Source organism: Microbacterium yannicii PS01, assembly GCF_000304335.1.
Taxonomy (GTDB): Bacteria; Actinomycetota; Actinomycetes; order Actinomycetales; family Microbacteriaceae; genus Microbacterium; species Microbacterium yannicii_A.
Genome location: NZ_CAJF01000002.1, coordinates 113240 through 197897, shown reverse-complemented (window position 1 = coordinate 197897; position 84658 = coordinate 113240). Strand labels below are relative to the sequence as shown.

Here is an 84658-nt window from a genome sequence, read left to right as displayed (position 1 = left end):
CTCGGTCACGAGCGGGCGCTTTCGCGTTCGTTATACCAGCGGTAATGAGAAACGCTCGCGCGGGGGGTCCCGCTCGGCCAGAGGCTCCGCGCGACGCGCCAGCGGCGTGTGGAGGGGCGGAGTGGCCGAATCCCGCTGGGGTCACGAACGTTTCGTCTTTGTCACGACGCGTGCGGCAGAAGCACGACGACGGCGGAGAGGATGCCGCAGCCGAACACGAAGGCGGCGAGCAGCAGCATCAGCCCGGCGCCCGGCATCCGATCAGGGCGCTCCGCAAGCAGCGCCCTCGTGACGCGCGTCTGGCGGACCCGCGACCTGACCCACAGCAGCACGGCGAAGCCGGCGCCGACGAGGCCGGGGGCGAGCCACAGCTCGGCAAGGGCCGGGTCGGGGGCGACGGCGGGCAGCACCCGCAAGGCGAGGAGCGATCCCACGCCGATCGCGAGGGCGGTGCGACGCCACGCGAGCTCGGTGCGCTCCGGCTGCAGCCCGGGGTCGAAGACGCGCGGCTTGCTCACCGCAGCACGATGCCCAGAAGCACGAGCACGGCCACCAGCACGATCGTGATCGCCAGGGCGATGCTCGTCGCCGAGCCGGGAAGCGGCGACGACGATCGCAGCGCGCGCTCGGTGCGTGCCCACTCCCGCCACGCGAGCACCGGGACCACCAGACCGGCGGCGATCAGAATGAGCGATGCCGCAAGCCGGAGCCCCGGGTGAAGATCAAGGCCCAGGGCCTCGAGCGCGACGCCTCCGGCGATCAGCGCGAGGGCGGTGCGATTCCACGCGAGGAACGTGCGCTCGTTCGCGAGGCTGAACCGTGCGTCGGGTTCGTCGCCCGTCCGGTAGACCGACGACGGGAATCTGCTGCGGCTCACGCGCCCACACTACCGACGGGGCCGCGCACCCTCAGTCGCGAACCTCGCTGCCGGTTCCGGCGGGCCGGTCCGCGGGATCTGCTCCCGCCCCGCGACGCCGCCGGACGAGGCGGACGACGGCCCACACGATGAGTGCTGCGACGCCGGCGACGACCAGCCACGGAAGCAGGAAGCCGAGCGCGACGACGATGCCGTTCAGCGTGGCCACCAGCCCGTTCCAGCCCGCGGCCAGACCGTCGCCGAAGCCGGCGGGGTCGGCGGTCACCGGCTCGACGTCGGAAGCGAGCGTCACGGTCAGCGTCGACATCGCGACCTGCGTCTCGAGCATCTCGAGCTGCTGCTGGTACGACTCCAGCAGCGCCTGCCGCTCCGACAGCGCCGACTCGGCGGCGATGAGATCGGCCACGCTCTCGGCCTGTGCCATGAGGGCGGTCAGCCGGTCCACCGACGCCTGTGCGGCTTCGATGCGAGCCGCGAGATCGACCGTCTGCTCGGTGACGTCCTGTCGGTTGACGGACGAGGCGGTGACCTCGCCCACGTCGGAGAGCTCTTCGACGAGACCGCTCAGCTGGTCGGCGGGCACCCGCACCGTCACCCAGGTGTCGCCCGGGGGGTACGGATACGGGTACGGCATGATGTCGTACGCCGCGCCCGTGCCCGGATCGCCCTGGGGTGCGGCGTCACCGCGCAGGTTCATCGACTCCACATAGCCGCCGCGCGCGACGGCGGCGTTGCCGATCACCCGGGCGGCCGTCTCGAGGTCTTCCACCGTGACGGTTGCGGTCGCCGTCGTGATGATCTCGCGGTCGGCCGCGCCATCGGTCACGAGGGCATCGCGCTCGCCCGACTCGAGGGCGGGGGCATCCGGTGACGCCTGACCGGTGTCGAGCTCGGTGGGCGAGTCGAGAGCCACGCCCGAGTCGCCGACGAACCCGTCGGCGGGCGCGAACGCCGAACTGTCGCCGGCGGTGCCCGTTCCCGACACGAGAGGGCCGATGCTGGGGGCGATGATCGCGGCGACGGCGATGACGGCCGCGGCTGCTCCGCCGGCGATCCACAGCCGGCCGCGGCGCGTGCGACGGGCGGTCGTGGCGGCCCGCTCGCCGGATATGTCGGCGAAGAGCGCGTTCTCGATCTCATCGATGCGCTGGGAGCTGATCTCGGGAAGGGATGCCGAGGCTCCCGGCTGCTGGCTGTTCATGTGCTCTCCTTCACGACGGTCCGCAGGCGCGTGCGGATGCGGGAGAGACGGTTGCGGACGACGCCGTGCGCGACGCCGAGCTCGTCGGCGGCCGCCTGGTAGGCGTAGCCCTCGGCGGCGCAGAGCCGGAAGATGTCGCGGTCGAGCGGCGTGAGCCCGGCGACCTCCCGGAGGATCGCCTCGGCGAGCTCGCCGTCCACGACCTGCTGCTCGACGTCGACGGTGGCCGGAATGCTCTCGTCGACGGTCCCTGCGCTGTGCTGACGATCCCGCCGCTGGCGACGCACCCGGTTCGCGGCCTGGAACCGGCACACCGTCGCGAGCCAGGGGAGCAGCGAGTCTCCCGCGAGCTCGAGCCCGGGAAGCTTGCGCCACGCCACGAGGAAGGTCTCCTGCGTGACCTCCTCGGCGTCTGCCGGGTTGCCCACCAATCCATGTGCCAGCCAGTACACCGGGCGGACATACGCCCGGTACAGCGTGCGGAAGGCGTGCTCGCTCCCGCCCGCGGCCTGCGCCACGAGAGCCGCGTCATCGTTCGCCGCACGCTCCACCATGTTCCGTCCGTTCCGAGAACGCTCCACCGCGCGGCGGAACTCCATCGTCTCTCAACTGTTCAGTGTCGACTCATCGCCGATCGTCTCACCTCGCGCCGCGAATTCTGCCGAAGCTCTGCAATCCGATTCCCGACGCACTCCGAAGACCATTCATGACCCCCAAGCCATCGAAGTCCGAGGGGCGGGCGGCCCCGGCGAAAGCACCGGGTTCGGCGAAGAATCCGGGTGTCGGGGACGACGCGGCGACCCCGAGCGAGTCGACCTCCGGCCCTGCCTCCGTTTCGACTACCTCGAGCGGGGCGAAGAAGCGGCCGAATCGGCCTCCGGCCACAACGAAGCACGAATCCGCGAAGCAGTGGGGCATCGGAGATGACCCGGCTGACCTCGACGTGGTCTCTTCGGTCGAGCGGCCCCAGCCGCCCGCAGCGGCGCCGAGCGTTCCGGACCAGGAAGTCGCTGCCGACACCTCCCCGGATGCGACGAAAGACCCGATCCTCGTATCCGACGAAGACATCGAGCGGCTGATCGCGGTTTCCAAAGGCCCGCAAACCCAGAACCCGCGCGGGCCGGAGGTCGCTTCGGCGCCTTCGCCGCTGGCGCACACGCCGCCGACTCCCACCAGCCACTCGACGACACCGAACACCGAGGTGAGGCAGCGCCCGTCCGCAACGGCGTCCGAGCCGTCGCCCGCATTCAAGACCTGGCCGGCACCGCGGACGTCGCCCGCACCGCAGAGCGCGCCCATTATTGACACCTCTCCCGCTCCGACTGCGGAGGCCCGTCCCGCGAAACGGTCGATGCTCGCCCGACTCGGCGCGCTCGTGACCGGTGCGGCTGACGACCGCAAGCCGCCGGCGGCGCCGCAATCCCCGGAACCCGTCGCCGCAGTCGAGCAGAATCCGCTCAGCGCGCCGGAGTCGGATGGCGTCGTCGAGGGGCGATCCGACCTGGCGATCGAGCAGGAGGCTCTCGTCGAGCTGAAGTCGGACGGCGACGTCGAGGCGCGCCCCGCACCGGCCGTGATGTCGGAGCAGGAGCCGGGGACCGTCGTCGGGACCGAATCCGACCCCGGACTCGTCGCGGAGCAGGACGCCGTCGTAGAGGGTAAGACCGAGCCCGAGACCGCGCTCGAGGCTTCTGCGCAGGCGCCCGCCGTGGATGTTGACGAGGCCGACCCGCAGCACGAACTCCCCGCTGAGGCCTCGCCCATACACGCTCTCGCGGACGAACCGCGCTCAGGCTCCGCCGTCGAGCTGCAGTCCCAGCACACGGGGGAATTTGCTCCGGAACTCACGGAGGAATCCGTGCCGGAGCCGGCTGTGACTCCGGCGCCCGTCACCAAGGCGAAGCATGGCGGTCCGCCGAAGGCGAGGGCGGCGTCCGTCGCGAAGACGAAGCACGTTCGTCCTGAGAAGGCGAAGCCGGTGTCCGTCGCGAAGACGAAGCCGGTTCGCCCATCGGCTGCGAGATCCGCAGTGAACTCGCGGCAGGCGTCGAACGCGAAGCCCGCTCCGACGCTGGAGGTCATCCCCACGCCGGAGCCCGTCGGTCCGTCGGGCGAGGGAGTGAAGCTCCCGCCCACGGCGTCCCCCGCAGACCGCCGACGCTGGATCCCCGCGCTGGTCATCGTCCCCGTGGTGGGCGCGACGGCGGCGCTGCTCTCCATCAACAACGCCAGCATTCCGCCCGCCGCGACCACTGTCTTCGCATCTCCCACGACCAGTGACGCGTCGGCGTGGATAAGCGGAAACGCCGCTCGCGACGAGCGGCTCGCGGTCGACGGCACGATGGAGGACGCCCTCGTCGGCGCCGGCTGGGACCCCAGCGACGTGCTCGCGTACGGCGAGTTGAGCAATTGGCGAGATGTCGAGTACGTTGTCACATCGCCGGCGGCGCGAGCGCCGTCGTCCGATGACGGTCAGCTGGCGATCGCGATCGCGAATTCCGTCGTCGTGGCCTCTTTCGGGGACGGCGACGACCTCGTCGAGGTGCGGATGGTCACACCAGGCGGATCGGTCATTGCGTCGGCCGCTCAATCGCGGGCGGCGGCAGCGCGAGCCGAGTTCGGCGGCGAGCTGGCCGCGAACCCGTCGATCGTGCTGTCGGACGCGGACCGCGAAATCCTGAAGGCAGGTCGTGTGGATGCCCGGATCGTCTTCGTGCTCGCCACTCTGGCGGCCGACGGCGAGGTCACGGTGGCCGGCTTCCCCGTCGTCGACGGCGAGCAGAGCGGACCGATCCGACAGGTCGCCATGACTGACATCGGCGGAACCCCGCTGACGAGCGGCGGCGCGCTGACGCCCGACGCGCAGGAGAAGGTCGGCAGGCTAGCCGGACTCTATGCGCCTCGTGACGCATCCGTCGATGGAACGAGCCTGATCCTGCGCTATGACCCTGCGATCGACCCGTTCGCAGAGTGATCGCACCACATCGGAAGGAACCACGAAGATGAAGAACCTTCGACAGCGAGTCCCCGTTCTGATCGTCGCCGTCGCGGCGTCCGTCGTCATCGCGACGCCGTCGGCGGCCGTGGGCGCGAGCGCGGAGGCGTCGAGTCGCAGCGCCCCGACCGAGGTCGACGGGTCCGGCTGGCTGCGTATCGGGCATCTCTCACCCGACACCAAGGCGGTGGACGTCCGGCTCACCGCGCTGAGCGGCGGTTCGGTCGTGCTCGAGCTGAGCGATGTCAGCTACGGGAACGTGTCGCCTTATCAGACCCTGCCGCAGGGCACCTACACGGTCAGCATGATCCCGGCCGGCTCCGGCGACTGGGACCAGGTCGCGATCTCCGACACCGTGGAGGTGAGCGCGTCGACCGCGAGCACCGTCGCCGCGTACGGGCCCACCGCGTCGCTGCAGCTCCGGGCGTTCGACGACGATCTCACCGGCCCGAGCGCCGGCAATGGCCGCATCCGTCTCATCCAGGCGTCCACCGTCAGCGCGGCTGTCGATGTGCAGACCTCCACCGGGCTGACGATCGCCGAGAAGGCGCGTCCCGGAACGGCGACCGCGTACACCGATGTGCCGGCAGGGGCGTGGGATCTGTCGCTGAGCGGCCCCGGGGGCACCGGCACGGCGACCGTGGACGTGCCCGTGGGCAGCGTGAGCACTCTCTTCATCCTCGACACCGCGGACGGGGGCCTGACGATCCTGCCGGTTCTCGACAGCGCGGGTGCCGGCGTCGTCCCGATCGGCGGGGTGGACACCGGAGGGGGATGGCTCGCCGGCTCCACCGTCGGCGAGTCACCGCGTCCCGGCCCCATCCGCGTCGGGTCGGTAGCAGTGTGACGCGGGCTCTCGGACGCAGGCACTCAGGCGTGGGGACGGTCGCTCTTGTCTGCGTCTTGCTGCTGGTCGGGTGCGCGAGCCCGGCAGGCGGTGGTGATACCGGATCGACACCGAACACCAGCCCGAGTGCCGGTCCTCTCGCTGCGAGCGGACTGCAGGACCCTCGTCCTCGGGGCTCCAGCGGTGCTGTCGCCTCAGCGGGAGTCCCCGTGAGGATCAGCATCCCGTCAATCGGGGTCGACTCGACGCTGGAGAGCCTGGGTGTCGACCGCTCCGGGCGCCTCGTCCCGCCACACGATTGGGACGCGGCGGGGTGGTATGCGGGCGGAGTCGTTCCCGGAGCGGTGGGCGGGGCCATCATCGCCGGACACGTCGACTCGCCCACTGCACCCGCCGTCTTCGCGAGGCTCGGTGAGCTACCGCCCGGCGCAGCAGTCACCGTCACGATGGAGGACGGCACGGCCGTGAGCTTCTCGATCACCGGGTCGACCCAGTCATCCAAGTCGGAGTTCCCCACGGCGGATGTCTACCGGAACGTCCCGGTACCGGCGCTCCGCCTGATCACCTGCACGGGCACCTTCGACGCGACGATCGGCCATTACACCGACAACCTCATCGTGTACGCCGAGCTGGACAGTGGTGCGGGGGAGTCCCGCTAGACTGGCCCGAGCGAGAGGGAGTATCCCGACAGCGCGCATCCGTCATCACGGGTCCCGAGAGTGCGACCCCGGGTGCGCGACGCGGACCGGACGACCGGCTGCGGGGAGAGACTTTCGGCAACGACCGACCCCTCGTACATCTCCGCGAAAGGCCCTCAATGGACCTCGAACTCCCGCTGTGGTTCGAAATCGGATCCCTCGTGATCCTCACGCTCATCCTGGTGGCGGACCTGCTGCTGATCCTCAAGCGCCCGCACATCCCCTCCACCAGGGAGTCGACGCTGTGGGTGGTGTTCTACGTCACGCTCGCGCTGATCTTCGCCGGCCTGATGTGGATCTTCGCCGGCGGCGAGTATGCCGGCCAGTTCGTCGCCGGCTGGCTCACCGAGTACAGCCTGTCGATCGACAACCTCTTCGTCTTCGTGCTGATCATGACGCAGTTCGCGGTGCCGCGCCGCTATCAGCAGGAGGTGCTGATGGTGGGCATCATCATCGCCCTGGTGCTCCGCGGCCTGTTCATCCTCGCCGGCGCGGCGATCATCGAGCAGTTCAGCTGGGTCTTCTACCTGTTCGGCGCCTTCCTGGTGTGGACGGCGATCCGTCAGGCGTTCCCGGGCGGCGATCACGACGACGACGTCAAGCAGGAGAACTTCGTCGTCCGGCTGCTGCGTCGCACCATCGACATCAGCGACACCTACGACGGTGCCAAGATCCGCACCGTCGTGGACGGCAAGAAGATGTGGACGCCGATGATCATCGTCTTCGCCGCCATCGGCGTGACGGATCTGCTGTTCGCGATCGACTCGATCCCCGCCATCTTCGGCATCACCACGAGCCCGTTCATCGTCTTCACGGCGAACCTGTTCGCGCTGATGGGTCTGCGTCAGCTCTACTTCCTGCTCGGCGACCTGCTGGACCGCCTGCGCTACCTGCACTACGGCATCGCGTTCATCCTCGCCTTCATCGGCGTGAAGCTCGTCTTCCACGCCATGCACGTCAACGAGCTCCCCTTCATCAACGGCGGTGAGCACATCGAGTGGGCGCCCGAGATCTCGACGTGGATGTCGCTCGGCGTGATCATCGTGTCGATGGCCGTCGCGACGATCGCGAGCCTCATCGCCTCGTCGCGCGACAAGCGGCTGGGACGGACGGACGCCGCGGCGGAGGCTGCCGCGACGGAGGCGCCCGCCGGCACGGCCGCCGCCGCCGAGGCCGCGACCATCGTCGCGGAGGAGAAGGGCACGCCGCCGACCGTCGAGGCGCCGCACGCCGACGAGCACCGCTGACGCCGGCCGGCACGGGTGCAGCTCGCGCTGCCGCACAGGACATCGTGCGGCAGCGCGATCGACGCCGCGGTTCGGTCGGGTGGTAGCCTGGGCACGTGCGCATCGCTCGCCTTCTCCTTAGCGGCCGCGACGAGTCCTAGTTCCCAGGCCTCTCTCGTCGCGGAGTTTCGTCGCGGGCCCCATCCCTTCTGCGGGCACAGCCCCATTCGAGGAGAACGACAGAGCAATGAGCAATCCCGGCATCCCCGATCACCCTCGCACCCTCGCCGAGAAGGTGTGGGACGACCACGTCGTGGTCAAGGGCGAGGACGGCCAGCCCGACCTCATCTACATCGACCTGCACCTCGTGCACGAGGTCACCAGCCCCCAGGCGTTCGACGGCCTCCGCGCCGAGGACCGGCCCGTGCGTCGCCTGGATCTGACGATCGCGACCGAGGACCACAACACCCCGACGCTCGAGATCGACAAGCCGATCGCCGACCTCACGAGTCGCACGCAGATCGAGACGCTCCGGCGCAACGCCGCCGAGTTCGGTGTGCGACTGCACTCGCTCGGCGACAAGGAGCAGGGCATCGTCCACGTCGTCGGCCCCCAGCTCGGGCTGACGATGCCGGGCATCACGGTGGTCTGCGGCGACTCGCACACCTCGACCCACGGCGCGTTCGGCGCCATGGCGTTCGGCATCGGCACGAGCGAGGTGGAGCACGTCCTCGCGACGCAGACGCTGCCGCTGAAGCCGTTCAAGACGATGGCCATCACCGTGGAGGGCGAGCTCAAGCCCGGTGTGACCGCGAAGGACGTCGTCCTCGCCGTCATCGCCAAGATCGGCACGAACGGCGGTCAGGGGTACGTCCTGGAGTTCCGCGGCAGCGCGATCCGATCCCTCTCGATGGAGGGGCGCATGACGATCTGCAACATGTCGATCGAGGCCGGCGCTCGCGCCGGCATGGTCGCGCCGGACGACATCACGTTCGAGTACGTCAAGGGCCGTGATCACGCCCCGAAGGGGCAGGACTGGGAGGATGCCGTTGCCTACTGGCGCACGCTTCCCAGCGACGAGGGCGCGGTGTACGACGCCGAGGTGTTCCTCGACGCGAACGAGCTGGAGCCGTTCGTCACGTGGGGCACCAACCCGGGTCAGGGCGTGTCGCTGAACGCCGTCGTGCCCTCACCCGACGATTTCGCCGACGCGAACGACCGTGCCGCGGCCGAGCGCGCGCTCGAGTACATGGCCCTCGAGCCCGGCACGCCCCTGAAGCAGGTGCCCGTCGACGCGGTGTTCATGGGCTCGTGCACCAACAGCCGGATCGAAGACCTCCGCGCGTTCGCGTCCATCGTGAAGGGCCGCACGAAGGCCGACGGTGTTCGGGTGATGGTCGTGCCCGGATCGGCGCGCGTGCGTCTGGAGGCCGAGGCCGAGGGCCTCGACAAGGTGTTCACCGAGTTCGGCGCCGAATGGCGCTTCGCCGGCTGCTCGATGTGCCTGGGCATGAATCCCGACCAGCTGGCCCCGGGTGAGCGGTGCGCGTCGACGAGCAACCGCAACTTCGAGGGCAGGCAGGGCAAGGGCGGCCGCACGCATCTCGTCTCGCCGCTCGTGGCGGCCGCGACCGCCGTCCGTGGCACCCTCTCGAGCCCGAGCGACCTGGAGCCGATCGCCACTGCAGTGGGCGCCACGACCGGAGCGGAGGCCTGACATGGACAAGTTCGTCACGCACACCGGGATCGCTGCGCCCCTGAAGCGCTCGGCCGTCGACACCGACCAGATCATCCCGGCGGTGTACCTCAAGCGGGTCACCAAGACCGGCTTCGAGGACGCGCTGTTCGCCAACTGGCGCCAGGACCCCGACTTCGTGCTCAACCGCCCGGACTACGCGGGCGCGAGCATCCTCGTGGCCGGCCCCGACTTCGGGACCGGCTCGAGCCGCGAGCACGCGGTATGGGCTCTGCGCGACTTCGGTTTCAAGGTCGTCCTGAGCACCAAGTTCGCCGACATCTTCCGTGGCAACGCGGGCAAGCAGGGCCTGGTCACGGGCGTGATCTCAGAAGCCGACCTCGAGGCTGTCTGGGCCGCCATCGAGGCCCGGCCCGGTGCCACGATGACGGTCGACCTCGACGCGCGGCGCGCCTCGCTGGGCGACCTCGACGTCGCTTTCGAGATCGACGATTACACTAGGTGGCGGCTTCTCGAAGGGCTCGACGACATCGGGCTCACACTGCGCGAGGCTGACAGGATCGCGCAGTTCGAGGCTCGCCGCGAGGCGTGGCGGCCGCGGACGCTGCCCGTTCCGTAAGCCAGATCACGTGCCCCACCCGGGCGCGCCGATCGCCGCAAGCCACCCTCGAACACACCAAGTGAGGTCCACCGGATGAAGTCGCTTCTCGGCGTTGACGCCGACACCACGTCGGGAGACAAGGAAGTGACCGGGGAGGTCCTCGCCATCCGCGGCGGACGTCCGCTGACCGGCCGCGTCGAGGTCAAGGGCGCGAAGAACCTCGTCACCAAGGCGATGGTCGCGGCGCTGCTCGGCGAGACCGCGAGCACTCTGCGCGACGTTCCCGACATCAGCGATGTGCAGGTCGTCCGATCCCTCCTGGAAGTCCACGGCGTCAGTGTCCTGGACGGCGAAGAGGCGGGCACCCTCCATCTCGACCCGAGCGGTGCGGTCGCGGCGCACTTCGAAGAGATCGACGCCCATGCCGGGGCATCCCGCATCCCGATCCTCTTCTGCGGGCCGCTGCTGCACCTGCTCGGCGAGGCGCTCATCCCCGACCTCGGTGGATGCCGCATCGGCGACCGGCCCATCAACTTCCACATGGACGCGCTCCGCGCCTTCGGCGCCGTCGTCGACAAGAGCTACGAGGGCATCCGGATCACGGCCCCGAACGGGCTGCACGGCGCGAACATCGACCTGCCCTACCCCAGCGTGGGGGCGACGGAGCAGGTGCTGCTGACGGCGGTGCGGGCCAAGGGCACGACCGAGCTGCGCAACGCGGCGATCGAGCCCGAGATCATGGATCTGATCGCGGTTCTGCAGAAGATGGGCGCGATCATCTCCTACGAGCCGAACCGCGTCATCCTCATCGAGGGCGTGGACGCGCTGCGCGGCTACGACCACCGGGCGATCTTCGATCGCAACGAGGCCGCCTCCTGGGCATGCGCCGCGCTGGCGACCGACGGCGACATCTTCGTCGGGGGCGCCAAGCAGCAGGAGATGCTCACCTTCCTCAACGTCTTCCGCAAGGCCGGCGGCTGGTTCGACGTCCGAGAGGACGGCATCCAGTTCCGCCGCGAGGGCGCGCTCAAGCCCGTCACGGTCGAGACCGACGTGCACCCCGGCTTCATGACCGACTGGCAGCAGCCGCTGATCGTCGCGCTCACGCAGGCGGAGGGGCGTTCGGTCGTGCACGAGACGGTGTACGAGAACCGCCTCGGGTTCACGCAGGCGCTGAACCAGATGGGCGCCGACATCGTGGTCCACCCGCACGGCATCGACGCGGCCGACCGCCGCGTGCCCCGTCGTGCGCTCGAGCAGGCCGCCGTCATCAACGGCCCCACGCCGCTGCACGGTGCCGACGTCGTCGTGCCCGACCTGCGCGGCGGGTACAGCTACGTCATCGCGGCCCTCGCCGCGGAGGGCGAGTCGGTGGTCCGCAACGTCGGGATCATCCGACGCGGGTACGAGAAGTTCCTGACGAAGCTCGAGACCCTCGGCGCCGACTTCGACGTCGTCGGCTAGGCCGTGGTCGCACCCTCGCCCTCCCGCGCCTCGCAGGAGAAGACCCGCCCCAGCATCTTCTGGCCCCTGGCCGCCATCGTGGTGCCGCTCTTCGGCCTCCTGGCCAGGGTCGAGATCGTCGGCGGCGACAAGCTCCCGCGCGAAGGCGCCTACGTCCTCGCCCCGAATCACATGAGCGAGATCGACCCGCTCGTCGTCGCGGTGGCCGTCTGGCGTCTGGGCCGAGCGCCTCGATTCATGGCGAAGGAGAGCCTGTTCCGGGTGCCGGTCCTCGGCTGGGTGCTGCGCAGGACCGGCATGGTCCCCGTCGCTCGCGCGTCGTCGGGGTCGGGTGCGAAGCAGACGCTGGAGAGCGCACAGGAGCTGGTCCGGCTCGGGCGAGGCGTGATCGTGTACCCCGAGGGCTCGCTCACCCGGGATCCCGACCTGTGGCCGATGCGCGGCAAGACGGGTGCGGTGCGCCTGGCCACCGCGGGCGCCCTCCCGGTGATCCCGGTCGCGCACTGGGGCTCGCAGCAGATCCTGCCCCGGTACGGCAAGCTCCGGCTGTGGCCGCTTCGCCGCCGCGTGCGCGTCATCTTCGGCGACGCGATCGACGTGAACGCGCTCGAGGGAGCCGCGGCCGGCCAGCCCGCCGGTCTGGTCGCCGCCACCGACCAGGTCATGGCGGCGATCGCCGGGCTGCTGGCCGAGCTGCGCGGCGCGACGGCGCCGCCCCAGCGGTGGAACCCGGCCGCTCATGGCCAGGAGGAGACGGGTCGCCTTGAGTCGTAGAGATGCCGCGCTGCCTCGCGTGGCCGTCGTCGGCGCGGGAAGCTGGGGGACCACATTCGGCAAGATCCTCGCCGACGGCGGCGCCCACGTGACCATGTGGGCGCGGCGCCCGGAGCTCGCCAGCGAGATCCAAGAGGCCAAGCGCAACAGCGAGTACCTGCCGGGCATCAACCTTCCGCGGGGGATGGACGCGACCCACCACCTCTCCGACGCTCTCGAGGGCGCCGAGCAGATCTACCTGTCGATCCCCAGCCAGGCCGTGCGGCAGAACCTCAAAGCGGTGCGGCCCTTGATCGATTCCACCGACGTGCCCATCGTGTCGCTCATGAAGGGCGTCGAGCGTCGCACCGGGCTGCGCATGAGCCAGGTCATCGAGCAGGAGCTGCACTGCGATCCGGCCCGCATCGCCGTCGCGTCGGGTCCGAACCTCGCGCTGGAGATCGCGCGCGAACAGCCCACCGCCGCGGTCATCTCGTCGACGAGCCAGGAGACCGCCGAGGCGGTCGCGCGACGGGCGCGCAACCGCTACTTCCGCACCTTCGTGAACACGGACGTGATCGGCACCGAGTTCGGCGGGGTGCTGAAGAACCTCATCGCCGTGGCGATCGGCATTGTCGACGGCGTCGGGTACGGCGAGAACACGAAGGCCTCCATCATCACGCGGGGCCTCGTCGAGATGACCGACTTCGCCGTCGCGTTCGGCGCACACCCTGAGACCCTCCAGGGCCTCGCAGGCCTCGGCGACCTCATCGCGACGTGCCAGTCGCCGCTCAGCCGCAACAACACCGCCGGCCGCCTGCTCGGCCAGGGGTATCGCTTCGACGACGTCGTCAAGCAGATGAATCAGACCGCGGAGGGGCTCGCATCGGTCGCGCCCATCCTGCAGCTGGCACGCGAGGTGGGCGTCGAGATGCCGATCGTCGAGCAGGTCAAGATGGTTCTTGACGGCACGATGAATCCGCGCGACATCGCCCCCCACCTGACGACAGACGACGACACCCCCCAGGGCGAGAGGACGCAGAATGGACAAGCCGGCGGTGGCGGTGCTCTTTGGAGGTCGCTCCAGCGAGCACTCGATCAGTTCCGCAACGGCGGGCGGGGTGCTGCGGGCGATCGACCGTGATCGCTACCGGGTGATCCCCGTCGGGATCACCCGTGACGGCGTGTTCGTCCTCGAAGACGACGAGCCCGCGAAGTTCGCCCTCGACGCCGAGCGTCTGCCCGAGGTCGTCGACAACGGCACACGCGTGCTGTGGCCCGAGGGCGGGGCGGACCGCACGCTGCGCGTGCGTCGCGCCGACGGACGGATCGACGAGCTCGGCCGGGTCGACGTCGTGCTGCCGATCCTCCACGGCCTCCACGGCGAGGACGGCACGGTGCAGGGCTTCTTCGACACGCTGGGGATCCCGTACGCCGGGGGCGGAGTGCTGGACTCGGCCCTGTGCATGGACAAGCACTTCATGAAGATCGTCCTCGCCGAGGCCGGCGTGCCGGTCTCGCCGTCGGTGACGATCACCCGCGCGCGCTGGGAAGGCGAGCCCGAGAGCGTGCGAGCGGATGCCGCGGCCCTGGGCGTGCCGTCGTTCGTGAAGCCCTCTCGCGCCGGGTCGAGCGTGGGAGTCTCGAAGGTGCACGATGCCTCCGAGCTCGACGCGGCGCTCGAGATCGCGTTCGCGGAGGACGACAAGGTGCTCATCGAGACGGCGATCGTCGGCCGCGAGGTCGAGGTCGCCATCCTCGAGGGCCGGAGGGGAGCCGCGCCCCGCGCCTCACTTCCGGGTGAGATCGTCCTCACGACCCGCGAGTTCTACGACTTCGAGGGCAAGTACCTGGGCGGGGACGGTGCCGAGGTCGTGTGCCCGGCCGAGCTCGACGACGCGCAGATCGCGGCGATCCAGGAACTCGGCATCCGCGCTTTCCAGGCCGTAGACGGACGCGGCCTCGCGCGTGTCGACTTCTTCCTCACCGACGACGGCCTCTACGTGAACGAGCTGAACACGATGCCGGGCTTCACGCCCATCTCGATGTTCCCCAAGTGCTGGATCGCGTCGGGCATGACATATCCCGAGCTGATCAGCGAGCTCGTCGACACCGCGCTCGAGCGCGCCGCCTGACAGTCCGGCGCGAGCACGCCGCCGGGCGCTCAGTCCTCGGGGACGAGGGTCTCGGTGAGCGTGCAGGCGCGTTCCGAGGTCGTACCGGCCGACACCGCCACGCCGAGCGCGCTGAGGACGTCGTTCGGCGAGACCGTCTCGTTGTCGATGAACACCTCGACCGCGGGCACCCGTCCGTAGGTGGTGACGAGGTATCTCGGCGCCTGGCTCTCGTCCACCACCCAGTCCACCCCGCCGAGGGTGATGCACTTCGCCTCGGTCGGTCCCGGCGGCGTGACGCCGCAGCGCAGGAGCACCGACGAGGTCTGCGCGCCCCACGCGCCGGTGGCCTGCGCGTCCGTCCACAGACGCGGCTGATCCGCGACCGACCCGGGCAGCCGCACCGTCACCTCGGCGCACGCCGGATCCTCGGCGCCCTCTGCCGGCTCCAGGTTCACCGTCGTCGAGCATCCGGTGAGCGCGGCGCCGACGAGGATCGCGAGAGCCGCCGTGGCGGCGAGAGATGGCAGACGCACCGTTCCAGGCTACCTGCGGTCGGGGAGCGACCCGCGCCCGCCGGCTCCCCGTCGGCGACGCCGGACCCGGCGGTAGCGTGGAGGCGTGAACGACGAGCACGCGGATCCAGCAGTCGGCGACCTCAGCGAGGGGCGCGTGCTGCAGAGCATCCTGGAGCGGCTCGGGCCCTCCAGTGCCCTCATCGGGCCCGGGGACGACGCCGCGGTGCTCTCGGCCGCAGACGGCAGGGTGGTCGCGACCGTCGACACGCTGGTGCACGGCCCCGACTTCCGCCTCGCGTGGTCGAGCGCCTACGACCTCGGGTACAAGGCGGCCGCGGTCAATCTCGCAGACATCGCGGCTATGGGCGCCACGCCCACCGCTCTGCTGGTCGCGCTGGCGATGCCCGATTCCACGCGGCTGTCATTCGTGACCGGCCTGGCCGACGGGCTGCGCGCGGCGTGCCACGAGCTGGCACCGGGCTGCACCATCGAGGGCGGTGATCTCACCGTCTCGGACACGCTCACCATCGCGGTCACGGCGCTCGGGGCGCTGTCGGGACGTGCGCCGGTGCTGCGCTCGGGAGCTCGGCGGGGCGATGTCGTCGCGATCGCGGGCGAGCTCGGGCGGGCCGGGCGAGGACTCCGCGTGCTCTTCGGGCGATTCACGGATGCCGCGGGTGCGCCGCTTCCCCTGGATGAGCGCCTCCTCGACCCGGCCGAGAGGGCGGACCTCGCCGCGCAACTGCGGCCGGCCCCGCCGGTGTCGCTGGGGCCGGTCGCGGCGGAAGCGGGCGCGACGGCGATGATGGACGTCTCGGACGGACTCGTGCTCGACGCGACACGGCTGGCTGCGGCATCCGGGGTCACCATCGCCCTGGACTCGTCCGCACTGGGACCGGACGTGCAGTCGGCCCTCACCGGCGGTGAGGACCACGCTCTGCTGGCGACCTTCGCCGCGGGGCACGCCCTGCCGCACGGGTTCCGCCGGGTGGGCGAGGTTCTCGACCGGGGCGATGCGCCGGTGCTCGTCGACGGGACGGCCCATCGGGGGCGCGGCGGCTGGGACCCGTACCGCGACTGGGATGCCCGAACCGGCTGAACACTGCGCCCGGATCGTCAGTCCGACGTGGTCGACCACCACAGCGCGGTATCGCCGTACCGCTTGCCGCGCGTGGCCGTGAGCGCGGCGGGAAGCGAAGGCTGCGGGGAGCGGGACGACCGCTCGACGATCACATCCGCGCCCGGCGCGAGAAGCGGCGCCAACAGCGACAGCGTCGACGCCAGCTCGGTCTCGCCCACGTCGTAGGGCGGATCCAGGAACACGACGTCGAATGGCCCGCGAGCGGTGCGGAGGAACGCGTCGACCGAGCTGCGGTGCACGCGGATCGAGGCATCCGGACCCACCGCCTTTTCCACGCGGGCGGCGTTCCGCTGGGCGATCGTCGCCGCGCGCGCCGACTTCTCGACGAGGTCGGCTGATGTCGCGCCACGGCTGACCGCCTCGAGCGCGAGGGCACCCGAACCGGCGTAGAGGTCGAGCACCGCCGCCCCGTGCAGAGCGTCCGAGGATTCCAGAGCCCCGAACAGCGATTCGCGCACGCGATCGCTCGTCGGGCGGGTGCCGGCGTCGGGGACGTCCAGGACGATCGAACCGGCGCGGCCGGCGATGATTCGCGTCACCCCGCCACGATAGCCGTGCCGAGTGCGACCACCGCGATCGACCTCTAGGATCAGCCCGGGGGAGCACTTCGACCGGGGGTTCGGCATGGCTCGCAGCGGTACCAGGTTCTCGTCCATCGTCGTCGGCGCGGTCCTCGCCGCCATCGCGCTGTCCGGCTGCGCCGCCGACGCCCCCTCGCCGACGGCGTCGCCCAGCGGCGGGCCGACGGCGAGCACCGCGTCCCCGAGCGCATCGCCGACTCCCACGGAGGCGCCGGCGCAGGCGAACATCCCGACCGACTGCGCCGAGCTCGGCAGCGCCGACACGCGTCAGCAGACGGTCGGCGACATGACACTCCAGAGCAACGGCGAGGGCTTCGTCCGTCCTGCGCCCGAGGGCGCGACCCTCGCCCTCGGGTGCGACTGGATCGTCGGCGATGCGACCGGCCTGCTGCTCCTGATCAGCACGGCCCAGCCGGACGCCGTCACGGCGGCCGTGGGCGAGCTGCCGGCCGAGGGATACTCCTGCCAGGTGTCGGACGACTTCGGAGCCGACTTCTGCACGCTGCCCGGAGCAGGTGCCGACACCGAGGAGATGATCGTCGCCCGCGAGGGGGTCTGGATCTACATGTCGACGGTGAACCGCAACGGGCGGGCGTTCCTCTCCGAGATCGTGCAGGGCGTCTTGGGGTGAGGCATCGGCGCGTCGGCGGCGGAATCTAGACTCGTGACATGACGTCCTTCACCCTCGACTCGCGGCTGGACGGCGCGATCGGGGGGAAGACGGCGTCGGCTCTCGAGCGCGCGTTCGGAATGAAGACGGTGGGCGATCTGCTGCTGCACTACCCGCGCCGCTATGCGCGCCGGGGCGAGCTGACGCCGATCTCGTCGCTTCCCGTCGGCGAGGCGGTCACGATCGTCGCCGAGGTCCGCCGCGCCGGCGAGCGGCGGATGAAGAACCGCAACGGCTCGCTGCTCGAGGTGGTCATCAGCGACGGCCACGGTGATCTCTCGCTGACGTTCTTCAACCAGTCGTGGCGGCTGAAGGACCTGCAGCCCGGCCGGCGGGGGATCTTCGCCGGGAAGGTGGGGGAGTACCGGGGTGCGAAGCAGCTGGCGCATCCCGACTACGAGCTCTTCGACGACGTGGAGATCGCCCGCCAGACCGCGGAGGCGAACGTCAACCTGCCGATCCCCATCTATCCGGCTACCAGCACCGTGGCGAGCTGGCAGCTGCAGAAGATCATGTCGCTCGTCCTGGACGGACTGGGAGACGTGCCCGACCCGCTTCCCGGCGAGCTGCGCGCCCGTCACGGTCTGCTCGACGCCCGCACGGCGATCGAGCACATCCATCGGCCGGGCTTCTTCGACGAGATCGAGCCGGCACACGCCACCTTGCGCATGCAGGAGGCCTTCGTGCTGCAGGTCGCCCTTCTGCAGCAGCGCGCGTTCGTCCGCGCGCTGTCGGCGACCAAGCGGGCGCCGGGTGCGCTTCTGGAGCGTTTCGACGCGGCGCTGCCCTTCCCTCGCACGCCCGATCAGCTGGCCGTCGGCGAGCAGGTGGAGCGTGATCTGCAGGGGAACTGGCCGATGAACCGCCTGGTGCAGGGCGAGGTCGGCTCCGGCAAGACCCTGGTGGCGCTGCGCGCGATGCTGCAGGTCGCCCAGGACGGCGGGCAGTCGGCGCTGATCGCCCCGACAGAGGTGCTCGCCGCTCAGCACGTGCGCTCGATCGCCCGGATGCTCGGACCGCAGCTCGCGCCCGAGCTCATGCCGACGCTGCTGACGGGACAGCTTCCGGCCGCAGACCGGCGGAAGGCCGCGCTGCGGGCGGCATCGGGCCAGGCGCGCATCGTGGTCGGAACGCATGCCCTCCTCAGCGAGAGCACCAGCTTCGCCGATCTCGGGCTGGTGGTCGTCGATGAGCAGCACCGTTTCGGAGTCGAGCAGCGCGAGTCGCTGCGGGCGAAGGGCTCGTCGCCGCACGTGCTCGTCCTCACCGCCACGCCGATTCCGCGGACGGTGGCGATGACGGTGTTCGGCGACCTCGACGTCTCGACGATCCGCACGATGCCGGCCGGACGCGCCGGGATCGAGACGTTCGTCGCTCCTCTGGCCGAGCGTCCGGCGTGGTTCGGTCGCGTGTGGGACCGCATCGCCGAGGAAGTGGCGCAGGGGCGGCAGGCGTTCGTCGTGTGCGCGGCGATCGACGCCGAGGCCCTCACGAAGGACGAGACCGCCGACGAGCCGGTGGGCGAGCCGGCCGAGAGCCGGACGCGCTGGGGCGTCGTGCAGGTCGCGGACCTGCTGTCACGACTCGAGGCGTTCGCGTCGCTGCGCGTCGAGATCCTCCACGGCAAGATGCCCTCCGACGAGAAGGATGCCGTGATGCAGGCCTTCGCTCGGGGCGACATCGACGTCCTCGTCGCCACGACCGTCGTCGAGGTGGGCGTCGACGTGCCGAACGCGTCGACGATGGCGATCCTCGAGGCCGATCGCTTCGGGGTCTCGCAGCTGCACCAGCTGCGCGGGCGTGTCGGTCGCGGAGGCGTGCCCGGTCTGTGCCTGCTGGTGACCGAGGCCACGGCGGGCAGTCCCGCGCGTCAGCGTGTCGAGGCGGTGGCATCGACGCTCGACGGGTTCGCCCTCGCCGAGGTCGACCTCGAACTGCGTGGGGAGGGCGACGTGCTCGGCGGCGCACAGTCGGGAGCCCGCTCGTCGCTTCGGCTGCTGCGCGTCGTCAAGGACGCCGACATCATCGCCGAGGCGAGGATCGCCGCCGAGAACGTGCTCGCCGAGGATCCCGCGCTGCTGCGCCACTCGGGGCTCGCCGCCGCGCTCGAGCGCAATGTGGGGATGGCCGAGCGTGCGGCGCTCGCGAAGAACTGAGCCGACAGAGGGTGGCTCCGCCGCCCGTTAGGCTGGGCGCATGAGCAGCCGGATCGCCGTCGTCCCGGGGTCGTTCGACCCGCCGACCCTCGGTCATCTCGACGTCATCCGCCGGGCGGCGTCGCTGTACGACCAACTTCACGTGCTGGTGGTGCACAACCCCGGTAAGGAGGCGATGCTGCCGATCGCCCAGCGGCAGGCGCTGCTGGAGCAGTCGATCGCCGAGAGCGACATCGACGGCGAGGTCATCGTCGCGTCGTGGAGCATGGGCCTGCTGGTCGATTACGCGACCGACGTCGGGGCGAGCGTTCTCGTGAAGGGCATCCGGTCGCAGGTGGACGTCGCCTATGAGACGCCGATGGCCATCGTGAACCGCCACCTCGCCCACGTCGAGACGGTCTTCCTGCTGCCCGACCCCGCCCACGCCCTCGTGTCGAGCTCGCTGGTGCGGCAGGTCGCAGGCCTCGGCGGCGACGTGACGCCCTACGTGCCGCCGGCCGTCGCCCGCTTCCTCGATACCGGCGCCCGCGGCATCTGACGACGCTCGCCGCCGCGTGACGGAGCCGGCTGCACGGGGCGCCGGTACGATGGTTGATCGTGGTCAGAAAGCATATGACAGGCCCCTTTGTCATCCCGGTCCGAGACCTCGCTCACCGCCCCGGCGAGATGCGCGAGCTCTCCATCGACGTCCCTGCACCAGAGAAGTGGGGCGAGGGCCTCGTGTCGGTCCCGCAGGGGGAGCAGGTGTCGGTCGATGTCCGCCTCGAGTCCGTCCACGAGGGGATTCTCGCCACCGGAGACATCGATTCGGAGTACTCGGGCGTCTGCGGGCGGTGCCTGACCGACATCGCCGAGCCCCTCCAAGTCGAGTTTCAGGAGCTTTTCGCGTATCCTGGGGACGAGGAAACTGACTTCGAGGTTCAAGACGACCACGTGGATCTTGAAACTCTGGTCAGGGAGGCGGTCGTCCTGTCGCTTCCATTCCAGCCGGTGTGTCAGCCGGACTGCCCCGGCCTCGATCCGGCCACGGGCAAGCGGATGACCGAAAGCGACTCAGAGCAGCGCGAGCCCCTCGATCCTCGTTGGGCCGCGCTCCAGGACTTCACCACAGACCACGACGACGATTCACCGCGCTCCCGCGGCTGACGCGGCGCCGAGAACACAGAAGAGAGCAAGCTCATGGCAGGCAACCCCCCGAAGCGGAAGGTCTCCCGTTCCAACACGCGCTCACGTCGCGCGCAGTGGAAGGCCGAGGCCCCCACGCTGGTCAAGACCATCGAGAACGGCAAGGTCGTCTACAGCCGTCCCCACCAGGCGAAGGTCGTCACCGACTCGCAGGGCACGGAGCTGTTCCTCGAGTACAAGGGCCGCAAGGTCGCCGACGTCTGATCGTCGTGCACGGTCTGACGTGACCGACGTCGCCGCCGAGCGCACCGCGCTCGCAGAACTCACGCAGAAGCTCGGAGTCGATATCGACCCCGAGCTTCTGTCGCTGGCGCTCACTCATCGCTCCTGGGCGTACGAGAACGGCCAGGCACCGCACAACGAGCGTCTGGAGTTCCTCGGCGACTCGGTGCTCGGGCTCGCGGTGACCGTCCGGCTGTTCACAGCGCACCCCGACATCGACGAGGGAGCCCTGGCAAAACGCCGGGCGGCCGTCGTGTCGACGATCGCGCTCGCGCAGATCGCGCGGGGGATCGGTCTCGGCCAGCACGTGCTGCTCGGGCGGGGTGAGGACCTCACCGGCGGGCGCGACAAGGATTCGATCCTCGCCGACACCATGGAGGCGGTCTTCGGTGCGACCTACCTCTCGGCGGGTCCGGATGCCGCGACGGCCCTGGTGCTGCGGCTCGTCGAGCCGCTCCTCGAGGATCCCGAGCGCTACGGCGCTGCTATGGACCCCAAGACGAGTCTTCAGGAGCTCGCCGCCCGCGACGGGCTGCAGCCCCCCGTGTACGCGGTCACGTCGACCGGTCCCGACCACGATCGCATCTTCACCGCGACGGTCGAGGTCGGCGAGCTCATGACCGAGGGCACCGGGACCAGCAAGAAGCACGCCGAGATGGCTGCTGCTCTGCGCGCGTGGCGCGAGCTCAGCGGGCGTGCCTGAGCTTCCCGAAGTCGAGGTCGTCCGCGCCGGCCTCGCGCCTGCAGTGACGGGAGCGACGGTCCTCGGCGTCACCGTTCTCGACGAGCGCGCTCTCACCCGGCACTCGGGCGACGGTGCGCATTTCGAGGCGGCGCTCACCGGCAGACGGATCCTGGGGGCCGCGAGACGAGGCAAGTTCCTGTGGCTGCCGCTCGACGACGCCGTCCCGGGCGAGACTCGCGCCGACGCGGTGGTGGGCCACCTCGGCATGAGCGGGCAGCTGCTGCTGCGCGCGCCCGGTGCGGCTGTGGAGCGACACGAACGAGTACGACTCGACGTTTCACATCCGGTCCATGGAGAGGTCGCCGTGGTGTTCGCCGACCAGCGCACCTTCGGCTCGCTTGCGCTCGATCGGCTCGTCCCCACATCGGACGACGCCGCCGGCGGTCTCGGCTGGGCCGAGGCATCCGTCCCCTCCCAGGTCTCGCACATCGCACGCGATCCCCTGGACCCGGCGTTCTCAGAGGCTGCGTTCCGCAGCGCGCTCGCGCGCAAGGACTCGGCGATCAAGCGGGTGCTGCTGGACCAGACGGTGCTGAGCGGCGTCGGCAACATCTACGCCGACGAGGCGCTGTGGGCAGCGCGGGTGCACCCCGAGACGCCGGCTCGCGCGCTGTCGACGCGAGCGGCCAACCGCCTGCTCGCCGAGGTGCGCCACGTCCTCGAGAAGGCGCTGGCCGAAGGCGGCACCAGCTTCGACGCGCAGTATGTGAATGTGAACGGGCAGGCGGGCTACTTCGCGCACTCCCTCACCGCGTACGGCCGCACCGGCGAGCCCTGCCCGCGGTGCGGCCGTCCGATCGTGCGCGTGTCGTTCACCAACCGATCGAGCCATTTCTGCCCGACCTGCCAGCGGCGGCGCTGACTCAGAGTTCGATGACCTTCTTCCACGCGCCGGCGTAGGACGCCGGCACGAAGCCGATCGCCTCGTTGATGTCGAGCATGTGCCGGTTCTCCTCCGCGTTGAACGTCGACACCCGCGGCGATTCGGGCACGATGTCGCGCCACCGCAGCAGGTTCGCGCACTTCACGACGGTGCCGAGGCGCCGGCCGCGATGCTCCTTCAGGACGAGCGTGCCGAACTGCTGCGTCGCGCCGCGGGGATCGTCCGCGATGACCAGCTCGTTGTAGGCCGCGATGGCCCCCGTCGGCTCGTGGAAGACGGCGGCGACGGACACCGTCAGACCCTGGGCCTGCTGGCGCGCATCCCGGCGCTGCACCCGCGCCGCATCCCAGTGCTGCTCGTCGATCACCATGCCGGCGGACGGCGCATCGGTCGACATGCGGGCCATGGCGTTCGCGAACCCGTCGGCGTACTCGGGAGGTGTCGGCGCGGTCCATGAGATCACCCGATACTCCTGTCCCGCGGTGCGGACGGCGTCCTCGAGCATGGCCCGAAGCGGCGCGACGTCCTTCGTCAGGTCGAACACGCTGTTGCGCTCGACCTGCTCCAGCGAGAAGCCGTTGCGCAACTGGAAGACCGTCTGGCGGTCGTCGGCCGGGATCGAGCCCCATCCGGTCGGCGGTTCGAGGCGCTCCCGGCCGGCGTCGGGCCGATGGAGCGTCCAGGTCTGGATCACGCCGATCCGGCGCTCTCGTGCCTCGCGCTCGACTTCCGCGAGCAGGAGCTCCTCGGCGCCGATGCCCCAGTGCGGTGGATCGACCATCAGGTCGAACTCGATCGCGCTCGTCCCCGGCTCGTTGGAGATCATGAGCTTGACGGCGCCCACCATCACGTCATCGCGGAGCACCGCGTACCCCACCTGCGTCCAGTCCGACTGGTCCTGCCAGAAGCCCAGCATCTCTTCCGGCTCTTCGCGGAGGTAGTCGTGGCCGGCGTCGTGCCGGCACACCTCGTTGGCGATCCTCACCATGTCCAGGAAGCGACGGGCCTCGGGCTGCTCGAGCGTCTCCGGAACGACGACGGGCTCGATCGTGAGCACCGGGCTCTCCGAGATGTCGGTCATGACAGCACCTTCTTCCACGCTCCGGTGTACGCGATGGGCGCGAAGCCGATCGCCTCGTTGATGTCGAGCATCGGACGGTTCTCCTCCGCGTTGTAAGTGAGGACACGGTGCGACTGCGGTGCGACCTCGCGCCACGACAGCAGCCCCGCGCACTTGACGAGCGTTCCGAGCTTGTGCCCGCGGTGCTCCTTCAGCACGAGGGTGTCCTCCTGGTGGCTCGCCTCGGTGCGATCCTTGGCGATGACCAGCTCGTTGAAGGCGCACAGGGCGCCGGATTCGATGTGCTGGGCGGCCGTCACCTGCAGAGTCCGCCCGCTCTCGGTGTACTTGGCATCGTGCTCGGCGATCCGTGCCGCATCCCACGTCTCCTCGTCGAACACCATGGCCGCCGCCGGGGCATCGGTCGACATGCGCGACTTCATCCATGCGTATCCGTCGGTGTACTCCGGCGGTGTGGGCGCGAACCATCGGACCACGCGGTAGTCGGCCGACGCGGCACGAGCCTCGGCGAGGAGACGCTCCACGCCGTCGAACGATCCGGTGAGGTCGAAGGCGCTCGCGCGTTCTACCTGCTCGAGCGTGTATCCGTGGCGCAGGAAGAACCGTGCGATGTGGTCCTCGGGGATGTCGCCGAAGCCGGTGGGCGGCGACAGCCTCGGCCCGTCGGCCGCCGGGTGCTCCGCCCAGGACTGCAGCACGGTGCGGCCGTGCTCGCGGGCGACGCGCTCGACGAGTTCGTGCGCCGCGGAGCCGATGCCGCGACCCCACGTCTCACGGAGCAGCTCGATGAGCCAGAACACCACCTTCGAGCCCTTCTCGTGCGGGATGTCGACGCCGATGCGACCGATGACCGCATCGCCGTCGACGACGATCCAGGCGAGGCGCTTCTCATAGTCGCTGGGCTGGTAGTGGGGGAGCAGTTCGTCCGGCGCCATGCTCTCGTCGCCGTGGCCGGAGATCTCGCGATAGATGACGTTGCGTACGCGCACCATCTCGACGAAGTCGGCGGCGTCCGGTGCGTCGATGGAGGCGGGGACGACGAGCGGTCGGAACTCGATGTCGGTGAGGGTGGTCATTTCGATGCGTCCTTGCAGTTCTGTGGAAGGGGAGAGGATCGGGGGGTCCGTCGTCCGGAGGACCGGACGACGGACCCGAGGGCCGTCATGCGCGCGGCGCGAGCGTCAGAGCCTCGCGCTCGTGACTGCGCCGGCGCAGAGCGGTGGCCTCCTGGTGCCGGAAGGCATGGGAATGCCGGCGGCGATCGTCGGCCAGGCGCGCGCTGCGGGTGCTCCACAGGAGGAGGCGCAGGGCGACGCGCAGGGCGAGGCGATCCAGAAGCGTGACGCGGGTGTCGCGGCTCGGAAGCCGCAGCGTATCGGGGACGCCCGAGAGGCGCTGCGGCGCAAGGAGTGTATTCATGGTGATGTTCTCGTTTCTGAGGGTGAAGAATGCACGGGGCGATCGCCCGATGCGGGATGTCGTGCCGCAGCACGACGGGAAGAAGCAGGGGGTGCGCGCTCAGCAGCCCGAGAGGCGGCCGACGCAGAGAGGCGCTGCCCGGAAACGGGCAGACTTCTCCCCTGCGGGGGTCAGATGGCGGCGGGGAACCGGCCGCTGAGTGTCGCTCCGAAGGAGAGGGTCCCCGGCGCGAACGCGGTGACGGATCGGCCTGCGGGGCAGGCGATGCCGGTCTTGTTCATGTGCATCATCGGGGACCTCCTTTCTCGACTTCAGACGCGAAGAGTGACAGTAGCGCGGTTACCGAGTCCACGTCAAGCGTTTTCGCAGATTCGGTGAACAACGGGCGTGTCGCGCTGCTGTCGGCGCCCGGCTCGCCTACCGTGCGAACGGCCTCTCCTCGGGTAGCGTATGCGGGTAGTCGACCGGGGTGGAGGGCGCTTCCATGCACCTGAAGAGCGTGACGCTCAAAGGGTTCAAGTCGTTCGCCCAGCCGACGACTTTCGCCCTCGAACCCGGCGTGACCTGCATCGTCGGCCCGAACGGATCCGGTAAGTCCAACGTCGTCGACGCGCTCGCCTGGGTCATGGGGGAGCAGGGCGCGAAGACGCTGCGTGGCGGCAAGATGGAGGACGTCATCTTCGCCGGGACCGCCACACGGGGCCCGCTCGGCCGAGCGGAGGTGCAGCTGACCATCGACAACACCGACGGCGCGCTGCCCATCGAGTACACCGAGGTGACGATCAGCCGCACGCTGTTCCGCAACGGCGCGAGCGAATACGCGATCAACGGCGAGACGTGCCGGCTCCTGGACGTGCAAGAGCTGCTCAGCGATTCCGGACTCGGCCGCGAGATGCACGTCATCGTCGGACAGGGCCGCCTCGACACCGTGCTGCAGGCCAGTCCGGAGGACCGGCGCGGATTCATCGAAGAGGCGGCGGGGATCCTCAAGCACCGTCGCCGCAAAGAGAAGACCCTGCGCAAGCTCGACGCGATGGAAGCCAACCTCACGCGGCTGAGCGACCTCGCCGGCGAGCTGCGCCGACAGCTGAAGCCCCTCGGGCGTCAGGCCGAGATCGCCCGCGAGGCCGCCACGATCGCGGCGGTCGTCCGAGATGCCAAGGCACGCCTGTTCGCCGACGAGCTCGTGGCGCTGCGCGACGAACTCGCCTCGCACGCCCGCAGCGAGCAGGAGCGGCATGCCGAGCGCCTGGTGCTGCAGGAGCGACTCGACAACGCGCGGGTGCGCATCGAGCAGCTCGAGTCCGATCAGCGTTCCGAGGCCGTGGACCAGGCCCGTCGGGTGGCACACGGACTCGAGCGCGTTCAGGAGCGCCTGCGCAGCCTCTACGCCCTCGCCGGGCAGCGGCTCGCCCTCCTCGGGGACGCCGAGGACGGCGAGCGCATCGAGCTGACGACGGTCTCGCAGGCGATGATCGACGAGGCTCGCGCCGAGATCCAATCCGTCGGGGACGGTCTGGGCGAGGCGCAGGATGCCGCCGCCGAGGCCAGCCGAGCGGTGATGCGCGCGCGCGCCGAGCTGGACGCACTCGATGTCGACATCGCCGCCCAGAGCGCGCTCGTCTCCGAGCACGACATGCGGATCACCGCGCTGCGCGGGACGGCGGAGGCCGCGGCATCCGCTCTCGCCGCCGTCCGCAGCGCTGTCGAGCGGCAGCAGAAAGCGCTGGATGCCGCCCTCACCCGTCGAAGGGAAGCCGAAGAGCTGCTCGCGGGCGTGGATCCCGAACTCGCGCCGCTGGGCACGTCGGCCGAGCACGCGGCCGCCTACGAACGTGCGCAGCGCGACGCGACGCAGGCCGAGGCCACGGTGGCGTCTCTTCGTGAGCGCCTCCACGCCGCCGAGCGGGAGCGAGAGGCCCTGACCGCGCAGACCGCGGCGCTGGGACGCGCGCTCGACATCGAGAACGGCGCATCCTCGCTCATCGCGCAGGGCGTCCCGGGAGTGCGGGGACTGGTGAGCGACGCCGTCCAGGTCGAGCCCGGCTATGAGGCGGCGATCGCCGCCGTGCTCGGACCGGTCGCGGAGGGCGTGCTCGTCGATCAGGCCTCAGACGCCTTCGCTGTGGCCGGCCTCGCGCAGCGCGCGAACGCAGGAATCGTCGACATCGTCATCGCCGAGGGCACGCCGCCGATGGGAGGCATCGTTGCATCCGCCGCCGGTCTGCGGGCCGCACGCGAGGTCGTCCGCGCACCCGACGGCGTGCTGGGTCTGCTCTCGCACGTCCTCATCGCCGACGACCTGGAGGCCGCCCGCGCCGCCGCCGCGACCCTGGCAGCCCCCGACGGCGGTCTCGCCACGATCGTCACACGCGCCGGGGAGGTGCGCACGGCGTACTCCCTGCGCGCCGGCGCCGGAGCGTCGAGGTCCCGGCTCGAGCTGGCGGCGGAGCGGGATGCCGCAGCCGAACGCCGCGATGAGATCACCGTGGTGGCGGACTCGCTGCGCGAGGCTCTCGCAGATGCGTCGCGCGACCTCGACGTGGCACGGCAGCACACCAAGGCGGCGTTGACCACCCTGCGAGAACATGACGCTGCGCTGGCCGCCCATGCGGAGCAGGTCAACCGCGCGACGGTGCGCCACGAGGCTGCGGTCGCCGAGTGCGAACGCCTCGAGACCGGGCTGGCCCAGGCGGCCGCAGCCGTCGAAGAGGCACAGGACGCGGCGCGGATCGCCGAGGACCAGCTCACCTCGGCACTCGAGGCGCCGCGGCCGATGCTCGACGCCTCGGCCCGCGACGGCATGCTCGAGGCGCTCGAGGAGGCGCGCGACAGCGAGATGCGCGCCCGCCTGGACGTCGAGACCTTGCGCGAGCGGATCCGCGCGGGAGAGGCCCGGATCGTCTCGCTCGAGCGCCAGCGCGAGCGAGAGCGCGAAGCGGCGGCCGAGGCCGCGCGACGGGCCGTCGTGCGCCGTGCGCAGCGCGAGGTCGCGGCGGGCGTCTCGGGTCAGCTTCCCGCGGTGATCGACTCGGTCGACCGCTCCCTCGCTCAGGCCCGCGCGGAACTCGCCGCGGCCGAGTCCGAGCGGACCGCGCTCACTGCCGAGCTCGCCGAGCTCCGCGCACAGGAGGCGAGTCTGCGTGAGCGACTGGGCGGACTCACCGAGAGCGTGCACAGCCTCGAACTGCAGATCCACGAGAAGCGCCTGCACGTCACCGGCCTGCTCGAACGGGTACAGTCCGAACTCGGCCTCGACGAGAATATTCTCGTTTCGGAATACGGTCCCGATCAGCCCGTTTCCGACGCCTCCGCAGCGGTGTCCGACGCCGTCGACGGCGACGTGGCCGAAGCCGCTGCCGCGGGATCGGTCGCCTTCGATCGCGCGCGCCAGCGACGGCGGCTGCAGGAGGCGGAGCGGAAGCTCGGTCAGCTGGGCCGGGTGAACCCGCTCGCCCTGGAGGAGTTCGCCGCCCTCGAGCAGCGTCACAAGTTCATGACCGAGCAGCTGGCCGACCTGACGCAGACGCGCAAGGATCTGCTCACGATCATCGAAGAACTCGACGAGCGCATGCAGACGATCTTCCTCGCGGCGTTCGAAGACACCAAGGTGGCGTTCGGCGAAGTCTTCCCCATCCTGTTCCCCGGCGGAACCGGGAGCATCTCGCTCACCGATCCCGAATCTCCGCTGACCACCGGCATCGAGGTCGCCGTGCGCCCCGTGGGCAAGAAGATCGAGCGGCTGTCGCTGCTGTCCGGTGGTGAGCGCTCGCTCGCTGCCGTGGCTCTCCTGACCGCCATCTTCAAGGCGCGGCCGAGCCCCTTCTACATCCTCGACGAAGTCGAGGCGGCGCTGGACGATGCGAATCTCGGCCGGCTCCTCGGCGTGTTCGAGCAGCTGCGCGCCTCCAGCCAGCTCATCGTCATCACCCACCAGAAGCGCACGATGGAGATCGCGGACGCGCTGTACGGCGTCTCGATGCGCCAGGACGGCGTCTCCGCGGTCGTCGGCCAGCGCATCGGCGACCGCGTCGCGAGCTGACCGACTCTAGGCTGGGTGCATGGCTGAGAGTTCCTGGTCGCTCGGGCGCGCGCTGCGCGGCATGTTCGTCAAGCCCACGATCGATGAGAACACGTGGGAGGACCTCGAGACGGCGCTGCTCACAGCCGACTTCGGCCCCGATATCACCGAGCGGATCGTCGATGAGCTGCGCGAGAAGGTCGAGAAGTACCGCACGACGGATCCTCGTGACCTGCAGCGCATGCTGAAGGAGACTCTGGAAGAGCACTTCGCGAAGTTCGACACGACCCTCCGCCTCACGGAGCGGCCGGCGGTCGTGCTGGTCGTCGGGGTCAACGGCGTGGGCAAGACCACGACGATCGGCAAGTTCGCGAAGTTCCTGCAGCGCTACGGCCGCTCCGTGGTCGTCGGGGCGGCCGACACGTTCCGCGCCGCGGCCGTCGACCAGCTGGCCACCTGGGCCGAGCGAGGCGGAGCTGCGATCGTTCGGCCTCAGCAGGAGGGCCAGGATCCGGCATCCGTCGCCTTCCAGACCATCGAGTACGCCCAGCGCACCGGCACCGAGATCGTGCTCGTCGACACGGCGGGGCGGCTGCACACCAAGGGCGGCCTCATGGACGAGCTCGGCAAGATCCGCCGCGTCATCGAGAAGCAGGCGCCGATCAGCGAGGTGCTGCTCGTGCTGGACGCCACGACCGGCCAGAACGGCGTCATGCAGGCGCAGGCCTTCCTCGAGCACGCCGGCGTCACCGGGCTCGTGCTCACGAAGCTCGACGGCTCGGCCAAAGGCGGATTCGTGCTCGCCGTGCAGGAGCGAACCGGCATTCCCGTCAAGCTTCTCGGGCAGGGCGAGGGCATCGGCGACCTCACCGGATTCACGCCGCACGTGTTCGCCGCGGCGCTCGTCGACTGATTCGGGATCCGTCCGACGCTCGGATGCGCGCCACACCTGTCTCCGGGTATCGCGTCCGGGCCCGCGGTGCGGTTTCATAGGGATATGGCGATCGAGCACGACTACTTCGGACTCCTCGAGTCAGGGCCCGACGGATCGATCTTCTGGTCCGAGAACGTGGAGCTGGGTGACCAGTCCGTGACGGTCGATCTCACCGCGCCCGACCAGGACGATGTCTCGGAGGCAGCGCTCGACGTGGCTGCCGGCCTCATCTCGTCCCTCGAGGACATCGACCGCAGCGCCCGCAACGCGATGGTGAACGAGCTCAACGACCGCACCAGCGAGGTGACCGAGTACATCCTCCAGCAGCAGGAAGGACTCGGCGAAGCGCTCGAAGACGCGCTCGTCGACATCTCGGGCGACGTGCAGATCGACGTCATCCGCTCGCTGCAGCTGATGAGCATGACGATCCTCGCCGACGAGCACGGCGGATCCGACCCGTTCGCCGTCCTCGAGTACGCCCTCGACCCCGACGCGACCGACGACGTGCTGCTGGTGAATCTCGGCTCGGACGGCGACGTGCTCTCGGTCACCAGCGCCGACTGAGCGCCCGGTCGTCACACCGCCTGCGCGAACCCCTGCTCCGCCCCTTCGGCGATGTGGGCGAGATGCGGCGGGATCGCGCGGCCCTTCGACACCATCGACTGCGCCCACAGACGCCCCGCGCGGTAGGACGAGCGCACCAGCGGTCCGGCGAGCACTCCGAGGAAGCCGATGCGCTCGGCCTCCTCCTTGAACTCGACGAACTCCTGCGGCTTCACCCAGCGAGCGACCGGAAGGTGGCGAGGGGTGGGGCGAAGGTACTGCGTGATGGTGATGATGTCGGTGCCGGCGTCGTGCAGGTCGCGCAGAGCCTGTACGACCTCTTCCGGCTCCTCGCCCATCCCCAGGATCAGATTGGACTTGGTGATCAGTCCGGCGTTGCGGGCCTGCGTCAGGACGTCGAGGGAGCGCTCATAGCGGAACCCCGGCCGGATGCGCTTGAAGATGCGCGGCACCGTCTCGACATTGTGGGCGAACACCTCGGGCCGCGCGTCGAACACCTCGGCCAGCAGCGCCGGCTCCCCGTTGAAATCCGTCGCGAGCAGCTCGACGCCGGTGTTCGGGTTCTGCGCGTGGATCTGGCGGATCGTCTCGGCATTGAGCCACGCGCCGCCGTCGGGCAGGTCATCGCGTGCGACGCAGGTGACGGTCGCGTAGCGCAGCTGCATGCGGCTCACGCTCTCGGCGACGCGGCGCGGCTCGTCCGTGTCGTAGTCGGCAGGCTTGCCGGTGTCGATCTGGCAGAAGTCGCACCGCCGGGTGCACTGGGATCCGCCGATGAGGAAGGTCGCCTCGCGGTCCTCCCAGCACTCGTAGATGTTGGGACAGCCGGCCTCCTGGCAGACCGTGTGCAGCTCCTCGGTCTTCACGAGCGAATGCAGCGCCTGGTACTCAGGGCCCATCTTCGCCTTGGTCTTGATCCACTCCGGCTTGCGCTCGATCGGCGTCTGCGCGTTGCGCACCTCCAGGCGCAGGAGCTTGCGTCCTTCCGGCCCGCCCGCCGGTGCCGCCGCCGCACCCGTTCCGCACGCGCTCACGCCGGCACCGCCGCGTACTCCGCGGAGAACACGCGGCCGACGGTGTCGACGATGTCGCGCGGAGCGACGTCCGCTCCGACGACCTCGCTCACCGTGGTGACCCCGGCATCCGTGATCCCGCACGGGATGATGCCGCGGAACCCGGCGAGCGTGTTGTCGCAGTTGATCGCGAATCCGTGCATCGTCACACCGCGCTCGACACGCACCCCGATCGCGGCGACTTTGTCTTCGGAGAGCGGCCGGCGCACCCATACCCCGCTGCGACCGTCGACCTGGTAGCCGTCGACGCCGTGCTCAGCCAGCGCCGTGATGAGCAGTCGCTCCAGCCGGCGCACGTGTGCGACGACGTCGACGGGCGCGGGCAGCCGCACGATCGGGTAGCCCACCAGCTGCCCGGGACCGTGCCACGTGATCTTGCCCCCGCGGTCGACGTCGACGACGGGCGTTCCGTCGGTCGGCCGCTCGTGGGCCTCTGTGCGCTTTCCCGCCGTGTACACCGCCTCGTGCTCGAGAAGCAGGAGGGTGTCGGGGCGTTCGTCGCGAACGACGTCCGCATGGACCCTGCGTTGCAGGTCCCACCCCTGGAGGTAGGGGACGAGGTCGGGCGAGAGGCCGACCGTCTGGATCTCGAGCATCATGCTCCTTCGCTCGTGGCGATAAGTGAACCGCGTCCAACAATACGCCCACAGCGAGACGGATGCCGCGAACCGCCGCGGCCGGTAGCGTGGCCGCGTGAGCAGCAGCGGACGCGTGGGACGCCCCAAGGCATCGTCGAGGGAGACACTGGCCGAGGCCGCATGCGAGCTCTTCCTCGAGAAGGGGTTCGAGGCGACGTCGATCGCCGACATCACCACGCGTGCCGGCGTCAGCCGCTCGAGCTTCTTCAACTACTTCTCGTCGAAGTCCGACATCCTCTGGGCCGGCCTCGACGACCGCATCGCCACCTTCGAGCGGCGGCTCGCCGATCAGGACTCCGGATCCTCCGTGCGGGAGGAGGTGCTGGCGATCGCCGACGGGTTCGCTCCCGACAGCCTTGCGCTGGGCATCGTCAACGCGGCGGCGATGGGCCTCGAGGACGAGCTGGGGCGCGAAGCGTCCGTGCGTCGCTCCCGGATACTCCGCGCCGTTGCCGAGCATCTCGTCCGCGGCGGTGCCGACCGTCTCCACGCGGAGGTCGCCGGTGCCGCGTGGGGAGGAGCCGTTCTCGCCGCGGTGGAGGCCTGGGCGCATGACGGCGCCGGGGTGACCTTGCTCGAGCGGTTCCTGAAGCGCGCCGCCGAGGCGGCGTCCGGAGTGCCGGTGGGCACCGCAGACGGCGCCGTGCGGCAGCTGCGCGTCGTCGTGCGCGCGCCCGACTTCGACGAGGCGGTCGCGTTCTACCGGGATGCAGTCGGGATGCCGCAGAGCGAGGCGTATGAGGCCGAAGGCGGCGCGCGCGTGATGATCCTCGATGCCGGACGCGCCACGCTCGAGCTCTCCAATCCTGCGCAGGTCGCGTTCATCGACCATGTCGAGACCGACGGGGACGCGCCCAGCGAGCGCATCCGCATCGGCCTGGAGGTCGACGACACGGCAGCGGCTCAGAGGCGCCTCGGCAGCGCGGGCGCCGTGGTCGAGGCATCCGCACGCGAGACGCCGTGGCGATCGATCAACGCCCGCCTGCGCGGCCCTGCCGACCTGCAGCTGACCCTCTTCCAGGAGCTTGGGCCGGCGTAGCCGTCCGCAGTATCGGCCGCCGGTAGAATCGGGGGATCATGGCGACTTTCGGCACTCTTTCCGACCGGCTCACCGAGACCTTCCGCAACCTCCGCACCAAGGGCAAGCTCACGCCCGCGGACGTCGACGGGACGGTCCGCGAGATCCGGCGCGCTCTGCTCGATGCCGACGTGGCGCTTCCCGTCGTCAAGGAGTTCACCGCGAAGGTGCGCGAGCGCGCGCTGGGCGACGAGGTCAATCGCGCACTCAACCCGGCGCAGCAGGTCGTGCAGATCGTCAACGAGGAGCTCGTGGCGATCCTCGGCGGCGAGCAGCGGCGACTGCAGTTCGCGAAGAACCCGCCCACCGTGATCATGCTCGCCGGCCTCCAGGGCTCGGGCAAGACGACCTTCGCGGGCAAGCTCGCCAGGCAGCTCGAGAAGGACGGCCACACCCCGCTCCTCATCGCGGCCGACCTGCAGCGTCCGAACGCGGTCAACCAGCTTCAGGTGGTGGCCGAGCGCGCGGGCGCGGCGATCTACGCCCCGGAGCCGGGCAACGGTGTCGGCGACCCGGTGCGAGTTGCGCGCGACGGTGTCGAGGTCGCGCGCCGACAGCAGCACGACGTGGTCATCATCGACACGGCCGGACGACTCGGCGTCGACGCCGAGCTCATGAAGCAGGCCGCGAACATCCGCAAGGCGACCGACCCCGACGAGGTCCTCTTCGTCATCGACGCGATGATCGGTCAGGACGCCGTCAACACGGCGAAGGCCTTCCAGGAAGGCGTGGACTTCACCGGCGTCGTGCTGTCCAAGCTGGACGGCGACGCGCGCGGCGGCGCGGCGCTCTCCGTCGCGTCGGTCACCGGACGCCCCATCATCTTCGCGTCCACGGGCGAGGGCCTCGACGACCTCGAGGCGTTCCACCCCGACCGCATGGCGTCGCGCATTCTCGACCTCGGCGACATCCTGACCCTCATCGAGCAGGCTCAGCAGGCGTTCGACGAGGAAGAGGCGATGAAGGTCGCCGAGAAGCTGGCGAGCGAGACCTTCACGCTCGAGGACTTCCTCGAGCAGATGCAGCAGATGAAGAAGATGGGCTCCATGAAGAAGATGCTCGGGATGCTCCCGGGCATGGGGTCCATGAAGGAGCAGCTCGAGAACTTCGACGAGCGGGAGATCGACCGCACCGAGGCCATCATCCGCTCGATGACGCCCGGTGAGCGCCGCAATCCGAAGGTGCTCAACGGCTCGCGCCGTCTGCGCATCGCGCGGGGCTCGGGCATGACGGTGACCGACGTGAACCAGCTCGTCCAGCGGTTCGACCAGGCGGCGAAGATGATGAAGACCGTCGCTCGCGGCGGGGTGCCGAACATCCCCGGCATGGGTCCGATCCCCGGCGGCGGGCGGCCCGGCGCGTCGTCGAAGCGTGGCAAGCAGCAGAAGGCGAAGGGCTCACGGTCGGGCAACCCCGCCAAGCGCGCCGCCGAGAACGCCGGCATCGCGGCGGAGGCTCCGGCGCCCACCGGTTCGGGCTTCGGCCTGGGTGGGGGCGGCGCGAAGGGCGCCCCGACCGAGGCCGACCTGGCAGAGCTGCAGAAGCTCCTCGGCCGCGGCTGACTCGACTCCCCGCGTGCGGCTACGGCCTCACGCGCTGGCGGCCAGGTGCTCGCGCAGGGTGGGTCCGGAGCGGAATTCGCCGACGAGGTGCCGCACGACCGCGCGCAGGTCGCCGCCCGAGGCCTCGGCCACCGCGAGCTGGCGCGAGTAGCTCGCACCCTGGGTGAGCGTGGTCTCGATCGCCTCCAGCTCGCGGGCGCACTTGAGCTCGACCGCGATGTCTGCCACCTCGGCGAGGGTCTCACGCAGGTGATCGACGACCGGCACTTGGGTACCGAGATGATCGACGACGACGCGGGCGTCGAGTCCGTACCGCGCGGCGCGCCACTTGTTCTCGCGAATGAACCAGGGCTGGATCGTCTCGAGCGGCAGCCCTTCGTCGAGGCGGCGCGAGAAGTGCTCGACCAGCACCTGGATCAGGGCGGACACTGCCGCGAGCTCGGGCAGCGTCGACATCCCGTCGCAGGCCCGCACCTCGATGGTGCCCCAGCGCGGAGCCGGACGGATGTCCCACCGCACCTCGGTCGCATCCTCCATGACGCCGGTGCGCACCATGTCGTCCATGTACGACTCGAACTGCGCCCAGTTCTCGAGCGGCCACGGAAGCCCGGCGGTCGGAAGCTGCTGGAAGACCAGCGCCCGGTTCGAGGCGTAGCCCGTCCGTTCACCCGCCCAGAACGGACTGGACGCCGACAGCGCCTGGAGGTGCGGCAGGTAGACCGACAGGGCGTTGATGATGGGGAAGACCTTGTTGACGTCCTCCACACCGACGTGAACGTGGATGCCCCAGATCATCATGTTGCGTCCCCACCACTGGGTGCGCTCGATGAGCTTGTGGTAGCGCGTCTTGTCGGTGACGCTCTGCTGGAACCACTGGGCGAACGGGTGGCTGCCGGCGCAGAGAAGCTCTATGCCGTGCGGGTCGGTGTAGGAGCGCACGGCGATGATCGCATCGGCGATGTCGTCGACTGCCGCGGCGACGGTGTCGCCGACGCCGCTGGTGACCTCCACCGTGTTGGTCAGCAGCTCGCCCGTGACCGTGAACCGCTCGAGGGCGGTGGACTCCTCCACGGCGTCGAGGACCTCGGGAGCGCGGGGGAGCAGGTCGCCGGTCTCAGCGTCGGCGAGCATGATCTCCCACTCGAGCCCGACCGAGGAACGGGATGATGTCGCGAAGGGCACCGTCATTCGCACAGTCTGGCATGCGACGGTGTCAGCCCCGGTCGGTTCGCAGCACGGTTCGTCATCTGGCAGAATAGAGGGTCGGACCGACCGCTCGACCCTCTATCCAGCGCGTCGTTCCTCCTCAGAGCTTCCGCCGGGTGTGCACCCCACGCTCCAGGCGACAAGGTTCGTTCCTTCCACACATTCAGGAGAATCGTGGCTGTCAAGATCCGTCTCAAGCGCCTCGGCAAGATCCGTGCGCCCTACTACCGCATCGTCGTGGCCGACTCGCGCACCAAGCGCGATGGTCGTGTCATCGAGGAGATCGGCAAGTACCACCCCACCGAGGAGCCCTCGTTCATCGAGGTCGACTCCGAGCGTGCGCAGTACTGGCTCGGCGTCGGCGCCCAGCCGACCGAGCAGGTGCGTGCCATCCTCAAGCTGACCGGCGACTGGGGAACCTTCAAGGGCGACAAGAACGCCGTCTCGACGGTGAAGACCGCCGAGGCCAAGCCGGCGTTCGAGATCGACGGTGCCAAGAAGTCGGTCGTCAAGCCCAAGGCCGAGAAGAAGGCGGAGCCCGTCGAGGCTCCCGCCGACGAGGCGACCGACGCGGCCGCCGAGTCCACCGAGGCGTAGTCCGTTGCTCGCCGCCGCGCTCGAGCACGTCATCAAGGGGATCGTCGATCACCCGGATGACGTCCGCATCGACTCCTCGACATCCCCTCGCGGCGATGTCCTCGAGGTTCACGTCCACCCCGATGACCGGGGTCGCGTGATCGGGCGCGGCGGCCGTACGGCCAGGGCCCTGCGCACCCTGATCAGCGCCCTCGGGGACGGGCGCCGCGTCCGCGTCGACGTCGCGGACGACTGAGGTGTCGCAAGAAGACCGCGAGGCGCAGCAGGACGCTGCATCGAAGCCCGCGAAAGTTCCCGCACCCGTCGGCAAGACGCAGCTCCGCGTCGGCCGACTGGTCAAGGCGCACGGACTCAAGGGCGCCTTGAAGCTCGAGCTCTACACCGACGACCCCGAGGGGCGCTTCGTCCCGGGCGCCACGTTCACCCTGCAGGTGCCCGAGTCGTCTCCATGGCACGGCAAGCCGCTGACCGTTCGCGAGTTCCGGTGGATGAACACCCATCCCGTCGCCTTCTTCGAAGGCGTGGACGATCGCGCCGGTGCCGAAGAGCTCGTCCGCGCCATCCTGTGGGTCGACCAGGATCCCGAGGCGGCCCCCACCGAAGACGACGCCTGGTTCGACCACCAGCTCGTCGGCCTCGACGTCGTGCGCGACGGTGCTGTCGTGGGCCGCGTCGTCCGCGTCGATCACCTCCCCGCGCAGGACCTGCTCATCGTGCGGCCGGCCGCCGGCTCGAGCGACGATGAGATCCTGGTGCCGTTCGTCAAGGCGATTGTCCCCGAGGTGGATGTCCCCGGTGGCCGTGTCGTCGTGACGCCGCCGGCCGGTCTGTTCGAGGATCTTCCCGCCGAGGCGGGCGACGAGCCCGCACCGCGCGCGGAATCCGACACAGAGGGCGCCGGCGCGCCGGACGAGGACTGACCGCCGCTCACTTCGCGCGGTCGCCCCGCGTGCAGCAGATGTGACCTGCGGGAAACACGGCGGGAAAGGTCCCGGAACCTCCGTGCCGGATCATCGGGGGCATGGGTGCAGCAGGTCGTTCCGGGCAGCCGGTCACCCGGCCGTCCGACGAGGCGCACTCCGGTGCGCCTCTGCCGCTCAGCACCGTCAAGACCGTGTGCTCCTACTGCGGCGTCGGCTGCGGCGTCACCGTCACCGCCACACCCGCGGGGCCGGGGCATCCGCTCACGATCTCGAAGGTGGCGGGCGACGCGACGCACCCGACCAACCATGGACGTCTCTGCACCAAGGGCGCCACGCACGCCGAGCTCATGGCGGCGCCGGGCCGGATGACGTCGGCGCACGTGCGGCGCGCCCGCGGCGAGGACGCCGTGCCGGTGCCTCTCGACGCGGCGGTGACGGACGCCGGACGGCGGCTGCGTGCGATCCTCGACGAGCACGGGCCCGATGCCATCGCGCTCTACGTCTCGGGGCAGATGAGCGTGGAGGCGCAGTACCTCGCGAACAAGCTCGTCAAGGGATACGTCCGCGGCATCCACCTCGAGTCGAACTCGCGGCTGTGCATGGCCTCGGCCGGAACCGGCTACAAGCAGTCGCTCGGCGCCGACGGGCCGCCCGGCTCGTATGAGGACTTCGACCGTGCCGACCTCTTCTTCGTCATCGGGTCGAACGCGGCGGACTGCCATCCCATCCTCTTCCTGCGCATGGCCGATCGGCTGAAGCAGGGGGCGCGCCTCATCGTCGTGGATCCTCGCCGGACCGCGACGGCGGAGCGAGCCGACCTCTACCTGCAGATCGCCCCCGGCACCGATCTCGCGCTGCTGAACGGCCTGCTCCACCTGCTCGTGGAGGCGGGCGACATCGACGAGTCGTTCATCGCCGCGCACACCGAGGGGTGGGAGCAGATGCCCGCGTTCCTCGCGGACTACCCGCCGGCGCGGGTCGCCGAGATCACCGGACTGGCTGAGGACGACATCCGCACCGCGGCGAGATGGATCGGTGAGGCCGGCGAGTGGATGACGTTGTGGACGATGGGTCTGAACCAGTCCACGCACGGCACGTGGAGCACCAACGCCATCTGCAATCTGCATCTGGCCACCGGCGCCATCTGCCGCCCGGGGAGCGGACCGTTCTCACTGACGGGACAGCCCAACGCGATGGGCGGCCGCGAGATGGGCTACATGGGTCCGGGTCTGCCCGGGCAGCGGGCGGTTTTCAGCCCGGCGGATCGCGCATTCGTCGAACAGGTGTGGGAGCTGGAACCGGGCGCGATCCGCGCCGAGGCCGGCAGCGGCACGATCGACATGTACCGGCGCATGGCCGACGGCGAGATCAAGGCCGCGTGGATCATCTGCACCAACCCCGTCGCCTCCGTGGCGAACCGGCGCACGGTCATCGAAGCGCTCGAGCGGGCGGAGCTGGTGATCGCGCAGGATGTCTACACCGAGACCGCGACCAACGCCTATGCCGACATCCTTCTGCCCGCCACGCTCTGGGTCGAATCCGACGGCGTCACCGTCAGCAGCGATCGCACGCTGACGCTCGTGCAGGAAGTCCTTACCGCGCCGGGCGACGCACTGCCCGACTGGCTGATGATCTGCCGTGTCGCGCGGGCCATGGGCTTCGAGGACGGCTTCGCCTACGGCTCCGCCGAAGAGGTCTTCGACGAGATCCGCCGCTTCTGGAACCCGCAGACCGGATGGGACCTGCGCGGGGTGACGTACGAGCGCCTGCGCGAGACCCCGGTGCAGTGGCCGGCGCCGCCCGGCGACACGGAGACCCGGCATCCGATCCGGTACGTCAACGACGGTGTGAGCCAGACGCTGCACGTCGGCGATGATGGCGATGCACCCGACCTCGCGTTCGCCACGCCGTCCCGGCGCGCACAGTTCCTGCCTCGACCGCACCTGGCGCCTGCCGAGCTGCCGGATGACGACTACCCCTGGGTTCTCAACACCGGGCGCCTGCAGCATCAGTGGCACACCATGACGAAGACCGGCAAGGTGGCCAAGCTGACCAGGCTCAATCCGGGGCCGTTCCTCGAGGTGCACCCCGACGACGCCGCCCGCCACGGCATCGTCGGCGGGGATGAGATCGAGGTCTCGTCCAGACGCGGTCGGTTCGTGGCACCGGCGGTGGTGAGCGACCGCGTGCGGCCCGGCAACCTGTTCGCACCGTTCCACTGGAACGACGAGCATGGCGAATACGTGACGGTCAACGCCGTCACCAGCGACGCGGTGGACGAGTTCTCGGCGCAGCCCGAGCTGAAGTACGCCGCGGTGACGTTGCGGCGAGTGGGACCCGCATCGGCGGTCGAGGCCGACGGCGGCGCGGCGACAGCACCGCCGGCCGCCGGCGATCCCGCTTCCGCCGAGCGCGCGCTCGCGCGTGCCGGCGTCGACATCGGCGCGGTGCCGACGCTCTCCGACACAGAGGGTGCGTACCTCGCCGGGTTCCTCTCGAGCGTGCGCTCCGGCCCGCCGGCCGCCGGCACCGTGCCGGTCCTTCCCGCCGAGGCGCCCCTCGCGGCCCTCACCCGGGCGTGGTTCGACGGCGTGCTCGCCGGCGCGTACTCGCGCACGTCGGTCGCGGGATCGGCGGATGCCTCGGAGTCCGCCGCGGATGAGGTGGTCGTGCTGTGGGCGTCACAGACCGGCAACGCCGAGGAGTTCGCCGCCACGGTGGGGGCTGCGCTGAAAGCTCGCGGTCTCGCGGCGCGCGCGGTGAGCATGGCAGACCTCCGGCCGCCGGAGCTGGCCGCGGTACGGCGGCTCCTCGTCATCACTTCGACCTTCGGCGACGGCGACCCGCCCGACAACGGCGCCGGCTTCTGGAACGAGCTGTCTGCCGAGGGAGCGCCCTCGCTGTCGGAGCTGCGCTACGCCGTCCTGGCGATGGGCGACTCGAACTACGACGACTTCTGCGGGCACGGGCGCAAGATCGACGATCGACTGAGAGAGCTCGGCGCGACGCCCCTCATGGCGCGCGTGGATCTGGAACCCGACTTCGAAGAGCACGCGGCCGCCTGGCTCGCGCAGGCCCTCGACGTTCTCCTCGAGGGAGCGGATGCCGCGTCCCCGGCCACCGCCGTGGACGCCGCTCCGGCGACCCGGCGACTGTTCACCCGCGCGAACCCCGTGCGTGCCGCCCTCGTGCGGAACGAGCTCCTCAGCGGGCACGGGTCGCAGAAGGAGGTGCGTCGGCTGGGGTTCGACATCGCCGACTCCGGCGCCGTGTACGAGGCGGGCGACGCCCTCGGCGTGGTCTGCGCGAACAGCCCGGGCGTCGTGGCCGAGTGGCTGGACGCGACCGGCATCGCGCCGGGAACGGTCGTCGAGATCGACGGGGAGGAGCGCACGTTCATCGACGCGCTGCGCCACCGTCTGGACCTCACGAAGCCCCATGCGGACTTCCTCCGGTTCGTCGCCGATCGCAGCGGCGACAGCACGCTCGCGGGACTCCTGCGCCGGGAGAACAAGGGCAGGCTCGAACAGTTCCTCTGGAGCCTGCAGTCCGTCGACATCGTGCGCGACTTCCCGGTGCGCGCATCCGCCGGCGAGTGGGTGGCGGCTCTCAAGCGTCTCCAGCCGCGGCAGTACTCGATCTCTTCGAGTCCCAAGGCCGACCGCGACACGGTCGAGCTCACCGTCTCGGTGGTGCGTTTCCGCACGGAGGCGGGACGGGCGAGGGGCGGCGTGTGCTCGTCCTTCCTGGCCGACGGCGACGGCAGTGCGGCACCGGTCTTCCTGCAGCGGTCGCCGGGCTTCCGCCCGCCCCGCGCCTCGGACGTGCCGATGATCATGGTCGGACCAGGCACCGGCGTCGCCCCGTTCCGAGGATTCCTGCACGACCGGCGCGCCGACGGCCACACCGGCCGCAACTGGCTGTTCTTCGGCGAGCAGCACGAGGCGAGCGACTTCTACTATCGCGACGAGTTCGAGGCGATGCGGGAGGACGGCCTGCTCACGCGGCTCGATCTCGCGTTCTCGCGGGATCAGCGCCAGAAGATCTACGTGCAGGACCGCATGCGCGAGCACGGAGCGCACGTGTGGCGCTGGCTCGAGGACGGCGCCCACCTCTACGTGTGCGGCGACGCGATCCGGATGGCGAAGGACGTCGATCAGGCGCTCCTGGCGATCATCCAGCAGCACGGCGGCATGTCGGAGGAGGCGGCGATGGAGTACAAGCAGCGTCTCGTGACCGACAAGCGGTACGCCCGCGACGTCTACTGACAGCGCCTCCCGCCGCAGCCGAAGAAGGAGCGGATGCCTCGGGGTGAGGCATCCGCTCCTTCTGGCGTCGCGGGATCTAGATGCGCTGATGGGCGAGCGAGGCCCGCGGGATGACGTACACCAGCAGTGTGACCAGCAGCAGGGCGACGTAGGCGGCGACGAAGCCGTAGAACGCGGCCGTGTAGCCGCCGGTCGACAGCTGCGAGGCGTTCAGCACCTGCGGGACGAGGAAGCCGCCGTAGGCGCCGATCGCCGAGATGAGCCCGAGCGCGGCCGCCGACTTGCGTTGCACCTTGATCGCATCGGGGGTGCCCGGTGCGATGCCCCGGGCCAGGCCCCGCGCCGCGAAGATGCTCGGGATCATGCGGTACGTCGACCCGTTGCCCATGCCGGTGGCTGCGAAGAGCACCAGGAAGCAGCCCAGGAACACCCAGAAGCTCTGGAGCGGGAGCGTCCAGATCAGGCCGAGCGCGCCCAGGGCCATCACCGCGAACGCGCACACCGTCACCCGCGCCCCGCCGAAGCGATCGGCGAGCTTCCCGCCGTACGGGCGGGCGAGCGACCCGACGAGGGCCCCCAGGAACGCCAGCGAGACGGCGGCTTGACCGACCTGAAGCGTCGAGAACTCCGGGAACTGATCCGCGATGAGCTTGGGGAAGACACTGGCGAACCCGATGAACGAGCCGAACGTCCCGATGTACAGCACGGCCATGAGCCACAGGTGCGGTTCACGCAGGGCCGCCGCGGAGCCGGCGAAGTCCGCCGTGGCCGACGACAGATTGTCCATGTAGCGCCACGCACCCCACATCGCCAGCAGGATCAGCGGTATCCACATCCAGCCGGCCAGTGAGATGTTGAGGGTCGCGCCGGCTCCGATGGTCACGGCGATCGGCACGGCGAACTGGGCGACCGACGTGCCGAGGTTCCCGCCGGCCGCGTTCAGGCCCAGCGCCCAGCCCTTCTCCTGCTGAGGGAAGAAGTAGGTGATGTTCGCCATCGAGCTGGCGAAGTTGCCGCCGCCGACGCCGCCGAGAGCGGCCACCAGCAGCAGAATTCCGAACGGGGTCTCGGGATTCGACACGACGATTCCGAGGAGCACGGCCGGGATGAGCAGCAGACCTGCCGAGACGATCGTCCAGTTGCGGCCTCCGAAGATGGCGACCATGAACGTGTACGGGAAGCGGAGCGTCGCGCCGACGAGGCTGGGAAGCGAGATGAGCCAGAACGACTCAGAGCTGGTGAGCTGGAAGCCCGCAGCGGGCAGCATCACGACGACGATGCTCCACAGCTGCCAGATGATGAATCCGAGGAACTCGGCGAAGATCGACCAGCCCAGATTGCGGCGGGCGATCGCGCGGCCCCGCGACTTCCAGAAGTCGCCGTCCTCGGGATTCCAGCCATCGATCCAGCGACCGGGGCGGTGGGTGAGAGTGACGGAGCCGGAGGTGCCGGCCGGCGCGGTGGTGGGGGGTGGAGCTGCGGCATCCGTCGTGGACGGAGTGACGGTCGTGGTCATGACGCCTCCCTGAGGGTGAGTATGACTTCACGTTATGTACGGGGTGTTTCCGGCCCGAGACCCCCGTGGTTACCTCTCGGTCACTTCCCTCTCACGGGCCGTCGGCCGGCGTGGTTAGCCTCCCGTCATGCGTTCGAAACACGCCGTCCGGCGCCGGCGGCCGGGCGGGTGCGCCCGCGGCCCGGTTGTAGTCTCGAGACCATGCGCGTCGACATCGTCACGATCTTTCCGACGTTCTTCGATGTGCTCGGCGTCTCGCTCATCGGCAAGGCCCGGGACCGCGGCATCCTCGACATGCACGTCCACGATCTGCGGACCTGGACGCACGATCGCCACCGCACCGTGGACGACACGCCTTACGGAGGCGGCGCCGGGATGGTCATGAAGCCGGAGCCGTGGGGCGAGGCGCTGGACGCACTCCTCGATGACGACGCCGTGCTCATCGTGCCGTCGCCGGCCGGCGAGCTGTTCTCGCAGCCCCTGGCACGGCAGTTGGCGCAGGAGAGCCACCTCGTCTTCGCGTGCGGACGGTACGAGGGAATCGATCAGCGCGTCGTTGACCACTACGCAGAGCGCGGCCGGGTACGCCTGGTGAGCCTGGGGGACTACGTCCTCAACGGCGGCGAGGTCGCGGCGATGGCGGTCATCGAGGCGGTCTCGCGGCTGATCCCGGGCGTGGTCGGCAACCCCGAGAGCCTGGTCGAGGAGTCGCACGAACTCGGGATGCTGGAATACCCGAGCTACACGAAGCCCGCGGTCTGGCGCGACCTCGAGGTACCTCCGGTGCTTCTCAGCGGCAATCACGGCGCGATCGCGGCGTGGCGCCGGGATCAGAGCCTGCAGCGCACGCGCGCGCACCGTCCGGATCTGCTCGGGATCGAGGAGCACGCCGGCGGTGCCACCGACTGAGCGCCGGACGATCTCCGTCAGGCCGGGGCTTCGGACGGATCGAGCACGTTGAGCCGATAGCCGCGCTTGACCACGGTCTTGATGAGCTCGGGCGCCCCGATCGCCTCACGCAGACGCGCGACCGCCATCTCGACGGCGTGCGTGTTCTCTCCCGACCGGGGGAGTGCGTTCTGCAGCCGGGGCCGCGAGACGACGCCGCCGCCCGCGTCGAAGAGCGCGGCGAGGATGTCGATCCCCGTGCGTGACAGTGGCACGTGGCGACCGTCGATCACGACGCCGCTGCTGCGAAGCTCCAGTCGCCCCGCCACCGTCGGCAGCGAAGCGGCGTGCCCGCCGCCGAAGTGGGTGACCACCGCACGGACGAGCGAGCCGAGGCGGCCCCGCTCCGCCACGAGCGGCTCGATGCCGGCGCTGCGCAGCGGAGCGGCGGTGATGGGGCCTACCGAGGCCATCAGCAGCCGACCGTGGGTCGTGAGCTCCACGATGTCGGAGAGCACGCCCTCGCGACGGGCAGCGGCGATCCATTCCGCGGCACCCGGTGCGGACGTGAACAGCACGGCGTCGACCTCGCCCTGAGCGGTCGTCGTCACCGAGCGCGAGACGACGGCCGGATCGGGCGGCGGGCCCCAGCGATAGACGGTCAGACTGACCACGTCGGCGTCGGCGCCCTCGAAGAGCTCGTCGAGTCCGTCGGCGCCCGAGCCGTGATGCTGAACCGCGATCCTGCGGCCGCCGACGCCTTCGGCGAGGAGGTACTCGCCGAGCTCGGTCGACGTCTCGGACTCGGCGACCCAGTCGGCAGTGAGCCCGGCCTGCTGGATGGCGCCTCGCGCCTTGGGCCCGCGAGCCACGATCTGGGCACCGGCGAGCGCTTCCTGCAGCTCGTCGAGGAGCCCCGCCTCGTCGGCGGCCTCCATCCATCCGCGGAATCCGACACCCGTGGTGACCACGACGATGTCGGGAGCGCGGGAGATGAGCTCGCGCGTCGCCGCGATCAGCGCATCGTCGTCGATATGGGGCACGATCGTGAGCGCGGGGGCGTGGCGCACCTGCGCTCCGTGCCGCTCGAGGGCGGCCGCGAGCTCGGACGAGCGCCGATCGACCGCGATCACGATGGTGCAGCCGTCCAGTGCCGCCGAGAGGACGGGCCGTTCGTGGGTGGAGCTCACAGGGAGGTGTCACCCGCCAGCGCATGCTCGGGGAGGAGGTCGGGGATCAGCAGACCGGCGCGGGCGACGTCGCCGACGACGACGACGGCCGGGTTGCGCACGCCGATGCGTCCCGCCTCGAGGACCACCGCACCCAGCGTGGTGCGCGTCGTGCGCTGGTCGGCGTGGTGCCCGCGCTCGACGATCGCCACCGGGCGGGATCCCGGCACGCCGGCGCGCAGCGCGTCGGCCACCAGACGCGGGAGGGCGCCGACCCCCATCAGGATGACCGTGGTCACGGCGGCATCGCCGAGCGCCGCGAGTGTGGCGGGGGTCACCTCGGACTGGCCGTTGACGATGTGGACCGCGGAGGCGATCCCGCGGTGGGTCACGGGGATGCCCGCGGCTTCGGGGACGGCGACGGCACTGGTGACGCCGGGAACGACATCGACGGGAACACCCGCCGCGACGCACGCGGCCACTTCCTCCCCGCCTCGGCCGAAGACGAACGGATCTCCGCCCTTCAGGCGGACGACGCGCTTGCCGCTGCGGGCCCGGTCGACCAGGATCGCGTTGATCTCGTGCTGCGGGACGGGGTGATGCCCCGGGAGCTTGCCGACGTCGATGATCTCGACATCCGGTGCGAGGTGGGAGCGGATGTCGGTGGGACCCAGGCGGTCCATCACCACGACGTCCGCCTCGGCGAGCAGCCGCCAGGCACGGACCGTCATGAGATCGACGGGTCCGGGGCCGCCGCCGACGAGATCCACGCGTCCCATCCTGCCCTGCCGCGTCATCGCTCACCGTCCCAGCTCACGAGCACGTGCCCCTGGTCGAGGGCGACCGGCCACACTTGCAGCGACCGCGGCTCCTTGCCCTGCGTGTCCAGGCAGGCGCCCGTCCTCAGGTCGAAGACCTGCTTGAACATGGGCGAGGCCACGGTCGGGGCGTCCTGTCGCGTACCGACGATGCCGCGGGAGATGACGTTCGCGCGGCTGTACGGGTCGAAGTTCGACACGGCGTGAACGCGTCCGCTTGTCCCTTCCCGACCGTGAAGCAGGAAGAGGGCGATCTGGGTGCCGCCCAGCAGCGCCGCGCGGCCGCGCTCGATCTCGAGGTCGTCGAGTGCGCACACGCGCACCCAGCCGGCCGGGGCGATGTACTCCGTGGTGTCTGGATCGACGAGGGTCATCGGCGCACCTCCAGGGTCGTGCCCGCGACGAGGACGCGCGAGTCGGTGCGCTCGCCTTCGGTCGCAGGACGGGGCTGACCCCGCTCTGCGGTGTAGGCGAGCGAGGGGTCGGGGGTGGTGGGCGCGTTCACGAACGATGCGAAGCGCCGCAGCTTGTCGGGGTCTTCGAGCGTCGCCTTCCACTCGTCCTCGTAGGCGCCGATGTGGGCCGCCATGGCGGCGTCGAGGTCGCCGCAGATGCCGAGGCTGTCGTCGAAGATGACCGCGCGGAGCCCCTCCACCCCGCCGTCGAGGTCCTCGAACCACGGGGCCGTGCGCTGCAGGCGGTCGGCCGTGAAGATGTAGTACATCAGGAACCGGTCGATGGCCGTGAGCAGCTCGTCGTCGCTGAGGCCTTCGGCCAGGAGCACCGCATGGCGGGGGGTGAATCCGCCGTTGCCGCCGACGTACATGTTCCAGCCGGCCTCGGTGGCGATCACGCCGACGTCCTTGCCCCGTGCCTCGGCGCACTCGCGCGCGCATCCCGAGACGCCGAGCTTGATCTTGTGCGGGGACCGCAGGCCGCGGTAGCGGAGCTCGAGCTGGACGGCCATCCCGACCGAGTCCTGCACGCCGTACCGGCACCATGTCGACCCGACGCAGGACTTCACGGTGCGCAGCGACTTGCCGTAGGCGTGACCGGACTCGAAGCCGGCTTCGACGAGGCGCTTCCAGATGTCGGGAAGCTGCTCCAGCCGCGCCCCGAACATGTCGATGCGCTGGCCGCCGGTGATCTTCGTGTAGAGCCCGAAGTCCTTCGCCACCTGCCCGATGACCAGGAGCCCTTCCGGGGTGATCTCACCTCCGGGGATGCGCGGCACGACCGAGTAGCTGCCGTCCTTCTGCAGGTTGGCCATGACGTGGTCGTTGGTGTCCTGAAGAGTGGCGTTCTCGCCGTCGAGCACGTGTCCGCGCACCAGCGTCGACAGGATGCTGGCGAGTGCGGGCTTGCAGATATCGCACCCGCGCCCGGTTCCGAAGCGCTCGATGACGGCGCTGAAGGTGGCGAGGCCAGATACGCGGACGGCGTCGAACAGCTGCCGCCGCGACATGTCGAAGTGCTCGCAGATGGCGTTGCTGAGGGCGGCGCCGGATTTCGCCAGTTCGCTGCCGACGATCTTCTTCACCATCATCACGCACGATCCGCATGCCGCACCGGCCTTCGTGCAGGCCTTCACGTCCGCGACATCCGTGCACCCCTCATCGTGCACGGCACTTCGGATGGTGCCTGCCGTGACGCTGTTGCACGAGCACACCAGCGCCTCGTCGGGGAGGTCGCCGGTGGGAGCGGCGACGCCGCCCTCCGGCATCAGGTAGGCGGCGGGGTCGCCGCCGAGCGCGCCGCCGACGAGGGGGCGCAGGGCGCCGTAAGCCGATGCGTCGCCGACGAGGATCCCGCCCAGGAGCGTCTTGGCGTCGTCCGAGAGCACCAGCTTCTTGTACACACCCGCTACGGGATCGGCGTAGACGACGTCCAGGGCGCCGGGCGTCTCGGCGAAGGCGTCGCCGAAGCTGGCCACATCGACACCCGAGAGCTTGAGCTTCGTCGACAGGTCGTAGCCGGGGAAGCTCGCCTCTCCGCCGAGCAGGCGGGTGGCGGCGACCTCGGCCATGGCGTAGCCGGGGGCCACCAGGCCGACGCATGCGCCGTCGTAGTTCGCGACCTCGCCGATGGCGAGGATGCGCGGGTCGGATGTCTGGCAGCCGGCGTCGATCAGCACGCCCCCGCGCGGGTCGACTTCGAGATCGGCCGCGCGGGCGAGCTCGTCGCGTGGCCGCACGCCGACCGTGAACACCACGACATCGGTGCGCGCGTACTCGCCGTCGCGGAACTCCAGACCCGTCACCTGGCCCGTGCGGTCCGGGTCGAGCCGGGTCGTGACCGCGCCGGTCTTCACCGTGATCCCGCGCGACTCGATGAGCCGGCGCAGGGCGTCGCCCGCGGGAAGATCGAGCTGGGCCGACATGAGCCGGTCGGACGACTGCACGACCGTGCAGTCGACGTCCAGTCCCTGCAGAGCACCCGCGGCTTCCAGCCCGAGCAGTCCGCCGCCGATGACGGTTCCCACGAGGGGGCGTCCGAGCTCGGCGCTCCGACGCTGGACGAACGACCGGAGCCGTTCCACGTCATCGAGAGTGCGGTAGACGAAGCACCCCTCCAGGCCGAAGCCGTCGACGGCGAGCTTGGCGGCGTACGATCCGGTGGCCAGCACGAGGCGGTCGTAGGCGAGGCTCGTGCCGTGCCTGGTCGTGACGCGTCGAGCTGAGCGGTCGATGCGCGAGACGGCATCGCCGCGCAGGAACCGGATCCGCTCGTCTTCGAAGACGCTGCGGTCGAGAGTCAGGTCGTCGGTGGTGGCCCCGCCGAAGAACCCCGTGAGCCCCACCCGGTCGTACGGGTGCCGATCCTCTTCGCCGATGAGCGTGATGCGCCACTGCTCGCCCGCCCGGCTGAGGAGGCTCTCGACGAACCGGTGCGCGACCATGCCCGCGCCTACGACGACGACATGCGTCCCGAGGGCAGGGGCGGTCTCCATGTCGCCACGGTACGCGGGCGATGTTGCGGCGGCGTCAGCGCCATGTTTCCGGCTCTTGACGGTGTCAGGGTTGGTCATGGCTGCTCCTGATCGACGGTGGTCTCTCGGTGCCTGCGACGTTACGAGCGCGGTGTTTCACCTCCGGGTCGCGCCCGGTTTCCCCGAGCGAACGTTTCTCTCACACCCCCGGATCCCGCGATGTGAGGTCCGCGAGCACGCTCTCATAGACCACGGGACGCCGATTCCGCCACCCCCGGCTTCCGTTTCGTGGGGGCCGCTAGTGTGAAGGCCCCCCTGATATGGAGGTCGTATGCAGATCTGGCCCGGTTCCCCCTACCCGCTCGGGGCGACATTCGACGGCAACGGAACCAACTTCGCGATTTTCAGCGAGTGCGCCGAGCGGGTCGAGCTCTGCCTCTTCGACGACCGCGGCAAGGAGACCCGGATCGAGCTCCTCGACGTCGATGCGTTCGTCCACCACGGCTACCTGCCCACCGTGCAGCCCGGGCAGCGATACGGCTACCGCGTCTACGGGCCGAACGACCCGGGCGAGGGCAAGCGATTCAATCCGAACAAGCTGCTCCTGGACCCGTACGCCAAGGCGGTCGAAGGGCAGGTGAAGTGGGGCCAGTCGGTGTTCGGCTACGACTTCGGAGACCCGGATTCCCGCAACGACGAGGACTCGGCGCATCAGCAGATGATGGGCGTCGTCGTCAACCCGTTCTTCGACTGGAGCGGCGATCGCCTGCCGAAGACCCCGTACTCCGAGACGCTCATCTACGAGGCCCACGTCCGCGGCTTGACCAAGCTCCATCCCGCTGTGCCCGAGGAGATCCGCGGGACGTACAGCGCGATCGGGCACCCTGCGATCATCGAGCATCTGCAGAAGCTCGGGGTCACCGCGATCGAGCTGATGCCGGTCCACCAGTTCATCAACGACTCCATCCTTCAGGAGAAGGGCCTGTCGAACTACTGGGGCTACAACACCATCGCCTTCTTCGCACCGCAGAACACGTACTCCTCGAGCGGGGAGCGCGGACAGCAGGTGCAGGAGTTCAAGGGGATGGTGAAGGCGCTGCACGCCGCGGGCATCGAGGTGATCCTCGACGTCGTGTACAACCACACCGCCGAGGGGAACCACCTCGGGCCGACCCTGTCGATGCGCGGCATCGACAACGAGGCCTACTACCGGCTGGAGGAGGACAAGCGGTACTACACCGACTACACCGGCACCGGCAACAGCCTCAACGTCGGCAATCCGCACACGCTGCAGCTGATCATGGACTCGCTGCGGTACTGGGTGCTCGAGATGCACGTCGACGGCTTCCGCTTCGACCTCGCCTCGACCCTCGCGCGCGAGTTCTACGAGGTCGACCGGCTGGCGACGTTCTTCGAGCTCGTGCAGCAGGACCCGGTGGTCTCGCAGGTCAAGCTCATCGCGGAGCCGTGGGACGTCGGTCCCGGCGGCTACCAGGTCGGCAACTTCCCTCCCCAGTGGACGGAGTGGAATGGGCAGTACCGCGATACCGTCCGTGACTTCTGGCGTGGCGAGCCGGCCACGCTCGGCGAGTTCGCCTCGCGCCTCACCGGCTCCGCCGACCTCTACGAGCATTCCGGGCGCCGGCCCGTGGCATCCATCAACTTCGTCACCGCCCATGACGGGTTCACACTGCGCGATCTCGTGTCGTACAACGAGAAGCACAACGAGGCCAACGGCGAGGACGGCAACGACGGAGCGGACGACAATCGCTCCTGGAACAGCGGTGTCGAGGGGCCCACCGATGACCCCGACGTGCTCACGCTCCGCGCGCGCCAGCAGCGCAACTTCATCGCAACCCTCATGCTCTCGCAGGGGGTGCCCATGCTGCTCCATGGCGATGAGCTGGGGCGCACGCAGCAGGGCAACAACAACGGCTACGCGCAGGACAACGAGATCACCTGGGTGGATTGGTCGGCGCCCGATCAGCCGCTCGTCGAATTCACCGCGGCGCTGGCCCGGCTGCGCCGCGAGCACCCGACGTTCCGTCGGCGCCGGTTCTTCGACGGTCGTCCGGTGCGACGCGAGGAGGGGGCGCCGATCCCCGACATCGTCTGGATGCGCCCGGACGGCACGCAGATGCAGCCGGAGGACTGGGACTCCGGTTTCGGTCGCGCCGTCGGCGTCTTCCTCAACGGCGACGGGATCCGCGAGCGCGACCGGCGCGGCGAGCAGATCTCGGACAAGCACTTCATGGTGCTCCTCAACGCCGGGGACGACGTGGTGGATTTCCTGATCCCCGCCGTCGAGTTCAGCCCGGAGTGGGATGTCATCGTCGACACGGCGGGCGAGTTCGCCGACACCGAGCCGGTGGCTCCGGGGGCGACGCTGTCGCTCCCTGCGAGGTCGCTCATGGTGCTGCGCGAGCACGAGCTTCCGGACCGCGAGGTCGATCACTCCGTCGCGGCCTCCCTCTCGGTCAACACCGTGGCGGGTGCGGACGAGGTGCGCGGCGCGGCGCCGCGGGCCGAGGCGAGCAGCTGAAGAGCGCAAGCAGGTGAGGGCGGAAACGATCATGAGTCACCCCACGTCCACGTACCGGCTGCAGGTGCGCCCGGGCTTCACACTGCATGATGCCGCCGCTCTGAGCGACTATCTGCGTGATCTCGGGGTCGACTGGGTCTACCTCTCCCCCCTTCTGGCGGCGTCAGAGGGGTCGGACCACGGCTACGACGTCGTCGACCCGACCCGGGTGGACTCGTCGCGCGGCGGTCCGGAAGGGCTCGAGCGCGCAGCCCGCGCGTTCCGCGCGGCGGGCCTCGGCATCCTGATCGACATCGTTCCCAACCACGTCGGTGTCGCCCGGGCCGACGAGAACCCGTGGTGGTGGGATGTGCTCACACACGGGCGCGCCTCGCGCCACGCTTCGAAGTTCGACATCGACTGGGCGTTCGGCGGCGACAAGGTGCGGCTGCCGGTGCTGGGAGAAGACATCGCGGATGCCGCGGCTTCGGGTGCACTCCGCGTCGAGGACGGCGAGCTGCGCTACTACGACCACCGGTTCCCCCTCGCCCCGGGATCCGGCGCAGGCCATGGGGCCGGCGAAGACGACGTGCTGGCCGTGCACGGCCGGCAGCACTACGAGCTGATGAACTGGCGCCGGGAGGCGTCCGACCTCAACTACCGGCGCTTCTTCGGCGTCTCGTCCCTCGCCGCCGTGCGCGTGGAGGACCCCGCGGTGTTCGACGAGGCGCACGCCGAGGTGCGGCGGTGGTTCGAGAACGAGCTGGCCGACGGACTGCGCGTGGACCACCCCGACGGGCTCCGTGCGCCAGGAGAGTACCTGGAGCGGCTGAAAGAGCTGACCGGCGGTCGTTACGTGCTCGTGGAGAAGATCCTCGAGCGCGGCGAGGCCCTGCCGGCGTTCTTCGCCGCCGAGGGGACGACCGGCTACGACGCGCTGGCCGAGATCGATCGCGTCCTCATCGATCCCGACGGCGAGACAGTTCTGGATGCACTGGATGCGCGGCTGCGGGCGAAGACCGGAGTGTCCGCGGCCCAGCCCTGGGAGGAGCTGATCGCGGGGACCAAGCGCGCGATCTCGGAGGGCATCCTGCACTCCGAGGTGCGGCGGCTCGCGCGCGACGCCGGCGTCGAGGGCGACAGCATCGTGGAGGACGTCCTCACCGAACTGCTGGCGCGCTTTCCGGTGTATCGGTCGTATCTTCCCGCCGGCGCCGAGCACCTGGAGGCAGCCGCCACAGCGGCGCGCCGGCACCGCCCGGATCTCGCCGAGGCGATCGACGCCGTCATGCCGATGCTCGCCGACCCCCGGCATCCTGCTGCCCTCCGGTTCCAGCAGACGAGCGGCATGGTCATGGCCAAGGGCGTGGAAGACACCGCCTTCTACCGGGCGACGCGTCTGGGCACGCTGACCGAGGTCGGGGCCGACCCTTCGCAGTTCGCGCTGTCGGTGAGCGAGTTCCATACGGCGCAGGCGTCGCGCCAGGCGGCCTGGCCGGCGTCCATGACGACGCTGTCGACCCACGACACCAAGAGGGGCGAGGACGTGCGCGCGCGGCTGGCCGTTCTCGCCGAGATCCCCGATCGCTGGGCCGAGGTGCTCGACGAGCTGACGGATGCCGCGACCACCGGGCACGGTCCGTTCGATGCCCTGCTGTGGCAGGCGATCATCGGCGCGTGGCCGGCATCGCGGGAGCGGCTTCACGCCTACGCCGAGAAGGCGGCCCGGGAGGCGGGCGACGCGACGTCGTGGCTCGCCCCGGACGAGGCGTTCGAGGCGCGCATGCACGCGCTGGTCGATGCCGCGTTCGACCTTCCCGAGACGGCGGCCCGCGTGGAGTCGTTCGTCGCCGAGATCGAGGCGGCCGGATGGTCCAACTCCCTCTCGGCGAAGCTTCTGCAGCTGACGGGACCGGGCGTGCCGGACGTCTACCAGGGGAGCGAACTGTGGGAGCAGAGCCTTGTCGATCCCGACAACCGGCGGCCGGTCGACTTCGACCTTCGTCGCCGGCTCCTCGCGGGGATCGACGCGGGGGAGCGACCCGTCGTCGACCGCACCGGCGCCGCGAAGCTGCTGGTCACCGCGCGGGCGCTGCGAGCGCGACGAGACCGCCCGGAGCTCTTCACCCGGTACGCGCCGGCAACCGTCGTGGGCGACGCCGCCGAGCACGCGATCGCGGTGGACCGCGGCGGAGCGATCGCGGTCGCCACGCGACTGCCGGTGCGGCTCGCGCGCCGCGGATCCACCAGCGGATCCAGCTGGGGTGACACCGTGCTCATCAGCAGCGGCGCCGGCGCCACCGACGTCCTGACCGGTCGAACGTTCACAGGTCCGATCCGTCTGGCGGAGCTGCTCGATCTCTACCCCGTCGCTCTTCTTGTCAAGGGAAAGGAACGCACGTGATCCCCGAAGTCTGGGCGCCTCGCGCGCAGAGCGTCTCGCTGCATGCACCGGCCCGTGGTGCGGACGTCGCGATGACCCCCGGAGAGGGGGGCTGGTGGCGAGCCCCGATAACGCTCCGGCAGGGCGAGGCCTACGGGTTCATTCTCGACGAGTCGGGCACGGCTCGTCCGGACCCCCGGTCGCGTCGGCAGCCGGACGGCGTGCACTCCTTGAGCGCGGTCTACGATCCCACCTCTTTCGTGTGGAGCGACGGCTCGTGGACCGGGCGTCAGCTCGCGGGCGGGGTGATCTACGAACTCCACATCGGCACGTTCACGCCGGAGGGGACGCTGGATGCCGCCGCCGAGCGACTCGAGCACCTCGTCGACCTCGGCATCGACTTCGTGGAGCTGCTGCCGGTGAACGCCTTCAACGGCGTGCACAATTGGGGCTATGACGGCGTGCTCTGGTACGCGGTGCACGAAGCGTACGGCGGCCCGGAGGCTTATCAGCGCTTCGTCGACGCGTGCCACGCGGCCGGACTCGGTGTGATCCAGGACGTCGTCTACAACCATCTCGGCCCGAGCGGGAATTATCTGCCCGAGTTCGGTCCGTACCTGCGCGACGCGGAGGCGAACACGTGGGGGTCGTCGATCGACCTCGACGAAGACGAGGTGCGACGCTACATCATCGACAACGCGCTGATGTGGCTGAGGGACCATCACGTGGACGGGCTCCGGCTCGATGCCGTCCACGCGCTTCGAGACAGCCGCGAACCGCATTTGCTGCAGGAGCTCGCGGAGGCGGTCGATGCCCTCAGCTCCCACCTCGGACGCCCGCTCACCCTCATCGCCGAATCCGACATGAACGACGCTCGCCTGATCACTCCGCGCGAGGCGGACGGATACGGGCTCACGGCGCAATGGAGTGACGACTACCATCACGCCCTGCACGTCGCCCTCACCGGCGAGGTCTCGGGCTACTACGCCGACTTCGCCTCGCTCTCGGCACTGGTCAAGACCTCCACCAAGGGCTTCTTCCACGACGGCACCTGGTCGTCATTCCGCGGACGCGAGCATGGCCATCCGATCGACCCGCGACTCGCAGCCTGGCGACTCGTGACATTCAGCCAGGACCACGATCAGATCGGCAACCGTGCCGAAGGCGATCGGCTGTCGCAGACACTCGACGAGGGCGGCCTCGCGATCGCCGCCGTGCTGACGGTGCTGTCGCCGTTCACGCCGATGCTCTTCATGGGCGAGGAATGGGCGGCTTCGACGCCCTGGCAGTTCTTCACCTCGCACCCCGAGCCCGAACTCGGCGAGGCGACGGCGAAGGGCCGGAAGGCGGAGTTCGAGAAGATGGGATGGGACGAATCCGTCGTCCCCGATCCCCAGGACCCGGAGACCTTCTCGCGGTCGAAGCTGAACTGGGACGAGAGCGGCAGCGGAGTGCACGCCCGGATCCACGCGATGTACCGGGACCTCATCGCGCTGCGCCGTTCGGTGCCCGAGCTGAACGATCCCGACTTCCGCCATCTCGCGGCGGAGGCCGACGAGGAGCGTCGGTGGTTCCGGCTGCGGCGCGGTGCGATCGAAGTGCTGGTCAACTTCGCCGCGGAGGAGGTCGCGCTGCCTGCGGACGGCGAGGTGCTGTTCCGCACGGACGAGCGCGCGCAGGGCGCCGGCGGTTCGCTGTCGCTGCCGCCGCGCTCGGCGGTGGTCACTCGCGCGCGCTCGACCTGATCAGTCGACGCCGAGCCAGGACCGGTCGGTCAGGATGACAGGGCCGGCCTCGGTGATGGCGACCGTGTGCTCCGAGTGGGCGCCCCGCGAGCCGTCGGCGGCGCGCAGCGTCCAGCCATCCGGGTCGGTGATGAGCTGATCCGTCGTCTGCAGGAACCAGGGCTCGAGCGCCACGACGAGTCCGGCTCGGAGCGGGTAGCCCCGGCCCGGCTTGCCGTCGTTGGGCACGTGGGGGTCCCCGTGCATGACGCGTCCGACGCCGTGCCCGCCGAAGTCCGTGTTGATGGAGTAGCCGTCGGCGTGGGCGATCGACGCGATCGCCGCGGAGATGTCGCCGATGCGGTTCGCCGTCGTCGCTGCCGAGATCGCGGCATCCAGCGCCCGCTGCGTGGTGTCGATGAGCCGGAGATCCTCGTCGCGCGGGGTTCCGACGACGAAGGACACCGCCGAGTCGGCCACCCAGCCGTCGATCGACACGGCGAAGTCGAGCGACACCAGGTCACCGTCGCGCAGCGTGTAGTCGAAGGGCAGACCGTGCAGCACCGCGTCATTCACAGAGGTGCAGATGACCTTGCCGAACGGACTCGCGCCGAACGACGGGTGGTAGTCGATGTAGCAGGACTCGGCACCCGCTCTGCGAATCAGATCGTGCGCCCGTCGGTCGATCGCGAGGAGATTGGTGCCGACTTTCGTCTCGTCGCGCAGGGTCGCCAGCGCCTCGGCGACGAAGCGCCCGGCGGGCTTCATCGCCTCGATCTCGGCAGGTGTGCGCAACTCGATCATCGGGGAGTCCTCTCGGTTCCCCTCCATTCTGTCGGACCTCCGGGCACCCGGCTGTGAGGATGCTCCGCGCCGCGCTGATCCGTCCCGCGGCGGCGCCGACGGGCGTACCATCAGAGGCATGTGGCTGCGTCGTGGATTCTTCGGCTGGCTCATCCCGGCCGCCTTCCTCCTGCCGCTGTGGCTCCTCGTCGGCTGGGCGGTGTTCAACGCCGGCGGCTGGGCGTTCCTCTGGGTGCTTTTCCTCGCGATTCCCGGAGTGTTCCTGTGGCAGCTGCTGCTCACCCTGCTCGTCCGCGCGCGGGGGACCGTGCGCGCTCACCGGGCGGTGTCGTGGTGGGACGTCATCGGATTCGCGGTGTGGCATGCCCTGGTGATCTCTCTCGGGTTCTTCGACGAGACCTGGTGGGCGCCGGTCATGGTGCTCGCCATCCTGGTGGGCGTCGCGCTCTTCTGGCTCGAGCTGTGGCAGCTGTGGAGCGAGGCGAAGCCGTCGCGCCTGCTGATGCACTCCGCGGACGGCATGGCGTACATCCCGCCCCGCGCCGCGCAGGCCGAGCCTGCCGAGGCGGACGTGATCATCGTCACCGAACGGCAGACGCCCGCCTCCTCCTGACGGCGTTTTGGCGGGGTGGGCCATCCATGGCAGAATGGTTGTTTGTGCCCTGACAGGTTCTGCCTCAGGGGAACCGGCTCACCCGGCGACGCGCCGATGACATCGGGCACACGACATCCTTTCCATACCTTCCCGCGGTCGACCTGTGGCGGCCGCAGAGAGAGACGATCATGCAGATCCTCGACGCCGTCGATGCGGCCTCGCTCCGCTCCGACATCCCGGTCTTCGGTCCCGGCGACACCGTGAAGGTGCACGTCAACATCACCGAGGGCAACCGCTCCCGTATCCAGGTCTTCCAGGGCGTCGTCCTCGGCCGCTCGGGCGACGGTGTGCGCGAGACCTTCACGGTTCGCAAGATCAGCTTCCAGGTCGGCGTCGAGCGCACCTTCCCGGTGCACTCCCCGGTCATCGACCACATCGAGGTCGTGACCCGCGGTGACGTGCGTCGCGCCAAGCTCTACTACCTCCGCAACCTGCGCGGCAAGAAGGCGAAGATCAAGGAGAAGCGCGACAACTGACGCTTCCCTCACGAAGCCCCGGACCGAGCGGTCCGGGGCTTCGTGCTTTCTGCCCCACGGCTCGCCCGACTCACGCCGACGGGCGTCGATCGGGTGCGGAATGTGCGACCCTTGAAGGCAGGCTCGCCGATCGGCGGCGCGCCGGTGAAGGATCCCGCATGACGACCGAGAAGCCGGCACCCGCCGAGGCGGCGCCCGCGCCCGGAACCGGGGGAGAGGCGACGATCCAGCCCCGCCGCCGCGGCTGGATGGTGTTCCTGCGCGACGTGCTCGTGATCGTGCTGATCGCGGTCCTGGTCTCGTTCCTGGTCAAGACGTTCCTTGTCCGTTCCTTCTACATCCCGTCGGGGTCGATGGAGGACACGCTCCACGTCAACGACCGCATCCTCGTCGACGAGATCACCCCCCGCTTCGGCGCGTACGAGCGCGGCGACGTCGTCGTCTTCCAGGACCCGGGCGGATGGCTGCCGCCCAGCACGGACACCGAACGCCCTGTGGTCGTCGAGGCCGTCGAATGGGTGCTGTCCCTGGTCGGCCTCGCCGCCCCCGACAGCGACGACCACCTCGTCAAGCGCATCATCGGACTGCCGGGCGACCACGTGGTGTGCTGCAATGCCCTCGGTCAGATCACGATCAACGGCGTGCCGATCGACGAGGTGGGCTACATCAAGCTCTCCGCGGGTGAGACCGCTGCCTCGGGAGATCCTTTCGACGTGGTCGTGCCGGAAGAGAGTCTCTGGGTGCTGGGCGACAACCGCTACCGCTCGAAGGACTCCCGGTACAACACCGATCAGCCGGGCAAGGGCTTCGTCCCCGTCGAGAACGTCGTCGGCCGAGCCTTCCTCGTGACCTGGCCGTTCGATCGATTCGGCGTGGTCGACTTCCACCACGAGGTGTTCGCAGGCGTTCCCGAGACCGAGGCCGCGGTGCCCGAGCCGGAGGACGGCGCGCCGTGACCGTCGCGGAGCCGCGGCTCACGCTCGAGCGTCGACTCCTGCGTGAGCACGCACTCGTCATCGCCTGCGATGAAGTGGGACGCGGAGCCCTGGCGGGGCCCGTCGCGGTCGGCGCTGCGGTGATCGATGCTCCGCGATCGCGCAAGCGGATCCCGCAGGGACTGCGCGACTCAAAGCTCGTCCCCGAGCTGCGCCGCGCCGACGTCGCGTCGCGCGCGTCCTCGTGGGTGGCAGCCAGCGCCGTGGGCTGGGCAAGCTCCGCCGAGATCGACGAGATCGGCATCATCCGCGCGCTGGGGCTCGCCTCGATCCGCGCCCTGGCGGACCTGCGCGCCCACGGCGTCGTTGCCGAAGAGGCGATCGTCATCCTCGACGGCAACTACGACTACATCACCCCCGCAGGCGGGTGGGGCCTCACCGTGCGGCCGGTCATCAAAGCGGACCGGGACTGCGCCTCAGCGGCCGCGGCATCCGTCATCGCGAAGGTGGCGCGCGACAGCCTGATGACCGATCTGCACGACGAGCTTCCCGCCTACAACTGGGCGCGGAACAAGGGATACGCGAGCCCCGATCACCGTGAGGCCATCCGCACGCACGGGATCAGCGCGCATCATCGCGCCTCGTGGTCGATCGCCGACGCGCCCACACTGTTCTGATCATCGCCGCCTGCGAAGACCGCCGACCGACGCACCGCGCCCCCATAGGATGGGAGCACCATGGATGACGACGTCTTCGAAGACTACGACCGTGAGCTCGAGCTCGCCCTGTACCGGGAGTACCGCGACGTCGTCTCGCAGTTCCAGTACGTGATCGAGACCGAGCGGCGCTTCTATCTCGCCAACGAGGTGAACGTGGTGCGCCGCGACACCGAGCATGACTTCTACTTCGAGATCTCGATGTCCGATGTCTGGGTGTGGGACATCTACCGCGCGGACCGCTTCGTCAAGTCGGTGCGGGTCCTCACCTTCAAGGACGTGAACGTCGAAGAGCTCTCGCGCCGCGACTTCCACCTTCCCGAGGAGCTCTCGCTCGACAGCTGACGCCCCGGCACCGCCTCCTCCCCAGAGGCGCCGTTTCGGGCATTCCGTCGACGAGTGAACGGATGCCGCCTCCCGGCGTCCGCGGAGGTGCCCCGGCGCGCCACGATGCCTGAATGGCAGACAAAGACGCGTTCGGACGCGCCGGTGAGGATCGCGCGGCGCGGTACCTGGAGCAGCAGGGATTCACGGTCCTCGCGCGCAACTGGCGGTGCCGGACGGGCGAGCTCGATCTCGTCGTCGACGACGGCGCGACGGTGGTGGTCGTCGAGGTCAAGACGCGGCGCGGTGAGGCGTTCGGCCACCCCTTCGAGGCGATCGACGCCCGCAAGCGCGCCCGGCTCTGGCGGCTGGCGGTCGAGTGGGCGAGCAGGCACCGCGACGCCATGCAGGGGCGCCGGCTCCGGATCGACGCGATCGGCCTGATCGGCTCCGAGCCCGGGATCGCACGCCTCGAGCACCTCGTCGACTTGGAGGTGCCATGAGCGTCGCGCGGACGTGGTCAGTCGCGCTCGTCGGCGCCGAGGGCGAATGCGTCGAGGTCGAGGCGGATCTGTCGAATCAGACGCCGGAGTTCCGCATCATCGGGCTGCCGGACAAAGCCCTCAACGAGGCCGTCCGGCGCGTGCACAACGCCTGCGCGAACAGCGGCGTCCCCCTGCCTCGCCGCCGGCTGACGGTAAACCTCTCGCCCGCGAGCCTGCCCAAGCAGGGATCGGGCTTCGATGTCGCGATCGCCATGGCGTCGCTGGCGACAGAGACCGCGATGGATGTCGCTTCCATCTCGACGGCGGTGCATCTGGGCGAACTGGGGCTCGACGGACGGTTGCGCCCGATCCCCGGCATCCTTCCCGCCGTCGTCGCGGCGCGTCGTGCCGGGCATCGCCGCGTGGTGGTGCCTCACGCCAACGGACCAGAGGCGCGCCTGGTCGACGACGTCGAGGTGCTCGCGGCGACCAATCTCGCCGAAGTGGTCGCCTGGCACGGCGGCGACGTCGACGTGCCCGACGACGAGCCGGTGACGCTCCCCGACGATGGGAACCCCATCGAGGAGCCGCTGGACCTGGCCGAGGTCATCGGACAGCGGGACGCCGTCGAGGCGCTCGTCGTCGCAGCCGCCGGGGGTCACCACCTCGTCATGTGCGGGCCACCCGGTGCAGGCAAGACGATGCTCGCACGCCGCCTTCCGGGCATCCTCCCGCCGCTGGATGATCGCGCAGCGCTGACCAGCGCGTCGATCCGCAGCCTCAGCGGCGCGCGGGTCATGGAGCTCACGCGCACGCCGCCGTTCGAGGCGCCGCATCACAGTGCGAGCGTGGCGGCCCTCGTGGGCGGCGGGTCGCGCCTCGTACGGCCGGGCGCGATCGCCCGGGCGAGCGAGGGCGTGCTCTTCCTCGACGAGGCGGGGGAGTTCCAGGCCAGCGCCCTCGATGCGCTGCGTCAGCCGCTCGAGACCGGATCGATCACGATCCACCGCTCCGGCGCGACGGCGCAGTATCCGGCACGGTTCCAGCTGGTCCTCGCCACCAACCCCTGCCCGTGCGGGGACTACGGCATTCGCGGCGGCACCTGCACCTGCCCGCCGTCTGCCATCCGGCGCTACCTCGGCCGGCTGTCGGGTCCGCTGCTGGACCGCATGGACATCGAGCTGACGCTGGCCAGGGTCTCCGTCGCGCACCGCGACGAGCGGGCGTCGACGACGTCGACAGCGGTGGCGCGCGAGCGCGTAGCCGAGGCGCGTGGCCGTACGGCGAGGCGGCTCGCCGGCACGCCGTGGCGCCTGAACGCCGATGTGCCGGGCACGTGGCTGCGCGAGGGTCCGACCGCGCCCGCGCCGGTGGTGCGGCGCCCGCTGGACGCCGCCCTGCACCGCGGCGCACTGACGCTGCGCGGCTATGACCGCGTCCTCCGGGTGGCCTGGTCGCTGGCAGACCTCGAGGGCCGCCTCAGCTCGGCGCCGACCACATCGGGCGTGCGCTCTATCTCAAGAAGGGGATCGCGCTGTGACTGATCTCGACCTCTCGCCGACGGCAGCGCGCCACGCGCTCGCGATCGTCGAGGAGCCTCCTGTGGACGACCAGGCCGCCGCTGACCGATACGCCACGGTCGTCTGGTGCCACCTCACCGAGCCCGGCGATTCGGCCGCGGGGAAGCTGATCGCGTCACGCGGTGCGGCCGCCGGTCTCGCAGCGCTCGTTACGGCTGCTCCGGTTCACGAACTCACGCCGCGCGAGCTGGCGGACGCGCGCAAGAGGTGGCTGCCGCGCCTCGGCGCGCGGCCCGTGACCGATGCCCTGCGCATCGCCGGTGCACGCGGGGTCACCCTCGTCACCCCGGCCGACGCGGCGTGGCCCGATCAGCTCGACGATCTCGGTCCTCACGCGCCGCTGTGCCTGTGGGTACGCGGCGACGTCACGGCGCTGATCCGGCTGCGCCCCTCGGTGGCCATCGTGGGGGCACGAGCTGCGACCCCGTACGGCGACCATGTCGCCATGGAGCTCGCAGCCGATCTCGCGGGCGGCGGTATCCCGATCGTCTCCGGAGGCGCCTACGGCATAGACGGCGCAGCGCACCGGGCTGCGATGGCCGTGGGCGGACTCACGATCGCCCTGCTCGCGGGGGGCGTGGATCGCGCCTATCCCGCCGGCCATACCCGGCTCATCGACGACGTCGCGGCGAACGGTGCGGTCGTGAGTGAGGTGCCGTGCGCCTCGGCGCCCACGAAGTGGCGGTTCCTGCAGCGCAACAGGTTGATCGCGGCGATCGCGGATGCGACTGTCGTCGTCGAAGCGGGATGGCGGAGCGGATCGCTCAACACCGCCGGCCATGCCGCGGCGCTCTCCCGCCAGCTCGGCGCCGTGCCGGGACCTGTCACCTCTGCGGCCTCGGCAGGATCGCACCGCCTCCTCCGTGAGTTCGGGGCCGAGTGCATCACCGACGCTCAGGACGTTCGGGAGCTGCTGGGCATGGCCCGGACGAGTGCCGCGGTGGGAAGCAGTCAGGATGGGCGGGGCCGGCCGGCGACCGATGACGCGACGCGTGTACGGGACGCGCTGAGCGGCCGTGTGTGGCGGCACGCCGCCGATATCGCGCGCCGCGCGGGCCTCGCCCTCGAAGACGCCGAGGCGCTGCTGGGGCTGCTCCACCTCGAAGGCGCCGTCCAGCGCGGGACCGACGGATGGCGCGCCGTTCCCCGCGCAGGGTGACGAGGGTCGAGCGTGCTGTCGCGCCGGCCGGAGGGTCGCCACCGTGAGCGGGCAGGCGGGGAGCATGCTGGACCGGTGAGGATCGGCGAGGCGGCGGAGAGGTACGCACGGCACCTGACGGACGTCCGCAGGCTGTCGCCGTCCACGGTGCGCGCCTACCGCGGCGACCTCTCCGGTCTCGTGGCGTCATGCGGCGACGTGGACCTGGCCGTCGTCGACCTCGAGATGCTCCGCGACTGGCTGTGGAAGGCCGTCCAGGCCGGTGACGCGCGCTCGACCATCGCGCGGCGCACTGCGGCCGTCCGGGGCTTCTTCGCGTGGTCCACCGAGACCGGCGTCATCTCCGAGGACCCGAGCCTGCGGCTCGTCGCACCCAAGCGGGGGCGGACCCTTCCCAAGGTGGCGACGGCGGACCTGCTGTCGAGCGTCCTCGAAAGCCTCGCATCCTCCGCCGCGAGCGGCGATCCGGTCGCTCTCCGCGATCACGCGATCCTCGAACTGCTCTACGGTTCCGCAGTTCGCGTATCGGAGCTGTGCGGACTGGACGTCGACGACATCGACCCGCAGCGGCGCACCGCGCGCGTGCTCGGCAAGGGGGCGAAGGAGCGCGTCGTCCCGTTCGGGCTTCCCGCGCTGCGGGCGGTCGAGGCCTACCTCGTGCGGGGGAGACCTGCCCTGGCTTCGCGGGGCAGCAGCGCGAACGGCGAGCCCGCACTCCTTCTCGGCGTGCGCGGAGCGCGGATCGCGCCCCGCGCGGTGTACGCCCTGGTCTCGCGCGAACTCGGTCCGGAGCTCGGAGGCGCAGTGGGGCCGCACGCTCTGCGTCACTCCGCCGCGACCCACCTGCTCGACGGCGGTGCGGACCTGCGCGCCGTGCAGGAGATCCTCGGTCACGCCAGCCTGGGGACGACACAGATCTACACGCACGTCTCGAGCGAACGACTGACCGCCTCCTATCGGCTCGCGCATCCTCGCGCCTGAGCATCAGCAGCACGGCAGCAGCACCGCCCGGGGCACGTCGCCCAGCATCAGCATCGGGTTGATGTACTCGCCGTGAAGGCGGACGCCGAAGTGAAGCGCACCCGAGGCGGCGTGACCGCCGAAGCCGATCGTGCCCACGGGCATCGCGGCCTCGACCGCCGTCCCCGGTGCAAGCTCCGAGACGACGGGCTCCAGGGTCGTGACGAGGCCGTCGCCGTGATCGATGGTCAGGATGCCGCGTCCGGCCACCTGCCCCGAGAACGCGACGACTCCCGCTGCCGGGGCGCGCACGTCCTGCGCGCCGACGGCGTGCAGGTCGATGCCCCGGTGTCCCGGCCCGTACGCGTGTGGTGGAGCGACGAACGGCCGATCGAGCCGGAACGACGGGAGCGGCCACGTCCACCCCGACGGCGCCGTGTCGGACGCGTCGGCGCGCGCCGCCGGCTCGGCGGCGTCGCCGGCAGCAGAAGTGGCGGGATTGAACAGGCAGGCGAGCACGACGGCCACCATGACGGCCACCGAGGCCGGTCGAAGGCGAGCGGTGACCGGGGCTGGACGAGAGCGCACGTGCCGAGCCTGGCGCCTGCGTCGACCGCCCGGAGGACGGATCGCGCATCCGTGGATGGACGCCGTCGCAGGCAGCCGGGGGAGGAGCCGGTCCTGATACACTTGACCCGCACTCCGCTCGTCGGAGTGACTCCGCGTGCCCACAGCGCTGCGATCTCGCAGTGCGGCATCCACTCCCAACGGTCCTTTCGGCCGGTCCTCGTGACCTGGAAGGCGGGCGTGTGCCGGGCACCAGGCTCGCCGGCCGCAGGCCGGCGCGAACATAACCGCAAGAGGCGCCCCGGCGCCGGAACAGGAGAACGGCCATGGCCGTCGTCACCATTCGCCAGCTGCTCGACAGCGGCGTCCACTTCGGGCACCAGACCCGCCGGTGGAACCCGAAAGTCAAGCGCTTCATCCTCACGGAGCGCAGCGGCATCCACATCATCGACCTGCAGCAGTCGCTCGCGTACATCGACAAGGCGTACGAGTTCGTCCGCGAGACCGTCGCCCACGGTGGCACGGTCCTCTTCGTGGGCACCAAGAAGCAGGCGCAGGAAGTCATCGCCGAGCAGGCCACGCGCGTCGGCCAGCCGTACGTCAACCAGCGCTGGCTGGGCGGCCTCCTCACCAACTTCTCGACGGTTTCCAAGCGACTGGCCCGTATGAAGGAGCTCGAAGAGCTCAACTTCGACGACCCGGCAGCGAGCGGCTTCACCAAGAAGGAGCTCCTGCTCAAGAAGCGCGAGCTCGACAAGCTGCACAAGTCGCTCGGCGGCATCCGCAACCTCCAGAAGACGCCGTCGGCGATCTGGGTCGTCGATGCCAAGCGCGAGCACCTCGCCATCGACGAGGCCTCGAAGCTCGGCATCCCGGTGATCGGCATCCTCGACACCAACGCCGACCCGGACGAGTTCCAGTACCCGATCCCCGGCAACGACGACGCGATCCGCTCGGTGAGCCTGCTCACGCGCATCATCGCCGACGCGGCCGCCGAGGGTCTCATCCAGCGCCACCAGCCCACCGACGAGACCGCCGACGCCGAGCCCCTGGCCGACTGGGAGCGCGAGCTGCTCGAGCAGGGCACTCCCGTCACCGGTGACGCCGAGGTCTCCGAGGCCGCGACGGCCACCGAGGCCGACGCTGCCGGCGCCGCCGCCCACGACGAGGCGATCGCCGCCGCCGCGGACGACTCCGCCGCCGCGGACGACTCCGCCGCCGTCGTCGCCGAGGCTGAGGCCGAGGCATCCGCCGGTGACGCCGAGGCTGCTGCCGACGCCACCGAGTCCGCGGTCGCCGACGTCACCGATGCCGCCGAGGCATCTGACGCCACCAAGTAAGGCTCTTCATCAGCACCGCCTCGGCGGGGCCGCGCCGCGGTCCCGCCGAGGCACCCCCGAACTCACACAATCAAGGAGCCGCCACCCATGGCAAACTTCACGATCGCTGACATCAAGGCCCTGCGGGACCAGCTCGGCACGGGCATGGTCGACACGAAGAAGGCGCTCGAAGAGGCCGACGGCGACGTCGAGAAGGCCGTCGAGATCCTGCGCCTGAAGGGCGCGAAGGGCAACGCCAAGCGTGCCGACCGCTCCACGAGCGAGGGCCTCGTGGCCGCTCGCGAGGCGGAGGGCAAGGTCACGCTGATCGAGCTCGCGTGCGAGACCGACTTCGTGGCGAAGAACGACCGTTTCGTCGCACTGGCCGACAAGGTCGCGGATGCCGCAGCCGCCGTCGCCGCCGACTCGGTGGAGGCCGCTCTCGCAGCGCCCGCCGAATCGCAGACCGTCGCTCAGCTGATCGACGACGAGGCCGCGATCATCGGCGAGAAGGTCGAGCTGCGTCGTGTGCGCACGCTGTCGGGCGACAAGTTCGAGGTCTACCTCCACAAGACGAGCAAGGACCTTCCCCCACAGGTCGGTGTCGTCCTCGCCTATTCGGGCGACGACGCCGAGACGGCTCGCAGCCTCGCGCAGCACATCTCGTTCGCGAACCCGTCGTACCTGACGCGCGACGAGGTCCCCGAGGCCGAGGTCGAGAAGGAGCGGGAGATCGTCACCGAGATCTCGCGCAACGAGGGCAAGCCCGAGGCGGCTCTTCCGAAGATCGTCGAGGGACGCGTCAACGCGTTCTTCAAGCAGGTCTCGCTTCTCGATCAGGACTACGCGAAGGACAACAAGCAGTCCGTCGCCCAGGTCGCCAAGGACGCCGGTCTCACCCTGACGGGCTTCGCCCGCTTCAAGGTCGGCGCCTGACCCGCTGAAGAGGCCCGCATCGTCCGCGATGCGGGCCTTTTCTCATGCCCTTCGGTAGTTTGTCGTCAACGAGAGGACCACAGTGATCAACGAGACCACCGGACGCCGTCGCGTCCTCCTGAAGCTTTCCGGGGAGGCGTTCGGAGCCGGCCAGCTCGGCGTCAACCCCGACGTGGTGGGCCAGATGGCCCGCGAGATCGCCGCGGCGGTCGACCGGGTCGAGATCGCCGTCGTCGTCGGCGGCGGGAACTTCTTCCGCGGCGCGGAGCTGAGCCAGCGGGGCATGGACCGCGGGCGCGCCGACTACATGGGCATGCTCGGCACCGTCATGAACGCTCTGGCGCTGCAGGACTTCCTCGAGCAGGCGGGCGCCGCGACGCGGGTGCAGTCCGCGATCTCGATGACGCAGGTGGCGGAGCCGTACATCCCGCGTCGCGCGGAGCGCCATATGGAGAAGGGGCGCGTCGTGATCTTCGGCGCCGGTGCGGGCCTGCCGTACTTCTCGACCGACACCGTCGCCGCCCAGCGCGCTCTCGAGATCGGCGCGCAGGAGGTGCTGGTGGCGAAGAACGGCGTGGACGGCGTGTACACCGCCGATCCCAAGAAGGATGCCTCGGCCACCCGCATCGACCGGATCACATACCTCGATGCCCTCCAGCGCGGGCTCAAGGTCGTGGACTCGACGGCGTTCAGCCTGTGCATGGACAACAAGATGGACATGCGGGTCTTCGGCATGGAGCCGGCTGGAAATGTGACCCGCGCACTCCTCGGGGATTCCATCGGCACGCTCGTCACGGCGTGACGCCCGCCCGCCGATACACTTGACCCGCCCCATCAACGCGAAGGAGACACTGTGATCGCGGACGTCTTGAATGATGCCCGAGCGCGCATGGACCGCGCCGTCGAGGCTGCGAAGGAGGACTTCGCCACCGTGCGCACGGGACGGGCGAACCCGCAGCTGTTCCAGAAGATCCTCGTCGACTACTACGGCACCCCCACGCCGCTGGCACAGCTGGCTTCGCTGAACAACACCGAGGCGCGCACCCTCGTCGTCACCCCATACGACAAGTCGGCCCTGAAGGCGATCGAGCAGGCCATCCGCGACCAGCCGAACCTCGGTGCGAATCCCACCAACGACGGCAACATCGTACGGGTCACGCTGCCCGAGCTGACGGCCGAGCGTCGCAAGGAGTTCGTCAAGATCGTGCGCTCCAAGGGCGAGGACGCCAAGGTGCACGTCCGCGGCATCCGTCGCAAGGCGAAGGACGATCTGGACGCTCTCAAGAGCGATGTCGGGGAGGACGAGCTCGGCCGCGCCGAGAAGGAGCTCGACACGCTCACGCGCACCCACGTCGACGCCATCGACGAGGCTCTCAAGCGCAAAGAGGCCGAGCTTCTCGAGGTCTGAGAAACCGCCCATGACCGACGCATCCGGAGGAGCCGGGAGCGGCAGCGAGTCCCACGACCTCCCGCTCACACGCCGAGAGCTCCACGAAGCCCGGCGTGAGGAGGCCGACGCCCGCCGTGCGCTGGACCCCAACGATCCTGCGGCGGTCCTGCAGTCCCATATCCGTGCCGCGCGCAGCGAGCTGGAGAGTCAGGTCGCTCAGGCACGGGCCGAGTTCGACGAGGCCAACGAGCGCATCAAGGCGCGCACCGGCCGCGACCTGATCCTGGCGATCCTCATCGGACTCGCGATCGGCGCCGTGCTGCTCGGGTCGCTGCTCTTCGTCAAGTGGGCGTTCCTGATCTTCGCTCTCGCAGCGGTCCTGCTGGCGATCTTCGAGTTCTCGCGCGCGCTCAGCGCGAGCGGCCGGCGGGTCGACCTCGTTCCTCAGCTGATCGCAGGCGCGGTGGTCGTGCTCGGAGCCTACTTCGTGGACGCCTGGCTCCAGTGGATCGTGCTCTTCGTCGTCCTGGCGGTCGTGGTGGTGTGGCGCCTGGTGGCGCAGATGGCGACGAACGACGACCGAACCTACGGGATGGTGCTCGGTGACGTCCTCGTGGGGGCGTTCATCCAGCTCTACGTCTCTTTCCTCGCGAGCCTGTGCATCGTGCTGCTCGCGCAGGACGGCGGCGAGTGGTGGGTGCTGGCGTTCATCATCGTCGCCGTCGCGGTCGACACCGGCGCCTATGTCGCGGGGATCTCGTTCGGCAAGCACCCGATGGCGCCGCGCATCAGCCCCAAGAAGACGTGGGAGGGCTTCGCCGGTGCGGCCGCCGCGGCCGTGATCGCGGGCGTGCTGACCGGCATGTACATGCTCGGCCTGGAGTGGTGGATGGGCGTCGTGCTCGGGCTGCTGGTCCTCGGGACGGCGACAGCGGGCGATCTCGGCGAGTCGATGATCAAGCGCGACCTCGGCATCAAGGACATGAGCTCTTGGCTTCCTGGCCACGGCGGGGTGCTCGACAGGCTCGACTCGATCCTTCCGTCGACCGTCGCCGCGCTCGCGCTCTACTACCTCTTCACACCGATCGTCTCCGGGACGGTGCCATCATGACGACTTCCGAGGCGCAGTCGCGCGTCTCGTTCCCCGAGGCCCGAGGGCGCGAGAAGGGGTACGAGAAGGGCGCGGTCGACGAGTTCCTCGACCGGGCGCGCGCATCGTTCGAGGCCGGAGCCGACGATCTCACCTCGGCCGACGTCCGCCGGGTCGCCTTCCCGCTGGTGCGCCACGGCTACACGATCGCATCGGTCGACGCCGCCCTCGGGCGGATCGAGGATGCCTTCGCCGCGCGCGAGCGCACCACGGCGATGTCTCGCGCCGGGGCTCGGGAGTGGGTCGGGCACACGCGCGAGACCGCCCAGACGGTCCTCGATCGGCTTTCGCGACCCCGGCGTCAGCGCTTCGACACCGTCTCCGCGCTGCGCTACGGCTATCGGATCGATGAGGTCGACCTCGTCTCCGACAAGATCGCGCGCTACCTCGAGACCGGCGACGCGCTCACGGTCGAGCAGGTGCGCTCGGTCGCCTTCCGCATGCAGCGCGGGGGCTACCGCGAGGTGCAGGTGGACGCCGTCCTCGATGCCGTCGTAGAGGTCATGCTCGCGGTGCGCTGAGACCGGCTTCGTCGCGGATGGCAGGGTCGAGCGGGCATGGCTAGAATCGGGACCACTGTGACTTCCGGAACCGACCTGACCCCGACTCGGCGCACCCGTCGTCCGGCAGTGTCGACCGTTGCGGAAGCACCCCTGCACGCGCGATCGCGTCCGGCTCCGAAGCGCACCCGGTGGTCGCGTCGGCGCGGTGTCCTCGGCGTGTTCGCCGCCTTCGCGGCCGTCGGGTTCGTCGCCGCGTACATCGGCCCGACGGGGCTCGCCCTGGCCGAGGCGAACGCCGAGGAGCACCCGCCCATCTCGCTGTACGCCAGCTCGCTCGGCGACGTCCAGCGTCTCCTCGCGGAGGAGGACGCGGCACCGGCAGAGCCTGCGGTGCTGGATCGCGACAGCTACACCGTGTACGTCAAGCCCAAGCCCACACCCACGCCCACCGCGCAGCCCAAGTCGACGAGCACGTCCTCCTCCGGAGGCGGGTGGCGCCCGCCGTTCGTCACGCCCGATCCCGGATCGGCCCAGGCCATCGCCTACGAGATGGTGCTGGCGCGGGGGTGGGGCGAGGATCAGTTCGCCTGCCTGGTGGCGCTGTGGAACAAGGAGTCGGGGTGGCGCGTGAACGCGTACAACGCGGGCAGCGGCGCCTACGGCATCCCTCAATCCCTTCCCGGCAGCAAGATGGCCTCCGCGGGTGCCGACTGGGAGACGAACCCCGCGACGCAGATCACCTGGGGCCTGGGGTACATCGGCGGCCGCTATGGAACGCCCTGCGGCGCCTGGGACCATTCGCAGCGGGTCGGCTGGTACTGAGTCATGCCGCGGTCCAACCGTCGCCGATCCGATCACAGCGGCGATGAATCCTTCGAGCGCCTGCTGGCGGGCTGGAAGCGGACCGAGGTGCGGCGCGGCGTGCAGTGGACCGTGCAGCCGGTCTCGGCCGCACAGGCTCAGAAAAGTTACACGTGCCCGGGGTGCGGTCGCGGGATCGAGGCGGGAGTCGCGCATCTCGTCGCGTGGCGAGCGGATGGCGTGCTGGGCGACTCCGCCGACCTGGCGGCGCGGCGGCACTGGCATCAGCACTGTTGGAAGGTGGCCTGACATGGAGATTCGCGGACCGATGCTGCTGCCGGCGCGGCGAGAGGACATCGAGCTGGAGACGCTCGACGGGCTGACGCTGGTCGGAGAGCTCGCGCTCCCCGAGGGCCGCGATCCGGTGGCGACCCTGGTCACGCTGCATCCGCTGCCGACCGCGGGCGGCTTCATGGACTCGCACATCCTCCGCAAGGCCGCCGCCCGCCTGCCCGCTTTGGCGGATCTGGCTGTCCTGCGCTTCAACACCCGCGGAACCACCTCGCCACGGGGAACGAGCGAGGGCGCGTTCGACGGAGGCCGGGCCGAGGCCTTCGACCTCGCCGCCGCCATGGACTTCGTGACCGAGCGCGGTCTGCCGCGCCCGTGGCTGGTCGGCTGGTCCTTCGGCACTGAGCTCGCGTTGAAATACGGGCGGGATCATCCGATCGAGGGAACGGTGCTGCTCTCGCCGCCGCTGCATCGGGCGACCGACGACGAGGTGGCGGCATGGGCGGGGGAGACCCGTCCGCTCGTCGTCCTGGTGCCCGAGTTCGACGACTACCTGCGACCGGATGCCGCAGCTCAGCGCTTCGCCGTCGTGCCCGAGGCGGTGCTGATCCCGGTGGAAGGCGGAAAGCACCTCTGGGTGGGCGAGAGCCAGACCCGCCGCGTGCTCACCGAGATCGTCGCCGCCGTCAACCCCGACGCGCTGCCGCTCGCCACCGAGTGGCACGGCGCGATCGTGGCGGAGGCCTGACGGATCACCTCTCGTTCTGTCGCGGGATCACCACCTGGCGATAGATGATCAGGATGCTGGCGGCGACGGGAATCGCGACGAGGGCGCCGAGAAGGCCCAGGAGCGACCCTCCCGCGAGGGCGGCGATGACCACGACGGCTCCCGGCACCGCGACGGCCCGTCCCATGATGCGCGGCGAGATCACGTAGGCCTCGATCTGCATGTACACCAGGTAGTAGATCGCGGCGATGAGCGCGATGGTCGGCGAGCCGAGGCCGAGGCACGTGAGCACGATGATCGTCGATCCGGTGAGCGTGCCCACCAGGGGGATCAGCGAGAAGAAGAAGGCGATGACCGCGAGGACAGCGGGGAAGGGCGCCCCGATGATCGAGAGGAAGATGGCGCTCAGCACGCCATTGATGACGCCGAGGCTGACCTGCCCGATGACGTAGTAGCCGACGGAGTCGGTGATCTGCTCGCCGAGGTCGATGAACCGAGCCCGCTTGGAGGCGGGGACCAGCTGATAGACGGAGCGCTTCAGGCTGGGTGTCGACGCGGTGAAGTAGATCGTCAGGATCAGGATGATGAACGCCCCCGCGAACCCCGCCAGGATGGTTCCACCGATCACGATGATGCTCTCGCCGATCGTTCCGCCGATCGCGCCGTAGTCGAGGGAGTTGAGCCACTCCTGCACGTACTCGAAGACGTCGTCCACCCTCAACAAGGGGAAGGTGTCGGTCATCCACTCCCGCAGCTCGCCCACCGGATCCCACTGCCCGTCGTCGAAGAGCTCCTGGATCGCCGCGACCAGCTGTCCCACCTGCTCCACGATGATCGGGACGATCATGAGGATGATGCCTGCGAAGGCGGCCAGCACACCGAGGATGGTCACCAGAACGGCCGCCCACCGAGGCAGCTTCCGCCGTTCCAGCCAGCCGACGATCGGGTCCAGTCCGAGCGAGAGGAACAGCGCCGTGCCGACGTACAGCAGGATCGTCGACAGCGTCTGAACACTGCCGATGAGCAGGAGCCCGAGTCCGACGCCCAGCGTGCCGACGAACGCCACGCGGAACGGATTGTGGATCTTCACGGACGGACCCCTCCCTCGGCGCGCACGCGCCGGTGTCTGTTCCGTCAGGATACGCACGACCCGCGTTCAGCCCCGGCAATGGCGCCTCCCGGGGCGCTTTCAGGTCGGGACCGCTAGGCTGAAATGTCGAATCGAAGGGCGCCGCCGTGTCTGCGCGCCCTCGGAAAGGTGTTATTCGTGCGTTTCGTGTGGGCCGTGGCGGCTTTCGTGCTCGCCGCCGTGATGATCGGGGCGGGCATCGCCCAGCGGACGATCTTCCAGGGACCCCGGACCGAGACCGCGACGATCTCGGTCGAGGACGACGCCCCGTACCTTCTGATCGATGGCGCGGTTCTCAACCAGCTGCCGGGAACGCAGACGCTGCGCGCCCGAGGAGAGGGCGAGATCTTCGCCTCGTACGGCCGTACGGCCGACGTCCAAGCATGGCTGGCCGACACCGAGTACAACCACGTCACCCTCGAGGACGCGGACGCGGTCGAGACCACGCTCGTCGAGCCGCAGCCGACCGAGACCGGCGCCGCGACCGAGCCGGCCGAAGGCGAAGCCGCAGAGGGCGAGGCAGCGCCTGAGGAGGCGGCGGAAGAAGGATCGACGGATGCCGCGACCGAGGCCCCGCTGCGCGACCCGGTCGGTTCCGACCTGTGGCTCGACGAGTACCAGCAGGCCGACCTGCTCATCGCGCCGCTTCAGCTTCCCGAAGAGATGAGCGTCCTCATCGCGACCGACGGGCAGGCCGCTGCGCCGGCAGCCGTGTCGGTGTCATGGCCGCTTCGGACCTCGACTCCGTGGGCGGGTCCGCTCATCGTCGGTGGCAGCATTCTCATGGCGGTCGGCGTCTTCCTCTACATCCTCGGCATCCGTCATGCGCGTCGCTCGCGCGGACCGCGTCGCAAGGGTCTTCCGCTCGCGGTGACGGAGCCCATCGACCTCGCTGTCGAGGGCGCCGACAAGGGCGTGATCAGCAGCTCGGGCTCGCGTCGCGCGGTCACCGGCGGTCGCCGGGCGTTCGCCGTCGTCCCTGCGGTGGCCGTGTCTGCACTGCTGTTCACCGGCTGTTCGGCCGATGCCTGGCCGCAGTTGGTCCCCAGCGCGACGCCGACGCCGACCGCGACGGTGGTGGCACCGGAGGGGCAGCAGCAGCCTGCCGTCACGAAGGCTCAGGCGGAGCGCATCCTCACGCGCATCTCCGCGACCGTGGCGGACGCCGATGCGGCCCTCGATGCCGACCTCGCCGCCACCCGCTTGGAGGGGGCGGCGCTCGAAGCACGCAAGACGAACTACAAGCTGCGTGCCGCCATCTCGGACTACACCGTCCCGCCGGCGATCCTGGCAAAGCCGCTCGAGGTCATCCTTCCCCAGGCCTTCGAGGGCTGGCCGCGCTCGTTCATCGCCGTCGCCGACGACGACGCCTCGAAGACCTCCAGCATCATGGTGATGACGCAGCAGGACGCATGGTCCGACTACAAGCTGTCCTACGTCGCCAGCCTGGAGGCGTCGACGACCCTTCCGGAGCTGGCCCCCGCCTACATCGGGGCGCCGCAGGTCGAGCCGGACTCGCCCTTCCTGCTCATGCCGCCCGAGGAGGTCGCGGCAGCGTATTCCGACGTGATCAACAACGGCGAGGACAGCGCGTACTATCCGATGTTCGAAGCCGAGGGTGATCAGCTCCGTGCGAGCATCGCCGCGGATCGTCAGCGACGGCTCGACGACTTCAATCAGACCGGAGCGGGCACCGGGACGCTCGAGTTCCAGTCCGGTCCGGGAGCGCAGGAGTCGTTCGCACTCGCCACGATCGAAAGCGGCGCGATCGTCGCCGTGAACATCAACGAGACCGACACCGCCAAGCCGACGAACCCCGACGCCGTCATCAAGACCGACAACACCCCGACGGTCAAGACGCTCTCCGGCGCCGACCAGTCGGCGACCGGGTTCTTCACGACGTTCAGCGATCAGGTCTTCTTCTACGTGCCCGGCCCCGGATCGAACGAGAAGATCCGTCTGCTGGGCTATTCCTCCGACATCCTCGACGCGAAGGTGATCTCGTGAGCGATCCCGCCCTCGGCCCGGCTCTGCGCGGCGCCGTCGACCTCTCGACCCTGCGCAATCGGCCCGCGGCACCGTCCGCCGCCGATGCGCCCGCAGCACCCGGCGGAGGGGGTGGTGTCGTGGTTCCCTCACTCGTGATCGACGTCACGGACGAGACCTTCCCGCAGGTGCTGGAGCTCTCCCGCACGGTCCCGGTCGTCGTGGACCTGTGGGCCGAATGGTGCGGCCCGTGCAAGCAGCTCAGCCCGGTCCTCGAGCGCGTCGTCACCGAGCTCGCGGGCCGCGTCGTGCTCGCGAAGGTCGACGTGGACGCCAACCCGCAGCTGTCGCAGGCGTTCCGCGCGCAGTCGATCCCCATGGTGGTGGCCCTCGTCGGCGGACAGCCGGTGCCGCTGTTCAACGGCGCCGTCCCCGAGCAGCAGGTCCGTGAGGTCTTCGGTCAGCTGCTGCAGCTCGCAGCCCAGAACGGCGTGACCGGCACGGCATCCGTCGACGGCGACGGCGACGCCGAGCCCGAGACCGCCGTGGAGCCCGCGCTGCCGCCGCTTCACGCAGAGGCGTACGACGCGATCGAGGCCGGCGACTACCCGCGCGCCATCACCGCCTACGAGAAGGCCCTCGCCGAGAATCCGCGCGATGCCGAGGCACGAGCCGGTCTCGGTCAGGTCCGCCTCCTCGATCGGGTCCAGGGCGCCGACCTGCAGGCTGCGCGGTCCGCTGCCGCCGCAGCTCCCACCGATATCGCCGCTCAGCTGACGGTGGCCGACCTCGACGTCGCCGGTGGCCACGTCGAGGACGCCTTCATCCGGCTCCTCGACCTGTTCGCGCAGCTGCCGTCCGACGGGCGTGCGCCCGTGCAGGAGCGCCTGCTCGAGCTCTTCGGTGTCGTCGGCGACGCCGACCCCCGCGTCATCGCCGCGCGGGGCCGGCTCGCGTCGCTGCTGTTCTGACTCGCCCCTCAGCCCTGGGTGGGCGAGGGGATGTGAGCCTCGGGGTCGTGGCGCAGCCACAGCACTCCGAGGGGTGGCAGTACCAGCGAAGCGCGACCGCCGTCGCCCGCATGCACGACGCCGAGATTGCCGACGCCGGATCCGCCGTAGGCCTGCGCATCGGTGTTGAGGATCTCGTGCCACACGCCGCGCTCGGGAAGGTCGAGCTCGTACGACGAGATGGTCTGTCCGGAGAAGTTCGCGACGACCACCACAGCGTTGCCGTGGTGGTCCCGGCGCGCGAAAGCGGTCACGTTCGAGTTCCAGCGCGGAGATCCGAGACGCGTGAATGCCGTCCCATCCGCATCGCGCGACCACAGCGCCGAGTGGGCGCGATAGACGCCGTTGAGCACCGCGACGAAATCGAGAAGCTGCGCGTGCGACGGCTGATCGAGCAGCCACCAGTCCAGTGAGCGACCCTCGGACCACTCCGAGAGCTGTCCGAACTCCTGGCCCATGAACAGCAGCTGCTTGCCCGGGTGACCCCACATGTACGCAAGGAAGGCGCGCATGTTGGCCAGCTTCTGCCAGTGGTCGCCGGGCATGCGTCCGAACAGGCTCCCCTTCCCGTGCACCACCTCGTCGTGGCTGATGGGCAGCACGAAGTTCTCGCTGAAGGCGTAGACGAACGAGAACGAGAGCTCGCCCTCGTGGTGGGACCGGTACATGGGGTCTCGCTTGATGTACTGCAGCGAGTCGTTCATCCAGCCCATGTTCCACTTGAAGCCGAAGCCCAGACCCGCCCGGCTGGTCGGAGCCGTGACACCGGGGAAGCTGGTGGACTCCTCGGCGATCATCGCGATGCCCGGATAGCGCTTGTAGGCGGTGGCGTTGACCTCCTGCAGGAAGCGGATCGCCTCGAGGTTCTCCCGTCCGCCGTGCACGTTCGGGGCCCACTCTCCCTCGTTGCGGGAGTAGTCGAGGTACAGCATGGACGCGACCGCGTCGACACGCAGTCCGTCGACGTGGAACTCCTCGAACCAGTACAGCGCGTTGGCGACGAGGAAGTTCCTCACTTCGTTGCGGCCGTAGTCGAAGATGTAGGTGCCCCAGTCGCGGTGCTCGCCGCGCCGAGGGTCAGGGTGCTCGTAGAGCGGCTCGCCGTCGAACCGGGCGAGCGCGAACGCGTCCTTCGGGAAGTGCCCCGGCACCCAGTCCATGATCACGCCGATGTCGGCCTGGTGCAGCCGGTCGATCAGGTAGCGCAGATCGTCAGGCTGCCCGTAGCGGCTCGTCGGGGCGTAGTAGCCGGTCACCTGATAGCCCCATGATCCGCCGAAGGGATGCTCGGCCAGCGGCAGGAACTCGACGTGCGTGAAACCCTGCGCCGTCACGTACTCGACGATCTCGTCCGCAGCGTCGCGGTACGACAGACCCTGACGCCACGAGCCCAGGTGCAGCTCGTAGACGGACATCGGACTCGAGACCGGAGTGGCGCGCGAGCGACGAGTCATCCAGTCCGTGTCGCGCCAGGTGTAGGCGGACTCCACCACGACGGAGGCCGTCGCCGGCGGCACCTCGGCGAACCGCGCCATCGGGTCGGCCTTGACGGCCCAGTCGCCCCGGCGCCCGAGGATCTCGTACTTGTAGGCCGCGCCGGCGCCCACGCCGGGGATGAAGAGCTCCCACACGCCGCTGCCGCCCATCGAGCGCATCGCATGCCCCTGGCCGTCCCAGCCGTTGAAGTCGCCGACGACCCGCACGGCCCGGGCGTTGGGGGCCCAGACCGTGAACGAGGTGCCGGTCGAGCCGCCCTGCTCGCGCACGTGAGAGCCCAGGACGCGCCACAGTTCCTCGTGGCGGCCTTCGCCTATCAGGTGCAGGTCGAGCTCGCCGATGGTCGGTGAGTGCCGGTACGGGTCGTCCGCGACGTAGTCGGGGCCGTCCTGGTACGAGGCCGACAGGCGGTAGCCCTGAGGTCCCCCCGCGCGCGTTCCCTCCCAGATGCCCGCACGGACATGCTCGAGCGGAACCCGCGTGCCGTCGTCGAAGACAGCCGTGACGCTGCGTGCGAGCGGCCGACGGGCGCGGATGACCAAGGTCGTGCCGCCCTCCGCGTCCGTCTCCGGGTGGATGCCGAGCACCGCATGCGGATCGTGGTGCGAGCCTGCGGCGACTGCGTCGAAGAGCTGTTCGGGAGAGGTCATCGGGACTCCTTGACGTGCAGGATGTGGACCGGCTCGGTGAACGCGTCCAGCATCACGAAGTTGTGATCGGACCACGTCCACTGTGCACCGGTGAGGAGGTCCTCGACCTCGAAGGGAGAGCCCGGCTCGACGCCCCACACACGGGTGTCGAGGTGCACCATCGTCTGGCGGACCGAATGCGGGTCGGTGTTGACGACCACGATGATCGTGTCGCTGCGCCCGTCGGGCGACAGCGCGGCATCCAGGTGCTTGGCGTAGACCAAGATGGCGTCGTCGTCGCTCCAGTGGACGCTGAGGTTGCGCAGCTGCCGCAGGGCCGGGTGGTCGCGACGGATCTCGTTGAGGCGCGTCAGGAATGGAGCGAGCGAGTCGCCGCGTTCCATCGCGCCCGCCCAGTCACGGAACTTGTACTCGTACTTCTCGTTGTCGATGTTCTCTTCCGAGCCTGGCCGTGCCACGTTCTCGTACAGCTCGTAGCCCGCGTACACCCCGTACGTCGGCGCAGCCGTCGCGGCGATGGCGGCGCGGATCCGGTAGGCCGGCCGCCCTCCGAACTGGAGGTACTCGGTCAGGATGTCGTGGGTGTTGACGAAGAGATTCGGGCGCAGGAAATCGGCCGTCTCATGGGCGACGGACGAGAGGAACTCCTCGAGCTCCTCCTTGGTGTTGCGCCAGGTGAAGTAGGAGTAGCTCTGCTGGAATCCGACGGCGGCGAGGCTCTGCATCACGGCCGGGCGGGTGAAGGCCTCCGAGAGGAAGATCACCTCGGGATTCTCGGCGTTCACCGTGGCGATGAGCCACTCCCAGAACTGCAGCGGCTTGGTGTGCGGGTTGTCGACCCGGAAGATCTTCACGCCCTGCGCCACCCAGTGGCGCACGATGCGCAGGACCTCCGCGTAGATCCCGTCCGGATCGCGGTCGAAGTTGACCGGGTAGATGTCCTGATACTTCTTCGGCGGGTTCTCGGCATAGGCGATGGTGCCGTCGGGAAGGACCGTGAACCACTCCGGGTGCGCGGTCACCCACGGGTGATCGGGCGAGGCCTGCAGGGCGAGGTCGAGCGCGACCTCCATGCCGTTGCCCGCCGCCGCGCGGATGAACGCGCGGAAGTCAGCCGGCGTGCCGAGATCGGAGTGGATGGCGTCGTGACCGCCATCTGCGGCGCCGATCGCATAGGGGGAGCCGGGGTCACCCGGATGGGCCTGGAGCGTGTTGTTGCGACCCTTGCGGTTCGTCTGGCCGATCGGATGGATCGGGGGCAGATAGACGACGTCGAAGCCCATCGCCGCGACATCCGGAAGACGCTTCATGGCACTGCGGAAGGTGCCGCTCTTGACGGTGCCGTCCTTGAGCTGCTTGGCACCCTCGGAGCGGGGGAAGAACTCGTACCAGGCGCCGACGCCGGCGCGCTCGCGCTCGACCAGCAGCTCGTGGTCATCGGCGACGGTGACCAGCGACATCAGCGGCCGATCGGCGAAGAATGTGCCGATGGCGGAGTCGTTGACGATCTCGAGCGCCGCCTCATCACTCACCCCCGCGTCGCGCAGAGCGGATGCCGCGTCCGTGAGTCGCTGGCGCTGTGGAGCCGGCCGCGACCTCTCGGCCGCCGCGCGCGTGAACAGCAGAGCGCCCAGCTCGCGCATCACCTCGGCGTCGACGCCCGCCGCGATCTTCAGGTCTGCGGCATGCTGCCAGGTCGCGAAGTCGTCGCCGAACGACTCGAAGCGGAAGCGCCAGACGCCCTCCTCGAGCACGGCGACTTCGGTCTGCCAGCCGTCCAGGCCGTCGCCGAGAGCGCGCAGCCGATGCAGCGACTCGTCACCGGAGGGCGAGAAGAGCCTCAGGTGGACGCCGATACGGTCGTGCCCTTCCCGGAATGCCGTCACGCGGAACGGGACGATCTCCTGGACATAGGCCTTCGGCCGGTAGTCACCCCACGGAACGGCGGGCGACGGCTTCGCGAGCGGAATCCGTCGCGTCGTCGTTGCTCGCCCGGCCTCGAGAGCTCGGGCATCGCGGACAGGGATGGCTGATGCGCTCCGCCACGGGCGGGAGCGCGCGGAGCGCGTCGACGTGACCACGTCTCGAACCTACCCTGCCCCCGGGCAGGCTTCACAGGAGACCCACTCCGGCCCCGGGGGGCTTGACAGGACCTCCACCCGCGTGCCTTGCGTCACTCGGCCCGGAAGAGGTGCATGGCGGTCCCGGGCAGAGCGATGGACTCGCCCGGCGCGTGATGCGTGCCGTGCGTGGCGGGCGCCTCTTCCGCGCTCGACCAGAGCGAGACGAACCGCGTCACGCCGTCGATCTCGGGAAGGGTGACGTCGACCGGGCGCTCGGTCCCGTGGACCATGAGCAGTACGCGATTGAACTCCTCGGTCTCGGGCGTCGACGCCGCGACGTACTGGAGCGTGCGATGGGCCGGATCGGTCCACCGGTCGATCGACATCGTGCGACCGTGCTCGTCGTACCACTCCATGACCGAGGCCGACGGTGTCTGCCCCTCCAGCCTCGCGAAGCGCATCGGCCTGAGCGCGGGGTTCTCACGACGCATGCGCAGCAGATGACGAACATGCGCATGGAGCTCGAGCTGCCAGTCCGCGTGCTCCCAGGCGAGCCAGGTCAAGGCCGAGTCGTGGCAGTACGCGTTGTTGTTGCCGCGCTGTGTCCTGCCGAATTCGTCTCCGGCGGTGAGCATGGGCACGCCCGCGGAGAGCAGGAGCGTGCCGAGCAGGTTGCGCATCGCCTTGCGGCGGGTGGCGAGGATGTGCGGATCGTCGGTCGGGCCCTCTGCGCCGTGGTTGAAGGAGCGATTCGTGTCCGCGCCGTCCCGGTTGTGCTCGCCGTTGCCGAGGTTGTGCTTGACGTCGTAGCTCACGAGGTCGCGCAGGGTGAACCCGTCGTGCGCCGTGACGAAGTTGACCCCGGCCAGAGGGCCGCGATCGGAGCTGAACGTGTTGGCCGAGCCGGCCAGCCGGGTCGCGAAGCCGCCGATGCCCACCGGTGAGGTCGAGGCCCGGCGGGCGTAGTCGACATCGCTCAGCCAGAAGTTGCGGACGCGGTCGCGGTAGCGGTCGTTCCACTCGCTCCAGCCGTCGCCGAAGTTGCCGGTCTGCCAGCCGCCCATGCCGACATCCCACGGCTCGGCGATCTTCTTCACGCCCTCCAGCGCCGGGTCGTCGACGATGGCCCGCAGCAGCGGATGGTCGGGGGTGAACGAGTGGGACGCGTCGCGGCCGAGCGTGGCGGCCAGGTCGAAGCGGAAGCCGTCGATCTGCACCTCCTGCGCCCAGTACCGCAGCGAGTCGAGGACCAACCGCGCGGCGGCGTCGGTCGAGGTGTCGAGGGAGTTGCCGCAGCCGGTGACGTCGATGTACGCGCCGTCGTCCTGCTGCCGGTAGTAGGCGCGATTGTCGATGCCGCGCAGACTCGAGCGGGGACCGCCGATGCCTTCCTCGGCGGTGTGGTTGTAGACGACGTCGAGGATCACCTCGAGACCCGCCTCGTGAAGAAGGCGCACCATTCCCTTGAACTCGCGCAGGACCGCCTCGGGCCCCTGGCGGCGCGCGTCCTCCGTCGCATACTCGGCGTGAGGTGCGAAGAAGTTGAGCGTGTTGTAGCCCCAGTAGTTCGTCAGTCCATGCTGGAGAAGGCGCGGCTCGGTCGCGAACGCGTGGACCGGCAGGAGCTGGATGCTGGTGACGCCGAGATCGAGGAAGTGCTGCACCATCGCCGGATGCGCGAGTCCGGCGTAGGTGCCGCGCAGCGCGCCCGGAACGTCGGGGTGCCGCTTGGAGAGGCCCTTCAGGTGACCTTCGTAGACGACCGTGCGGTCCATGGGCACGGCGGGCTTGGTGACACCGCCCCAGTCGAAGGATCCGTCGACCACGGCCGAACGCCACCCGTCATATCCGGTGCGGACCAGTCCGCGAGCGTACGGATCAAGGAGGAGCGTTCCCCGATTGAACGTGTTCCCGGGAGCCTGCGGGCCGTCCACCCGGACGCCGTAGCGCACGCCGGCGCGGAGGAGCGGCGTGGTCGCCGACCATACGCCCTCGCCCGTCCGGGTGAGGGCGACGGTGTCCGTGATCCAGTCGAGGTCGGTGTCGTCGAACATCACGAGTTCGACCGACTCGGCGGCTGAGGACCAGACCCGCAGCGTGCCGCCGCCGTCGCCCAGCACGACGCCGAGATCGTCGAGCGCGGGGCTGAGCAGGCCCGCGGGGGCGATCGTGGCAGCGCCGTCCGGGGTGACCATGCCGACTACCATAACCATGGAGCGGGCATGCGTCGTGACGGGACCCGGTTCCGGGCACGCCGGTACTGGGCGTCAGGCGCACGAGCCCCACAGCGATCGGGAGGGACGACCCATCACCGTCTATCTCGATCATGCGGCGACCACTCCGCTGCGACCCGAGGCGCGAGCCGCCTGGCTCGAGGCGACCGACGTCGTCGGAAACGCGTCGTCGATCCACGGCGCCGGCCAGCACGCGCGCCGTGCGCTCGAGGACGCGCGCGAGCGCCTGGCCGTGGTGCTCGGCTGCGACCCGATCGAAGTCGTGTTCACCTCCGGCGGGACCGAGGCGGTGAACCTCGCGGTCAAGGGTCTGTGGTGGGCGCGTACCGAAGCCGATGGCGTCGTGCTGCCGGACGGCGAGCACCACGCCACTCTGGACGCCGTCGAGTGGCTGGCCGCGCAGGGGGCACAGGTGCGACACGTGGCGCTCGATGCGATCGGGCGCATCTCGCCGACAGGGTTCGCCTCGGCTCTGCCCGGGGCCGCGTTCGCCACCGCTCTCGTGGCGAACAACGAGGTGGGGACCGTCAACGACGCCGCGGCGCTGGCGGCCGCCTCGGCCGACGCCGGCACGCCGCTGCACCTCGACGCGGTCGCCGCCTTCGGCCACGTGCCGGTCTCTTTCCGCGGGTGGCGGGGGAGTGCCCGCGGCTCGGCAGGCCTCGCCGCGCTCAGCGTCTCGGCCCACAAGATCGGCGGCCCCACCGGGGTGGGCGCGCTCGTGGTCGCACGGCAGGCGTCCCTCTCGCCGCTGGTGCACGGCGGCGGGCAGCAGCGACGGCTCCGTGCCGGCACCCAGGACGTGGCAGGAGCGATCGCGTTCGCCGTGGCGGCGGAGTTGGCCGAAGCCGAGCGAGAGACCGAGGCGCGGCGGCTCGGAGCACTCCGTGATCACCTCGTCGACGGCATCCGGGATGCCATCCCCGACGCCGAGCTGCTCGGAGATCCCGCCGGGCGGGTGCCCGGGAACGCGCACGTGCTCTTTCCCGGCGCGTCGGGAGAGACCCTGCTGTTCCTCCTCGATCGCGCGGGCATCGCCGCATCGACCGGCTCGGCGTGTCAGGCCGGCGTCCCGGAGCCCTCGCACGTAGTCACGGCGATGGGACGAACAGATGCCGAGGCCCGCCAGGTGCTCAGGTTCACCCTGGGGCGGACCACCCACCTCGACGACATCGCGGCCGTTCTGGCGGTCCTTCCCGAAGCGGTCGAGCGAGCGCGCGCGGCAGCCGGGCGCCGCTGAGCCGGCCGCAGCGCCGCCGGCCGCAGCGCCGCCGGGGTTTCGTAGACTGGAGGCATGCGGATCCTTGCGGCCATGAGCGGTGGAGTGGATTCCGCCGTCGCGGCCGCACGCGCCGTCGAGGCGGGCCACGACGTCGTCGGCGTCCACCTCGCGCTCTCGCGCGCCGGGGGCACGCTGCGCACCGGAAGCCGCGGCTGCTGCACGATCGAGGACGCCATGGACGCCCGACGCGCCGCCGACCGACTGGGCATCCCGTTCTACGTGTGGGACTTCTCCGAGCGCTTCCGCGATGACGTGATCGACGACTTCGTCGCGGAGTACCGTGCCGGACGCACCCCCAATCCGTGCATGCGGTGCAACGAGAAGATCAAGTTCGCCGCACTGCTCGAACGTGCGATCGAACTCGGCTTCGATGCGGTGTGCACGGGGCATTACGCGACGCTCGTCGACGGGCCCGACGGTCTCGAGCTGCATCGTGCATCGGATGCCGCGAAGGACCAGTCCTACGTGCTGGGCGTTCTGACCGCCGAGCAGCTCCGGCATACGCTGTTCCCGCTCGGTGCCACGCCTTCGAAGGCGCTCGTGCGAGCCGAGGCCGAGGCGCGAGGGCTCACCGTCGCGCACAAGCCGGACAGCCACGACATCTGCTTCATCCCCGACGGTGACACCCGTGGCTGGCTCGCTGAGAAGGTCGGAGCGACGCAGGGCGAGATCGTCGACCGCTCCGGCGCAGTGGTCGGCACGCACGAAGGCGCCCACGCGTTCACCGTGGGTCAGCGACGCGGGCTCCAGCTGGGGATGCCGGCCCCCGACGGCAAGCCGCGGTTCGTGCTCGAGGTCCGTCCCGTCTCCAACACCGTCGTGGTCGGGCCCAAGGAGGCCCTCGCCACGGCCGAGATCGCGGGAGGGCGATTCTCGTGGGCCGGACGCGCGCCCGCGACCGGTGTCTTCGCCTGCCACGTGCAGATCCGCGCCCATGCCGACCCGGTGCCCGCGACAGCACGGCTCGGCGACGGCATGCTCACCGTCGTCCCCGAGGCGCCCTTCGACGGTGTGGCCCCCGGCCAGACGGCGGTGCTGTACGACGGCACGCGCGTGATCGGCCAGTTCACGATCGACACGACCGTCTCGGCCGTGCCCGTCAAGGCCTGAACCGCGACCAGCGAGCGTCCGTGCCCGCTCCTAG

Annotated in this window: 76 protein-coding genes and 1 pseudogene; 53 read left to right on the top strand and 24 right to left on the bottom strand. The window is 70.0% G+C overall.

Translation table 11 applies throughout. The features are described 5' to 3' along the window. Positions 1-161: 161 nt before the first annotated feature. From WYM_RS02215 to WYM_RS02195, 5 genes are all read right to left on the bottom strand, one after another. On the bottom strand, positions 162-518 hold the full coding sequence (locus WYM_RS02215) for a DUF202 domain-containing protein (protein ID WP_019179191.1): 357 nt from the start codon (positions 516-518) through the stop codon (positions 162-164). Continuing rightward, positions 515-877, bottom strand: a complete 363-nt coding sequence (locus tag WYM_RS02210) for a YidH family protein (RefSeq protein WP_019179190.1) — start codon at positions 875-877, stop codon at positions 515-517. Before WYM_RS02210 ends, WYM_RS02215 begins: the two co-directional genes overlap by 4 nt. Positions 878-908: 31 nt before the next feature. Further along, complete coding sequence (locus WYM_RS02205) at positions 909-2078, bottom strand: DUF4349 domain-containing protein (protein WP_019179189.1); 1170 nt, start codon at positions 2076-2078, stop codon at positions 909-911. Continuing rightward, the gene (locus WYM_RS02200; RefSeq protein WP_026059478.1) at positions 2075-2632 is read right to left on the bottom strand and encodes an RNA polymerase sigma factor; all 558 of its coding nucleotides are present in this window, start codon (positions 2630-2632) and stop codon (positions 2075-2077) included. The genes WYM_RS02205 and WYM_RS02200 overlap by 4 nt, the downstream gene beginning before the upstream one ends. 85 nt (positions 2633-2717) lie before the next feature. Beyond that, positions 2718-3377 carry a hypothetical protein gene (locus WYM_RS02195; RefSeq protein WP_019179187.1) on the bottom strand — a complete coding sequence of 220 codons (660 nt, stop codon included), beginning with the start codon at positions 3375-3377 and terminating at the stop codon, positions 2718-2720. Positions 3378-3429: 52 nt separating this feature from the next. Here WYM_RS02195 and WYM_RS02190 point away from each other — a divergent pair, with 52 nt between their 5' ends. The 10 genes from WYM_RS02190 to WYM_RS02145 all read left to right on the top strand — a co-directional run bounded on the left by WYM_RS02190 (position 3430) and on the right by WYM_RS02145 (position 14493). After that, entirely contained in the window at positions 3430-5052 is a 1623-nt protein-coding gene (locus WYM_RS02190; protein ID WP_019179186.1) for a hypothetical protein, read from the top strand. A 28-nt stretch (positions 5053-5080) separates the two neighbouring features. Continuing rightward, on the top strand, positions 5081-5920 hold the full coding sequence (locus WYM_RS19000) for a DUF4397 domain-containing protein (protein ID WP_192813698.1): 840 nt from the start codon (positions 5081-5083) through the stop codon (positions 5918-5920). 209 nt (positions 5921-6129) lie between these two features. Further along, positions 6130-6579, top strand: a complete 450-nt coding sequence (locus tag WYM_RS21905) for a class F sortase (RefSeq protein ID WP_019179184.1) — start codon at positions 6130-6132, stop codon at positions 6577-6579. Between the two features lie 158 nt (positions 6580-6737). After that, positions 6738-7865, top strand: a complete 1128-nt coding sequence (locus WYM_RS02175; protein WP_019179183.1) for a TerC family protein — start codon at positions 6738-6740, stop codon at positions 7863-7865. A 226-nt stretch (positions 7866-8091) separates the two neighbouring features. Further along, positions 8092-9561 carry a 3-isopropylmalate dehydratase large subunit gene (gene leuC, locus WYM_RS02170; RefSeq protein WP_019179182.1) on the top strand — a complete coding sequence of 490 codons (1470 nt, stop codon included), beginning with the start codon at positions 8092-8094 and terminating at the stop codon, positions 9559-9561. A 1-nt stretch (position 9562) separates the two neighbouring features. After that, positions 9563-10159: a 3-isopropylmalate dehydratase small subunit gene (leuD, locus tag WYM_RS02165; RefSeq protein ID WP_019179181.1), complete on the top strand. Its 597-nt coding sequence runs from the start codon at positions 9563-9565 to the stop codon at positions 10157-10159. A gap of 75 nt (positions 10160-10234) precedes the next feature. Then, a complete protein-coding gene (gene murA / locus WYM_RS02160; RefSeq protein ID WP_019179180.1) occupies positions 10235-11605 on the top strand; it encodes a UDP-N-acetylglucosamine 1-carboxyvinyltransferase in 1371 nt (456 codons plus the stop codon). Positions 11606-11608: 3 nt separating this feature from the next. Next, positions 11609-12379 carry a lysophospholipid acyltransferase family protein gene (locus WYM_RS02155; RefSeq protein ID WP_019179179.1) on the top strand — a complete coding sequence of 257 codons (771 nt, stop codon included), beginning with the start codon at positions 11609-11611 and terminating at the stop codon, positions 12377-12379. Further along, on the top strand, positions 12345-13502 hold the full coding sequence (locus WYM_RS02150; RefSeq protein WP_040568966.1) for an NAD(P)H-dependent glycerol-3-phosphate dehydrogenase: 1158 nt from the start codon (positions 12345-12347) through the stop codon (positions 13500-13502). Before WYM_RS02155 ends, WYM_RS02150 begins: the two co-directional genes overlap by 35 nt. Continuing rightward, positions 13402-14493, top strand: a complete 1092-nt coding sequence (locus WYM_RS02145; RefSeq protein WP_040568965.1) for a D-alanine--D-alanine ligase family protein — start codon at positions 13402-13404, stop codon at positions 14491-14493. Before WYM_RS02150 ends, WYM_RS02145 begins: the two co-directional genes overlap by 101 nt. 29 nt (positions 14494-14522) lie before the next feature. On the opposite strand, the gene WYM_RS02140 is transcribed toward WYM_RS02145, so the two are convergent. Then, the gene (locus tag WYM_RS02140; protein ID WP_019179176.1) at positions 14523-15008 is read right to left on the bottom strand and encodes a DUF3515 family protein; all 486 of its coding nucleotides are present in this window, start codon (positions 15006-15008) and stop codon (positions 14523-14525) included. Between the two features lie 85 nt (positions 15009-15093). Between WYM_RS02140 and thiL the strand changes: the two genes are divergently transcribed. Then, positions 15094-16089 carry a thiamine-phosphate kinase gene (thiL, locus tag WYM_RS02135; RefSeq protein WP_019179175.1) on the top strand — a complete coding sequence of 332 codons (996 nt, stop codon included), beginning with the start codon at positions 15094-15096 and terminating at the stop codon, positions 16087-16089. A gap of 17 nt (positions 16090-16106) precedes the next feature. Here the strand turns inward: thiL and rsmD are convergent, their stop codons facing one another. Continuing rightward, positions 16107-16670 (bottom strand): 16S rRNA (guanine(966)-N(2))-methyltransferase RsmD, encoded by a 564-nt coding sequence (rsmD, locus tag WYM_RS02130; RefSeq protein ID WP_019179174.1) that lies wholly within the window; start codon positions 16668-16670, stop codon positions 16107-16109. 85 nt (positions 16671-16755) lie between these two features. Between rsmD and WYM_RS20950 the strand changes: the two genes are divergently transcribed. The 7 genes from WYM_RS20950 (at position 16756) to mutM (ending at position 22552) form a co-directional block, all read left to right on the top strand. After that, on the top strand, positions 16756-17343 hold the full coding sequence (locus tag WYM_RS20950; RefSeq protein WP_019179173.1) for a hypothetical protein: 588 nt from the start codon (positions 16756-16758) through the stop codon (positions 17341-17343). A 38-nt stretch (positions 17344-17381) separates the two neighbouring features. Next, the gene (locus WYM_RS02120) at positions 17382-19538 is read left to right on the top strand and encodes an ATP-dependent DNA helicase RecG (protein ID WP_019179172.1); all 2157 of its coding nucleotides are present in this window, start codon (positions 17382-17384) and stop codon (positions 19536-19538) included. Positions 19539-19578: 40 nt separating this feature from the next. Continuing rightward, the gene (gene coaD / locus WYM_RS02115) at positions 19579-20076 is read left to right on the top strand and encodes a pantetheine-phosphate adenylyltransferase (protein WP_019179171.1); all 498 of its coding nucleotides are present in this window, start codon (positions 19579-19581) and stop codon (positions 20074-20076) included. A gap of 74 nt (positions 20077-20150) precedes the next feature. Beyond that, positions 20151-20684 carry a YceD family protein gene (locus WYM_RS02110; RefSeq protein WP_019179170.1) on the top strand — a complete coding sequence of 178 codons (534 nt, stop codon included), beginning with the start codon at positions 20151-20153 and terminating at the stop codon, positions 20682-20684. A 33-nt stretch (positions 20685-20717) separates the two neighbouring features. Beyond that, the gene (gene rpmF / locus WYM_RS02105) at positions 20718-20927 is read left to right on the top strand and encodes a 50S ribosomal protein L32 (protein WP_019179169.1); all 210 of its coding nucleotides are present in this window, start codon (positions 20718-20720) and stop codon (positions 20925-20927) included. A gap of 19 nt (positions 20928-20946) precedes the next feature. After that, positions 20947-21648 carry a ribonuclease III gene (rnc, locus tag WYM_RS02100; protein ID WP_019179168.1) on the top strand — a complete coding sequence of 234 codons (702 nt, stop codon included), beginning with the start codon at positions 20947-20949 and terminating at the stop codon, positions 21646-21648. Continuing rightward, the gene (mutM, locus tag WYM_RS02095) at positions 21641-22552 is read left to right on the top strand and encodes a bifunctional DNA-formamidopyrimidine glycosylase/DNA-(apurinic or apyrimidinic site) lyase (protein ID WP_019179167.1); all 912 of its coding nucleotides are present in this window, start codon (positions 21641-21643) and stop codon (positions 22550-22552) included. The genes rnc and mutM overlap by 8 nt, the downstream gene beginning before the upstream one ends. Position 22553: 1 nt before the next feature. Here the strand turns inward: mutM and WYM_RS02090 are convergent, their stop codons facing one another. From WYM_RS02090 to WYM_RS02080, 3 genes are all read right to left on the bottom strand, one after another. Further along, positions 22554-23654, bottom strand: coding sequence for a GNAT family N-acetyltransferase (locus WYM_RS02090; protein ID WP_019179166.1), 1101 nt, complete (start codon positions 23652-23654; stop codon positions 22554-22556). Then, positions 23651-24730 (bottom strand): GNAT family N-acetyltransferase, encoded by a 1080-nt coding sequence (locus WYM_RS02085; RefSeq protein ID WP_019179165.1) that lies wholly within the window; start codon positions 24728-24730, stop codon positions 23651-23653. Before WYM_RS02085 ends, WYM_RS02090 begins: the two co-directional genes overlap by 4 nt. A gap of 85 nt (positions 24731-24815) precedes the next feature. Next, the gene (locus WYM_RS02080; protein ID WP_019179164.1) at positions 24816-25073 is read right to left on the bottom strand and encodes a hypothetical protein; all 258 of its coding nucleotides are present in this window, start codon (positions 25071-25073) and stop codon (positions 24816-24818) included. Between the two features lie 484 nt (positions 25074-25557). Here WYM_RS02080 and smc point away from each other — a divergent pair, with 484 nt between their 5' ends. The 3 genes from smc to WYM_RS02060 all read left to right on the top strand — a co-directional run bounded on the left by smc (position 25558) and on the right by WYM_RS02060 (position 30592). Continuing rightward, entirely contained in the window at positions 25558-29115 is a 3558-nt protein-coding gene (smc, locus tag WYM_RS02070) for a chromosome segregation protein SMC (protein WP_019179162.1), read from the top strand. A gap of 19 nt (positions 29116-29134) precedes the next feature. Next, entirely contained in the window at positions 29135-30007 is an 873-nt protein-coding gene (gene ftsY / locus WYM_RS02065; protein WP_019179161.1) for a signal recognition particle-docking protein FtsY, read from the top strand. A gap of 84 nt (positions 30008-30091) precedes the next feature. Further along, positions 30092-30592 (top strand): DUF2004 domain-containing protein, encoded by a 501-nt coding sequence (locus WYM_RS02060; RefSeq protein ID WP_019179160.1) that lies wholly within the window; start codon positions 30092-30094, stop codon positions 30590-30592. An 11-nt stretch (positions 30593-30603) separates the two neighbouring features. Here WYM_RS02060 and lipA read toward each other — a convergent pair whose 3' ends face one another. Then, positions 30604-31626, bottom strand: a complete 1023-nt coding sequence (gene lipA, locus WYM_RS02055; protein ID WP_019179159.1) for a lipoyl synthase — start codon at positions 31624-31626, stop codon at positions 30604-30606. Then, on the bottom strand, positions 31623-32261 hold the full coding sequence (lipB, locus tag WYM_RS02050) for a lipoyl(octanoyl) transferase LipB (protein WP_026059475.1): 639 nt from the start codon (positions 32259-32261) through the stop codon (positions 31623-31625). Before lipB ends, lipA begins: the two co-directional genes overlap by 4 nt. 97 nt (positions 32262-32358) lie before the next feature. Between lipB and WYM_RS02045 the strand changes: the two genes are divergently transcribed. Both WYM_RS02045 and ffh read left to right on the top strand, forming a co-directional pair. Further along, positions 32359-33342 carry a TetR family transcriptional regulator gene (locus WYM_RS02045; protein WP_019179157.1) on the top strand — a complete coding sequence of 328 codons (984 nt, stop codon included), beginning with the start codon at positions 32359-32361 and terminating at the stop codon, positions 33340-33342. A 38-nt stretch (positions 33343-33380) separates the two neighbouring features. Next, a complete protein-coding gene (gene ffh / locus WYM_RS02040) occupies positions 33381-34943 on the top strand; it encodes a signal recognition particle protein (protein WP_019179156.1) in 1563 nt (520 codons plus the stop codon). A gap of 27 nt (positions 34944-34970) precedes the next feature. Here the strand turns inward: ffh and WYM_RS02035 are convergent, their stop codons facing one another. After that, entirely contained in the window at positions 34971-36131 is a 1161-nt protein-coding gene (locus WYM_RS02035; protein WP_019179155.1) for a glutamate--cysteine ligase, read from the bottom strand. 192 nt (positions 36132-36323) lie between these two features. On the opposite strand from WYM_RS02035, the gene rpsP reads away from it, so the two are divergent. The 4 genes from rpsP to WYM_RS02015 all read left to right on the top strand — a co-directional run bounded on the left by rpsP (position 36324) and on the right by WYM_RS02015 (position 41937). Continuing rightward, positions 36324-36746 (top strand): 30S ribosomal protein S16, encoded by a 423-nt coding sequence (rpsP, locus tag WYM_RS02030; protein ID WP_019179154.1) that lies wholly within the window; start codon positions 36324-36326, stop codon positions 36744-36746. A 4-nt stretch (positions 36747-36750) separates the two neighbouring features. Beyond that, complete coding sequence (locus WYM_RS02025; protein WP_019179153.1) at positions 36751-36981, top strand: RNA-binding protein; 231 nt, start codon at positions 36751-36753, stop codon at positions 36979-36981. A gap of 1 nt (position 36982) precedes the next feature. After that, on the top strand, positions 36983-37666 hold the full coding sequence (gene rimM / locus WYM_RS02020; RefSeq protein ID WP_019179152.1) for a ribosome maturation factor RimM: 684 nt from the start codon (positions 36983-36985) through the stop codon (positions 37664-37666). A 101-nt stretch (positions 37667-37767) separates the two neighbouring features. Beyond that, positions 37768-41937 carry a molybdopterin-dependent oxidoreductase gene (locus tag WYM_RS02015; RefSeq protein WP_019179151.1) on the top strand — a complete coding sequence of 1390 codons (4170 nt, stop codon included), beginning with the start codon at positions 37768-37770 and terminating at the stop codon, positions 41935-41937. Positions 41938-42013: 76 nt separating this feature from the next. Here WYM_RS02015 and WYM_RS02010 read toward each other — a convergent pair whose 3' ends face one another. Further along, positions 42014-43453: an MFS transporter gene (locus WYM_RS02010; protein ID WP_019179150.1), complete on the bottom strand. Its 1440-nt coding sequence runs from the start codon at positions 43451-43453 to the stop codon at positions 42014-42016. A 201-nt stretch (positions 43454-43654) separates the two neighbouring features. Between WYM_RS02010 and trmD the strand changes: the two genes are divergently transcribed. Continuing rightward, positions 43655-44362, top strand: coding sequence for a tRNA (guanosine(37)-N1)-methyltransferase TrmD (gene trmD, locus WYM_RS02005; protein WP_019179149.1), 708 nt, complete (start codon positions 43655-43657; stop codon positions 44360-44362). A 17-nt stretch (positions 44363-44379) separates the two neighbouring features. Here the strand turns inward: trmD and WYM_RS02000 are convergent, their stop codons facing one another. From WYM_RS02000 to nirB, 4 genes are read right to left on the bottom strand one after another with little or no spacing between them, the layout of a single operon-like run. Next, on the bottom strand, positions 44380-45531 hold the full coding sequence (locus WYM_RS02000) for a uroporphyrinogen-III synthase (protein WP_019179148.1): 1152 nt from the start codon (positions 45529-45531) through the stop codon (positions 44380-44382). Then, positions 45528-46289 carry a uroporphyrinogen-III C-methyltransferase gene (cobA, locus tag WYM_RS18985; RefSeq protein ID WP_040568964.1) on the bottom strand — a complete coding sequence of 254 codons (762 nt, stop codon included), beginning with the start codon at positions 46287-46289 and terminating at the stop codon, positions 45528-45530. The genes WYM_RS02000 and cobA overlap by 4 nt, the downstream gene beginning before the upstream one ends. A 14-nt stretch (positions 46290-46303) precedes the next feature. After that, positions 46304-46702, bottom strand: a complete 399-nt coding sequence (gene nirD / locus WYM_RS01990) for a nitrite reductase small subunit NirD (protein WP_019179146.1) — start codon at positions 46700-46702, stop codon at positions 46304-46306. Beyond that, positions 46699-49278 (bottom strand): nitrite reductase large subunit NirB, encoded by a 2580-nt coding sequence (gene nirB / locus WYM_RS01985; protein WP_026059473.1) that lies wholly within the window; start codon positions 49276-49278, stop codon positions 46699-46701. The genes nirD and nirB overlap by 4 nt, the downstream gene beginning before the upstream one ends. A gap of 310 nt (positions 49279-49588) precedes the next feature. Between nirB and glgX (WYM_RS01980) the strand changes: the two genes are divergently transcribed. The 3 genes from glgX (WYM_RS01980) to treZ are packed head-to-tail and all read left to right on the top strand — an operon-like array spanning position 49589 to position 55906. Then, complete coding sequence (glgX, locus tag WYM_RS01980) at positions 49589-51799, top strand: glycogen debranching protein GlgX (protein WP_019179144.1); 2211 nt, start codon at positions 49589-49591, stop codon at positions 51797-51799. Positions 51800-51830: 31 nt separating this feature from the next. Next, a complete protein-coding gene (gene treY, locus WYM_RS01975; protein ID WP_019179143.1) occupies positions 51831-54182 on the top strand; it encodes a malto-oligosyltrehalose synthase in 2352 nt (783 codons plus the stop codon). Further along, on the top strand, positions 54179-55906 hold the full coding sequence (gene treZ, locus WYM_RS01970) for a malto-oligosyltrehalose trehalohydrolase (protein WP_019179142.1): 1728 nt from the start codon (positions 54179-54181) through the stop codon (positions 55904-55906). The genes treY and treZ overlap by 4 nt, the downstream gene beginning before the upstream one ends. On the opposite strand, the gene map is transcribed toward treZ, so the two are convergent. Further along, complete coding sequence (gene map / locus WYM_RS01965; protein WP_019179141.1) at positions 55907-56689, bottom strand: type I methionyl aminopeptidase; 783 nt, start codon at positions 56687-56689, stop codon at positions 55907-55909. A gap of 118 nt (positions 56690-56807) precedes the next feature. Between map and WYM_RS01960 the strand changes: the two genes are divergently transcribed. From WYM_RS01960 to WYM_RS01920, 9 genes and pseudogenes are all read left to right on the top strand, one after another. Beyond that, entirely contained in the window at positions 56808-57302 is a 495-nt protein-coding gene (locus WYM_RS01960; protein ID WP_019179140.1) for a hypothetical protein, read from the top strand. A 170-nt stretch (positions 57303-57472) separates the two neighbouring features. After that, positions 57473-57820: a 50S ribosomal protein L19 gene (gene rplS / locus WYM_RS01955; RefSeq protein ID WP_019179139.1), complete on the top strand. Its 348-nt coding sequence runs from the start codon at positions 57473-57475 to the stop codon at positions 57818-57820. Positions 57821-57978: 158 nt separating this feature from the next. Further along, positions 57979-58776, top strand: a complete 798-nt coding sequence (gene lepB, locus WYM_RS01950; RefSeq protein ID WP_019179138.1) for a signal peptidase I — start codon at positions 57979-57981, stop codon at positions 58774-58776. After that, positions 58773-59432 carry a ribonuclease HII gene (locus WYM_RS01945; RefSeq protein ID WP_019179137.1) on the top strand — a complete coding sequence of 220 codons (660 nt, stop codon included), beginning with the start codon at positions 58773-58775 and terminating at the stop codon, positions 59430-59432. The genes lepB and WYM_RS01945 overlap by 4 nt, the downstream gene beginning before the upstream one ends. A 60-nt stretch (positions 59433-59492) precedes the next feature. Further along, positions 59493-59816, top strand: a complete 324-nt coding sequence (locus WYM_RS01940) for a DUF2469 family protein (protein ID WP_019179136.1) — start codon at positions 59493-59495, stop codon at positions 59814-59816. A gap of 113 nt (positions 59817-59929) precedes the next feature. Further along, the gene (locus WYM_RS01935) at positions 59930-60298 is read left to right on the top strand and encodes a YraN family protein (RefSeq protein WP_019179135.1); all 369 of its coding nucleotides are present in this window, start codon (positions 59930-59932) and stop codon (positions 60296-60298) included. After that, positions 60295-61820, top strand: a pseudogene (locus tag WYM_RS18980) (YifB family Mg chelatase-like AAA ATPase). Before WYM_RS01935 ends, WYM_RS18980 begins: the two are co-directional and overlap by 4 nt. Next, the gene (gene dprA, locus WYM_RS01925; RefSeq protein ID WP_019179134.1) at positions 61817-63019 is read left to right on the top strand and encodes a DNA-processing protein DprA; all 1203 of its coding nucleotides are present in this window, start codon (positions 61817-61819) and stop codon (positions 63017-63019) included. The pseudogene WYM_RS18980 and the gene dprA overlap by 4 nt, the downstream one beginning before the upstream one ends. A gap of 75 nt (positions 63020-63094) precedes the next feature. After that, positions 63095-64000, top strand: coding sequence for a tyrosine recombinase XerC (locus tag WYM_RS01920; protein WP_019179133.1), 906 nt, complete (start codon positions 63095-63097; stop codon positions 63998-64000). A 3-nt stretch (positions 64001-64003) separates the two neighbouring features. Here the strand turns inward: WYM_RS01920 and WYM_RS01915 are convergent, their stop codons facing one another. Further along, the gene (locus WYM_RS01915) at positions 64004-64567 is read right to left on the bottom strand and encodes a murein hydrolase activator EnvC family protein (protein WP_237739272.1); all 564 of its coding nucleotides are present in this window, start codon (positions 64565-64567) and stop codon (positions 64004-64006) included. A 305-nt stretch (positions 64568-64872) separates the two neighbouring features. Between WYM_RS01915 and rpsB the strand changes: the two genes are divergently transcribed. The 9 genes from rpsB to WYM_RS01870 all read left to right on the top strand — a co-directional run bounded on the left by rpsB (position 64873) and on the right by WYM_RS01870 (position 71684). After that, a complete protein-coding gene (gene rpsB / locus WYM_RS01910; RefSeq protein ID WP_019179131.1) occupies positions 64873-65886 on the top strand; it encodes a 30S ribosomal protein S2 in 1014 nt (337 codons plus the stop codon). 87 nt (positions 65887-65973) lie between these two features. Beyond that, entirely contained in the window at positions 65974-66801 is an 828-nt protein-coding gene (gene tsf / locus WYM_RS01905; protein WP_019179130.1) for a translation elongation factor Ts, read from the top strand. An 82-nt stretch (positions 66802-66883) separates the two neighbouring features. Continuing rightward, the gene (gene pyrH / locus WYM_RS01900) at positions 66884-67603 is read left to right on the top strand and encodes a UMP kinase (protein WP_019179129.1); all 720 of its coding nucleotides are present in this window, start codon (positions 66884-66886) and stop codon (positions 67601-67603) included. Positions 67604-67654: 51 nt separating this feature from the next. Further along, positions 67655-68209, top strand: a complete 555-nt coding sequence (frr, locus tag WYM_RS01895; protein WP_019179128.1) for a ribosome recycling factor — start codon at positions 67655-67657, stop codon at positions 68207-68209. A gap of 10 nt (positions 68210-68219) precedes the next feature. Next, positions 68220-69302, top strand: coding sequence for a phosphatidate cytidylyltransferase (locus tag WYM_RS01890; protein ID WP_019179127.1), 1083 nt, complete (start codon positions 68220-68222; stop codon positions 69300-69302). Next, positions 69299-69862: a DivIVA domain-containing protein gene (locus WYM_RS01885; protein WP_019179126.1), complete on the top strand. Its 564-nt coding sequence runs from the start codon at positions 69299-69301 to the stop codon at positions 69860-69862. The genes WYM_RS01890 and WYM_RS01885 overlap by 4 nt, the downstream gene beginning before the upstream one ends. Positions 69863-69919: 57 nt before the next feature. After that, positions 69920-70666: a lytic transglycosylase domain-containing protein gene (locus tag WYM_RS01880; protein ID WP_040568963.1), complete on the top strand. Its 747-nt coding sequence runs from the start codon at positions 69920-69922 to the stop codon at positions 70664-70666. Positions 70667-70669: 3 nt separating this feature from the next. Further along, the gene (locus WYM_RS01875) at positions 70670-70954 is read left to right on the top strand and encodes a hypothetical protein (protein WP_019179124.1); all 285 of its coding nucleotides are present in this window, start codon (positions 70670-70672) and stop codon (positions 70952-70954) included. 1 nt (position 70955) lies between these two features. Next, positions 70956-71684 carry an alpha/beta hydrolase gene (locus tag WYM_RS01870; RefSeq protein WP_019179123.1) on the top strand — a complete coding sequence of 243 codons (729 nt, stop codon included), beginning with the start codon at positions 70956-70958 and terminating at the stop codon, positions 71682-71684. A 4-nt stretch (positions 71685-71688) separates the two neighbouring features. On the opposite strand, the gene WYM_RS01865 is transcribed toward WYM_RS01870, so the two are convergent. Next, positions 71689-72753: an AI-2E family transporter gene (locus WYM_RS01865; RefSeq protein ID WP_019179122.1), complete on the bottom strand. Its 1065-nt coding sequence runs from the start codon at positions 72751-72753 to the stop codon at positions 71689-71691. A gap of 177 nt (positions 72754-72930) precedes the next feature. Here WYM_RS01865 and WYM_RS01860 point away from each other — a divergent pair, with 177 nt between their 5' ends. Together WYM_RS01860 and WYM_RS18975 are read left to right on the top strand one after the other, a co-directional pair. Beyond that, the gene (locus WYM_RS01860; RefSeq protein WP_019179121.1) at positions 72931-74799 is read left to right on the top strand and encodes a hypothetical protein; all 1869 of its coding nucleotides are present in this window, start codon (positions 72931-72933) and stop codon (positions 74797-74799) included. Continuing rightward, complete coding sequence (locus WYM_RS18975; protein ID WP_019179120.1) at positions 74796-75749, top strand: tetratricopeptide repeat protein; 954 nt, start codon at positions 74796-74798, stop codon at positions 75747-75749. The genes WYM_RS01860 and WYM_RS18975 overlap by 4 nt, the downstream gene beginning before the upstream one ends. An 8-nt stretch (positions 75750-75757) precedes the next feature. Here the strand turns inward: WYM_RS18975 and glgB are convergent, their stop codons facing one another. The 3 genes from glgB to glgX (WYM_RS01835) form a co-directional block, all read right to left on the bottom strand. After that, complete coding sequence (gene glgB / locus WYM_RS01845; RefSeq protein ID WP_019179119.1) at positions 75758-77935, bottom strand: 1,4-alpha-glucan branching protein GlgB; 2178 nt, start codon at positions 77933-77935, stop codon at positions 75758-75760. Next, entirely contained in the window at positions 77932-80016 is a 2085-nt protein-coding gene (locus WYM_RS01840; RefSeq protein WP_019179118.1) for a maltotransferase domain-containing protein, read from the bottom strand. The genes glgB and WYM_RS01840 overlap by 4 nt, the downstream gene beginning before the upstream one ends. A 92-nt stretch (positions 80017-80108) precedes the next feature. Further along, positions 80109-82193 (bottom strand): glycogen debranching protein GlgX, encoded by a 2085-nt coding sequence (gene glgX, locus WYM_RS01835; RefSeq protein ID WP_019179117.1) that lies wholly within the window; start codon positions 82191-82193, stop codon positions 80109-80111. 112 nt (positions 82194-82305) lie between these two features. Between glgX (WYM_RS01835) and WYM_RS01830 the strand changes: the two genes are divergently transcribed. Both WYM_RS01830 and mnmA read left to right on the top strand, forming a co-directional pair. Then, positions 82306-83472, top strand: a complete 1167-nt coding sequence (locus WYM_RS01830) for a cysteine desulfurase family protein (RefSeq protein ID WP_026059469.1) — start codon at positions 82306-82308, stop codon at positions 83470-83472. A 54-nt stretch (positions 83473-83526) separates the two neighbouring features. After that, positions 83527-84624, top strand: a complete 1098-nt coding sequence (gene mnmA / locus WYM_RS01825) for a tRNA 2-thiouridine(34) synthase MnmA (protein WP_019179115.1) — start codon at positions 83527-83529, stop codon at positions 84622-84624. Positions 84625-84658 lie beyond the last annotated feature (34 nt).

Bases quoted from the DNA above. Each gene is read 5' to 3' on its own strand.
- WYM_RS02015 (WP_019179151.1), top strand. From the start codon at position 37,768: ATGGGTGCAGCAGGTCGTTCCGGGCAGCCGGTCACCCGGCCGTCCGAC.
- rpsB (WP_019179131.1), top strand. From the start codon at position 64,873: ATGGCCGTCGTCACCATTCGCCAGCTGCTCGACAGCGGCGTCCACTTC.
- mnmA (WP_019179115.1), top strand. From the start codon at position 83,527: ATGCGGATCCTTGCGGCCATGAGCGGTGGAGTGGATTCCGCCGTCGCG.
- WYM_RS02010 (WP_019179150.1), bottom strand. From the start codon at position 43,453: ATGACCACGACCGTCACTCCGTCCACGACGGATGCCGCAGCTCCACCC.
- WYM_RS20950 (WP_019179173.1), top strand. From the start codon at position 16,756: ATGGCTCGCAGCGGTACCAGGTTCTCGTCCATCGTCGTCGGCGCGGTC.
- WYM_RS01875 (WP_019179124.1), top strand. From the start codon at position 70,670: ATGCCGCGGTCCAACCGTCGCCGATCCGATCACAGCGGCGATGAATCC.
- WYM_RS19000 (WP_192813698.1), top strand. From the start codon at position 5,081: ATGAAGAACCTTCGACAGCGAGTCCCCGTTCTGATCGTCGCCGTCGCG.
- WYM_RS01890 (WP_019179127.1), top strand. From the start codon at position 68,220: ATGACCGACGCATCCGGAGGAGCCGGGAGCGGCAGCGAGTCCCACGAC.
- ftsY (WP_019179161.1), top strand. From the start codon at position 29,135: ATGGCTGAGAGTTCCTGGTCGCTCGGGCGCGCGCTGCGCGGCATGTTC.
- WYM_RS02085 (WP_019179165.1), bottom strand. From the start codon at position 24,730: ATGACCACCCTCACCGACATCGAGTTCCGACCGCTCGTCGTCCCCGCC.
- glgX (WP_019179117.1), bottom strand. From the start codon at position 82,193: ATGGTCACCCCGGACGGCGCTGCCACGATCGCCCCCGCGGGCCTGCTC.
- cobA (WP_040568964.1), bottom strand. From the start codon at position 46,289: ATGGGACGCGTGGATCTCGTCGGCGGCGGCCCCGGACCCGTCGATCTC.
- WYM_RS01870 (WP_019179123.1), top strand. From the start codon at position 70,956: ATGGAGATTCGCGGACCGATGCTGCTGCCGGCGCGGCGAGAGGACATC.
- tsf (WP_019179130.1), top strand. From the start codon at position 65,974: ATGGCAAACTTCACGATCGCTGACATCAAGGCCCTGCGGGACCAGCTC.
- ffh (WP_019179156.1), top strand. From the start codon at position 33,381: ATGGCGACTTTCGGCACTCTTTCCGACCGGCTCACCGAGACCTTCCGC.
- WYM_RS02195 (WP_019179187.1), bottom strand. From the start codon at position 3,377: ATGGGCGCGCTCTGCGGTGCGGGCGACGTCCGCGGTGCCGGCCAGGTC.
- coaD (WP_019179171.1), top strand. From the start codon at position 19,579: ATGAGCAGCCGGATCGCCGTCGTCCCGGGGTCGTTCGACCCGCCGACC.
- rpmF (WP_019179169.1), top strand. From the start codon at position 20,718: ATGGCAGGCAACCCCCCGAAGCGGAAGGTCTCCCGTTCCAACACGCGC.
- WYM_RS01960 (WP_019179140.1), top strand. From the start codon at position 56,808: ATGTGGCTGCGTCGTGGATTCTTCGGCTGGCTCATCCCGGCCGCCTTC.
- smc (WP_019179162.1), top strand. From the start codon at position 25,558: ATGCACCTGAAGAGCGTGACGCTCAAAGGGTTCAAGTCGTTCGCCCAG.
- rplS (WP_019179139.1), top strand. From the start codon at position 57,473: ATGCAGATCCTCGACGCCGTCGATGCGGCCTCGCTCCGCTCCGACATC.
- trmD (WP_019179149.1), top strand. From the start codon at position 43,655: ATGCGCGTCGACATCGTCACGATCTTTCCGACGTTCTTCGATGTGCTC.
- WYM_RS02200 (WP_026059478.1), bottom strand. From the start codon at position 2,632: ATGGTGGAGCGTGCGGCGAACGATGACGCGGCTCTCGTGGCGCAGGCC.
- WYM_RS02035 (WP_019179155.1), bottom strand. From the start codon at position 36,131: ATGACGGTGCCCTTCGCGACATCATCCCGTTCCTCGGTCGGGCTCGAG.
- glgB (WP_019179119.1), bottom strand. From the start codon at position 77,935: ATGACCTCTCCCGAACAGCTCTTCGACGCAGTCGCCGCAGGCTCGCAC.
- WYM_RS02120 (WP_019179172.1), top strand. From the start codon at position 17,382: ATGACGTCCTTCACCCTCGACTCGCGGCTGGACGGCGCGATCGGGGGG.
- WYM_RS02060 (WP_019179160.1), top strand. From the start codon at position 30,092: ATGGCGATCGAGCACGACTACTTCGGACTCCTCGAGTCAGGGCCCGAC.
- lepB (WP_019179138.1), top strand. From the start codon at position 57,979: ATGACGACCGAGAAGCCGGCACCCGCCGAGGCGGCGCCCGCGCCCGGA.
- WYM_RS02190 (WP_019179186.1), top strand. From the start codon at position 3,430: ATGCTCGCCCGACTCGGCGCGCTCGTGACCGGTGCGGCTGACGACCGC.
- WYM_RS01940 (WP_019179136.1), top strand. From the start codon at position 59,493: ATGGATGACGACGTCTTCGAAGACTACGACCGTGAGCTCGAGCTCGCC.
- WYM_RS02110 (WP_019179170.1), top strand. From the start codon at position 20,151: ATGACAGGCCCCTTTGTCATCCCGGTCCGAGACCTCGCTCACCGCCCC.
- lipB (WP_026059475.1), bottom strand. From the start codon at position 32,261: ATGCTCGAGATCCAGACGGTCGGCCTCTCGCCCGACCTCGTCCCCTAC.
- nirD (WP_019179146.1), bottom strand. From the start codon at position 46,702: ATGACCCTCGTCGATCCAGACACCACGGAGTACATCGCCCCGGCCGGC.
- WYM_RS02090 (WP_019179166.1), bottom strand. From the start codon at position 23,654: ATGACCGACATCTCGGAGAGCCCGGTGCTCACGATCGAGCCCGTCGTC.
- WYM_RS02145 (WP_040568965.1), top strand. From the start codon at position 13,402: ATGGACAAGCCGGCGGTGGCGGTGCTCTTTGGAGGTCGCTCCAGCGAG.
- WYM_RS01935 (WP_019179135.1), top strand. From the start codon at position 59,930: ATGGCAGACAAAGACGCGTTCGGACGCGCCGGTGAGGATCGCGCGGCG.
- treY (WP_019179143.1), top strand. From the start codon at position 51,831: ATGAGTCACCCCACGTCCACGTACCGGCTGCAGGTGCGCCCGGGCTTC.
- leuC (WP_019179182.1), top strand. From the start codon at position 8,092: ATGAGCAATCCCGGCATCCCCGATCACCCTCGCACCCTCGCCGAGAAG.
- leuD (WP_019179181.1), top strand. From the start codon at position 9,563: ATGGACAAGTTCGTCACGCACACCGGGATCGCTGCGCCCCTGAAGCGC.
- map (WP_019179141.1), bottom strand. From the start codon at position 56,689: ATGATCGAGTTGCGCACACCTGCCGAGATCGAGGCGATGAAGCCCGCC.
- WYM_RS02175 (WP_019179183.1), top strand. From the start codon at position 6,738: ATGGACCTCGAACTCCCGCTGTGGTTCGAAATCGGATCCCTCGTGATC.
- WYM_RS02150 (WP_040568966.1), top strand. From the start codon at position 12,345: ATGGCCAGGAGGAGACGGGTCGCCTTGAGTCGTAGAGATGCCGCGCTG.
- WYM_RS02080 (WP_019179164.1), bottom strand. From the start codon at position 25,073: ATGAATACACTCCTTGCGCCGCAGCGCCTCTCGGGCGTCCCCGATACG.
- WYM_RS01885 (WP_019179126.1), top strand. From the start codon at position 69,299: ATGACGACTTCCGAGGCGCAGTCGCGCGTCTCGTTCCCCGAGGCCCGA.
- murA (WP_019179180.1), top strand. From the start codon at position 10,235: ATGAAGTCGCTTCTCGGCGTTGACGCCGACACCACGTCGGGAGACAAG.
- WYM_RS02205 (WP_019179189.1), bottom strand. From the start codon at position 2,078: ATGAACAGCCAGCAGCCGGGAGCCTCGGCATCCCTTCCCGAGATCAGC.
- glgX (WP_019179144.1), top strand. From the start codon at position 49,589: ATGCAGATCTGGCCCGGTTCCCCCTACCCGCTCGGGGCGACATTCGAC.
- nirB (WP_026059473.1), bottom strand. From the start codon at position 49,278: ATGGAGACCGCCCCTGCCCTCGGGACGCATGTCGTCGTCGTAGGCGCG.